This window comes from Massilia timonae CCUG 45783 (genome assembly GCF_000315425.1).
Classification (GTDB): domain Bacteria; phylum Pseudomonadota; class Gammaproteobacteria; order Burkholderiales; family Burkholderiaceae_D; genus Telluria; species Telluria timonae.
Window position 1 is genome coordinate 1,787,235 of sequence record NZ_JH992922.1, and the last position, 112,635, is coordinate 1,899,869.

At 65.2% G+C, this 112,635-nt stretch carries 95 protein-coding genes, 3 tRNA genes and 4 pseudogenes (2 of these 102 running past the window's edge); 41 read left to right on the forward strand and 61 right to left on the reverse strand.

Features of this window, described 5'->3' with window-relative positions:
* From HMPREF9710_RS07610 to miaB, 9 genes are all read right to left on the reverse strand, one after another.
* Positions 1-351: the start of a lysophospholipid acyltransferase family protein gene (locus HMPREF9710_RS07610; protein ID WP_005665337.1), read on the reverse strand. The gene continues 390 nt to the left of window position 1, outside the view; 351 of the gene's 741 nt are visible here — the first part of the coding sequence; its start codon is at positions 349-351; its stop codon lies off the left edge, out of view.
* Positions 352-406: 55 nt separating this feature from the next.
* The gene (gene gmhB, locus HMPREF9710_RS07615) at positions 407-991 is read right to left on the reverse strand and encodes a D-glycero-beta-D-manno-heptose 1,7-bisphosphate 7-phosphatase (RefSeq protein WP_040775833.1); all 585 of its coding nucleotides are present in this window, start codon (positions 989-991) and stop codon (positions 407-409) included.
* Between the two features lie 34 nt (positions 992-1,025).
* The gene (glyS, locus tag HMPREF9710_RS07620; RefSeq protein WP_005665339.1) at positions 1,026-3,134 is read right to left on the reverse strand and encodes a glycine--tRNA ligase subunit beta; all 2,109 of its coding nucleotides are present in this window, start codon (positions 3,132-3,134) and stop codon (positions 1,026-1,028) included.
* A 17-nt stretch (positions 3,135-3,151) separates the two neighbouring features.
* Positions 3,152-4,063, reverse strand: coding sequence for a glycine--tRNA ligase subunit alpha (gene glyQ, locus HMPREF9710_RS07625; RefSeq protein WP_005665340.1), 912 nt, complete (start codon positions 4,061-4,063; stop codon positions 3,152-3,154).
* Between the two features lie 97 nt (positions 4,064-4,160).
* Complete coding sequence (gene lnt / locus HMPREF9710_RS07630) at positions 4,161-5,738, reverse strand: apolipoprotein N-acyltransferase (RefSeq protein ID WP_005665341.1); 1,578 nt, start codon at positions 5,736-5,738, stop codon at positions 4,161-4,163.
* Complete coding sequence (locus HMPREF9710_RS07635) at positions 5,738-6,616, reverse strand: CorC family transporter (RefSeq protein WP_005665342.1); 879 nt, start codon at positions 6,614-6,616, stop codon at positions 5,738-5,740. Before HMPREF9710_RS07635 ends, lnt begins: the two co-directional genes overlap by 1 nt.
* A 93-nt stretch (positions 6,617-6,709) precedes the next feature.
* Positions 6,710-7,177 carry an rRNA maturation RNase YbeY gene (ybeY, locus tag HMPREF9710_RS07640; protein ID WP_005665343.1) on the reverse strand — a complete coding sequence of 156 codons (468 nt, stop codon included), beginning with the start codon at positions 7,175-7,177 and terminating at the stop codon, positions 6,710-6,712.
* Positions 7,152-8,246 carry a PhoH family protein gene (locus HMPREF9710_RS07645; protein WP_005665344.1) on the reverse strand — a complete coding sequence of 365 codons (1,095 nt, stop codon included), beginning with the start codon at positions 8,244-8,246 and terminating at the stop codon, positions 7,152-7,154. The genes ybeY and HMPREF9710_RS07645 overlap by 26 nt, the downstream gene beginning before the upstream one ends.
* Positions 8,243-9,604, reverse strand: a complete 1,362-nt coding sequence (miaB, locus tag HMPREF9710_RS07650; protein WP_040775203.1) for a tRNA (N6-isopentenyl adenosine(37)-C2)-methylthiotransferase MiaB — start codon at positions 9,602-9,604, stop codon at positions 8,243-8,245. Before miaB ends, HMPREF9710_RS07645 begins: the two co-directional genes overlap by 4 nt.
* Positions 9,605-10,211: 607 nt before the next feature.
* Between miaB and HMPREF9710_RS07655 the strand changes: the two genes are divergently transcribed.
* On the forward strand, positions 10,212-10,622 hold the full coding sequence (locus HMPREF9710_RS07655; protein WP_005665347.1) for a hypothetical protein: 411 nt from the start codon (positions 10,212-10,214) through the stop codon (positions 10,620-10,622).
* 126 nt (positions 10,623-10,748) lie between these two features.
* Here HMPREF9710_RS07655 and HMPREF9710_RS07660 read toward each other — a convergent pair whose 3' ends face one another.
* Together HMPREF9710_RS07660 and HMPREF9710_RS07665 are read right to left on the reverse strand one after the other, a co-directional pair.
* On the reverse strand, positions 10,749-11,600 hold the full coding sequence (locus HMPREF9710_RS07660) for an HDOD domain-containing protein (protein ID WP_005665348.1): 852 nt from the start codon (positions 11,598-11,600) through the stop codon (positions 10,749-10,751).
* Positions 11,597-11,926: a hypothetical protein gene (locus HMPREF9710_RS07665; RefSeq protein WP_005665349.1), complete on the reverse strand. Its 330-nt coding sequence runs from the start codon at positions 11,924-11,926 to the stop codon at positions 11,597-11,599. The genes HMPREF9710_RS07660 and HMPREF9710_RS07665 overlap by 4 nt, the downstream gene beginning before the upstream one ends.
* A gap of 140 nt (positions 11,927-12,066) precedes the next feature.
* Between HMPREF9710_RS07665 and HMPREF9710_RS07670 the strand changes: the two genes are divergently transcribed.
* A complete protein-coding gene (locus tag HMPREF9710_RS07670; protein WP_005665351.1) occupies positions 12,067-12,618 on the forward strand; it encodes a DUF1697 domain-containing protein in 552 nt (183 codons plus the stop codon).
* A gap of 37 nt (positions 12,619-12,655) precedes the next feature.
* On the opposite strand, the gene HMPREF9710_RS07675 is transcribed toward HMPREF9710_RS07670, so the two are convergent.
* The gene (locus HMPREF9710_RS07675; RefSeq protein WP_005665352.1) at positions 12,656-12,928 is read right to left on the reverse strand and encodes a hypothetical protein; all 273 of its coding nucleotides are present in this window, start codon (positions 12,926-12,928) and stop codon (positions 12,656-12,658) included.
* A 573-nt stretch (positions 12,929-13,501) separates the two neighbouring features.
* Here HMPREF9710_RS07675 and HMPREF9710_RS07680 point away from each other — a divergent pair.
* On the forward strand, positions 13,502-15,460 hold the full coding sequence (locus tag HMPREF9710_RS07680) for an AAA family ATPase (RefSeq protein ID WP_005665353.1): 1,959 nt from the start codon (positions 13,502-13,504) through the stop codon (positions 15,458-15,460).
* A 247-nt stretch (positions 15,461-15,707) separates the two neighbouring features.
* Here HMPREF9710_RS07680 and HMPREF9710_RS07685 read toward each other — a convergent pair whose 3' ends face one another.
* The 6 genes from HMPREF9710_RS07685 to HMPREF9710_RS07710 form a co-directional block, all read right to left on the reverse strand.
* On the reverse strand, positions 15,708-16,958 hold the full coding sequence (locus HMPREF9710_RS07685) for an IS256 family transposase (protein ID WP_157225528.1): 1,251 nt from the start codon (positions 16,956-16,958) through the stop codon (positions 15,708-15,710).
* Between the two features lie 35 nt (positions 16,959-16,993).
* Positions 16,994-19,009 carry a T6SS phospholipase effector Tle1-like catalytic domain-containing protein gene (locus HMPREF9710_RS26475; RefSeq protein WP_005665357.1) on the reverse strand — a complete coding sequence of 672 codons (2,016 nt, stop codon included), beginning with the start codon at positions 19,007-19,009 and terminating at the stop codon, positions 16,994-16,996.
* Entirely contained in the window at positions 19,006-19,755 is a 750-nt protein-coding gene (locus HMPREF9710_RS27005) for a DUF3304 domain-containing protein (RefSeq protein ID WP_005665358.1), read from the reverse strand. The genes HMPREF9710_RS26475 and HMPREF9710_RS27005 overlap by 4 nt, the downstream gene beginning before the upstream one ends.
* A gap of 16 nt (positions 19,756-19,771) precedes the next feature.
* Positions 19,772-20,584: a DUF4123 domain-containing protein gene (locus HMPREF9710_RS07700; protein WP_005665360.1), complete on the reverse strand. Its 813-nt coding sequence runs from the start codon at positions 20,582-20,584 to the stop codon at positions 19,772-19,774.
* Between the two features lies 1 nt (position 20,585).
* Entirely contained in the window at positions 20,586-23,408 is a 2,823-nt protein-coding gene (locus HMPREF9710_RS07705) for a type VI secretion system Vgr family protein (RefSeq protein ID WP_005665362.1), read from the reverse strand.
* Positions 23,409-23,662: 254 nt separating this feature from the next.
* Positions 23,663-25,372: a cation:proton antiporter domain-containing protein gene (locus HMPREF9710_RS07710; RefSeq protein WP_005665364.1), complete on the reverse strand. Its 1,710-nt coding sequence runs from the start codon at positions 25,370-25,372 to the stop codon at positions 23,663-23,665.
* Positions 25,373-25,529: 157 nt separating this feature from the next.
* On the opposite strand from HMPREF9710_RS07710, the gene HMPREF9710_RS07715 reads away from it, so the two are divergent.
* From HMPREF9710_RS07715 to HMPREF9710_RS28215, 3 genes are all read left to right on the forward strand, one after another.
* Positions 25,530-26,798, forward strand: a complete 1,269-nt coding sequence (locus tag HMPREF9710_RS07715; protein ID WP_005665365.1) for a DUF445 domain-containing protein — start codon at positions 25,530-25,532, stop codon at positions 26,796-26,798.
* 10 nt (positions 26,799-26,808) lie between these two features.
* Positions 26,809-27,141: a putative signal transducing protein gene (locus HMPREF9710_RS26480; RefSeq protein ID WP_005665367.1), complete on the forward strand. Its 333-nt coding sequence runs from the start codon at positions 26,809-26,811 to the stop codon at positions 27,139-27,141.
* A gap of 84 nt (positions 27,142-27,225) precedes the next feature.
* Entirely contained in the window at positions 27,226-27,384 is a 159-nt protein-coding gene (locus HMPREF9710_RS28215) for a hypothetical protein (protein ID WP_005665369.1), read from the forward strand.
* 57 nt (positions 27,385-27,441) lie between these two features.
* On the opposite strand, the gene HMPREF9710_RS07730 is transcribed toward HMPREF9710_RS28215, so the two are convergent.
* From HMPREF9710_RS07730 to HMPREF9710_RS07750, 5 genes are all read right to left on the reverse strand, one after another.
* Positions 27,442-27,518: transfer RNA gene (locus HMPREF9710_RS07730), tRNA-Met, on the reverse strand.
* Positions 27,519-27,580: 62 nt separating this feature from the next.
* A tRNA-Met gene (locus HMPREF9710_RS07735) sits at positions 27,581-27,657 on the reverse strand.
* Positions 27,658-27,738: 81 nt separating this feature from the next.
* A complete protein-coding gene (gene miaA, locus HMPREF9710_RS07740; protein WP_005665371.1) occupies positions 27,739-28,695 on the reverse strand; it encodes a tRNA (adenosine(37)-N6)-dimethylallyltransferase MiaA in 957 nt (318 codons plus the stop codon).
* Complete coding sequence (gene mutL / locus HMPREF9710_RS07745) at positions 28,692-30,623, reverse strand: DNA mismatch repair endonuclease MutL (RefSeq protein ID WP_040775208.1); 1,932 nt, start codon at positions 30,621-30,623, stop codon at positions 28,692-28,694. The genes miaA and mutL overlap by 4 nt, the downstream gene beginning before the upstream one ends.
* A 44-nt stretch (positions 30,624-30,667) precedes the next feature.
* Positions 30,668-31,597, reverse strand: coding sequence for a peptidylprolyl isomerase (locus HMPREF9710_RS07750; protein ID WP_005665373.1), 930 nt, complete (start codon positions 31,595-31,597; stop codon positions 30,668-30,670).
* Between the two features lie 126 nt (positions 31,598-31,723).
* Between HMPREF9710_RS07750 and HMPREF9710_RS07755 the strand changes: the two genes are divergently transcribed.
* Entirely contained in the window at positions 31,724-32,371 is a 648-nt protein-coding gene (locus HMPREF9710_RS07755; RefSeq protein ID WP_005665374.1) for a VTT domain-containing protein, read from the forward strand.
* 118 nt (positions 32,372-32,489) lie between these two features.
* Positions 32,490-33,515 carry a carbonic anhydrase gene (locus HMPREF9710_RS07760; protein WP_005665375.1) on the forward strand — a complete coding sequence of 342 codons (1,026 nt, stop codon included), beginning with the start codon at positions 32,490-32,492 and terminating at the stop codon, positions 33,513-33,515.
* Between the two features lie 49 nt (positions 33,516-33,564).
* On the opposite strand, the gene HMPREF9710_RS07765 is transcribed toward HMPREF9710_RS07760, so the two are convergent.
* The 3 genes from HMPREF9710_RS07765 to tsaE are packed head-to-tail and all read right to left on the reverse strand — an operon-like array spanning position 33,565 to position 36,339.
* Positions 33,565-34,350, reverse strand: a complete 786-nt coding sequence (locus HMPREF9710_RS07765) for a D-hexose-6-phosphate mutarotase (RefSeq protein WP_005665376.1) — start codon at positions 34,348-34,350, stop codon at positions 33,565-33,567.
* Between the two features lie 13 nt (positions 34,351-34,363).
* Positions 34,364-35,878: an N-acetylmuramoyl-L-alanine amidase gene (locus HMPREF9710_RS07770; RefSeq protein ID WP_081589860.1), complete on the reverse strand. Its 1,515-nt coding sequence runs from the start codon at positions 35,876-35,878 to the stop codon at positions 34,364-34,366.
* Positions 35,830-36,339 (reverse strand): tRNA (adenosine(37)-N6)-threonylcarbamoyltransferase complex ATPase subunit type 1 TsaE, encoded by a 510-nt coding sequence (tsaE, locus tag HMPREF9710_RS07775; protein ID WP_005665378.1) that lies wholly within the window; start codon positions 36,337-36,339, stop codon positions 35,830-35,832. Before tsaE ends, HMPREF9710_RS07770 begins: the two co-directional genes overlap by 49 nt.
* 40 nt (positions 36,340-36,379) lie before the next feature.
* On the opposite strand from tsaE, the gene queG reads away from it, so the two are divergent.
* Entirely contained in the window at positions 36,380-37,477 is a 1,098-nt protein-coding gene (gene queG, locus HMPREF9710_RS07780; RefSeq protein ID WP_005665379.1) for a tRNA epoxyqueuosine(34) reductase QueG, read from the forward strand.
* 19 nt (positions 37,478-37,496) lie between these two features.
* Here queG and HMPREF9710_RS07785 read toward each other — a convergent pair whose 3' ends face one another.
* From HMPREF9710_RS07785 to HMPREF9710_RS07795, 3 genes are all read right to left on the reverse strand, one after another.
* Positions 37,497-37,877: a DUF3052 family protein gene (locus HMPREF9710_RS07785; protein WP_005665381.1), complete on the reverse strand. Its 381-nt coding sequence runs from the start codon at positions 37,875-37,877 to the stop codon at positions 37,497-37,499.
* 125 nt (positions 37,878-38,002) lie between these two features.
* Positions 38,003-38,584, reverse strand: coding sequence for a response regulator transcription factor (locus HMPREF9710_RS07790; protein ID WP_005665384.1), 582 nt, complete (start codon positions 38,582-38,584; stop codon positions 38,003-38,005).
* A gap of 96 nt (positions 38,585-38,680) precedes the next feature.
* A complete protein-coding gene (locus HMPREF9710_RS07795; protein WP_005665385.1) occupies positions 38,681-40,690 on the reverse strand; it encodes a two-component system sensor histidine kinase NtrB in 2,010 nt (669 codons plus the stop codon).
* A gap of 135 nt (positions 40,691-40,825) precedes the next feature.
* On the opposite strand from HMPREF9710_RS07795, the gene HMPREF9710_RS07800 reads away from it, so the two are divergent.
* The 5 genes from HMPREF9710_RS07800 to HMPREF9710_RS07820 all read left to right on the forward strand — a co-directional run bounded on the left by HMPREF9710_RS07800 (position 40,826) and on the right by HMPREF9710_RS07820 (position 46,550).
* Positions 40,826-41,824: a TRAP transporter substrate-binding protein gene (locus HMPREF9710_RS07800; RefSeq protein WP_005665387.1), complete on the forward strand. Its 999-nt coding sequence runs from the start codon at positions 40,826-40,828 to the stop codon at positions 41,822-41,824.
* Positions 41,825-42,261: 437 nt separating this feature from the next.
* Positions 42,262-42,786 carry a methylated-DNA--[protein]-cysteine S-methyltransferase gene (locus HMPREF9710_RS07805; RefSeq protein ID WP_005665388.1) on the forward strand — a complete coding sequence of 175 codons (525 nt, stop codon included), beginning with the start codon at positions 42,262-42,264 and terminating at the stop codon, positions 42,784-42,786.
* Positions 42,759-43,661: a site-specific tyrosine recombinase XerD gene (gene xerD / locus HMPREF9710_RS07810; RefSeq protein ID WP_005665390.1), complete on the forward strand. Its 903-nt coding sequence runs from the start codon at positions 42,759-42,761 to the stop codon at positions 43,659-43,661. Before HMPREF9710_RS07805 ends, xerD begins: the two co-directional genes overlap by 28 nt.
* A gap of 255 nt (positions 43,662-43,916) precedes the next feature.
* Positions 43,917-44,117 carry a hypothetical protein gene (locus HMPREF9710_RS07815; RefSeq protein ID WP_005665391.1) on the forward strand — a complete coding sequence of 67 codons (201 nt, stop codon included), beginning with the start codon at positions 43,917-43,919 and terminating at the stop codon, positions 44,115-44,117.
* A 267-nt stretch (positions 44,118-44,384) separates the two neighbouring features.
* Complete coding sequence (locus HMPREF9710_RS07820) at positions 44,385-46,550, forward strand: putative bifunctional diguanylate cyclase/phosphodiesterase (protein WP_005665393.1); 2,166 nt, start codon at positions 44,385-44,387, stop codon at positions 46,548-46,550.
* A gap of 10 nt (positions 46,551-46,560) precedes the next feature.
* Here HMPREF9710_RS07820 and HMPREF9710_RS07825 read toward each other — a convergent pair whose 3' ends face one another.
* Positions 46,561-47,520: an endonuclease/exonuclease/phosphatase family protein gene (locus tag HMPREF9710_RS07825; protein ID WP_005665394.1), complete on the reverse strand. Its 960-nt coding sequence runs from the start codon at positions 47,518-47,520 to the stop codon at positions 46,561-46,563.
* 38 nt (positions 47,521-47,558) lie between these two features.
* Between HMPREF9710_RS07825 and ybaK the strand changes: the two genes are divergently transcribed.
* The 3 genes from ybaK (at position 47,559) to HMPREF9710_RS07840 (ending at position 49,517) form a co-directional block, all read left to right on the forward strand.
* Positions 47,559-48,050, forward strand: coding sequence for a Cys-tRNA(Pro) deacylase (gene ybaK / locus HMPREF9710_RS07830; protein ID WP_005665396.1), 492 nt, complete (start codon positions 47,559-47,561; stop codon positions 48,048-48,050).
* An 81-nt stretch (positions 48,051-48,131) separates the two neighbouring features.
* On the forward strand, positions 48,132-48,755 hold the full coding sequence (gene plsY / locus HMPREF9710_RS07835) for a glycerol-3-phosphate 1-O-acyltransferase PlsY (RefSeq protein ID WP_005665398.1): 624 nt from the start codon (positions 48,132-48,134) through the stop codon (positions 48,753-48,755).
* Positions 48,756-48,854: 99 nt separating this feature from the next.
* Entirely contained in the window at positions 48,855-49,517 is a 663-nt protein-coding gene (locus HMPREF9710_RS07840; protein WP_040775211.1) for a DsbA family oxidoreductase, read from the forward strand.
* A gap of 45 nt (positions 49,518-49,562) precedes the next feature.
* Here HMPREF9710_RS07840 and HMPREF9710_RS07845 read toward each other — a convergent pair whose 3' ends face one another.
* The 3 genes from HMPREF9710_RS07845 to HMPREF9710_RS07855 all read right to left on the reverse strand — a co-directional run bounded on the left by HMPREF9710_RS07845 (position 49,563) and on the right by HMPREF9710_RS07855 (position 52,690).
* The gene (locus tag HMPREF9710_RS07845) at positions 49,563-50,408 is read right to left on the reverse strand and encodes an endonuclease/exonuclease/phosphatase family protein (protein ID WP_005665401.1); all 846 of its coding nucleotides are present in this window, start codon (positions 50,406-50,408) and stop codon (positions 49,563-49,565) included.
* A 121-nt stretch (positions 50,409-50,529) separates the two neighbouring features.
* Complete coding sequence (gene tsaD, locus HMPREF9710_RS07850) at positions 50,530-51,570, reverse strand: tRNA (adenosine(37)-N6)-threonylcarbamoyltransferase complex transferase subunit TsaD (protein WP_005665403.1); 1,041 nt, start codon at positions 51,568-51,570, stop codon at positions 50,530-50,532.
* A 58-nt stretch (positions 51,571-51,628) separates the two neighbouring features.
* The gene (locus HMPREF9710_RS07855) at positions 51,629-52,690 is read right to left on the reverse strand and encodes a 3-deoxy-7-phosphoheptulonate synthase (protein ID WP_005665404.1); all 1,062 of its coding nucleotides are present in this window, start codon (positions 52,688-52,690) and stop codon (positions 51,629-51,631) included.
* Between the two features lie 138 nt (positions 52,691-52,828).
* On the opposite strand from HMPREF9710_RS07855, the gene ybiB reads away from it, so the two are divergent.
* From ybiB to HMPREF9710_RS07890, 7 genes are all read left to right on the forward strand, one after another.
* Positions 52,829-53,815, forward strand: a complete 987-nt coding sequence (gene ybiB, locus HMPREF9710_RS07860; RefSeq protein WP_040775214.1) for a DNA-binding protein YbiB — start codon at positions 52,829-52,831, stop codon at positions 53,813-53,815.
* A gap of 78 nt (positions 53,816-53,893) precedes the next feature.
* Positions 53,894-55,111: a BaiN/RdsA family NAD(P)/FAD-dependent oxidoreductase gene (locus tag HMPREF9710_RS07865; protein ID WP_005665406.1), complete on the forward strand. Its 1,218-nt coding sequence runs from the start codon at positions 53,894-53,896 to the stop codon at positions 55,109-55,111.
* A 108-nt stretch (positions 55,112-55,219) separates the two neighbouring features.
* Complete coding sequence (gene rpsU, locus HMPREF9710_RS07870) at positions 55,220-55,432, forward strand: 30S ribosomal protein S21 (RefSeq protein WP_005665410.1); 213 nt, start codon at positions 55,220-55,222, stop codon at positions 55,430-55,432.
* Positions 55,433-55,605: 173 nt separating this feature from the next.
* On the forward strand, positions 55,606-56,055 hold the full coding sequence (locus HMPREF9710_RS07875) for a GatB/YqeY domain-containing protein (RefSeq protein WP_005665412.1): 450 nt from the start codon (positions 55,606-55,608) through the stop codon (positions 56,053-56,055).
* Between the two features lie 114 nt (positions 56,056-56,169).
* The gene (gene dnaG / locus HMPREF9710_RS07880) at positions 56,170-57,966 is read left to right on the forward strand and encodes a DNA primase (protein ID WP_005665414.1); all 1,797 of its coding nucleotides are present in this window, start codon (positions 56,170-56,172) and stop codon (positions 57,964-57,966) included.
* A 256-nt stretch (positions 57,967-58,222) separates the two neighbouring features.
* A complete protein-coding gene (gene rpoD, locus HMPREF9710_RS07885) occupies positions 58,223-60,457 on the forward strand; it encodes an RNA polymerase sigma factor RpoD (protein ID WP_040775841.1) in 2,235 nt (744 codons plus the stop codon).
* 116 nt (positions 60,458-60,573) lie between these two features.
* Positions 60,574-60,652, forward strand: a tRNA-Ile gene (locus tag HMPREF9710_RS07890).
* Between the two features lie 248 nt (positions 60,653-60,900).
* Here HMPREF9710_RS07890 and HMPREF9710_RS07895 read toward each other — a convergent pair.
* Positions 60,901-61,392 (reverse strand): Hcp family type VI secretion system effector, encoded by a 492-nt coding sequence (locus tag HMPREF9710_RS07895; protein ID WP_005665418.1) that lies wholly within the window; start codon positions 61,390-61,392, stop codon positions 60,901-60,903.
* A gap of 125 nt (positions 61,393-61,517) precedes the next feature.
* Between HMPREF9710_RS07895 and HMPREF9710_RS27010 the strand changes: the two genes are divergently transcribed.
* The 3 genes from HMPREF9710_RS27010 to HMPREF9710_RS07900 all read left to right on the forward strand — a co-directional run bounded on the left by HMPREF9710_RS27010 (position 61,518) and on the right by HMPREF9710_RS07900 (position 64,369).
* Entirely contained in the window at positions 61,518-62,054 is a 537-nt protein-coding gene (locus HMPREF9710_RS27010) for a lysozyme (RefSeq protein ID WP_081589861.1), read from the forward strand.
* Positions 62,055-62,066: 12 nt separating this feature from the next.
* Positions 62,067-62,525, forward strand: coding sequence for a hypothetical protein (locus HMPREF9710_RS27760; RefSeq protein ID WP_157225449.1), 459 nt, complete (start codon positions 62,067-62,069; stop codon positions 62,523-62,525).
* 164 nt (positions 62,526-62,689) lie between these two features.
* The gene (locus HMPREF9710_RS07900; RefSeq protein WP_005665420.1) at positions 62,690-64,369 is read left to right on the forward strand and encodes an acyltransferase family protein; all 1,680 of its coding nucleotides are present in this window, start codon (positions 62,690-62,692) and stop codon (positions 64,367-64,369) included.
* On the opposite strand, the gene HMPREF9710_RS07905 is transcribed toward HMPREF9710_RS07900, so the two are convergent.
* The 3 genes and pseudogenes from HMPREF9710_RS07905 to HMPREF9710_RS07925 form a co-directional block, all read right to left on the reverse strand.
* A protein-coding gene (locus HMPREF9710_RS07905; protein ID WP_229409743.1) for an IS3 family transposase occupies positions 64,312-65,867 on the reverse strand; the annotation gives its coding sequence in 2 pieces (ribosomal slippage) (positions 64,312-65,405 and positions 65,405-65,867; 1,557 coding nt in all). The genes HMPREF9710_RS07900 and HMPREF9710_RS07905 overlap by 58 nt on opposite strands.
* Positions 65,868-65,941: 74 nt before the next feature.
* Positions 65,942-66,933 (reverse strand): annotated as a pseudogene (locus tag HMPREF9710_RS28750) (transposase); the annotation flags it as partial.
* 108 nt (positions 66,934-67,041) lie between these two features.
* Positions 67,042-67,629 (reverse strand): annotated as a pseudogene (locus HMPREF9710_RS07925) (transposase); the annotation flags it as partial.
* A gap of 83 nt (positions 67,630-67,712) precedes the next feature.
* Between HMPREF9710_RS07925 and istA the strand changes: the two are divergent.
* Complete coding sequence (istA, locus tag HMPREF9710_RS07930) at positions 67,713-68,792, forward strand: IS21 family transposase (RefSeq protein ID WP_005663623.1); 1,080 nt, start codon at positions 67,713-67,715, stop codon at positions 68,790-68,792.
* On the forward strand, positions 68,789-69,574 hold the full coding sequence (gene istB / locus HMPREF9710_RS07935) for an IS21-like element helper ATPase IstB (protein ID WP_005663619.1): 786 nt from the start codon (positions 68,789-68,791) through the stop codon (positions 69,572-69,574). Before istA ends, istB begins: the two co-directional genes overlap by 4 nt.
* A gap of 87 nt (positions 69,575-69,661) precedes the next feature.
* Here the strand turns inward: istB and HMPREF9710_RS28755 are convergent.
* Positions 69,662-70,635, reverse strand: a pseudogene (locus tag HMPREF9710_RS28755) (transposase); the annotation flags it as partial.
* A gap of 94 nt (positions 70,636-70,729) precedes the next feature.
* Between HMPREF9710_RS28755 and HMPREF9710_RS07950 the strand changes: the two are divergent.
* From HMPREF9710_RS07950 to HMPREF9710_RS07955, 3 genes and pseudogenes are all read left to right on the forward strand, one after another.
* Positions 70,730-71,155, forward strand: a pseudogene (locus HMPREF9710_RS07950) (SGNH hydrolase domain-containing protein); the annotation flags it as partial.
* Between the two features lie 110 nt (positions 71,156-71,265).
* A complete protein-coding gene (locus HMPREF9710_RS27015) occupies positions 71,266-71,409 on the forward strand; it encodes an alpha/beta fold hydrolase (RefSeq protein WP_005665426.1) in 144 nt (47 codons plus the stop codon).
* Positions 71,410-71,477: 68 nt separating this feature from the next.
* Positions 71,478-72,089 carry a hypothetical protein gene (locus HMPREF9710_RS07955; RefSeq protein ID WP_005665429.1) on the forward strand — a complete coding sequence of 204 codons (612 nt, stop codon included), beginning with the start codon at positions 71,478-71,480 and terminating at the stop codon, positions 72,087-72,089.
* Between the two features lies 1 nt (position 72,090).
* On the opposite strand, the gene HMPREF9710_RS07960 is transcribed toward HMPREF9710_RS07955, so the two are convergent.
* The 3 genes from HMPREF9710_RS07960 to HMPREF9710_RS07970 are packed head-to-tail and all read right to left on the reverse strand — an operon-like array spanning position 72,091 to position 75,633.
* Positions 72,091-73,260 (reverse strand): hypothetical protein, encoded by a 1,170-nt coding sequence (locus HMPREF9710_RS07960; protein WP_005665431.1) that lies wholly within the window; start codon positions 73,258-73,260, stop codon positions 72,091-72,093.
* A 25-nt stretch (positions 73,261-73,285) separates the two neighbouring features.
* A complete protein-coding gene (locus HMPREF9710_RS07965) occupies positions 73,286-74,452 on the reverse strand; it encodes a hypothetical protein (RefSeq protein WP_005665432.1) in 1,167 nt (388 codons plus the stop codon).
* A gap of 32 nt (positions 74,453-74,484) precedes the next feature.
* Positions 74,485-75,633: a hypothetical protein gene (locus HMPREF9710_RS07970; protein WP_005665433.1), complete on the reverse strand. Its 1,149-nt coding sequence runs from the start codon at positions 75,631-75,633 to the stop codon at positions 74,485-74,487.
* A 326-nt stretch (positions 75,634-75,959) separates the two neighbouring features.
* Between HMPREF9710_RS07970 and HMPREF9710_RS07975 the strand changes: the two genes are divergently transcribed.
* Complete coding sequence (locus HMPREF9710_RS07975; RefSeq protein ID WP_005665434.1) at positions 75,960-80,102, forward strand: CheR family methyltransferase; 4,143 nt, start codon at positions 75,960-75,962, stop codon at positions 80,100-80,102.
* Between the two features lie 19 nt (positions 80,103-80,121).
* On the opposite strand, the gene HMPREF9710_RS26485 is transcribed toward HMPREF9710_RS07975, so the two are convergent.
* The 3 genes from HMPREF9710_RS26485 to HMPREF9710_RS28760 all read right to left on the reverse strand — a co-directional run bounded on the left by HMPREF9710_RS26485 (position 80,122) and on the right by HMPREF9710_RS28760 (position 83,499).
* Positions 80,122-82,302 (reverse strand): hybrid sensor histidine kinase/response regulator, encoded by a 2,181-nt coding sequence (locus tag HMPREF9710_RS26485; protein WP_157225453.1) that lies wholly within the window; start codon positions 82,300-82,302, stop codon positions 80,122-80,124.
* Between the two features lie 78 nt (positions 82,303-82,380).
* Positions 82,381-83,343 (reverse strand): MBL fold metallo-hydrolase, encoded by a 963-nt coding sequence (locus tag HMPREF9710_RS07985; protein WP_005665436.1) that lies wholly within the window; start codon positions 83,341-83,343, stop codon positions 82,381-82,383.
* Between the two features lie 27 nt (positions 83,344-83,370).
* Complete coding sequence (locus HMPREF9710_RS28760) at positions 83,371-83,499, reverse strand: hypothetical protein (protein ID WP_267871909.1); 129 nt, start codon at positions 83,497-83,499, stop codon at positions 83,371-83,373.
* Between HMPREF9710_RS28760 and HMPREF9710_RS07990 the strand changes: the two genes are divergently transcribed.
* Entirely contained in the window at positions 83,492-83,908 is a 417-nt protein-coding gene (locus HMPREF9710_RS07990; RefSeq protein WP_005665437.1) for a hypothetical protein, read from the forward strand. The genes HMPREF9710_RS28760 and HMPREF9710_RS07990 overlap by 8 nt on opposite strands.
* Before the next feature lie 9 nt (positions 83,909-83,917).
* Here HMPREF9710_RS07990 and HMPREF9710_RS07995 read toward each other — a convergent pair whose 3' ends face one another.
* The 3 genes from HMPREF9710_RS07995 to HMPREF9710_RS08005 are packed head-to-tail and all read right to left on the reverse strand — an operon-like array spanning position 83,918 to position 85,721.
* Entirely contained in the window at positions 83,918-84,829 is a 912-nt protein-coding gene (locus HMPREF9710_RS07995; RefSeq protein ID WP_005665439.1) for an NAD(P)/FAD-dependent oxidoreductase, read from the reverse strand.
* Complete coding sequence (locus HMPREF9710_RS08000; RefSeq protein WP_005665442.1) at positions 84,813-85,274, reverse strand: Rrf2 family transcriptional regulator; 462 nt, start codon at positions 85,272-85,274, stop codon at positions 84,813-84,815. Before HMPREF9710_RS08000 ends, HMPREF9710_RS07995 begins: the two co-directional genes overlap by 17 nt.
* Positions 85,275-85,316: 42 nt before the next feature.
* Positions 85,317-85,721: a YbaN family protein gene (locus HMPREF9710_RS08005; protein ID WP_005665445.1), complete on the reverse strand. Its 405-nt coding sequence runs from the start codon at positions 85,719-85,721 to the stop codon at positions 85,317-85,319.
* 256 nt (positions 85,722-85,977) lie between these two features.
* Here HMPREF9710_RS08005 and HMPREF9710_RS08010 point away from each other — a divergent pair, with 256 nt between their 5' ends.
* Positions 85,978-87,909 carry a sensor domain-containing diguanylate cyclase gene (locus tag HMPREF9710_RS08010; protein ID WP_005665447.1) on the forward strand — a complete coding sequence of 644 codons (1,932 nt, stop codon included), beginning with the start codon at positions 85,978-85,980 and terminating at the stop codon, positions 87,907-87,909.
* Here the strand turns inward: HMPREF9710_RS08010 and HMPREF9710_RS08015 are convergent.
* Positions 87,888-89,183: a cytochrome P450 gene (locus tag HMPREF9710_RS08015; protein WP_005665449.1), complete on the reverse strand. Its 1,296-nt coding sequence runs from the start codon at positions 89,181-89,183 to the stop codon at positions 87,888-87,890. The genes HMPREF9710_RS08010 and HMPREF9710_RS08015 overlap by 22 nt on opposite strands.
* Positions 89,184-89,241: 58 nt before the next feature.
* Positions 89,242-91,584 carry a CHASE domain-containing protein gene (locus tag HMPREF9710_RS08020; RefSeq protein WP_005665451.1) on the reverse strand — a complete coding sequence of 781 codons (2,343 nt, stop codon included), beginning with the start codon at positions 91,582-91,584 and terminating at the stop codon, positions 89,242-89,244.
* 136 nt (positions 91,585-91,720) lie between these two features.
* Here HMPREF9710_RS08020 and HMPREF9710_RS08025 point away from each other — a divergent pair, with 136 nt between their 5' ends.
* The 4 genes from HMPREF9710_RS08025 to HMPREF9710_RS08040 all read left to right on the forward strand — a co-directional run bounded on the left by HMPREF9710_RS08025 (position 91,721) and on the right by HMPREF9710_RS08040 (position 95,525).
* Positions 91,721-92,173, forward strand: coding sequence for a hypothetical protein (locus HMPREF9710_RS08025; RefSeq protein WP_005665452.1), 453 nt, complete (start codon positions 91,721-91,723; stop codon positions 92,171-92,173).
* Between the two features lie 64 nt (positions 92,174-92,237).
* Positions 92,238-92,858 (forward strand): LON peptidase substrate-binding domain-containing protein, encoded by a 621-nt coding sequence (locus HMPREF9710_RS08030; RefSeq protein WP_040775222.1) that lies wholly within the window; start codon positions 92,238-92,240, stop codon positions 92,856-92,858.
* Positions 92,859-92,880: 22 nt separating this feature from the next.
* Entirely contained in the window at positions 92,881-93,639 is a 759-nt protein-coding gene (locus tag HMPREF9710_RS08035; RefSeq protein ID WP_005665456.1) for an anti-sigma factor, read from the forward strand.
* A 314-nt stretch (positions 93,640-93,953) separates the two neighbouring features.
* On the forward strand, positions 93,954-95,525 hold the full coding sequence (locus HMPREF9710_RS08040; protein ID WP_005665458.1) for a DEAD/DEAH box helicase: 1,572 nt from the start codon (positions 93,954-93,956) through the stop codon (positions 95,523-95,525).
* Between the two features lie 205 nt (positions 95,526-95,730).
* Here HMPREF9710_RS08040 and HMPREF9710_RS28900 read toward each other — a convergent pair whose 3' ends face one another.
* Positions 95,731-95,886, reverse strand: a complete 156-nt coding sequence (locus HMPREF9710_RS28900; RefSeq protein ID WP_157225455.1) for a MipA/OmpV family protein — start codon at positions 95,884-95,886, stop codon at positions 95,731-95,733.
* 152 nt (positions 95,887-96,038) lie between these two features.
* Here HMPREF9710_RS28900 and HMPREF9710_RS08045 point away from each other — a divergent pair, with 152 nt between their 5' ends.
* The gene (locus HMPREF9710_RS08045) at positions 96,039-97,145 is read left to right on the forward strand and encodes a sensor histidine kinase (RefSeq protein WP_005665460.1); all 1,107 of its coding nucleotides are present in this window, start codon (positions 96,039-96,041) and stop codon (positions 97,143-97,145) included.
* A gap of 37 nt (positions 97,146-97,182) precedes the next feature.
* On the opposite strand, the gene HMPREF9710_RS08050 is transcribed toward HMPREF9710_RS08045, so the two are convergent.
* The 11 genes from HMPREF9710_RS08050 to HMPREF9710_RS08100 all read right to left on the reverse strand — a co-directional run bounded on the left by HMPREF9710_RS08050 (position 97,183) and on the right by HMPREF9710_RS08100 (position 111,616).
* The gene (locus tag HMPREF9710_RS08050) at positions 97,183-98,892 is read right to left on the reverse strand and encodes a response regulator (RefSeq protein WP_005665462.1); all 1,710 of its coding nucleotides are present in this window, start codon (positions 98,890-98,892) and stop codon (positions 97,183-97,185) included.
* 178 nt (positions 98,893-99,070) lie between these two features.
* The gene (locus HMPREF9710_RS08055) at positions 99,071-101,188 is read right to left on the reverse strand and encodes a DUF7024 domain-containing protein (RefSeq protein ID WP_005665464.1); all 2,118 of its coding nucleotides are present in this window, start codon (positions 101,186-101,188) and stop codon (positions 99,071-99,073) included.
* 16 nt (positions 101,189-101,204) lie between these two features.
* Positions 101,205-101,981 (reverse strand): PIG-L deacetylase family protein, encoded by a 777-nt coding sequence (locus tag HMPREF9710_RS08060; RefSeq protein ID WP_005665466.1) that lies wholly within the window; start codon positions 101,979-101,981, stop codon positions 101,205-101,207.
* Positions 101,971-102,825 (reverse strand): GNAT family N-acetyltransferase, encoded by an 855-nt coding sequence (locus HMPREF9710_RS08065; protein ID WP_005665467.1) that lies wholly within the window; start codon positions 102,823-102,825, stop codon positions 101,971-101,973. Before HMPREF9710_RS08065 ends, HMPREF9710_RS08060 begins: the two co-directional genes overlap by 11 nt.
* Positions 102,825-103,199, reverse strand: coding sequence for a GtrA family protein (locus HMPREF9710_RS08070; protein ID WP_005665468.1), 375 nt, complete (start codon positions 103,197-103,199; stop codon positions 102,825-102,827). The genes HMPREF9710_RS08065 and HMPREF9710_RS08070 overlap by 1 nt, the downstream gene beginning before the upstream one ends.
* Positions 103,192-104,244, reverse strand: a complete 1,053-nt coding sequence (locus HMPREF9710_RS08075) for a glycosyltransferase family 2 protein (RefSeq protein WP_005665469.1) — start codon at positions 104,242-104,244, stop codon at positions 103,192-103,194. The genes HMPREF9710_RS08070 and HMPREF9710_RS08075 overlap by 8 nt, the downstream gene beginning before the upstream one ends.
* Before the next feature lie 12 nt (positions 104,245-104,256).
* Entirely contained in the window at positions 104,257-107,214 is a 2,958-nt protein-coding gene (locus tag HMPREF9710_RS08080) for a glycosyltransferase (RefSeq protein ID WP_005665470.1), read from the reverse strand.
* A 1-nt stretch (position 107,215) separates the two neighbouring features.
* Positions 107,216-108,496 (reverse strand): FkbM family methyltransferase, encoded by a 1,281-nt coding sequence (locus HMPREF9710_RS08085; RefSeq protein WP_005665471.1) that lies wholly within the window; start codon positions 108,494-108,496, stop codon positions 107,216-107,218.
* On the reverse strand, positions 108,493-109,521 hold the full coding sequence (locus tag HMPREF9710_RS08090) for an FkbM family methyltransferase (RefSeq protein WP_005665472.1): 1,029 nt from the start codon (positions 109,519-109,521) through the stop codon (positions 108,493-108,495). Before HMPREF9710_RS08090 ends, HMPREF9710_RS08085 begins: the two co-directional genes overlap by 4 nt.
* A 17-nt stretch (positions 109,522-109,538) precedes the next feature.
* Complete coding sequence (locus tag HMPREF9710_RS08095; RefSeq protein WP_005665473.1) at positions 109,539-110,816, reverse strand: ABC transporter ATP-binding protein; 1,278 nt, start codon at positions 110,814-110,816, stop codon at positions 109,539-109,541.
* The gene (locus HMPREF9710_RS08100) at positions 110,816-111,616 is read right to left on the reverse strand and encodes an ABC transporter permease (protein ID WP_005665474.1); all 801 of its coding nucleotides are present in this window, start codon (positions 111,614-111,616) and stop codon (positions 110,816-110,818) included. The genes HMPREF9710_RS08095 and HMPREF9710_RS08100 overlap by 1 nt, the downstream gene beginning before the upstream one ends.
* Before the next feature lie 362 nt (positions 111,617-111,978).
* On the opposite strand from HMPREF9710_RS08100, the gene HMPREF9710_RS08105 reads away from it, so the two are divergent.
* A protein-coding gene (locus tag HMPREF9710_RS08105; protein ID WP_005665476.1) for a hypothetical protein crosses the window boundary here: on the forward strand, positions 111,979-112,635 show its 5' portion. Its footprint extends 201 nt past the window's final position; only the first 657 of its 858 coding nucleotides appear in the window; it begins with the start codon at positions 111,979-111,981; its stop codon lies beyond the right edge, outside the window.

Genomic DNA, 112,635 nt, shown 5'->3' on the forward strand with positions numbered 1-112,635 from the left:
GCCCATGGCCCAGCCGAAGAAGGGGATGTACAGGATTTCCTTCTTGAAGACGTAGACCAGCGGCCGCGTGAGATTGGGCAGCAGGAAGATCGTTTCCCACGCCGACTGGTGCTTCGAGAGCACGATGGCCGGCGCGTCGGGCAGGTTCTCGTAGCCCTTGAATTGGTAGCGGATGCCGCAGATGACGCGCGCGCACCAGATGATGAAGACGTTCCAGCGCGAGGTGAACCAGAAGCGCTTGTTGTACGACAGCGGCGCTGCCAGGAAGCAGAGGGAGGCCCAGATGACGGTGGCGACGATCATGACGATCGTGAACAGCAGGGAACGCAGGAACAAACTGAAGTTACGCAAAGGGGCTCCGGACAAATCGATCTGGTTCTGGACTGGACTGCGAATTTTTTATTGATTATGCAGGCTGCGCGCCGGTTGTGCCAGAGGCGGCGCTCGATGGAGAACCCGGCTTGAGGAAGGCGGTCACCATCGCCGCCAGGTCCGGGAACACCTGGGTGCCGGGCGGCAGGCCGCCGGTGGCCTGGGTCGTCTCGCCCTTCCCGGTCAGCACCAGGTAGGGCGTGCAGCCGCGGTTGAAGCCGGCCTGCAGGTCGCGCAGCGAGTCGCCCACGGTGGGCACGCCCTTGAGATTGACCTTGAACCGCTTGCCGATCTCTTCGAACATGCCCGACTTGGGCTTGCGGCAGTCGCAGCCGTCGATCGCCGCGTGCGGGCAGAAGAAGATGGCGTCGATGTCGGCGCCCACCAGCTGGGCCGCCGCATGCAGCTTGGCGTGGATGGCGTTCAGGGTCGCGATGTCGAACAGGCCGCGCGCGATGCCCGACTGGTTGGTCGCGACCACCACCCGGTAGCCCGCCTGGTTCAGGCGGGCGATCGCTTCGAGCGAGCCGGGAATCGGGATCCATTCGGCCGGCGACTTGATGAAGTCCGGCGAATCGTGGTTGATCACGCCATCCCGGTCGAGGATGATGAGCTTCATCGCCCGCTCTTCCTTGTCGCGCTCCTTGCCCATCTTATGCCGCCAGCTTCGAGATGTCGGCCACGCGGTTCATCATTCCGTGCAGCGACGCCAGCAGGGCCAGGCGGTTGTTGCGCAGCTTGACGTCGTCGGCCATCACCATCACGTCGTTGAAGAAGGCGTCGACCTGGTCGCGCAGCTGGGCCAGGGTCTTGAGCGTGCCGGCAAAATCGCCCGCGGCGAAGGCCGCGTCGACGTCGGGCTGCACGCGGGCGACGGCGGCCGCCAGGTCCTTCTCGGCCTGGTCCTGCAGCAGGGCAGGGTCGACCGCGGCGTCCTTCGGCATCGCTTCCTCGTTCTTCTTGAGGATGTTGGTGATGCGCTTGTTGGCGGCGGCCAGCGAGGCCGCCTCGGGCAGCGCCGCGAAGGCCTGCACCGCTTCCAGGCGCTGCACCACGTCGTCGACGCGGTCCGGGTCCTGGGCCAGCACCGCCTCGACCTCGTTCGGCGAGAAGCCGCGCTCGCGCAGCATGCCGCGCAGGCGGTCGAGCATGAACGCGGTCACCTCGGTGCGCGGATCGCGCAGCGATTCGAAGCGCGCCGGCTCGTCGGCGAAGGTGGTCATCGCGTCGGCCAGCATGTCGGCGATCGACAGCGGCAGGCGCTTCTCGACCAGCATGCGCATGATGCCCAGCGCATGGCGGCGTAGCGCGAACGGATCCTTTTCTCCGGTCGGCTGCAGGCCGATGGCCCAGATGCCGACCAGGGTTTCCAGCTTGTCGGCCAGGGCGACCGCGAGGCCGGTATTGGTCGCGGGAAGAAGGTCGCCGGCGAAACGCGGCTGGTAGTGTTCGGACGCCGCGCGCGCGACGTCGTCATGCTCGCCATCGTGGCGCGCGTAGTACGTGCCCATGATGCCCTGCAGCTCGGGGAACTCGCCGACCATGTCGGTGAGCAGGTCGGCCTTGGACAGGCGCGCGCCGCGCTCGGCCAGCGCCGCGTCGAAGCCCAGGCGGGTGGCGATATAGGTCGCCAGCTTGGTGACGCGCTCGCTGCGCTCGGCCTGCGTGCCCAGCTTGTTGTGGTAGACCACGCTGGCCAGTTGCGGCAGGCGCGACTCGAGGGTCTTCTTTTTATCCTGCTCGAAGAAGAACTTGGCGTCCGACAGGCGCGGGCGCACCACGCGCTCGTTGCCGCCGACGATGGCGGTCGGGTCGTCGGTCGCGATGTTCGACACGATCAGGAAGCGCGAACGCAGCTTGCCTTCGGCGTCGGTCAGCGCGAAGTATTTCTGGTTGGTCTGCATGGTGAGGATCAGGCATTCCTGCGGCACGGCCAGGAATTCTTCCTCGAAGCGGCATTCATAGACCACCGGCCATTCGACCAGGGCCGCCACTTCGTCCAGCAGCGACTCGGGCATCAGGACCTGGTCGGCGCCGGCTTTGTCGAGCAACTGGGCGCGGATGCTTTCCTTGCGTGCTTCGGCCGACGAGAGCACCTTGCCTTCGGCTTCCAGCACTCGGGCGTAGTTGTCGGCATGGTCGATCGCGATCGGGCCGCCGTGCGACAGGAAGCGGTGGCCCATCGTGGTGCGGCCGGCGGCGAGGCCCAGCAGGGAGATCGGCAGCACCTGCTCGCCATGCAGCGCGATCAAGAGGTGTACCGGGCGCACGAACTGCACGGTGTCGCCGCTCGGGCGCTGGTAGCTCATGACCTTCGGGATCGGCAGCTTGGCCACCGTCTCGGCCAGCACGTCCTGCACGGCGCCCGCGAGGGCACTGCCGGCGGCGGTATAGGTGTAGAAGAAGCTCTCGGCCTTGCCGTCCTGGGCGCGTTCGAGCTGGTCGACGGTCAGATCGGGGAAGCCCAGCGCGGCCAGCTTCTTGCCAAGGGGCGCGCTTGGATTGCCTTCCTTGTCGAGGGCCACGGAGACAGGCAGCACCTTCTCGCGGATCGATTTGTCGGGCGAGGTGCCGCGCACATTGGTGATGGACACGGCCAGGCGGCGCGGGGTGGCGTGGGTGGTAATGGTGCTGTCGGCTTCCAGGAAGTCGCGCGCCTTCAGGCCATTGGCGATGCCGGTCGCAAAGGCTGCGCCCAGCTTGACGAGCGCCTTCGGCGGCAGTTCTTCGGTCTGCAGTTCGACGAGGAGTGTTTGGTTCATGGTCTGTTCTGTTCTTTTCAAGCTGCTTGTTCGGCCTTGGGCGCCATGGGGAAGCCCAATTTTTCGCGCGAATCGTAATAGGCTTGCGCCACCAGGCGCGACAGGGTGCGCACGCGGCCGATGTAGGCGGCGCGCTCGGTCACCGAGATCGCGCCGCGCGCGTCCAGCAGGTTGAAGCTGTGCGAGGCCTTCATGATCTGCTCGTAGGCCGGCAGGGTCAGTTGCAGCTCGACCAGGCGCTTGGCTTCGGATTCGTGGTTATTGAAAGCCTGGAACAGGATCTCGGTGTTCGAATGCTCGAAGTTGTAGGTCGATTGTTCGACCTCGTTCTGGTGGAAGACGTCGCCGTAGGAGAGCTTCTTTTTAACGCCGTTTTCTTCCCACTCGGTCCACACCAGGTCATAGACGTTCTCGACGCCCTGCAGGTACATGGCCAGGCGCTCGATGCCATAGGTGATCTCGCCCAGCACCGGCTTGCAATCGAGGCCGCCGACTTGCTGGAAATAGGTGAACTGGGTGACTTCCATGCCGTTCAGCCAGACTTCCCAGCCGAGGCCCCAGGCGCCCAGGGTCGGGCTTTCCCAGTCGTCCTCGACGAAGCGCACGTCATTCTTCTTCAGGTCCAGGCCCAGCGCCTCGAGCGAACCGAGGTACAGATCGAGGATGTTCTCGGGCGCCGGCTTCAGCGCCACCTGGTACTGGTAGTAATGCTGCAGGCGGTTTGGATTCTCGCCATAGCGGCCATCCTTCGGGCGGCGCGACGGCTGCACATAGGCGGCGCGCCACGGCTCCGGTCCGATCGCACGCAGGAAGGTGCCGGTGTGGAAGGTGCCCGCGCCGACTTCCATGTCGTAGGGCTGGAGCAGTGCGCAGCCCTGCTTGTCCCAGTAGGACTGCAGGGTAAGGATGATTTGTTGGAATGTGAGCATCTCGAATGGGACGGGGCTGGTGGGCCGCGAACACGGTATGTTTGCCAAATGACTAATTCTACTGAATTTTTGCGCCCCTCTGGGGGGCGATTTCAACTCAGCTATTCGATTTAAGACGGTAGCGGCGGCCCGCGAACCACGCGCCGAGCAGCATCAAGCCGCCCAGCGTCAGGAAGGCCGCATTGCCGAGGCGGATGAACGGCGTCATGCCGCTCGCGCCGCGCACGGTCGCGCTCAGGACGCCGTCGGTATAGAAGGGCAGCACTTGCGTGATGTTGCCGCGGTGGTCGATCACGGCGGTGGCGCCGTCGTTGGTCGAGCGCAGCATCGGACGGCCCGTTTCCAGGGTGCGCATGCGCGAGATCTGCAGGTGCTGCGGGATGGCCACCGACTGGCCGTACCACGACAGGTTCGACACGTTCAGCAGCAAGGTCGCCGGGTGCTGCGCATTGCGCAGCTGGTAGGCGATCTCTTCGCCGAACACGTCTTCGTAGCAGATATTCGGCAGCACCCACTGGTCCTTGACCTGGAACGGGGCCTGCAGCGCGGCGCCGCGGGTGGCGTCGCTCAGCGGGATGTTCAGGATGTCGGTGAACCAGCGGAAGCCCGGCGGGATGAATTCGCCGAACGGCACCAGGTGCGCCTTGTCGTAGCGATAGGGCCGTGGCTCGGGGCTCATCGCGATCAGGCTGTTGCCGTATTTTTCGGGGCCGTCGAACAAGGGCATGCCGATCGCCAGCGTGCTGCCGGTGCTCGTGGCATAGCGCTGCAGGCCGTCCAGGTAGCCGTCCGGCAGATTGTGCGGAAAGACGGGCAGGGCGGTTTCCGGCGTCGCGATCAGGTCGGCCGGGGCCGCCGTGATCATCGCCTGGTAGCGCGTCACGATGCTGGTCAGGAATTCCATATCGAACTTCCTGTCTTGCGGGATATTGCCTTGCAGCAGGCGCACGCTGATCGGCTGGCCGGTCTCCTGCGTCCATTCGACCGTGCGCAGGCCGGCGCCCGCCAGCAGCAGGCCGGCCAGCAGGCCGATCGCCGGCCAGCGCGCGCGCTGGGTCAGCATCGCGATGCAGCCGGCGCCGACGCCGACCAGGATGCCGAGGCCGTACACGCCGATCAGCGGCGCGAAGCCGGCCAGCGGCGCCAGGTCATGGGCATAGCCCGACGAGGCCCAGGGGAAACCCGTGAACACCCAGCCGCGCAGCCATTCGGACACGCCCCACAAGGTCGGCAGCACCAGCAGCAGGAAGGCGGCCACCGGCAGCGACCAGCGCTTGCGCAGCCAGCTCGCCACGCCGGCGGTGAAGGCGGCGAACAGGCCCATGTACAGGCCGAGCAGGACGATCGCCACCACCGCCAGCAGCACCGGCAGGTGGGCGAAGCGGGTCATGAGGACGGACAGCCAGTGCATGCCGGCGACCGACCAGCCGAAGCCGAAGGCCCAGCCGATCAGGGTTGCGCGCTTGACCGAATTGCCCATGCCGACCTGGTAGAACAGCCAGGCCAGCGACAGGAATTGCAGCGGCCACCAGCCGAAGGGCTGGAACGAGAGGATGGATGAACCGCCGGCCAGCGCGGCGGTGAGCAGCAGCAGAAGCGAAGGCTTGCTGCCGCGCAGCGCCGCGCGTTCGGCCAGTTCCGCCGCGGTCAAAGGCTGGGTCCGGCGGCGCAGCATCAGTCGCGTTCGTCTTCCAGCGATGGCAACCGTTCGACCAGCAGGACGTGGATCTGGCGTGCGTCGGCGCGCAGCACCTCGAAGCGCAGGCCGTGCAGGTCGACCACTTCGCCCTTGTGCGGCATGTGGCCCAGGTGGCTGGCGATCAGGCCGCCGATGGTGTCGACCTCGTCGTCCGGCAGCTCGGTGCCGAGCTCCTCGTTGAATTGCTCGATCTCGGTCAGCGCCTTGATGCGCCAGCGCGGGCCGTGCTGGCCTTCGCGGATCGAGATGATGTTGTCTTCTTCTTCGTCGAAGTCGTATTCGTCCTCGATGTCGCCGACGATCTGCTCGAGCACATCCTCGATCGTGATCAGGCCGGCCACACCGGAATACTCGTCGACCACGATCGCCATGTGGTTGTGGTTGGCGCGGAAATCGCGCAGCAGCACGTTCAGGCGCTTCGATTCGGGAATGAAGACTGCCGGGCGCAATTTGGTGCGCACGTCGAAAGATTCTTCAGCGTAATAACGCAGCAAATCCTTGGCCAGCAGGATGCCGACCACCTTGTCGCGCTCGCCTTCGATGGCGGGGAAGCGCGAGTGGGCGGTTTCGAGCACGTAAGGCATCCATTCCTCGATCGGTTTCGTGATGTCGATCACGTCCATCTGGGAACGGGGAACCATGATGTCGCGCGCCGACAGGTCGGACACCTGGAACACGCCCTCGATCATCGACAGCGCATCGGCGTCGAGGAGGTTGCGTTCGTGGGCATCGTGCAGCACTTCGAGGAGCTCTGCGCGATTTTCGGGCTCGGGGGAGATGAAGGCGGTCAGCCGCTCCAGCAGTGACCTGTGGGGTTTGGCGTCCGGTCGGACGTCACTGGGATACTCGGGCATAGTTGGCGGGAAGCCGTTGTTGCAATGGGGTGTAGGATACACCAAATAGGGGTGCGCCCAGTATTTACACGAGTGCGCACCCGACGGCTTGCCTCAATCAGCGTAGGGATCCGGGAAGCCCAGCACCTCCATGATGTCGCGCTCGAACTGCTCCATTTCTTCGGCGTCATCGTCGTTTTCGTGGTCCCAGCCCTGGGCGTGCAGCACGCCGTGCACGACCAGGTGGGCCGCGTGTTCCTCGACCGTTTTCTTTTGCTCCTCGGCCTCGCGTTGCAGCACGTCGGTGCACAGCACGATGTCGGCCTGGGTCGGGTCGTCCTCGCCCAGCTCCTCTTCTTCGTTGTAGGCGAAGGTGAGGACGTTGGTGGCGTAGTCCTTGCCGCGATAGGCCTTGTTCAGCGCCTGCCCCTCCTCGGCATCGACGAAGCGGATGGTCAGCTCGGCCGGGCCGAGCAGGGCCGCCTCGACCCAGCGCTGCAGCTTGGCTTCGGTGATCTCGCCTTCGAGGCGGGTATCGGCGAACTGGACTTCCAGTTCAAGTGGATGTTTTTTTTCTTGCATTTTTCACCGGGGTCGGTTTGGGGAGGGCGGCCAGTTCCTGGACCGAAGTATCTTTATCGTATGCATCGATGATACGCGCCACCAGCGGGTGGCGCACCACGTCGGCGCTCGAGAACTGGGTGAAGGCGATGCCGCGCACGTCCTTCAGCACGTGCATGGCGTCCACCAGGCCGCTGCGCTGGGTCTTGTGCAGGTCGACCTGCGTCACGTCGCCGGTGACGACGGCCTTGCTGCCGAAGCCGATCCGGGTCAGGAACATCTTCATCTGCTCGACGGTCGTGTTCTGGGCTTCGTCCAGGATCACGAAGGCGTGGTTCAGGGTGCGCCCGCGCATATAGGCCAGCGGCGCGATCTCGATCACCTGCTTCTCGAACAGTTTCTGGGTGCGGTCGAAGCCCAGCAGGTCGTACAGCGCATCGTACAGGGGGCGCAGGTAAGGGTCGACCTTCTGCGCCAGGTCGCCCGGCAGGAAGCCCAGGCGCTCGCCGGCCTCGACGGCGGGACGGGTCAGGATGATGCGCTTGACGGCGTCGCGCTCGAGGGCGTCGACGGCGCAGGCCACGGCCAGGTAGGTCTTGCCGGTGCCGGCCGGACCGATGCCGAAACTGATGTCGTGGTTCAGCACCGCGTTCAGGTACTGGATCTGGTGCGGCGTACGGCCGCGCAGGTCGCTGCGGCGGGTCTTGAGGAGCGGGCTTTCGAGGCTTTCCGGCGCCGCTTCGGCGTCGACGTCGGTTTCTTCAGGGGCGTCGGCCCTGGCGGCCGGGGCGGCATCGGGATCGGTGGCGCGCGGCTTCAGGCCGGCGCGCTGCTCGACCAGGGCCAGTTGCACCTCTTCGATCGGCACGACCTTGTTGGCGACCGAATAGAAGCGTTCCAGCAATTCGACGGCGCGCTCGGCATTGGCGCCGCTGACGATGAATTTCTCGCCGCGGCGGAAGATCGTGACGTCGAGCGCGGCCGAGATCTGGCGCAGGTTCTCGTCGAGCGGGCCGCACAGGTGGGCGAGCCGCGTATTGTCGAGCGGATCGGGAGTGAAGTACGAGGGCAGGGTTGGCTGTGTTTTCAACTGGCTTTGGCTATCGTATCGAGGTTGGCGACGAGTTCGCCGCGCAAATAGTAATCGTGGCTGGCGACGATGCGCACGTCGGCCAACTGGCCGATCAGCGAGGCATTCGTCGAGTCCAGCGGGAACAGAACCACGCGGTTGTTCTCGGCGCGGCCCTGCAATTGGGTGGCGTCCTTCTTGGCGACGCCTTCGACCAGCACCCGCTGCACGGTGCCGACCATGGCGGCGCTGTGCTTGCGGGTATTCAGGTCGATCAGGGCTTGCAGGCGCTGCAGGCGCGCCAGCTTGACCTCGTGCGGGGTGTCGTCTTCGAGGTTGGCGGCCGGCGTGCCGGGACGCTTGCTGAAGATAAAGCTGAAGCTATTGTCGAAATTCACGTCTTCGACCAGCTTCATCATGGCCTCGAAGTCGGCCTCGGTCTCGCCCGGGAAACCGACGATGAAGTCGGACGAGAACGTCATGTTCGGGCGCACCGCGCGCAGGCGGCGGATGATCGACTTGTATTCGAGGCCGGTATAGCCGCGCTTCATGGCATTGAGCACGCGGTCGGAGCCATGCTGCACCGGCAGGTACAGGTGGCTCACCAGTTGCGGGATCCTGGCATAGGCGTCGATCAGGCGCTGGCTGAATTCCTTCGGGTGGCTGGTGACGAAGCGCAGGCGCTCGATGCCGGGAATCTCGGCGATGTATTCCAGCAGCAGGGCGAAGTCGGCGGTGTCGCCACTTTCCATGGCGCCGCGGAAGGCGTTCACGTTCTGGCCCAGCAGCATGATTTCCTTCACACCCTGGGCCGCGAGGCCGGCGACTTCGGTCAGCACGTCCTCGAAGCGGCGCGAGACTTCCTCGCCGCGGGTGTAAGGCACGACGCAGTAGCTGCAATACTTGCTGCAGCCTTCCATGATCGAGACATAAGCGACCGGACCTTCGACCTTGGCTGGTGGCAAGAAGTCGAACTTCTCGATCTCGGGGAAGCTGATGTCGACCTGGGACTTGCCCGACTGGCGCCGGTCCTGGATCAGCTGGGGCAGGCGGTGCAAGGTCTGCGGGCCGAACACCACATCGACATAGGGGGCGCGCTTGACGATGGCGTCGCCTTCTTGCGACGCGACGCAACCGCCCACGCCGATGACCAGCTCGGGATTCTTGCGCTTGAGTTCCTTGATACGGCCCAAGTCGGAGAACACTTTTTCTTGCGATTTTTCGCGGATCGAGCAGGTATTAAACAGGATCACATCCGCGTCTTCCGGCGTGTCGGTGCGCACCAGTCCATCGGAGGCGCCAAGGACGTCGAGCATCTTGTCCGAGTCGTACTCGTTCATCTGGCAGCCGAAGGTTTTGATAAATACTTTTTTTTGCATGGAATTGCTAGTTGGGGGCGAGCGCGGCATCGACAAGGCGTGGACGGGAGCCAGTTTACCGTAATTCGGCATGGACCCCGTCGGCCACCGGTGTGGCTGTTTTAATGCTGCGCGGAATGGTTAATTTCTTTACCTAAAGTAATTGTATTTATGCTCAGATTGTTAAATGTCTGCTAGCGAACATACTTTATTATTCGTGATACATAGCTTTGCTGTCATGAAGTGTTTCCCTATGTAAATCAACAACTTCTGAGTGGATTCCGATTTACAAAATTTATCCAAGAAATCTCTTGCGTGCGCCACAATTGAGCCCCATGTGCTGAAATGCAAACGTGACAAGCTTTCCACACGATAGCTTGATTTCCGACAAGGAGTCACATGCGCGGGTTCGTCATCGCACTGGCGTACGCGACAGATAATTTGTTTGAAAGACAAGTGCGTATGTGGAAAGAAACATGGAGCACTGTGGGCCGGAATTCTTAAGGGAATGTTCAGATTAGCGCTGTTTAATCCCTGAACAAGTTCCGGGAACTTATGTTGACGAAAGGTAGTCTTTAACAAAAGTTCGTAAGGGAACTATTTTAACCAAACTCGTGAGGTAATTATCATGGCACAACAACATCACGCTCTATCTTCGCAGGAAAGTTACAACCCGAACCACTTGTTGGACATCCTGCTCGGTAAGATGCAGCTGAAAAACGACGCCGCCCTGTCGCGCATGCTGGAAGTGGCGCCGCCGGTCATCAGCAAGATCCGCCACCACCGCCTGCCGGTCGGCGCCTCGCTGCTGATCCGCATGCACGAAGTGACCGGCATGAGCATCCGCGACCTGCGCGACCTGATGGGCGACCGCCGCACCAAATACCGCCTGTCGGACGCCCAGGGCCGCCCGAAGCCAGAAGAGAAAGCTGCACAAGCCGCGGCCGCTGCCGCCCAGCAACAGGCCCAGCCGGCACAAGGCCAGGGCGCGCAAACCAACGAAGCGTCGAACAAGACCTCCGGCAATTATGCGCACTGATGCCGTGGGCATGACAGCCGCATCTGTCATGCCTTCGGTATTGGCGGGCTGCGGCGCCGCCACGCTGATCTTGCAGCAGCGGCGCCGCACTAGCTCCTATTGATTCATCGTGCACCGTCCTGCGGCCTAGGCCATCAGGATGGCTGTCATTTCCTCGAACTGCAGTTCCGTCTCGCGGAACACGTGCAGCCACGTTTCCTCAGGCAGACCGAGCGCCGTCCAGGCCACGCTGGACACGGCGGGCACCAGCTCGTCCGCGTCGCCGGCCAGGTCGAGCGCATGGGCCACCGCATGGGCCACATGGACGATGGTGGCCAGGAAGCCGGCCCCCGGCGTCTCGGGCGCATGATAAAAGGCGATCGCCTGCTGCATCGTGCCCGAGAACTGCCAGTGCTCGGCCAGCGCCGCGCCGGCCAGCAAATGGTCGACCCCCAGCATGGCCCGTTCGGTGTCGAGCAGGTCGCCATCGCGGCGCTTGCGTTCGCGCAGGACGGCGTCGTACTGCTCGGGATAGCGCGTCACCAGCACCAGCCGCCCGATGCCGTGCAGCAGGCCGGCCGTGAACGCCACGTCCTGGTTGAAGCGCATATGGCGCGCCAGCACCCGCGCGCAGGCGGCGGTGGCGATCGACAGGCGCCAGAAGGCCTTGTCGTCGAAGCTGGGGCAGCGTCCGCTCGGGAAACATCCGGTCATCGCCGCCGCCATGATCAGGTTGCGCGTGGCCTGGAAGCCCAGATACGTCATGGCTTGCTGGATCGTGGTGGCCTTGACCTGCAAGCCGAAGGCCGACGAGTTGGCCAGGCGCAGCGTCTTCGCCGTCAGCGCCTGGTCGGCCGACACTTTCCTGGCCAGCACCGAGATGTCGACATCCTCCTGGTCGATGCTGCCGAGCAGTTCCATCACGACGGCAGGCAGCGAGGGCAGGTCTTCCAGGCCCTGGACCAGCTGTTCAGAGGTGATTGCCGGGGTGGCCGTCATGGCGCCACCTGCCGTTCCAGGCGGTAATCCTCGACGTAACGGCGCAGCAGCTTGCCGGCCCAGTCGTCGTCGCCCTCGAGATCGTGCTTGCGAAACAGGTGGTCGAGCCGGGCAACGACCGCCCCCTCGTCCGGCGCGCGGTGCGCCTCGACGCGCGCCACCGGCACCGCCTCGATATGGTGACGCTGCAGCGAGGCGATGGTCGCCTCGCCCAGGACGGCGCCCTTGGCCAGCAGTACCAGGCCTTGATTGTCCAGCAGCTCGTCCGAGAGCACCATGCCCGGCGTTACCTGGGTCACGGGGACCATCGTGTGGTCATCGCTCATATTCCCTCCATTCAATTCTGCGCCGATGTTATCACCGGCGCGGATGAATATCTGTAAGCATTGGCAATTGTTTCTCTGTCCCGGCCGCGATATGCGTCAAGACGCGCGCACCGAATGCCGGGGTCACGTTACCATGCCCCATGACCAGCCAACGTTACATTGCCTTGTTGCGCGGCGTAAATGTCGGCCGCGCCAAACGGATTGCCATGGCCGACCTGCGCAAGCTGGTCGAAAGCCTCGGCTATACCGGCGTGCGCAGCCTGCTCAATAGCGGCAATGTGATCTTCGACGCCGACGTGGCGTCCAGCCAGGCGGCGGAGGCGATCGAGGAAGCGATGGTGCTGCGCCTTGGCGTCGCGGCGCGCGTGTTCGTGCTCGAGCGCCAGGAGCTGGCCGACATCATCGACGACAATCCGCTGCTGGACCTGGCCGACGACCATGCGCGCCTGTTCGCCTTCCTGCTGACCGGCGAGCCGCAGCGCGAGATGGCGGCCTGCCTGTGCGGCCAGGACTGGCAGCCCGAGGCGCTGGCGATCGGTCGCCGCGCCGCCTATGTCTGGTGCCCGGAAGGCGTGCTCGACAGCGCCGCCGCGGCGGCCCTCGGCAAGGGGCTGGGCGACGGCACGACCTCGCGCAACTGGCGCACGATCACCAAGCTGCACGGCTTGTGCAGCCATCCGGCCGGGTGCTGACCGGCAGTGGCGCGGCGCCGGCGGCGCTGCTGGCCGCCTACTTGAACTTGTCGCTGCTGTCGCGGCCGGCGCGGTAGCCGATCAGGATCAGACCGACCAGCATCATCGCGAACACCTCCGGCTCGGGCAGTTCGGGCAGGTGCGACGGTGGGGTGACAATGTGCGTATGGCCCGTGACTGCCAGGTCGTGCACCGGTTGTGGCGCTGGAATGGCTTGAATGCCATTGCCAGGAACAAGATCGATAACGGCGGCTTGGGCTACATTGCCGAGGAAGACCGCAAGCGCCGCCGTCAAAGCATATCTTTTCATAGCCATTCCTCTTTACAAGCTAAATGCCACCAAGCTTTGGATGGGTTGAAACTTCATCCGCGGTCGCCATCTTGCCAAATCAGGATAGCAAATCCGCTGGCCTCACTGCGCGCAATTGAGCCGATGAGTTGTAGAAAGAAGTCATGTTTTTGCTGAAAGATGCGAACATGTTGCGTTCACTCAATGCAAAAGTTGACTGTGGTAAATAAGCTGCGCTCAGCAGTAACTCAGGTGTCAATATAATGCCTGGATTGGGTGGTTTGATAATGCGAATTTCGCAAGAAATCGCTGTTTGATTGGCATATTCATCATGATTGCTGTCACTCGGATAATCAAAAACGTTAGCAGCTTTTTCATCATCATCAAATTCCGCATTTTTTTGTTCGCAGGGTATTCACCGCGGTTTTTTTTGAAGGTATAGTCTCCTTATCCCCTTGCCTTCGGGCATCACAGCAACGTCCCAACCAACACGTCTGAAACCCTCGGCCCAGGCCGACGCCGCGCTCGCCGCCTTTGCGACACGGCACCAGCAGTCCCACTTTTTGCACGACGCACCTTTCGACGAGTAACCAGATGCCCAACTTCGCCCGACTTCAGATTGCCTTCAAGAACGTCTACGTCCGTATCCTGTCCGCCATCCTGCTGGGCATGCTGGTGGCGCTGGCGATCTTCAAGTCCGATGTGCCGCAAGATCCGAGCCCGGTGATCCACTCGCAGAACATCGCCGAGATCACCTCGCTGGCCGATCAGAAGGCGCGCCTGGATTACCTCCTGATCGCCAACCCGCTGTCGGAGGCGCCGCGCTACATCTACAAATTCAAGGATGCGGCGAACCTGCACGTGGTGAAGGTGCCGAGCACCTCCCACCTGTCGCTCGAGCGCGAAGTGCTGCTCAAGAACGCCATCCCGTATTCGATCGCCAAGGATGATTTCCTGGCCAGCCACAAGGCGGTGATGGACGAGGGCGTGAGCATGCTCGACCAGGCCGGCGACTTCCTCAAGCGCAATGCATTCCCGATCATCCTGGTGCTGATGATCCTGTACGTGATGAAATTCGGCATCCCGGGCATGGGCACGAGCGCGTCGATGATCACCCCGGACAAGCTGAAAGGCAGCCTGGACGACCTGATCGGCATGGACGACATCAAGCAGGAAGTGCTGCACCTGGAAGACATGATCCGCAACCGCGAGGTCTACCAGTCGCACAATATCGACAAGCCGTTCAACGTGATGCTGACCGGGCCCGCCGGCACCGGCAAGACCAAGCTGGTCGGCTACCTGGCCAAGCGCCTCGACATGCCGATGATCTCGGCCTCGGGTTCGGCGCTGGAGTCGGGCTACGTCGGCGGCGGCTCGAAGGCCCTGAACGCCTTGTATCGCAAGGCTTGCGCCAAGGGCAAGTGCATCATCTTCCTGGATGAAGCGCAAAGCCTGTTCATGCCGCGCGGCCGCAGCGAAAAGAAATGGGAAGACGATACCGCCAACACCATGCTGGGCCTGCTGGACGGCGTGAAGAGCGACAAGGGCCAAGGTGTGATCTGGATCGTCGCCTCGAACTTCGACGACAACACGACCGAGATGGACGAAGCGATGCTGCGCCGCTTCTCGGTGAAGATCAACTTCCGCCTGCCGAACAAGGCCGAGCGCCGCGAACTGCTGCGCAGCTTCCTGGCGCGTAAAAAGGACGGCCTGGTCGATTGGGAAGACCTGAACCTGGACCAGGTGGCCGAGATCACCCAGAACCTGAGCCCGGCGCTGCTGGAAACCGTGGTCGAGCGCGCCAGCATGCTGTCGATCCAGGAAAAGACCATCATCAACACCAACCTGATGTTCCGTGCCTACGAGCGCGCCACCATCGGCCTGACCGACCGCGCGACGACGGCCGAGAAGCACAAGCAGCGCGAGCGCATCGCCCTGCACGAGCTGGGGCACTTCTTCATGCAGATCGATCCCTACCTGCGTGCCGGCCTCAGCCTGGCCGAAGTGAAGGAAAAGTCGCACCTGCTCAAGATCAGCACCGAGGCGGTGTCGAAGATCGGCGCGCTGGGTTACGTGCTGCAGTCGGGCGAAGACATGTCGCTGCGCACGCTGGAAGAGCTGGAGCGTGACGTGGTCGGCCTGTATGGCGGCGTGGCGGCCGAAGAGATGTTCTATGGCGCGCGCGGCATTTCGGTCGGCAGCCAGAACGACATCGAGAAGATCACCAAGATGCTGAACCTGATGGTGAGCCGCCTGTCGATGTATTCGCGCTCGAAGATCGATTACAGCCAGCTGGGGCAGGAAGCCAGCGGCGAGCACACCGTGCGCCTGGTGGAAGAAAAGGCGGATGCGCTGTACAGCTACACCCTCGACTCGATCCGCGATTACAAGCTGGTGATGGAGTCGCTCAAGGATACGTTGCTGGAGCAGTACGTGCTGTCGAAGGATGAGGTGTTTGCGCTGCTGGAAGAGCGGAGTGAACTCTTGATGCCGCAGTTGCATGGGCATCGGACAGCCAAGCTGACTTTGTGTGAGGAAGAAGTCGCCGCTTGATCAGCAAGTTCGGTTTCATGAAACCCGTCCCGCGCAAGCCGGACGGGTTTTTGTTTACAGGGATGGTGGAGAATGTGGTGGGCGGATCATGCTCGTGCGGCATAGTCGGGATGGTGCTCGGATGCAGGCGCGTCGACAGCGGACAGCAAGACTGAATCGTTCCCGCCATAGATCTTCCTGAAGCGCAGATAGCCAGCGCCGGCAAGGGACCTGTCAGAAATTCTGTGTGCGGGGCCAGAATTCGTAGTTAGATAATCGCGTTCGTGAAGCGCTCGCCGAACATGATGGCGAACTGGTTGGCAGCCTGCTTCCAGGTACGCTGTGGCATCTTCCAATCTTTCTCGATATTGCGCAAGGCCAGGAACAATAACTTGGTCGCGGCTTCGTCGCTGGGGAAGTGACCACGGTTCTTGACGATCTTCCGCAGACGCATATGCAGGCTTTCAATAGCGTTGGTCGTGTAGATGATCGTGCGCACTTCAGGTGGGTAGGCAAAGAACGGAATCACCTGCTGCCACTGGCGCCGCCACATCGCGGCCACGGTCGGAAACTTGGTGCCCCATGGGCCTTCTGCAAAGGCATCCAGCGCCGCTTCGGCCAGCTCGGCGTTGGCAGCGTGGTAGATCGGCTTGAGCGCCGCTGCCAGTTCCTTCCGGTCCTTCCAGGCCGCAAGCGTCGTCGAATTGCGGATCAGGTGCACGATGCACGTCTGGATCTGCGCTTGCGGATAAACGGCCTCGATGGCCTCCGGGAAGCCGCGCAGGCCATCGACGACAGCGATCAGGATATCGTCCAGCCCACGATTCTTGAGCTCGTTGAAAACCTTCAGCCAGAACTTGGCGCCTTCGGTCTGCTCGATCCACAGACCCAGCACTTCCTTGCGGCCGTCGGCACGAATGCCCAGAGCCAAATACACAGCCTTGTTCTTGACTGTACCTTCGTCCCGGATCTTCAGGCGCAACGCGTCGAAATAGACGATTGGATACATCGCTTCAAGCGGCCGTTGTTGCCACTGTGCGACCTCGTCGAGCACCTCGTCGGTGATGGTCGAAATCAGGTCTGGCGACACCTCGGTGCCGTACAACTCCAGCAAATGCGCCTGAATCTCGCGCACGCTCATACCACGAGCGTACATGCTGATAACGTGATCGTCGAAGCCCGACATCCGGCGCTGATGTTTGGCCACCAGCTTGGGCTCAAAGCTCGACAGACGATCGCGCGGAATGTCCAGGTGGAGTTCCCCGCCTGGCGTCAAGACCTTCTTCGGGCTGCTACCGTTGCGGTGGTTTCTGCTGCCGTCTTCCTCGTTGGCCAGGTGGTGGTTCAACTCGGCCGACAACATACGCTCGGCCAGCATTTTTTTGAGCTGCCCGGCGAGGCCCGATTCGCCAAGGATCGACTCGGCGTCCTTGTTCTCAACCTGGGCCAGCAACTGGTCGATCAGCTCAACGGGAAACGGGTACGCTGCTTTCTGTTTTTTGGGCTTCTTGGTGGTCATCACTTCGGTCATGGAACAGTCCTTTCGGGATTATTTCATGACCCCGTTCCACACAGAAATTCTGACAGGCTCCCGGCAAGCCAGGCGATGGGTGACTCCCAAGGCTCGCGTCCAGTGTTGGACATGCGCGGAATGGCCTTGGTTTTTCTGTATTCATCTACCGCTCGCCGCTGTTCAGGGCTCAATCGGTCCGAGGCGACCTTGTAATCGGATTTGCCAGCAAGCGTGGGCTGTTTGACATTCGCCTCATCCAACTCACGTCGTCGCTGCCAGCCCTGCAATTCCTTGTGAGCCTTGACTTCATTGTCGGGATTGCCCGGTCTCAGCTTGAACCAGGCCCGCGAATCGTGAACGTAGTTGTCGAAGAATGTCACGACGCAGGGGTCTACTGACAGTTCCCCTTTCCACCACGTGGCGATTTCGAGCCATTCCGATTCATGGTCGTTGTTGAATCCTCGATGCTGTGCCCTGAATAGCGTGTGAGCGCCTTTCTCGCGTCTCCATTCAGTGAATTTTTGGATCTCCTCCTCGAATTCGAGGGCGGCGCTGTACAAATCGTTCTTGTCGAAATTGGACGCCCTGGAAAAGCTCTCGCTGGACTGCAGCGGATGTGCGCCGCTGACGCGGCGCCAGATGCGCCATTCGATGCATTTCCGCACCTGCTCACGCATGATCAAGTGGAGCGGCCCCGTCTTGACCTGGCATGTGGCGATATACGCGTTGAAATCTGCGATAGCTTTCCTGGTCAGCGCGAATCGCGATTTCGCCGATGTGCCGGCGAGTTCGAGCTTCAGCGGTACGCCGCTTAATCTTGCGGTCCTGTACATCATCAAGAGTGGAATCCTCGACAGCATGTCGTCACCGTTCGGATCGGTACCCCGGCCCTGTTCGGTTGGACAATAGCCGCAGCCAATGTCGGAGTGTGCTCCCGGCAGCACGATCTCCTCATGACGTGACGAAAGCGCTCCGCCTACCGAGATCGAATCGACCGGAAAGCTGCGTCTGATTTCATGGGCTGCGACCAGATGAAGGCATGGGATACTTGCTGGAACACGTAGGCTGTCCTCACTGTCCGCCCACGCACCGTGGCCGGTTGAGCCACCCAGGGTATTTCCCACTCCAATCGCCGCGACGGTATCGAACAGACCCAGGAAATCGAACTGGACAGGGAATCCACCAAGCGACATGCCGCCAGATTTTCCACGAAGTTGGGCGTCGAGCTCGCACAAGGACTGCAGCCAGTTGGTGAAGGCGCGCGCTTGCGTCGCACCGCGTGAAAATCCGAAGATCGAGATGTAGATCGTCTTGACGACTGCTGGGCTGATTTTTCCCGGCCGTCCGGTATGGCAATCCGGCCAGTGCTGGGCTACGGCCTTATGCAGACGACCCAGGATACGCTCGAATACTGCTCTGGCCATGCGATCGGACCGTACTCCTTTCTTGCCAAAGCTGGACGTCATCGGCGGCAACTTGCCTGTCATGTTCCTGCGCGTGCTCTTATTCAGGGTGATGTCCCGGAACATGGCGTCCATCTCAGGCTGCTGCACCAGGGGGACTTTCAGGAAGTAGCGATGGACGTTATTGATGGCTTGCACGAGCGACCATAGGATTCGTCGTTCGCCCATGCGACCGGCGGCCGCGCCGAAGGGCTCGTCCAGCCAGTCAGCTTTGTCGCCGACTTCCTTGAACGGAGAAGAGACGCCGGGAGCATAGACTTTAAAAAAGTTCGTATATTGGCTCGCGTCCGTTACCCAGTCAGTCGTTTTTGGCAGTACGCCGGGAACGCTTAATCCAGGATAGCAGTCATATAGCCGAGCCACGTTGGAGTGATTTCTTGCGGTTTCAGCCTGTACATAATTGTTCTTAGTGCCATCGAAAAAGAATCCGAAAAACAGGTTCGTTGTACAGGAATCTTTAGGTTGACCTTTTTTAACATTCTCTCTCTTTTCGTGGGCTTTGATCGTTTCGATCTCTTCTTGGCTGAAGAATTTTTCCTTCAGCGAGACATTGGTAAAATTCACGTTGACGGACGGCGACAGCTGAGTATTCATGGCTTGGCCTCCATGATATTTTGCAGGTCTCGTTTGCTTGACTCCAATGCTTCGGTGTAGCGCATCTTGCGCTCAGCTATATAGAGTGGATCATCAGGACCACTAAACCCGCTCAGCCGATAAGGGGAATGTGACTTGGTTGACTCCCAATCTTCTCTGGTGACAGTGAGAGGAGATGTTTCCAGCTCATCCAATGCTTCAGTGAAAATTTTCACTTCGTGGGCGGTTAGCTTTCGATGCAATTCCCATCGCTCTCGCCTATACTCGATTGATGGCACCGGCCACCCTTTGATCGCTCCCGGCCAATTGGGGTGATCAGGCTGATAATCGCTCGAGACCACTTCTACCTTGCCATCGGCTTTACGCAGCACCCATATCTCTCCCGGCTTGCCGTCGACATATCGGGGAACTTCAGCCTCGACAACTTCCTTTATCTCCGGGATGGTGCCTTTAGACTGCTTTTCCAAATAGTGTGTCGTGTGAATTTTCAACTTCAGCCCAGGGTGCCATTCGCGTGGCAACACGGCGCAACAGGTGATTCCGCTGGCACCATATGGATCGATTAAACCACTGCCGCCGCTGATCATTTCCGGATTCTCGGGATCTTTGACATAGAAGCTGAACGTCTCGTCAGTATGATTCACCCCGTGCAGACTCACGCCAACAGTCTTTTCTTCACGCGCCAAGACATAGACAGCCGTCGAAACGAGTACCAGCACGACCAGGAATACTTTGTTACCACTCATGGCATCATCGCTCCTTTCAAGCTCGATCGACTTGCGTCGCTTGCCAATTGGCAAACTTGTATGCGGCAGTCGATGGCGTTTCGATTTGCCCCTCCCGCCACAGGAATTCGCACCAGTCCAGCAGCGCCGGTTCCTTCAATCGCGCTTTTTCCGCCACCTGCAGCGCCAACGCCAGCACTTCATATCCCTGCCATGCCGGCATGAACGGCCCCGGATGACGCCGCATGAACAGCGCCAACATTTCGTCGATACGACTGTCCTCCACCAGCAATCCGAACTGCCGCGCATCCAGTGAAGGAGACGCCGCAAGGTCGACATCGGCGCCGTCGAGCCGAATCTCCTGCCAAACACCGCTGCGGGTGACACAAGCCCAACTCGTCGCCGGTCCAAGAAGCTGCGCGCGCTGCCCCGGATCCAGCACCTGGACGATCGCGGGAATCCGCCGTGTATCGGCAAAACGCAAGTGAAACCGCTGCCCATCCGCTTCGACGACGGTCCATGCCGCCATCCTGGCACCTAGCTGCCTCACATCCTCGTGCGTCTGGACGACGCTGACCATGGGCCAGCCGCTGCAGCGCTGCAGTATGCGTCGGACAGATGGATCTTCCGGATCGAATGCCATCAGGAACGGCGACAGGTCCAGCGCCTCGTCGCTGCACCCCGGCAGCGCGGCGAACAGCATGACTTTCCGATCCGGGCGGATGCCCCGATGCAGCCCGGGAATGAAGGCCCCATCGACCAGCAAATGCAGCCGCTGTCCAGTTGCGAGGTCTCGCATACGGGCACACAACTCGTCCATCCAACTATCCACAAACGGTGCGATCAGCATGTCACTCCACCATGGTGAGCGCCGGCCCCGCAGCCAGCGATTTCCTGAGGCATTCGAGGCAGATACTGCGTGGCAGGGCCGGCATCGGATATCCCATTTTCTCCGGCCCGGAAAGGCTCTTCTTGCCCGCATGGACCACCAGCTTTCCCGGACATTGCACGACGATGTTTCCACCGTCGATCATGATGTTGGCGCCGCCGGCGACGCTCAAGGAGATACTCTTCGCCGCCGCCCAGTCGATATGGGCGTTGGCGCTGACCACGTCGACGTCGTCCCGTGCCTGCACCGTCACGCCGTCGAACTGTGACTGGACGTCGATGCCATCCCGCGCCGTGATCAATTGCACGCCGGACTGGCCGGCATCATGCTTTGCCGCACCGCCGAGCATGCCGATCGCCTGGCCGGCATGCACCCGCATCCCGGCGCCGGTAACGTACTGCGCGTCTTCGCCACCAATGAGTGAAAAGGTCTCCCCATTGGCGAGCTGCAGACTTTGCCCGGCGTTGATGCCAAGCCCGTCCTTGGCGACGAGTGCGATCAACGGATCGGCCATATGCGGTAGCGTTCCCGATCCGGAGCTGGCGAAACTGTGCTTGTCGACGCTGCCCGAGAGTGCTGCGAGCATGGCGCGCATGGGGGGCGCTTCGTCATCGAGCACGCTGGCATTGGCTTTGGCCGCACCCGTATGCGCTGCCAATCCCACCGTTTCATGAACAGCCGTGGCGCCGTGCAGGGCGCCGACCAGTTTCAGAACCTGGTCCAGCAAGCCGATGCCGGCATCATTGGCGCCAGCCGGGTCGCGCGCGGTCGCGCCATGGGCAAGCGGATAGCTCGACACCAGCAGCCCCGCACCTGCCCGCACCGCGCCATAGGCATCGGTACGAAGCTCCGCCCCGAGCCCACGGAAACTGCCGCGATAGTTGTCGGCAGAGTGGATCAGATGCCCAAGATTCAGTTCGCTCGCAGCATGACTGCACTTGAGCTGCACCCGGCCCTGCGCATCGGTGTCATCGAACAGCAACTGGTTATAGCCGCTGCCACCGAATTCCTTGCTGCGGATGCCCCATTGCGCCGCGTCATTGCGGTGACCGGCGCTGCCGGGAGACGCGCCATGCCATACAGGGCTGTTGCCGCCAGCGAGGTTGCCCTGCCCGGATCGTGCCTGGTCATGCGCCCGCTCGAACGGAGACGGCGACCTGTTCGCGCTGCGCTGTCCACCGGGCGTCGGCGCGATCCCGCCTTCGCCTTGCCCGTTGTATAGCGCTCCAACAATGATCGGGCGATCGATATCGTTCTCAAGAAACTGAACGAGAACCTCTTGCCCGATACGCGGCAAGAACTGACATCCCATCCCGTCGCCAGCCGAACGCTGCGCTACGCGAACCCAGCAGCTCGCATTGCCTTGATTCTGCCAGTGAAACCGGATCCGCACACGCCCGAGCCGATCGCAATACAGCTCATCCGCACCATTGGGACGATCGCTGCCATCCGCGCCAACGACGATCGCTGTTTGCGTTCCGTATGCCGTTGGCTTGGCGTGGATGCGCCCGTCGCTGCCCGCCAGTTGCGGACGCCAGGGCGTCTCTACAGGAATGGCTTCAAAGCAGTTGGCATAGCCAGTCCGGCGCGCCTGTTCGATCGCCAGGCCAAATTCTTCCGACACCTCACGCAACACTTCGCCCAGCAGCTCGGGGACGGGGCCGAACAGCTCGGCCAGGGCGTGCTGCGTCGCTGGCGGCAGATTGTTGATCCCGACGCTCCTGACGCGCAATATAGTGAACGCTGCACCGCCACCGGATTGCTTTAGCGGCATGCCGCGGACTTTCATGCGCGTTCCGGCGTGCAGCGTGCGCACCGTGGAGCGACCTTGCCAATGCTGGCCGCGTGCTTCGATTCCCTGCATCTGCAGGTCGGCATAGCGCCGCGCCTGATCGCCATTGGCATAGGCGTACTGACCCGGTACGTCATACGTCTCCAGTTCCGGGAGTTTATTGTTGCGCACGAAGGATGGAGAGTTGGCGCTCGCGCTGCGTCTCGATTTGTAATCCGGACTCAGCAAGGTGGTAAGCGATGCATGCAGGCGTCGCCGGGACACCAGGGCTTGCACGGAGTCGGCCTGCTCGACCGGGCTGGCGCCGTGAAAGCGGATACCGTTACCCGATGCGCTGCTCGCATCCTCCGGCACGGCACTAGCCCGAGTGCTGTCGGCAAACAGCACCAGGCCATGTCCGGTTTCGTCCTGCTCAACCCGCCAGCCCAAGCCTTCTTCGACCAGCAAGCGGCGGACGAAGTCGAGATCCGTTTCCCGGTACTGGCAGCAATAGCTGCGAGGAAGAGTCCCTAGCATGAAGGTATTGGTCTCGTCGCTCCAACGCCAGCGTGCCAGCGGCAAATATGCGGCAAATACCGCATCGACGATGTCGATCACGCGCTTGTCCTGCCACACGCGGCAGTTGCGGACATGTTCCAGGCGCCATAGCCAAGGTGAGATCCTTATCCGGTAGCGTGCCAGGCCGCCATCGCTGCCCAACTGCGCAGCCGCGCTGATCTCGCCGGACAAGGGAGACCGTGTGCCATCTGCCAGGCTGAGTTCGAGCTTGGTCGCTTGCCCCAGCAGGGCCTGCGGCTGGACGAACGCGCTGGTGGACAGCGCGATCACCTCGCAACCGCCCATTTCCTGTAACCCATCTTCAGCGTGGAACGCCTCGACCAGGAAATCGCACCGCGACGCACGACCTTCTCCGATCGTCAGATTGATCAATCTGGATGCGCCTGTATACTCGGCCAATGCGGTCTTGATCTGCTCCGTCAATGCGATGGCCATTTGAGATGTGCTCCACATAAACTTATCGGAGACACGATATCGGTGCATTGATGTTTAGCTATTGCGTTACGTCATCACTCGCCGTGTGAGCTTTGTACCGGACCACGAGGTCATGGATGTGATGCTGAACCGCCGATCGTTCAATAAGTGAGAAAATCGGGATGGCAGCAGTAATGCGCCGCTTCGTGCATCCAGGATAGGAAGCGGCGCCGGCCAGGAGTGGGCGCATGCATTTCTCCATTTCCGGCATGTTCCTAATGTACCGCCGACCTGTGCTCCCGCAGCGTCTCCAGCACATGCCGCGTCATGCTGCCGGCCAGCTCCTCCTCAGCGACAAACACCCGCCCTCCGGTCTCCGCCCGCAACAACTCCGCTTCCTTGCCGCTATGCGTGCGCACCACGCAGCGAATCGACGGATTGAGCGCCTTCGCAATCTCGACCATCTTGCGCACGTCGAAGGTGTCCAGAGTCGTGATCACCAGCATCGCCGCCTTGTGGATATGCGCCTGGATCAGCACCGCCGGTTCCGCCGCATTGCCCACCACCGCCGGAATCCCGCGCTCGCGCGCCGTCTCGACCAGTTCGCGGTGCTGCTCGGCGAGTACGAAGTGAATGCCGCGCGCCGTCAGGTCTTCGGCGATGCGCCGCCCGACCCGCCCGAAGCCCACCAGCACTACCTGGTTGCTGAGCTTTTCGCGCGAGGTCGTCATCGGCAGCTCCGCCAGCGGGTCGGCCGGCCGTTCCAGCTTGCGCGCCAAGTGCATCAGGTGATCCTGCTTGCCCAGCCAGCGCTGCACCGGCTCGATCGACGAGAACACCAGTGGATTGAAGGCGATCGAGATGATGGCGCCGGCCAGGATCAGGTTCTGCCCCAGCTCCGGCAATAGCCCGAGCTGCATGCCCAGCGCAGCGAGAATGAAAGAGAACTCGCCGATCTGCGCCAGGCTGGCCGACACCGTCAGCGCGGTATTGAGCGGATAGCGCAGCGCCAGCACCAGGATGAATGCGGCAAGCGACTTGCCGACCACGATCACCAGTACCACGCCCAGCACGTGCAGCGGATTGTCGACCAACACCATCGGATCGAACAGCATCCCGACCGAGACGAAGAACAGGACTGAAAACGCGTCGCGCAGCGGCAGCGACTCCTCGGCCGCGCGGTGGCTCAGTTCCGATTCGCGCAGCACCATGCCGGCAAAGAAGGCGCCCAGCGCGAACGACACGCCGAACAGGCTCGAGGACGCATAGGCGATGCCGACCGCCGCCGCGATCACCGACAAGGTGAACAGTTCGCGCGACGCGGTCCTGGCCACGCGCCACAGAAACCACGGGAAGACCTTGCGCCCGACGATCAGCATGAAGGCGATGAAGCCGCCCACCTGCAGCAGGGTCATGCCCAGCGCCGGCCACAGATCGAGCCCGGCATCGCCCTTGCCGCCCAGCGGCCCGGCGAGCGCCGGCAGCATCACCAGCACCAGCACCATGACGAGGTCCTCGACCACCAGCCACCCCACCGCGATGCGCCCGTTCATCGAGTCGAGCACGCCGCGCGCCTCCAGCGCGCGCAGCAGCACCACGGTGCTCGCCACCGACAGCGCCAGGCCGAACACGATGCCGGCGCCCAGGCTCCAGTCCCACCACCACGACAGGGCCATGCCCATCGCGGTGGCCACGCCGATCTGCAGCAGCGCGCCGGGCAGGGCGATGCGGCGCACGTCGAGCAAGTCCTTCAGCGAGAAGTGCAGCCCGACCCCGAACATCAGCAGCATGACCCCGATCTCGGCCAGCTGCGAGGCCAGGCCGATGTCCGCCACGAAGCCCGGCGTGGCCGGGCCGATGAAGACGCCGGCCGCCAGGTAGCCCACCAGCGCCGGCAATTTGAGGCGCACCGCCAGCATGCCGAATATCAGGCCAAAACCCAGCGCGGCGGCAATCGTGGTGATCAGGCTTAATTCATGGTGCATGCAGGGGGAGCGTTCGATGTGGTTGGAAGATCTTCAGTATATGTCAGCAGTATGTACAGGTCGTGAAAACGCCGCGAGCAAGGTAGACAGCGTCGGCGCGTCGTCCGCGCGGGAAGTGCGATAGCATTGGCATAACGTCACTGCCGAGCCAGGCCGCATGGAAAAACAGGATGAACTGCGCCGTTCCAAACTGATCGCCCTGGGCTTCTTCGTGGGCGCGGCCGTGCTGTTCGTGATCAGCCTGCTGCTGCCGGCTACCTGGTGGACCGGTCTGCTGCGCGCCTTTTCCGAAGCGGCCATGGTCGGCGCGCTGGCCGACTGGTTCGCGGTGGTGGCCCTGTTCCGGCGCGTGCCGATCCCGATCGTCTCGCGCCATACCGCCATCATCCCCAGCAACAAGGACAAGATCGCCGACAACCTGGCCCTGTTCGTGCGCGAAAAATTCCTCGACACCGATTCCATCGTCGGGCTGATCCGGCGTCACGATCCGGTGCAGAAGGTGGCCGAGTGGCTGGTCAAGCCCGCCAATACGGAGCTGATGGGCGCCCACCTGGTGCGCGCCGCCACCTTCATGCTCGACTTCATCGAGGACGCGGCGGTGCAGAATTTCATCCGCCGCGGCGTGCACACGATGGTGAGAAGCGTCGACCTGTCGAAGTCGAGCGGCGCGATCCTCGAAAGCCTGACCCGCGGCCGGCGCCACCAGGAGTTGCTCGACGAGGGCATCCGGCAACTGGCGCGGCTGCTGGACAACGCGGATACCCAGGACTACATCGCCCAGGGCATCGTCGATTGGCTCAAGGAAGATTACGCCTTCATCGAGAAGATGCTGCCGTCGGACCTCATCGGCCGCAAGGGCGCCGACATCGCCGTGCGCCTGGCCGCCGGCGTGTTGAACAAGGTCGCGGCCGATCCCGAGCATTCGCTGCGCCACCGCTTCGACGACTACGTGGCCGGCTTTATCGAGCGCCTGAAAGGCGACCCGGCCTTCCTGGCCAAGGCCGACGACGTCAAGCGCTACCTGCTCGAGGACGAGACCCTCAACGCCTATCTGGGCTCGCTGTGGGCCGAGCTGAAGGCCTGGCTCAAGCGCGACCTGGAAAGCGACGAGTCCAGCCTGCGCCGCCGCATCGTCGCCATGGGCGCCTGGATCGGCAAGGTGCTCAGCGAAGACCCGGCCTTGCGCCAGTCGCTGCACGAGAACCTGGAAGCAGCCGCGCGCGGCGTGGCGCCCGAGTTCGCGGGCTTCCTGACGCGCCACATCGCCGACACCGTCAAGCAGTGGGACGACCGCGAGATGTCGGCCCAGATCGAACTCAATATCGGCAAGGACTTGCAGTACATCCGCATCAACGGCACCATCGTGGGCGGCATGATCGGCGTGACCTTGTACCTGCTGTCCCACCTGCCCGCGCTCCTGAACTGAAGGCTTCATCATGCACATGCTCGCACTGAACGACTGGCTGGCCGCCCACCCCGAGGTCGAGCGCATTCCCGAGCGCGACCTGTACGTGGTGGCGCGCTACATGATCCCGCTGGACGCCAACCTGGCCCAGGGCTGCCTGGAAGCGTCGGGCATCCCCGCCATGCTGGCCGACGCCCACCTGATGCAGACCGACCTGCTGCTGGCGCCGGCCCTGGGCGGCGTGCGCCTGCTGGTCGATGCCGGACACGTGCAACAGGCGTATGCGGTGCTCGAAGCCCTGGCGCGCGGCGACTATGCGCTCGACGAGCACGCGCCGGACGGCGAGTGGCATAAGGCTGAGTAGACCGCGCGCGAGCGTGGGGTGGCGCACGAATCGACGCGCGCCACAGGCGTACGCTGTGCTCTCTTGTGTCAAAAGGAGAACATCATGCCCCAGGGTGATAAATCGTCGTACACCGACAAGCAAAAGCGCCAGGCCGAGCACATCAAGGAAGGCTACGAGAAGAAGGGCGTCGGCAAGCAGGAGGCCGAACGGCGCGCCTGGGCCACCGAGAACAAGGTCTCGGGTGGCGGCAAGAAGCATTGAACGATGACGCTGGAAACAACAACGGCCCGGTTCGCGAGAACCGGGCCGTTCTGTATCTGGTGGTGATAGGTGGACTTGAACCACCGACCCCAGCATTATGAGTGCTGTGCTCTAACCAGCTGAGCTATATCACCGAAACTGACAAAGCAAAAATGGCTTGACTCGTTGGAGAGCCAAGCCATTCGCTTGGAATTCTTGGTGGTGATAGGTGGACTTGAACCACCGACCCCAGCATTATGAGTGCTGTGCTCTAACCAGCTGAGCTATATCACCGCAACGACCAATATTATCGGGCGCGACCGGTTGCGTGTCAAGATCGTGGCGTGTTCTGCGCGGAAAAATGTCGCGCCGATGTCATTTGCCTAACGTCGCCAGGTGATCCAGCATCGCCCCAGCCGGGTCTGGCCCCAGGCAATCGATCACGATCCGGTCCGGCATCGCGCGCAGCCAGGTGATCTGGCGCTTGGCCAGCTGGCGGGTGGCGATGATGCCCAGTTCGCGCAGTTCCGCGCGGCTGATATTTCCATCCAGGTAGTCCCAGGCCTGGCGATAGCCGACGCAGCGGATCGACGGCAGCGCCGGCGACAGGTCGCCGCGCGCGCGCAGGCGCGCCACTTCCGCCACCAGGCCCCCGTCGTCGCTGTTCCCCAGCATCTGGTCGAAGCGCAGCGCGATGCGCCCGTGCAGCACGGCGCGGTCATCGGTCTCGAGGCCGAACGACACGAGTTCGAACGGCAGCTCGGGCTTGGCGCGTCGCGCCAGCAGGGCCGACATCGGCTGGCCGGACAGTTCGAAGATTTCCAGCGCACGGTTGATGCGCTGGGCGTCGTTCGGCGCCAGGCGCGCCGCCGTCACCGGATCGACCGCGCGCAGCTTCTCGTGCATGCCGGGCCAGCCGATGCGGGCGGCTTCGGCATCGAGCGCGGCGCGCACGCCGGCATCCGCCGTCGGCAGGTCGTCCAGGCCGTCGACCAGCCCCTTGAAATACATCATCGTGCCGCCCACCAGCAGCGGCAGCTTGCCGCGCGCCGTGATCTCGCCGACGAGGCGGATGGTGTCGTCGCGGAACTGCGCCACCGAATACGCCTCGAGCGGATCGAGGATGTCGATCAGGTGGTGCGGCACGGCGGCCAGTTCGTCGGGCGTGGGCTTGGCGGTGCCGATGTCCATTTCGCGATACACGAGGGCCGAGTCGACCGAGATGATCTCGACGGGACGGGTCTGTGCGATGCGCAGTGCAGCCGCGGTCTTGCCGGACGCGGTCGGGCCCATGATGGCCACGGCCATCGGCTTGTTTGTCTCGTTCATCATTGGCCGCGCAGGAACAGTTTGTCGAGCGCGGAGATCTCGAGCTGGACCCAGGTCGGGCGGCCGTGGTTGCACTGGTCGGCGCGCTCGGTGCTCTCCATCTGGCGCAGCAGCGCGTTCATCTCGGGCACGGCCAGGATGCGGTTGGCGCGCACCGCCGTGTGGCAGGCGAGGGTGCCGAGCAGCTCGTTGCGGCGCTCGATCAGCACGCGCGAGCCGCCGTATTCGCGCACGTCGCGCAGCACATCGCGCGCCAGGGTCTGGGCGTCGGCGTTCTTGAGCAGGGTCGGCACGCTGCGCACGGCCAGCGTCGTCGGCGACAGCGCGGCGATGTCGAAGCCCAGCGCCTTCAGCGTGTCCTGGTGCTCGGTCGCGGTCGCGACTTCGATCGCGTCGGCGTAGAAGGTCACCGGGATCAGCATCGACTGCACCTGCATCTCCTGGCCCTGGGCCTGGGCGTCGAGCGCGTTCTTGATCTGCTCGTAGAGGATGCGCTCGTGGGCCGCGTGCATATCGACCAGCACCAGGCCGCGCGTGTTCTGGGCCAGGATGTAGATGCCGTGCAGCTGGGCCAGCGCGAAGCCGAGCGGGAAGTCGTCGTTCGACAGCGGGCGGTCCGACGCCGAGAGCGGCACGTCCATCGGGGCGGACGAAGGCGCAGGCACCGTGGTCGTCGCATCCGACTTGAACAGCGCGCCATACGCCTCGGTACGCTGCGCCACGCCGCCTTGCGTGGAAGGATCATCCCAGCGGCTGCCCGCCGGATACGGCGACGGCGAGAAGGTCGACAACTGCGACCCGAACGAGGTCTGCTCGTGTGGCCGCATCTGCGGCCGTGACGGCGATTCCGATAACTGCCATAGCGGCGTCCCGCTCGGCCTTACCTCGGCCGCCGTGATCGGCGCCGGCACGCTGCCGTGCGCCGTGGCCGAGGTCTGGGCCAGCGTGCGCTGCACCGCGTGGAACACGAACTGGTGCACCGCGCGGCTGTCGCGGAAGCGCACTTCGATCTTCGATGGGTGGACGTTGACGTCGACCAGCGCCGGATCGAGGTCGAGCGACAGCACGTACGAGGGGAAGCGGTCGCCGTGCAGCACGTCCTGGTAGGCGGCGCGCACCGCATGCACCAGCACCTTGTCGCGGACAAAACGCCCGTTCACGTAGAAGAACTGGCCGTCGGCGCGCGCCTTGGAGGCGGTGGGCAGGCCGACGTAGCCGTGCAGGTGCAGCGGGCCGGCCGATTCGTCGAGTTCGAGCCGCGCCTCGGCGAAATCGCTGCCCAGGATGTGGGCGCTGCGCTTGGCCGCTTCGCTCACGTTCCAGTGGTCGATGGTGCGGCCGTTGTGCGACAGGCTGAACGACACGTCCGGACGCGCCAGCGCGATGCGGCGCACGACCTCGGCGCAGTGGCCGTATTCGGTCTGTTCGGATTTTAAAAACTTGCGGCGCGCCGGCGTGTTGAAGTACAGGTCCTGCACGTCGATCGTGGTGCCGCAGGCCCCCGAGGATGGAGCGACCGTGCCCTCGTGCGAGCCGACGATTTCCCAGGCGTGGGCCGCGTCGGGCGTGCGCGAAGTGATGCGCACCGCGGCCACCGAGGCGATCGAGGCCAGCGCCTCGCCACGAAAGCCCAGCGTGCCCACGTTCTCGAGGTCGTGCAGCGAAGAGATCTTGGAGGTCGCATGGCGCGCCAGCGCCAGCGGCAGCTGTTCCGGCGCGATGCCGCGGCCATTGTCGGTGATCGCGATGCGCTTGACGCCGCCTTCTTCGAGGCGCACGGTGATCTGGGTCGCGCCCGCGTCGAGCGCATTTTCCAGCAGTTCCTTGACGACGGCCGATGGCCGCTCGACCACTTCGCCGGCGGCGATCTGCGAGATGAGCTGGTCGGGGAGCTGCTGGATGGGACGGTGGGTCGGGGCTGGGGCGTTCATGGTGCGATTATATCGCGCTGCCATGGCCCCGGATCGTCGATGGCTTATTGCTGTTCGCGCACGGGAATCGGCACATTGCACAGGTCGATGGCGCCGGCCGCGACCTTGGTCCACGGACCGCCGCGGTTGCGCTGGGCCTCGATCACGGCCTGGAAGGCGGCGCTCTCGGTGCGCATCACCTCGAGCTTGCTGCGTTCAGGCAGCGGCACGTCGGCCGCCAGGCGTACGCTGGCGATCGGCGTGCGTTGCTCGGCTTTCTCGTAGAAACCGGCGGCGCCGGTCCCGCGCGGCATCACCGTGAGCAGCGGCATGCCGGACACGATGCGGCCGACCACGGTGATGTTGCGGTCCAGGTGGCGCGGCGCGTGGCCGATCACGGTGTACAGCTGCGAACCGTTGCCGGTATTGGACGCCTCGTCGCGCGCCACGCCGACCATGGCGTAGCAGTGCGGCAGCCAGGCCTGGCCGGCCTTCGGGTCGCGCGCTGCCGGGAAGCCGTTCACGTGGCCCACCTGCGGCGCGTAGACGTCGCGTTCCTTCAGCTGCGTGAATTTGCCGGTGCCCTTGGCGGGCACGGTGAATTCGGCGTCCACTGTCTTGTCGGCCCTGAACGGGCGCGGCGTTTCTTCGTCCGGATCGCCCCATTGCACCACGAAGCCGTCTTGCGCGCGCATGATCCACAGGCCGTCGAAATAGCGCTCGCGCACCAGTGCGCGGATGTTCGCGGCCGCCTTCGGCGCGAAGCTCGGCGCCAGTTCCATGACCACGCGGCCGGCCGGCAGTTCCATGTACAGCGTGTTTTCCGGATCGAGGGGGCGCCAGTCGCCCGGCTGGGACGCCTTGACCACGTCCGCCACCGAGGGCTTGGGCGGCAGTTCCTTGCCGGGCCTGGCCGGCGCCGCGCTGGCGCCGCTGCTGAACAGGGCGAGGAGGGCGCTGCCGGTGAGTGCTCCGATCATGGTCATTGCCTGCATGTCTGCTCCGCTTCTTATTTATGTGCGGGCAATTGTAGCCCAGCGCGCTGCCAGGCCCTCCAGATCGCGTGAACATCTTGCAAGAGGGGAGAGGGCTATAATGTCAGGCTCTCGTTTAGGAATATCATGGACCTGATGCACCTGTTCGACATGCTGCTGCACGTCGACAAATCCCTCGGCGCCCTGCTGGCCCAGTACGGCACCTACGTCTACCTCGTCCTGTTCGCCATCGTGTTCTGCGAGACCGGCCTGGTGGTCCTGTTCTTCTTCCCCGGCGACACCCTGCTGTTCATCGCCGGCGCCTTCTGCGCCACCGGCGAGATGAGCTATCCGCTATTGACGACCTTGCTGGTGACCGCCGCCGTCACCGGCAATACGGTGAACTATTTCATCGGCGAAGCGGTAGGCCATCGCATGTTCACGCATAACTATCGCTGGATCAACAAGGATGCCCTCACGCGCACCCATGCCTTCTTCGAAAAGCATGGCGGCAAGACCATCATCCTGGCGCGCTTCCTGCCGGTGGTGCGCACCTTCGCGCCCTTCGTGGCCGGCGTGTCCGACATGACGCACACCCGCTTCCAGCTGTACAACGTCGCGGGCGCGCTGCTGTGGGTGGCCAGCCTGGTAACGGCCGGCTATTTCTTTGGCCACGTGCCGATCATCAAGGACCACCTGACCGAGATCGTGCTGGTGGGCGTGAGCGCGGCCATCGTGCCGCTGGCGATCGGCGGTCTGTACAAGCTTGGCCGGCGCATGCTCAGCCGTAATTAACATTTAGAATGACAAGTCGGCAAAAGGCGTAAATTCAGCGCCTTTTGTTGCTGCAGCGCACTCAAGTTAGCTGCGCCGGGTCCGATAAGGATAGGGTAAGCACACTATCTGGACACCCATGCGTAACCTGATCGCACTATTCGCCTTGAGCCTGAGCCTGACCATGGCCACGGCGCATGCGAACGATGCAGCCCCGACCAAGCCTGCGGCCGAGAAGCCCGCGGCGATTGCCTCGATCAAGCCGAACCTGCGGCCTGCCGGGGCCACCCCGGCTGCCGCCCAAAAATCCGAAGAAGATGCGGAAGTCGACCTGTCGGTCCGCATCGCCGAAAAACTGGCCGAGCTGCGCGCCAAGCAGGCGCTGCGCGCCGAGGAAGCCGCACGCGCACGCCGCGCCGCGGACGCCCGCCGCAAGAAGGAAGCCGCCGCCGCTGCCGCCGCGGCAGTCGAAGCCGCCAAGCCGAAGAACGGCACCCATTGGACCTATGAGGGCGAGTTCGGTCCCGAGAACTGGTCGAAGATCAATACCGCTTGGGCAGCCTGCAATACCGGCAACCGCCAGTCGCCGATCGACCTGCGCGACGGCATCAAGGTCGACCTGGAGCAGATCAACTTCGACTATCACCCGAGCTCGTTCAACGAGATCGACAATGGCCATACGATCCAGGTGAATGTCGCGGGCGGAAACTTCCTGAGCGTGGGCGGGACCACCTACGAGCTGCAGCAATTCCACTTCCACCGTCCGGGCGAGGAGCGCATCAACGGCAAGGGCACCGAGATGGTCGTGCATCTGGTGCACAAGAGCTACGACAACAAGATCGCGATCCTGGCGGTGCTGCTCGAGCGCGGCGACGCCAATCCGATGATCCAGACCGTGTGGAACAATCTGCCGCTGGAAAAGCACATGACGGTGACGCCGTCGATCGTGATCGACGTCAACGAGATCCTGCCAGCGCGACGCGACTACTTCACCTACATGGGGTCGCTGAGCGAGCCGCCATGCACCGAGAACGTGCTGTGGCTGGTGATGAAGCAGCCGATGACGGCGTCGCCGCAGCAGATGGCCTTGTTCTCGCGCCTGTATCCCTTCAATTCGCGGCCTGTGCAGCAGGCGAACGGGCGGATGATCAAGGAATCCATGTAAAACAAAAAAACGCGCCGAGGCGCGTTTTTTCATGATCTGGGCGAGAACGTCAGGAAACGCGGTAACGGCCTTCCCACACCGCACCCGGCGCCAGCTCGACCGGCGTCAGCTGCGCCGGCTCGATGCACACGAAGCGCTGGTACTCGTCGTCTTCCATGTCGGCCAGCGCGGCCGTGTCCGCGGCGCCCGGATTCCATACCACGGCATCCCGGAAGCCTTCCTGTTCCAGCGTCAGGACGCGCGCCCAGGTGCCCAGGGTGATGCCGTCGCCCACGTTCTCGTAGACCACGTCGAGCTTGTCCGCGATGGACAGCGTCCCCGCCTCGAGCCCCTCGATGCGCACGTCCGCCAGGTGCGGCACCAGGTGATAGGTATGCAGCGCCGCCGCGAACGGGAAGGGCGCGTCGCCCGTGTTGCGCACGCTGAACGCCATCTCCAGCTGATTGGCGCGCACGGTCACGCGCAGCGCCAGCGCGAAGCGGTGCGGCCAGGCGGCGGCCGTCGCCGGCGCCAGGTCGGCATCAGTCAGGCCGAACTCGGCCCACGCCGCATCGCCCTCGATGCCGTGCGCTTCCAGGCGCCAGCTGCTGACCCGCGCAAAACCATGGCGCATGCCGTCGCCGCGTTCGGCGAACTGGGGAAAGATGACGGGCACGCCGCCACGGATCGCGCGGCTGCCGTCCAGGGCCGAGCGGGTGCTGAGGAACATGCGCTCGCCGCCGTCGGCGCCATGCCAGGACACCAGGTGGCCGCCATACAGGGTGACGACGGCGCTGGCGCCGTCGGGCGCCGTGATGCGAATCGCGGGCAGTTGCCCGAAGGTGATGTTTTCCATGATGGGATCAGGCTCAGGTCTGGCGGCTCTTGGCCATGGGCGGATTATCGGCGAAATAGCGGCGGATGCCATTCGTGATCGCGTTGGCCAGCTGGTCCTGGTAGCCGTCGTCGTTCAGGCGCGCTTCTTCCTGCGGGTTCGAGATGAACGCGGTCTCGACCAGGATGGAGGGGATGTCCGGCGCCTTCAGCACGGCGAAGCCGGCCTGCTCGACCGAGGCCTTGTGCAGGCGGTTGATGCCGCCGATTTCCTTCAGCACGGCCTTGCCCAGCTTGAGGCTGTCGTTGATCTGGGCCGTGGTCGACAGGTCGAACAGCACGCTGGCCAGGTGCTTGTCGCTGGTGCCCGTCAGGTTGGCGCCGCCGATCAGGTCGGCCTTGTTCTGGTCATTCGCCAGCCAGCGCGCCGCGCTCGAGCTGGCGCCTTTTTCCGACAGCACGAACACCGACGAGCCGCGCGCGGTCGGCGAAATCCAGGCGTCGGCGTGGATCGAGACGAACAGGTCGGCCTGCACCTTGCGCGCCTTTTGCACGCGGGTGCCCAGCGGCACGAAGAAGTCGCCGTCGCGGGTCAGCATCACGCGGGTATTCGGCATCTGCTCCAGCTTGGCCTTGAGGCGCTTGGCCACCGCCAGCACGATGTCCTTCTCGCGGCTGCCCTTGGCGCCGATCGCGCCCGGGTCTTCGCCGCCATGGCCCGGATCGAGGGCGATGGTGATCATGCGCGCCACCTTCTGGGCAGGCAGGGGGGCGCTCGCCTTGGCCGGCGGCGGCTGCACCGCCAGGGCCGGCGCCGTGCCCTTCAGGCCCGACATTTCGGCTTCCAGCTTGGCGATCGCGTCCGGGCCGGCGTTCGGCTGGGTGCGCGGGACGGCGGGCGGCGGCACGGGAATCTGCACCGGCGGCGTGCCGGTGGCGGGATTGGGCGAGGCCGGCGCGCCAGCCACCGGGGTGGCGGCGACAGGGTCGCCCAGGGCCGGCTGGTCGGCCGCCAGGGTCGTGGTCGGGCCCGGGCTCCAGTCGCCCTGTTCGATCAGGGCGGCGATCGGGTCGACCGGAGTGGCCGGGTACAGGTCGAACACCAGGCGGTGCTGGTAGCCGGCCACCGGCGCCAGGGTAAATACCTGCGGCTTGATCTCGGCCTTCAGGTCGAACACCAGGCGCACCACGTTCGGGCGGTTCTGGCCGACCCGGACCTGCTTGATGTAGGGGTCGTTCGGTTCGATCTTGGCCACCAGGCTCTTGAGCGTGTTGCTCAGGGCGAGGCCGTCGATATCGACCACCAGGCGCGGCGGATCGGGGATCAGGAAGTGTTCGGCCTTGAGGTCGGTGTCGTTTTCCAGCGTCACCCGGGTGTAGTCGGGGGCGGGCCAGACACGCACGGCCAGGATTTCATTGGCGCTGGCGCGCAGCGGGATGACGGACAGCAGCAGCGTGCCGCCGGCCTTGAGCAGGACACGGCGACGCGAGGACGAAGGCGTCACGCGGGCGGCTGGGGCGGCAGAAGGGGAGCGAGACGGTCGAGGCATAGCAGGCCTAATTCGGACAACGCCTGCAATTCTACATCACGGCCGGGCCCGCTAACGTTGAGCAAGATACGCAAGTCGGGCGCCGGCAACACCGGATCGCCTTTTTCGGGCCACTCGACGATGCACACATTGCGCCCGTCGAAGTCCTCGCGAAAGCCCGCGTCCAGGAATTCTTCCGGACTCGACATGCGGTACAGGTCGTAGTGGATCACGTTCAACGGCTTGCCATCGAGCATTACCCGATACGGTTCCGACAAGGTATAGGTCGGGCTCTTCACGGTGCCGGCATGGCCGGCCGCCTGCAGCAGGGCACGGGTGAGGGCGGTCTTGCCGGCGCCGAGGTCGCCGTGCAGATAGATCACCAGGCCCGGCTGCAAGGCGCGCGCCAGGGCGGCGCCGAGGGCGGATGTGGCGGACTCGTCCGGCAGATAGCGCTGCAAGCGCGATTTAAAAGGCTGCATCGAATAAAATAGCGAGTTGTTCTGCGTGATTTCTTGCGGTATGCCCACTTCCCCCAACCCTGCCCCCGACCTGCCCGAGCTTGCGCGCGCCATCAAGGCGTGGGGCAAGGAGCTGGGCTTTGCCGACGTGCGCGTCGCCGACGTCGACCTGGGCCACCTGGAGGCCGGGCTGCAAGCCTGGCTGGACGCGGGTTACCACGGCGAGATGGATTATATGGCAAGCCATGGCATGAAGCGTGCCCGTCCCGCCGAACTGGTGCCGGGCACGGTGCGCGCCATCGTGGCGCGCATGGATTATCTGCCCGCCGCCCAGGATGCCGACTGGCGCGCCCGGGAGCGCCTGCGCCAGCAGGATCCGGAGGCCGCCGTGGTTTCGGTGTATGCGCGCAGCCGCGACTACCACAAGGTCTTGCGCAACCGCCTGCAGTCGCTGGCCGGCCGCATCCAGGACGCGATCGGGCCGTTCGGCTTTCGGGTGTTCACCGATTCGGCGCCGGTGATGGAGTTGCCGCTGGCCGAAAAGGCCGGCCTGGGCTGGCGCGGCAAGCACACGCTGCTGCTGTCGCGCGCGGCCGGCTCGACCTTCTTCATCGGCGAGATCCTGGTCGACCTGCCGCTGCCCGTCGACCCGCCCACCGGCGCGCATTGCGGGCAGTGCCAGTCGTGCATCGACCTGTGCCCGACCGGGGCGATCCTGGGGCCGGGCAAGCTCGACGCGCGGCGCTGCATCTCTTACCTGACGATCGAGCTCAAGAACAGTATTCCGGAAGAATTGCGGCCCCTGATCGGCAACCGCATCTATGGCTGCGACGATTGCCAGGTGGCCTGTCCGTGGAACAAGTTTGCGCAGCGCGCGGCGGTGCCGGATTTCGACGAACGCAATGGCTTGGGTGGAGGCGACCTGCTCGAGCTGTTCGCCTGGGACGAAGAAGAATTCAACCGCCGCATGGAAGGCAGTCCGATCCGCCGCATCGGCCATGAGCGCTGGTTGCGCAATCTGGCGGTAGGGTTGGGAAATGCCGCCGAGAAAAAGCGTGGGGATGCTGTCATCGTGGCGGCCTTGCAATCCCGGCTTGATCATCCATCCGAACTGGTGCGCGAACACGTCGCCTGGGCCCTGGCGCGCCACGCCGCCTGAGCCGGTATGCGTCAGGCCATCAGATCTCGATGCGCTTCAGGCGCAGGGCCGACCAGTCGCCGTCGATCGAGATCATGGCCACGCCGGTGATGCCGTTCTCCTTGGCATAGGCATTGATCGAATCGCGGTTGATGTCGGTGGCCTTGGAGGCGGTCTGCTTGAGGTAGGCGATCCACAGCGAACCCTTCTCGCCCAGCTTGCGCTTGGCGATGTCGAAATAGTGCTCGAGATCCTTGCGGTGCATGCAGAACATCAGGATCACGTCGAAGGGACCGTCGCCCTCCTTGACGATCTCGGCCGGCATCTGGGCCGCCACGTTCGGATTGACCTGGCCATTGAGCACCAGCATCGATTTGGCTGTTCGTAAAAACATCTTGTCTGCAACTGTCTTTTCGTTCATTGGAGTTTCCTAAAAGAGAGGTGCATCGCGGCGCCCGGGGCCGCGGCGCGTTCAAGACTATTTTACAAGGCTTCCCATGAGAAGTTGGAACGCTTGACGCGCGACAAGGTCGGCAAAAAGAGGGGTTATTTCAACAGCCCAGCCAGCTCGACGGCGGTCTTGACCTGCATCTTGTCGAAGATATGGGCCCGGTGCACCTCGACCGTGCGCATGCTGATGCCCAGTTTATCGGCCACGACCTTGTTCATCATGCCGGCCAGGATCAGGTCGAGCACTTCGCGTTCGCGCGCCGACAGGGTGGCCAGGCGCGCCTGCACGCCGGCCGAGGCGGCCGCCTTGCGCGAGGCGGCGAGGGCTTCCTCGACCCGGTCCATCAGCTGGTTGTCGTTGAAGGGTTTCTCGAAGAAATCGAAAGCGCCGCGCTTGAGCGAGTCGACCGCCATCGGCACGTCGCCGTGGCCGGTGAGAAAGATCACGGGCAGGCGCGGCAGCAGGCCGCGGCCGATCAGCGCGTCGAACACGGCGATGCCGTTCATGCCGGGCATGCGCACGTCGAGCAGGACGCAGTCGCCGCTGACGTCGAGGTCTTGCAGGGCGTCGAGGAATTCCTGGCCGCCCGCGTAACCGCGCGCGGGCAGGCCGCGCGATTGCGCCAGCCAGGCGAGCGAGTCGCGAATGACTTCTTCGTCGTCGACGATGTGCAGCATGCAGGTCTCCGTAGTGGCGGGATGGGCTTCCCGCCTTGTTGCTTTTCTCGTAAAGATGGCGCATCCAGGATAGCCCTGCGCGCCGCAGACCGAATTTTAGCCCAGCGTCCGGCTGGCCGCTTGGGCCGGCAGCGAAAATGTGAACACGGTGCCGCCGGCCGGATGCGGCGCATGGCTCAGGGTGCCGCCATGGAACTCGATCGCGGTGCGGCAGATCGACAAGCCCATCCCCATGCCCTCGGCCCGGGTCGAGTAGAACGGAGAAAACAGCCGCTCGGCCACTTCGGGCGCGATGCCGTGGCCGCGGTCGATCACCGACACCGCCACCTGCTCGTCCGCGTGTACGGCCTCGATGCGCAGCACACGCTGGTCCGGCGCCGTGTCCTGCATGGCCTGGATCGCATTGCGGGTCAGGTTGAGCAGCACCTGTTCCAGCATCACGCGGTCGGCCAGCACGGTCGGCAAGCCGGGCGGCAATTGCACGCGCAGCGCCACGCCGGCCTGGCGCGCCTGCAGCTCGATCAGGGCGTGCACGCTGGAAATGACGCTGCGGATCGTCACCTCCTGGCGCAGCGGTTCGCGCTTCTTGACGAACTCGTGCACGCTGCGGATGATCTGGCCGGCGCGCTGGGCTTGCTGGCGCGCCTGTTCCAGCGCATGGCGCAGCATGCCCGGCTTGAGGTCTTCGCCGGTGCCGGCCGCGCGCTCGAGCATGTTCAGGGCGCCCACCGTATAGCTGGAAATCGCCGCCAACGGCTGGTTCAGCTCGTGCGCCAGCATCGACGACAGTTCGCCCATGGTGGCCAGGCGCGCGCTGGCCTGCAGCTTTTCTTCCTGCTGGCGGTTGAGCTCTTCGACCCGCTTGCGGTCGGTGATGTCGAGCACCGAGCTCATCCAGCCGGTATGGCGGCCATCGACGTCCACCAGCGGCGCTTCGAACACCAGCACCGGCACCCGGGTGCCGTCCGGACGCTGGAACACGGTCTCGAATTGCGGCGTGATCTTGCCCGACAGGATGCCCTGGAAGCGTTCCTCGTACTCGGCGGTCGCTTCCGGCGCCCAGTAGGCCATCGGCGGCTTCTTGCCGATCAATTCTTCCGGCGGATGGCCGACGATCTGGCAGAAGGCGCGGTTCACATAAGTGACGCGGCCCTCCAGGTCGCGCGCGCGCAGGCCGGTGAGCAGCGAGTTTTCCATCGCCGTGCGAAACGCCATCTGCTGGCGCAGCGCGCTTTCCGCCGCCAGCGTGCGCGAGATGTGGCGCCACAGCGCGGCCAGGCTGGACAACAGGCCCAGGGCCAGCACGATCACCGAGCCCACCAGCAGGTTCGGCAGCAGTTGCGGCGCGCGCTTGACGCTGTTGGTCGACAGCACCAGCTGGGCGCCCGGCAGGTCGAGCTCGCGCTGGTGGGTGTACACGCCGCGTCCCGGGCCGCCGGCGGCGCGCCGCGCCACCGCCTGTTCGTCGCGGTCGATCAGGGCCAGCGCATTATCCTGGGCGAACCACCAGGGCACGGTCTCGTCGAGCAGCACCTGCAGGCTGTAGGTCGCGACCAGGCTGCCCATGAACTGGCCATTGCGAAACAGCGGCAGGTAGAAATCGATCAGGCCATGGGTCGATGGCGTGGCGCCATACGGTTCGCTGTAGCGGCCGCGCCGGATCGAGCGCGCCATTTCTCCGGCCAGGGCCGTGGTCTCGGGCAGGCCGGCGGCGGGCAGGTCGGCGCCATGGCTGGCCAGCACCGCGCCGGCGGCGTCGCTCCACACCACGCGCACCAGTTCCGGGCCGTTGACGAACATCTGGCGGAATCGCGCCTGCAGTTTCTCCGGCGGCAGCGGCGCGACCACCAGGTCGGCGCCGAGGGCGCTGAGCGCATCCTCGCTGCGCGCCAGCTCGAAGCGCAAGGTCTGCTCGACCCACAGCGTGTCTGCAATCAATTGCTCTTGGCGCTCGGTGCTTTCCATCTGGCGCGCCTGCCAGGGCAGCCAGATCAGCACGGCGAGGAACAGCAGCACCAGCAGCATCGGCACCAGCCAGCGCCAGAACCGCCAGGCGCGGATGCGCGCGCGCGGTTCCGACATGGGCTGGGCGAACGGAATTTTCATGCAAGAGTCCTGTATTGGTTAAACTGTCCAGCTGTTGTGGAAGTCCACGATGGCGGTCGACATGGGCACGGCACAGACTTGCGTGCGGCAGTGCATCCGCCAGTGTAAGGTTTCATTAGAAAGAATTAAACCGTCATGCAGATCAAGACCCTGGCCGCCAAAGCGCTCTTCGTGCTGGCGGCGGCCGCGAGTGTCGACGCCCTGGCGCAGGGGCCGATCGTCATCAAGTTCAGCCACGTGGTGGCGCCCGACACGCCCAAGGGCCGGGCCGCCGAGCGTTTCAAGGAGTTGGCCGAGCAAATGACGGGCGGCCAGGTCAAGGTAGAAGTGTATCCGAACAGCCAGCTGTACAAGGACCGCGAGGAGCTCGAGGCCCTGCAGCTGGGTGCGGTGCAGATGCTGGCGCCGTCGCTGGCCAAGTTCTCGCCGCTGGGCGTGCGCGACTTCGAGGCGTTCGACCTGCCGTATATCTTCCCGGACCGGGCGGCGCTGTACAAGGTGACCGAAGGCCGCATTGGGCGCAACCTGTTGCGCAAGCTCGAGCCCAAGGGCATCACCGGCTTGGCGTTCTGGCATAACGGCTTCAAGATCATGTCGGCCAACCAACCCTTGACCTCGCCCAAGGATTTTGAGGGATTGCGCATGCGTATCCAGGCGTCCAAGGTACTGGATGCGCAGATGCGCGCGCTGGGCGCCCAGCCTCTGGCGCTGGCCTTTTCCGAAGCCGCACCCGCCCTGCGCGATGGGGTGGTGGCCGGCACCGAGAACACGCCGTCGAATATGTACACCCAGCGCATGCACGAGACGCAAAGCCACCTGACGCTGTCCAACCACGGCTATCTGGGGTACGCGGTGATCGTCAACAAAAAATTCTGGGATGGACTGCCGGCCGACACCCGCAACACCCTGGCGCGCGCCATGCGCGAAGCCACGCTGTACGAAAAAAAGATCGCCCAACGCGCCAATGACGACGCCATCGAAGCCATCCGCCAGGCCGGCACCACGACGATCCACACGCTCACGCCGGCCCAGCAGGCCGAATGGCGGCGTGCGATGCAGCCGGTGTATGGACAAATGGAAAGCCGCATCGGCAAGGAAACCGTGCGCGCCATCCTGCGCGAAGTGGGGCGCTGACGTAAGGCAGGGATCGGCGATGCGGGAGGGCGCGCTGACATGCGCCTACAGCATGTCGACAATCACGTTTTGTTTATAAGTAAAATAATTTTCCAAATTTGTGGCCGAAAAGATACATTTTCTATAAGAACTTGCGTTATCATGGGGCTCATGCGCACTGGGATGGTGCGCGGCAGTGCCAAGAACAAGCAATAGAAGCGGCATGCAAGGTTTTTGGGGGAGCATTGATAAAAGCACGGTAATCCATACCGGAGACATTCGAGGAGACACCACGTTTGACAGAAGTCGCTGGCAAGACCCGGCGGCCGGAAACGTGACCCGAATTGGAGCGCACCCGAGGGTGCGCTTTTTTTTCGTTCGAATCGTCCAATCGCTGGCCCGCATGGGCGCTGCCCGGTTAAGATGCCTGGGCAACACATTGCTCAGTCGCCCCCACTATGAAGCCCGATCCTGCCAGCCAGATTTTCAATGCCATCGTGCCCGCTCCCTTCGGCGCGCTGGGCATCCGCACCGCCGACGACAAGCTGCGCGAAGTGGTGTATTTACCGCCTTCGTTCGCCGAAAAAAGCGCGGACAGCGCCATCGCGCAGCGCAGCGCCGAGCAGCTCGCGCGCTACCTGGCCGACCCGGATTTCAGCTTCGACCTGCCGTTGATGGACGCCGGCACCGAGTTCCAGCGCAAGGTGTGGCAAGAAATCAGCGCCATCCCGCGCGGCGCCGTGCGCACCTATGGCCACCTGGCCAAGGTGATCGGCTCGCATCCGCGCGCCGTGGGCCAGGCCTGCGGCGCCAATTGGTTCCCATTGGTCATTCCCTGCCATCGGGTCACGGCATCCGGCGGCCTGGGCGGCTTCTCGAACCAGAACGACGAGAACGGTTTCCATCTTTCGGTCAAGCGCTGGTTGCTGCGGCACGAAGGCGCCACCGCCGCTCCATGGCAGCAGCAGTCGATCTGGCCCTGATCGACGAGTTCTGCGACACGCTCTGGCTGGAACAGGGCCTGGCGAAGAACTCGCTCGACGCTTACCGGCGCGACCTGCGCCTGTTCGCCGGTTGGCTGGACGCCAAGCGCCCGGGGCGCGGCCTGCTGGCCGTGGGGGCGGAAGATCTCAGCGCCTATTTCGCCGAGCGCCATCCGGAATCGCGGCCGAGCACGGCCAACCGCCGGCTGTCAGTGTTCAAGCGCTTCTATGGCCTGCTGCTGCGCCGCGGACAGATATCGACCGACCCCTGCCTCAAGATGCCGTCGGCGCGCCAGCCGACCCGTTTCGTGCATACCCTGACCGAGGACCAGGTCGAGGCCCTGCTGGCCGCCCCCGATATTTCGACGCCGCTGGGTTTGCGCGAGCGCACGATGCTGGAGCTGATGTATGCCAGCGGCTTGCGGGTATCGGAACTGGTGGCCCTGAAACTGGTCGAAGTGAGCCTGAACGATGGCGTGCTGCGCGTGACCGGCAAGGGCAGCAAGACGCGCCTGGTGCCGTTCGGCGAAGAGGCGCGGCGCTGGCTCGAACGCTACCTGAAGGATGCGCGCGGCATCATCCTCAACGGCCAGGTCGACGACGCCTTGTTCGTCACTGGCCGCGGTGGCCCGATGACGCGCCAGATGTTCTGGATCCTGATCAAGAAACACGCGTCGAAGGCCGGCGTCACCGGTCCGCTGTCGCCGCATACGCTGCGCCACGCCTTCGCCACGCATTTGCTGAACCACGGGGCCGACCTGCGCGTGGTGCAATTATTGCTGGGTCACGCCGATATTTCGACGACCCAGATCTACACCCACGTGGCGCGCGAACGCCTGAAACGGCTGCACGCGCAGCATCATCCACGTGGCTAGCGCAAGAACCTATCCCGGTAGGTGAGAGTCGTTACTGCCGCGCCTGGCAAGCGCGTGCTGCGTTGCTCGTCGTTGCATGGCTCGCCATGCGGCCTCCTCGCGCATTGCTCACGCTCGCCATGCATCGCCTACGCGCATGTCGCCATGAACTTCCTCCCACCTACCGGGATAGGTTCAAAGTCGGGAACCGCGAAGTAGTCCATAATGGCTGTGCAGGTGCAGCATTTTCCTTGAATTAAACACGTCGAGGTGACTATGGCACGGAACAATTTTTCTTACGAAAAGCGGCAACGGGAACTCGAAAAGAAGCGCAAGGCCGAAGAAAAAGCCAGGCGCAAGCTGGAAGCGAAGAACGCGCCGGCCGACGGCGCCGCGACCGTGCAGCCGGACGGCGATGCGACCGGCGAGGAGGGCGAAGAGCGCACCCCTGCCGCAGCGCCGCCGAGCCTGGCCTGAGCGGCCGGCCCATCAAAAGGATTGCGCGCGTGCTCCGTCGACATCGATGGAGCCCCTGGCGCATGATGGAACTATAAGCATCCACAACGGTCTGAGCCATCTGAATGCGACAAGCTGTCAGTTGGCCGGTGTGAATGGCGGTATGGCGCGACAAAGCGCGTGCCGCCCGCCGTTTGCGAGCTCGCAAACGGCATGGCCCGCCACGGCATGACAATGTCGGTGTTGTCTACCTGCTTATTGTCGTTTCCATAGCGAAAGGCCATTGCTGTGAGCGAACCACCGCCGAATTCCGCGGCGCACCCGTCCGCGCCGTCGGCCGCGCCCTCCCTCGATTCTCCACTTGCCGGGGATGGGCAAGCCAGTCCCGCAGGCGACCTCCCGGGACGTGGCGACGGTGGGGGCGAAGCCTTCGGCTGGCTCCACCATTTCGTCACGGCGCTCGAGCTGGCGCCGGCGGTCGCCGTGCATTCGATGGACCAGGCCGGCGCCATCCGTTTCTGGAACCGCGCCAGCGAAGAACTGTACGGCATCCCGTCCAACGAGGCGGTCGGCAAGCCCTTCCGCGAGCTGGTGTGCCACCTCGACCGCCAGGCCGAGTTCGCGGATGCGATCGCCGCGATCTGGTGCAGCGGCCACGCGCCGCCGGCGCGCGACTGGCAGGTGCAATCGCGCGCCGGCCGCCGCCACTGGGTCTATTCCTGCCACTACCCGGTCAAGCACGACAGCGTGATGCAAGAGATCTTCTGCATGGAAGTCGACATCACGGCGCGTAAAGAGGCCGAGAGCAACCTGGCGCAGGCGGCCCAGGTGTTCCAGAACGCGCGCGACGCCATCATCATGATGGATGCCGACTACCGCGTGCGCGCCGTCAATGGCGCCTTCACCAGCATCACCGGCCACGTCCCCGAGCACATCCTCGGCCAGTCGCTGGCCAGCCTGGGCTGGGATGCCGCCGACGGCTTCTACGAGCGCATCTGGTCCGAACTCGACGGCCACGACCACTGGGAAGGCGAACTGGCCAGCGTGCGCAGCAATGGCGAGCGCTATCCGGTGCGGGTGGCGTTGACGGCGATCCGCGACGCCCACGGCGACGTGTCCAGCTATATGGCGATGCTGTCCGACATCAGCGAGCGCAAGCGGCTCGAGGAGCAGGTGCGGCACCAGGCCGAGCACGATGCCCTGACCGGCTTGCCCAACCGCATCCTGTTCCTCGACCGCCTGCACCAGGCGCTGGCCACCTGGCGCCGCCAGCGCGACCGCTGCGCCGTGATGTTCCTCGACCTCGATAAATTCAAGCCGATCAACGATCACCACGGCCACCAGGCCGGCGACGCCGTGCTGCGCGAGGTCGCCGCGCGCCTGCGCGCCTGCGTGCGCCGGGTCGACACCATCAGCCGACTGGGCGGCGACGAATTCGTGGTGCTGCTGGGCGACATCAAGGGCGCCGACCAGGCCGCGCACGTGGCCGGCGCCGTCACCCAGGCGGTGGCGCGGCCCATCGACGTTGGCGGGCAGCAGGTGGCGCTGTCGGTCTCGATCGGCATCGCGCTGTGCCCCGACGACGGCGACGAGGTGGAGGCCCTGCTGCACCATGCCGACGTCGCGATGTACCACGCCAAGCAGGACGGACGCGACACCTTCCGTTTCTTCGATCCGGCCATGAACGCCCATGTGATCGAGCGGGTCGAGCTCGAGAACCGGCTGCGCCAGGCGATCGAGAGCCATGAATTCGTGCTCGAATACCAGCCCGAGGTCGAGGTGGCAAGCGGCCGCGTCGGCACGGTCGAGGCCTTGCTGCGCTGGCGCCATCCCGAGCGCGGCCTGCTGCTGCCGCAGCACTTCTTGCCGGTGGCCGAGGAATCCGGCCTGATCGTCCCGATCGGCGAATGGGTATTGAAGGAAGCCTGTCGCCAGGCGCGCGCCTGGGGCGATGCGGGGTTTCCGGTCACGGTCGCGGTCAACCTGTCCGCCGCCCAGCTCGCGCATGCGGGGCTGCTGGCGGCGGTCGACGCCGCCTTGCAGGGCGCCGGCCTGGGGCCGGGAGCGCTCGAGCTCGAGATCGCCGAGGAGGCGCTGGTGCGCGGCGAGCCGGCTTTCGAGACGGCGATGGCGCTGCGCGCACGCGGCGTGCAGCTGAGCATCGACCGCTTCGGCACCGGCCTGTCGAGCCTGGAGGCGTTGCGCCGCTTCCCGCTCACCAAGCTCAAGATCGACCGCAGCTATGTGGGCAACGTCGGGCGCGACCCGGTCGATGCGGCCATGGTGCCGGCCATCATTTCGGTGGCGCGCAGCCTGGGCTTGCGGGTGGTGGGAGAGGGCGTGGAGACGGCCGAGCAGCTGGATTTCCTGCGCCGGCATGGCTGTGACGACTACCAGGGGTTTTATGCCAGCGCGGCCATGGCGACACCCGACTTGTCACCGCATCCTGGCTGATACGTTGCGGTCACGTCAAATCACGTTGCCCGAACAACCGTATCCTGGCCAGCACCTGCCCATGATCCGACGCCTCGGGCAGCGCCAGATTCAGGTGATCGTTCAGGTACACCACGTCCACCACTTCCCCGATCGCGTGGGGCAGCGCCGGGTTGAATTCGGGCGACACCAGGATGTGGTCGATGGTCGAATGGCGCGTGTCGTGCAGGATCGAGAAGCCGACGTGGCGCTGGTGGTCGAGCCGGCGCTGCACCTGGCTGGCGTCGAACATGCGCTCGCCGACCGGCGTGCCTTCGCCCAGCACGATCTCGGTGGTCACCGAATCGGCCACGTCGTTGAAGTCGCCCAGCACGATGCGCGGGCGGCGGTTGGCATGGGCCATGTCGGTCAGCAGCACGCGCAGCGCGGTGGCCTCGGTGCCGCGCCGGATCAGCGAGCGCAGGCAGGCCAGCGCATACAGGTGCGGGTCGGCGCCGCTGTCGCTCGAACGGTAGTCGGGCCGGCGCGACTTGAGATGGACCACGATCACGTCGATCACCACCCCCGGCGCCGCGATCACGCCCGCATGCAGCGGGGCGCGAGTGAAGCGGTCCGGGTCGCGGCTGCCGGGCGGCATCGTGACGTTAGCCGGGAACATCGGCAGCTGCGATCCGGGCTCGGCCAGCGGCAGGCGCGAGACCAGGGCCACGCTCGGGGTCAGGCGCGGGGCGGCCGGGTCGGGATCGAAGCCGATGTGGTGGGCGTCGCGATAGCGCCGGCTGCGCCGCAGCACTTCCTTCAGCACGCTCTGCGAAAAGATCTCCTGGAAGCCGATCACGTCGGCATTGATCAGGTCGAGCTGGTGCGCGGTCCAGTCGAGCTTGGCCTCGTACTCGGCGGCCGTGGTGGGCGCGAGATTGTCGTACAGGCGGGCGCCGGGCGGGGCCAGGTTGAAAGTGTTGAAGGTGGCAAACCGAAGTTCTTCCTGCATAATAGAAACCCCTATTGTTCGTCTTTAGCGTAACACGCATGGCCAAGAAAGAGCACGTCTCAGAGACACCCGCCACCCAATTCCTGCGCAAGCATGCCGTCGCATTTTCCGAGCATCCTTATGAGTACGAAGAGCATGGCGGCACGGCAGTGTCCTCGAGCGCGCTCGGCGTGCCCGAACACGACGTGGTCAAGACCCTGGTGATGCAGGACGAGGCCGCCAAGCCGCTCATCGTGCTGATGCATGGCGACTGCAAGGTGTCGACCAAGAACCTGGCGCGCGCCATTCCCTGCAAGTCGGTCGAGCCGTGCAAGCCGGACGTCGCCCAGCGCCACTCAGGGTATCTGGTCGGCGGCACCTCGCCCTTCGGCATCCGCAAGGCGATGCCGGTCTATGTCGAGGAAAGCATCCTGGCGCTGGACAAGATCTACATCAATGGTGGACGCCGCGGCTACCTGGTCGGCATCGACCCGAAGGTGCTGGTCGACGTGCTGAAGGCGCGTCCGGTGCAGTGCGCCCTGGCCGAGTAGCTTTTCCCACCAGCGGCCGATGGTGTATATTCACGACCGATTTCCGGTAATGACATCGGCCGGAACCCACTGAGAGAGTAGATGAACACCCTGATTGCCACCATTGCCGCCTATTTGCTCGGCTCGATTTCCTTCGCGGTCGTGATGAGCCGCGTCTTTGGCCTGTCCGACCCGCGCACCTATGGCTCCAAGAATCCCGGCGCCACCAATGTGCTGCGCAGCGGCAGCAAGAAGGCCGCGATCGCCACCCTGGTCGGCGACGCCGCCAAGGGCTGGCTGGCGGTCTGGCTGGCGATGCGGTTCGGCCCCGATGTCGGCCTGGATGACACCGGCATCGCCCTGGTCGCGATCGCCGTCTTCATCGGCCACCTGTGGCCCGTGTTCTTCCGCTTCGTGGGCGGCAAGGGCGTGGCCACCGCGCTGGGCGTCCTGCTCGGCATCAATCCATGGCTCGGCCTGGCGACCCTGGCGACCTGGCTGATCGTCGCCTACGCCTTCCGCTATTCCTCGCTGGCGGCCCTGGTCGCCGCGATCTTCGCGCCGTTCTACTATGGCCTGCTGTTCGGCGTCGATGCAATCCTGTTCGCCGTGTTCGTGATGAGCGCGCTGCTGCTGTGGCGTCACAGCAGCAATATCGGCAACCTGATCGCCGGCAAGGAATCGAAGATCGGCAGCAAGTCGGCCGGGGCCAAGAAAGCCAAGTAAGCGAAACGGGCCGCCGCGCGCCGGATTTTCTTGCAGGCGTTACCATTCGTCTTGAACAGCGGCGCACCCGCGCCGCGCCGGACAGAAAGGTGGTACCCCGTGAGCAAGCAACTCAGGATCGATTTTGTGTCGGACGTCTCGTGCCCCTGGTGCGCGATCGGCCTGAAATCGCTGGAACAGGCCCTGTTGAAGGTCGGCGACGAAGTGCGCGTCGACCTGCATTTCCAGCCCTTCGAGCTGAACCCCGACATGGGCCCGGATGGCCAGGACATCGTCGAGCACGTGACGCAGAAATATGGCGCCACGGCCGAGCAGCAAGCCGCCACCCGCGAGACGATCCGCGCACGCGGCGCCGCCGTCGGTTTTACCTTCGACATGGAGCGGCGCGGCCGCATCTACAACACCTTCGACGCCCACCGCCTGCTGGCTTGGGCCGAGGACGAGGGCATGCAACGCCAGCTCAAGACCGCGCTGCTGGAAGCCTATTTCACCCGCTGCGAAGACCCGAGCAACCATGAGGTGCTGCTGCGCACGGCCGAAAGCGTCGGCCTGGACCGTGAGCGGGCAGCCATCATCCTGGGCTCCAATGAATATGCGGAAGACGTGCGCACGCGCGAACAATTCTTCCAGCGCGCCGGCGTCAAGTCGGTGCCGGCGATCATCATCAACCAGCGCCACTTGATTTCCGGCGGCCAGCCGCCGGAAGTGTTCGAGCGGGCGCTGCGCGAGATTCCGGGGTTGGAGCCGGAAACCACGGCGTGATTCAGGCGTTGGGTTGGCGGCAAGCCGCCAACCCAACGGTGTCGATCAAGTGAGTTCCAGTACCACCGGCTGATGATCCGACGCCGCCGTCTCCGACTGCACGTCGAGCGAGCTCAAGCGCGACGCCAGGTCGTCGGTGACGAAGAAATAGTCATAGCATTCAGGCCGCTCGGGCCACGGGAAACCGTGCAGCCCGGTGGTCGGTGCGCGCGCCATGTCGCCGTGCACCGCGCGCCAGGCGTCCACCAGCGGCAGCGCGCCGGGTTCCGGCGCGCCCAGGAGCGCCTGGTAATCCGGCGCATCCGGCGCGAAATTGAAGTCGCCGCAAAGAATCGCCGAGCCGGGCCGGAAGCCCAGCTGGAACGGCGCATCGAGATTCGGATCGGGCTGGAACAAACGCGAGCGGGCGCAGGCCTCGGCATGCAGCTCGCGGATGCGCGCCACTTGCGCCATGCGCTGCGGCGGCGAATAGTACTCGAGATGGGTGGTCAGCAGGCGCAGCTTGCCAGTCGGCGCATCGACCACGGTTTCGAGCAGGCCGCGCGGCATGCCGGCCGGGTGCTCCGGATCGGCCGGCCAGGGCAACAGGTGGCGGTGCACCTGCGAGATACGGTATTTGGAGAGGATCAGGTTGCCGAACAGGCGCGGAACGTTGTTCTTGTAGATTTCACTCGGGGCGTGCTCCATCGCGTGGTAGCCGCCGAATGCGCCGCTGAGCTGCTTGAACTGGTTGGCGCTGGCGCTGCCCTCGAGCTCGGGGTGGTTGGCCGCCACCTCCTGCAGGCAGATCACATCGGGGTTCAGCCGGCGCAGCACGTCGATGATCGCATGGATGCGAATTCGACCGTCCTTGCCACAACCCCAACGAATATTCCAGCTTACTACGCGCATCGTTCACCTCCGTAAATCTTGATCGACGGATATTGCCACCGTTTGGCGAGCAACGGTCACACGGTAGGATCGATGTCAGGCTGGCAAGTTCAATGGCGAATTCGAGCGATTCCCTTGCTATTCATGCAGCTTCCAGCTCGTCCAGCGGCCAGCGCGGGCGCACCGTGAAGGCGTAATCGCGCTGGGCCAGCGCCGGGTTGCGCTCGAGGCGCATGGCGCCGGCAAAGGCGATCATGGCGCCGTTATCGGTGCAGAATTCCAGCTCCGGGTAATACACCTTGAACTTGCGCCTGGCGGCGGCCGCGTTGAGCGATTCGCGCAATTGCTTGTTGGCGCCGACGCCACCCGCGATCACGAGGCGCTTCAGGCCCGTATGCTTCATCGCATTCACGCATTTCGCGGTGAGCACGTCGACGATCGCATCGACGAAGCCGCGCGCGATGTTCGCTTTGTCCTGCTCGCAGATATTGGCGACGACTTTTTCTTCGTGGTTCTTGACCACGGTGAGCACGGCGGTCTTCAGGCCCGAGAAGCTGAAGTTGAAATCCTTGCTGTGGAGCATGGGGCGCGGCAGGGTATAGGCGGTCGGATCGCCGAACTCCGCCAGGCGCGAAATTGCCGGCCCGCCCGGGTAGCCCAGGCCCAGCAGCTTGGCCGATTTGTCGAAGGCTTCGCCGGCCGCGTCGTCCAGGGTCTCGCCCAGCAGCGTATAGCTGCCGACGCCGTCGACCCGCATCAGCTGGGTATGCCCGCCCGAAACCAGCAGCGCGAGGAAGGGAAATTCCGGGCGCTCCGACGCCAGCAGCGGCGACAGCAGGTGGCCTTCGAGGTGGTGCACGCCGAGCACGGGTTTATCGAGCGCCAGCGCCAGGCTGCAGGCGACCGAGGAGCCGACCAGCAGCGCGCCGGCCAGGCCCGGGCCTTGCGTATAGGCGATGGCGTCGATGTTCGATGCCGGCAGGTCGGCGCGCTTCAGGACTTCGTCCAATAGCGGAATGGCGCGCCGGATATGGTCGCGCGAAGCGAGTTCCGGTACCACGCCGCCATACTCCTCGTGCATGGCGACCTGCGAGTGCAGGGCGTGGGACAGTAGGCCGCGCTCGGTGTCATACAGAGCAAAGCCGGTTTCATCGCAGGAGGATTCGACGCCGAGAACGATCATGGGAGGAGCAGTGTGAATTAGGCAGAACCGTCGATTTTACCGTACGGTTCGTTCGAATTCACGGACGCTGCAATAACTCCTTGTGCGCCTGTCGCAACATGGCCTCGGTCTCTTCCCAGCCGATGCAGCCATCGGTCACCGAGCAGCCATAGGTCAGCTGCGACAGGTCGGCGGGAATCGCCTGGTTGCCGCTGACGATATTCGACTCGATCATCACGCCCACCAGCGATTGATTGCCATGGCGAATCTGCTGGATCACGTCGGACATGACGAGCGGCTGCAGTTCCGGCTTCTTGTAGCTGTTCGCATGCGAGCAGTCGACCACCAGGTTGGCCGGCAACTTGGCCTTGGTCAGTGCCTGCTCGGCAATCGCCACCGACACCGAATCGTAGTTCGGCCGCCCGCCGCCGCCGCGCAGCACGACGTGGCCGTAGGCATTGCCGCTGGTGCGCACGACCGATACCGAGCCTTGACCATTGATGCCCAGGAAGGCGTGCGGATTGGCCGAGGACAGCACCGCATTGATCGCGATGCTGACGTCGCCGTCGGTGCCGTTCTTGAAGCCCACCGGCGTGGACAGGCCGGACGACATCTCGCGGTGGGTCTGCGATTCGGTGGTGCGCGCGCCGATCGCGGTCCAGGCGATCAGGTCGCCCAGGTATTGCGGAGAAATCGGGTCCAGCGCCTCGGTCGCGGTCGGCAAGCCCAGCTCGCACACGTCGAGCAGGAAGCGGCGCGCGCGTTCCATGCCGACGTCGACGCGGAACGAGTCGTCCATGAACGGATCGTTGATATAGCCCTTCCAGCCGGTGGTGGTGCGCGGCTTCTCGAAATACACGCGCATCACCAGCACCATGGTGTCGCTGACTTCGTCCTGCAGCGCTTTCAGGCGGCGCGCATAGTCGAGGCCGGCTTCGGGGTCGTGGATCGAGCAGGGGCCGACCACGACGAACAGGCGCTTGTCCTTGCGGTCGAGGATATTGCGCAGCGTCTCGCGGCCTCCCATGACGGTCGCATAGGCGCGCTCGCTCAGCGGCAGGGCCGCATGCAGTTCGACCGGCGTGGGCATCCGGGTGAACGAGCTGACGTTGGTATTTTCGATTTGTGGCGTGCTGGTCATGGTGCTATCTAAAATTCTTCAGGTGGATCGACCAGTGTAGACGGAAATTGCTGCACGTGCATAAGCGATATCGCAAAATCCATGCCCCGGTGCCGCCCTGTGCTGCAGGCCAGTCCCGTTCCCGTGTATCCTTTTGCCATGACTACCGACACGAATGACATCGAACGCTTTGTCGCGGCCCCCTTCATCAAGGAAATCGGCCGCGGCGTCAAAGGCGCGCGCAGCATGACGCGCGAGGATGCGCGCGCGCTCTACGCCGCCATGCTGGAAGGCCGGGTCTCGGACCTGGAACTGGGCGCCATCCTGCTCGCCATGCGCATCAAGGGCGAGTCCGTGGACGAGCTGGCCGGCTTCATGGACGCCGCCGCAGCCTCGTTCGCGCCGCTGCCCACGCCGCGCGGCGAGTTCGCCCCGGTCCTGATCCCGACCTATAACGGCGCGCGCAAGCTGGCCAACCTGACGCCGCTGCTGGCCCTGCTGCTGGCGCGCGAGGGCGTGCCGACCCTGGTGCACGGCGTGCGCACCGACCCGGGGCGCGTGGCCACCGCCGAGATCCTGCGTGAATTGGGGCTGCTTGAAGCAACCACCGCCGCCGAGGTGCAGAACGAGTTCGCCCACCTGCGTCCGGCCTTCATGCCGATCGAGCACCTGGCCCCGCGGCTGGCCCAGATGCTGTCGCTGCGGCGGGTGCTGGGCGTGCGCAACTCGACCCACACCCTGGTCAAGATCCTGCAGCCCTTCGACGGCCCGGCGCTGCGCCTGGTGTCGTACACCCATCCCGAATACCTGGAAACCCTGGGCGGCTTCTTCGAGGGCGTGGACAGTGAAAGCCAGGGCGACGCCTTCCTGATGCGCGGCACCGAGGGCGAGACCGTGGCCCATCCGCATCGCGCCCAGCGCATCGACTGGTTCCATGCCGGCCAGCGCGCGCTGCTGGTCGAGCGCGATGCGCCGACCGACGCATTGTCCGAGGTGCCCGATGGCCGTGACGCGGCCACCACCGCGGCCTGGATCGGCGCCGCGCTGCGCGGCGAGGTGCCGGTGCCGGCCTCGATCGCGACCCAGGTGGCGTATTGCGTGGAAGTGTCGCGCAAGATCCGCGCGCGCAGCCAGCCGCTGGCTTAGTTGCTTACGTGAGTGCTGACCGGGACCCGCCGCTGGCATTACAATGGCGGGTTCGACGCAAGGCAGGAAGCAGCAGGCATGGCAAAACAATACGATGTGGCGGTGATCGGCGCGGGCGCGGCCGGGATGATGTGCGCGGCCGTGGCGGCCCAGAACGGCAAGCGCGTGGTGCTGATCGACCATGCCGTCAAACTCGCCGAGAAAATCCGCATCTCGGGCGGCGGTCGCTGCAATTTCACCAATATCAATGCCGCCCCGCAAAACTACCTGTCGCAGAATCCGCACTTCTGCAAGAGCGCGCTGTCGCGCTACACGGCCCAGGACTTCCTGGCGCTGGTGAAGAAATACCGCATCGCCCACCACGAAAAGCACAAGGGTCAATTGTTCTGCAACGATTCGGCCGAGCAGATCATCGCCATGCTGCGCGCCGAGTGCGAACTGGGCGGCGTCGAATGGCGTATGCCATGCAAGGTGGCCGGCGTGCAAAAACTGGAGAGCGGTTTTTCCATCGACACCGATGGCGGCGAACTGCTGGTCGATAGCGTGGTGGTGGCCACCGGCGGCCTGTCGATCCCGAAGATCGGCGCGACCGACCTGGGCTACCGCATCGCAAAACAGTTCGACCTGAAACTGGTGGAAACCCGTCCCGGCCTGGTGCCGCTGACCTTCGACGGTCCCAGCTGGGAGCCCTTCGTGCCGCTGGCCGGCATCGCGCTCGAGGTCGAGGTGAGCACGGGCAGCGCGAAAGGGAAGGGCTCGCTGCGCGGCCATTTTCGCGAAGATTTGCTGTTCACGCACCGCGGCCTGTCCGGCCCGGCGATCCTGCAGATTTCCAGCTACTGGCAGCCGGGCACGCCGATCGTGCTCGACCTGCTGCCCGAGATGGACGTGGCGGAGACCCTGATCGGCCTGAAGAAGACCGAGAAAAAGCAGCTGGGCAATGTGCTGGCCCAATGGCTGCCGGCGCGCCTGGCCGACGGCTTGCTGACAGCCAATGGCTTCGACCCAGCCGCGCGCTTGCCCGACATGGCCGACGCGAAATTGCGCAAGCTGGGTGACGCGATCAATCGCTGGTCCATCGTGCCGACCGGCTCGGAAGGGTATCGCAAGGCCGAGGTGACCCTGGGCGGCGTCGATACCCGGGAATTGTCGCAGCAAACCATGATGGCCAATAAGGTGCCGGGTTTGTACTTCATCGGCGAAACGGTCGACGTCACCGGCTGGCTGGGCGGCTACAACTTCCAGTGGGCCTGGGCATCGGGCGTCGCGGCAGGCTTGGCCATTGCCAATGGCTGATGTGTCAATTGCGGCACACCGCAGTTGACGGCGTGATAAACGCTTCCATTGATCGAAAAACGGTGCTAGAATTTCGTTCTTATCTAAATCCAACGGTTTGATTTTTACATGACCACTATCCGCCTTAAAGAAAACGAGCCGTTCGAAGTCGCAATGCGTCGCTTCAAACGCACCATCGAAAAAACTGGTCTGCTGACGGAACTGCGCGCACGCGAGTTCTACGAAAAGCCAACCGCAGAGCGCAAGCGCAAGCTGGCAGCTGCCGTGAAGCGCCACTACAAGCGCATCCGCAGCCAGCAACTGCCGAAGAAACTGTACTAATTACAGCTCAGCCGGCCAAGACCCGGTGACGGCCATGTCTGTCCCGGCGAGTCGCTGATGTCCGCAAACCCGCTTCGGTTTCGCCGCAGCGGGTTTTGTCGTTTGTGCCACGCCATAGCCGGTCTCGTCAGTGGCGTCGCGCATCCAGTCACACCACCGAATACGGAGATTCCATGAGCTTGAAAGAACAACTGACCGAAGATATGAAAGCCGCGATGCGCGCCAAGGAAAGCGGCCGCCTGGCCGCCGTGCGCCTGATCATCGCCGAAGTCAAGCGCAAGGAACTCGACGAGCAGACCCAGCTGGACGACACCCAGGTGCTGGCCGTGATCGAAAAGATGATCAAGCAGCGCAAGGATTCGATCACCCAGTTCGAAGCCGGCGGCCGCGCCGACCTGGCCGACGTCGAGAAGGCCGAGATGGCCATCCTGTCGACCTATATGCCTGCCGGCCTGTCTGACGAAGAAATCGCCGCCGAAGTCGCCGCCGCCGTGGCCGCCACCGGCGCCAGCGGTCCGCAAGACATGGGCAAGCTGATGGGCGTGCTCAAGCCGAAGCTGGCGGGCCGTGCCGACATGACCGTCGTATCAGGCCTGGTCAAGAAGGCCCTCGCCGGCGCTTGATTGCCACATGCTGTTCCCGCGCGCTACCGTGCGGGGACATCATCTTGTTGCATATCAACTTGCAGCAAGCGCTGCGGTATAGTCTGACTCTAGACAAACACTGTGTAACGCCAAGTGATTCCGCAAACTTTCATTACCGATTTGCTCAACCGTGTCGACATCGTCGACATCGTCGGCCGCTACGTCCAGCTGAAAAAGGGCGGGGCCAACTTCATGGGCCTGTGCCCGTTCCATAACGAAAAATCCCCCAGCTTCACGGTCAGCCCGACCAAGCAGTTCTATCACTGCTTCGGCTGCGGCGCCCATGGCACCGCGATCGGCTTCCTGATCGAGTATTCCGGCATGGGCTTCGTCGACGCCGTCAAGGACCTGGCCCAGAACGTCGGCATGATCGTGCCCGACGCCGACGACCGTATCCCGCCGGCCCAGCGCGCCGCCCAGCAGGCGCAGACGCTGGCCATGACCGATGCGCTGACCCAGGCCTGCAATTTTTACCGCGCCCAGTTGCGGGATGCGCCAAATGCCATCGCCTATCTCAAGAACCGGGGGCTGACGGGCGAAGTGGCCGCTCGCTTCGGCATGGGCTACGCGCCGTCCGGCTGGGACAGCCTGCGCGCGATCTTCCCCGACTACGACGCCCACGTGCTGGTCGAATCCGGTCTGGTGATCGACAAGGTCGACGAGCAGGGCAATCACCAGCGCCGCTACGACCGCTTCCGCGAGCGCGTGATGTTCCCGATCCGCAATACCAAGGGCCAGGTGATCGGCTTCGGCGGCCGGGTGCTCGACGGCGGCGAACCGAAATACCTGAACTCGCCCGAAACGCCGCTGTTCCAGAAAGGCCTGGAACTGTACGGCCTGTTCGAGGCGCGCCAGGCGATCCGCGACGCCGGCTACGTGCTGGTGACCGAAGGCTATATGGACGTCGTTGCGCTGGCCCAGTTGGGCTTTCCGCAAGCGGTCGCCACCCTCGGCACCGCCTGCACCACGACCCACGTGCAAAAACTGCTGCGCCAGACCGACGACGTGATCTTCAGCTTCGACGGCGACAAGGCCGGCCGCCGCGCCGCGCGCCGCGCCCTCGAGGCCTGCCTGCCGCAGGTGAGCGATGACAAGACGATCAAGTTCCTGTTCTTGCCACAGGAGCACGATCCGGACAGCTTCGTGCGTGAGCGCGGGGCCGAAGCCTTCGAGCAAGAAATTGCCGACGCGATGCCGTTGTCGCAATTCCTGCTGCGCGAAGTGACGCAGGAACATGACCTCGACACGCCGGAAGGACGCGCTCACGCCCAGTTCGAGGCCAAGCCGCTGCTCCAGGCGATGACGCCGTCGAGCCTGCGCCTGCAGATCGTGCGCGGCCTGGCCAGCATGACCCAATCGACGCCGGCGGAGATCGAAAGCCTGTTCGAGTTGTCCAAGCCGGTGGCGACCGCGCGCCGCGCGCCGCCGCGCCAGGGGCGGCCGGAGCCGGTGGGACTCGAGCTCAAGATGCTGCGCATCCTGGTCGCGCACCCGCACCTGGCCCTGCTGCTCGACGAGCAGGCGCTGCAGGCCTTCGATTATTTTGGAGAAGAAAGTTCCGATCGCCTGCGCCACCTGGTCGAGACCGCGCAGGCCCTGGGCGAACACGGCACCTTCGCGGCCCTGTCCCAGCAGCTCAGGGAAGTGACGAATGAATACGACGCGATGATCGCAGAAATCGCGGCGGAGCCGGAAAATGAGGTCGATGGAGACCGCATTGTTCTGTTAAGTTCTGTGCGACAGATCAAGATGGATTCGTTAAAACAGGAGCTTAACCAGTTGTTTTCTTCTGGATTGACCCCAGATCAGGTGAGTGCTCGCTACCGCGAGATTGTTGCTCAGCAGGACCTTCTGGCCCGCGAGGCTGCTGCCGAGATGGCACCCCGATGATCACCTGGCTCCGCCCTGGACGCCCAGGCGCTCGCAACTGGAAAAAGGTGGGGTGCGTGCTATAATAAAACGCTAACTATTGCAACTGTTGAAACGATTTTCGGTTCAATCGGACGCGTGGTGTTTCAGTTAGCGAGGCCCATGGATTTGTGCCTGCAGGATGATGTAAGGTAACAAAACTTTATTTTTAACCATCGTAAAGTTAGTCGTTGTGACATCGAAAGCGCCTGTGCCAACCAAGAAACCCGAAACCAACGTGGCTGCGAAAACCACGAGAGCGTCTGCCGCCAAGGCGGACAATTCGCAAGACAAGGCCGAGGTTCGTACGGCGAACCCAGCGCCTGTCAGTCAGACGACCGATGCGGCTACCCTGGCCGCGATCGACACGTCGGGCTACGTCCTGCCTTCCGTCAAGGTGCCGGGACGGCGTGGCCGCAAGCCGAAGGAATTCACCCCCGAAAACGACGAGATCGCCGCACTGAACGCGGTCGAGCGCGCCGAGCTGAAGGCGGCGGACAAGGCCAAGGCCAAGGACCGCAAGGCCAAAGAAAAAGCGCTGCTGAAAGACGCGTTCTCGTCCGATACCGAAGCCAGCGAGGAAGAGCTCGAGCTGCGCCGCAACAAGCTCAAGGCCCTGATCAAGTCGGGCAAGGAGCGCGGCTTCCTCACGTATTCCGAGATCAACGACCACCTGCCCGAGAATATCGTCGATCCGGAAGCGATCGAAGGCATCATCGGCACCTTCAACGACATGGGCATCGCCGTGTACGAGCACGCGCCCGATGCCGAGACGCTGCTGCTGTCCGATAACGTTCCTAACGTCACGAGCGACGACGAGGCCGAGGCTGCCGCCGAGGCCGCGCTGTCGACGGTCGACTCCGACTTCGGCCGCACCACCGACCCGGTCCGCATGTATATGCGCGAGATGGGCTCGGTCGAGCTGCTCACGCGCGAAGGCGAGATCGAGATCGCGAAACGCATCGAGGACGGCCTGAAGGACATGATCCAGGCGATCTCCGCCTGCCCGGTGACCATTGCCGAGATCATCGACGCCGCCAACAAGATCGAGCGCGACGAAATCAAGATCGACGAAATCGTCGACGGCATGGTCGACCCCGAAGAAGGCGAAGAAACCTCGCCGAGCGCGGTCGCCCCGACCTCGACCGATTCCGATGAGGATGAAGAAGACGAAGAGGACGCCGAAGAAGAGGAAGAGGAAGAAGAAGCCTCGACCGGCACCGGCGCCGCCGCGGGCTACTCGGCCGAGCAGCTCGAGGCCCTGAAAGCCGCCGCCCTCGGCAAGTTCGACGAGATCGGCCAGCAATTCGACAAGATGCGCAAGGCCTTCGAGAAGGACGGCTACAACTCGAAAGCCTACGTCAAGGCGCAAGAAGCGATCTCCAACGAGCTGCTGGGCATCCGCTTCACGGCCAAGGTGGTCGAGAAGCTGTGCGACACCTTGCGCGGCCAGGTCGACGAAGTGCGCCACATCGAGAAGCAGATCCTCGACGTCGCGGTGAACCGCTGCGGCATGCCGCGCGCCCACTTCATCAAGGTCTTCCCGGGCAACGAGACGAACCTGGAATGGGTCGACGGCGAAGTGGACGCCGGCCACGCCTATAGCGCTATCCTGGGCCGTAATATCCCGACGATCAAGGAACTGCAGCAACGCCTGATCGACCTGCAGGCGCGCGTCGTGCTGCCGTTGCCAGACCTGCGCAACATCAACCGTCAAATGGCGGCTGGTGAAATGAAGGCCCGCAAGGCCAAGCGCGAAATGACCGAGGCGAACTTGCGTCTGGTGATTTCGATCGCCAAGAAGTACACCAACCGCGGCCTGCAATTCCTCGACCTGATCCAGGAAGGCAATATCGGCCTGATGAAGGCGGTGGACAAGTTCGAATACCGTCGCGGCTATAAATTCTCGACCTATGCGACGTGGTGGATTCGCCAGGCGATCACCCGCTCGATCGCGGACCAGGCGCGCACGATCCGTATTCCGGTGCACATGATCGAAACGATCAACAAGATGAACCGGATCTCGCGCCAGATCCTGCAAGAGACCGGCGCCGAACCGGATCCGGCGACCCTCGCGATCAAGATGGAAATGCCGGAAGATAAGATTCGCAAGATCATGAAGATTGCGAAAGAGCCAATCTCCATGGAAACGCCGATCGGTGACGACGACGATTCGCATCTGGGCGATTTTATCGAGGACAACAACACCCTGGCGCCGTCGGATGCGGCCCTGCATGCCTCGATGCGCGGCGTGGTGAAGGACGTGCTCGACTCGCTGACGCCACGCGAAGCCAAGGTGCTGCGCATGCGCTTCGGCATCGAGATGTCGACCGACCACACGCTGGAAGAAGTGGGCAAGCAGTTCGACGTGACCCGCGAGCGGATTCGCCAGATCGAAGCGAAGGCGCTGCGCAAGCTGCGTCACCCATCGCGCTCGGACAAGCTGAAGAGCTTCCTCGAGGGCAGCAGCTGATTGGTCGTGAAGGCTTGACGTACTGGCAGTAAAGGCAATATGCTCTCGCCACTTCGCTCATCTGGTGTCCAGCCGGCGAGCAGGTGGCGAGTTCACTTTCCACCGTACCAGTTTCTGGGCCTCTAGCTCATGCTTGGTTAGAGCAGCGGACTCATAATCCGTTGGTGCCGTGTTCGACTCACGGGAGGCCTACCAACAAAGTTGAAGGGTTACGCAATTGCGTAACCCTTTTTACTTTGCGCTGTGCAACTCTTGGCACACGCGAGAATCGTTGCCGGTAAGGGCTGGAGCGCATGCCAGCGCAGGGCCCGGCTTGCCTTGGCGCTCTTTGACGGGGCCGCAAGATATCCAGCCGCGCTTTGTCACTCATACTGCTTTTCTGGCACGACCAATTGCAAAAACGACAAATCCCCGGTGTTTCGGGGATTCCTGAATTTATTCGCTCACGCAACCTTATTGGCGGCTAAATCCCATCCACCAACCGTCGAGCCGCCACCGCCACCGCCGATTTTCTGTTGCGTGTATTTCCATTTCACTTTGGAGAATTTCAGGCTCACATGCTCTTGTAAAATCGCGCCTGCCTCGATGCCGGGTGAAATTGCGCCGATCAGGATATTTTCCAGGTCTATTTCGAAATACTTGATTGGGTTTCCGTTGCCGTCGGCGCGCATGAATTCGAACTTTGCTTTTGGAATGGTCTTGCCCATCGCGCAGGTCTGCATAAGAATTGGCGATGACAAGTCCGCCATTTTGCTGAACGTAACCTCTTCGAGCTCGACTCTTTCTGCCGTATGGCCCCCGCCGGTCGATGCGGTTGCGCTACGGGGTTGAATGAGTCCCCAATTCACCGATGTACATTCAATCCAGTCTCTATGCTTGTCGTCCTGCGACTCGCCTTTGATCCCATCGATTTGCAAATAGACGTCAATTGCCATGATTCCTCCAGTATTGTTGAGCTGACTATGCTGCCTTAACTAATGCAGAGCCTGCTTGTGAGACATCAATGACTCTGATTTCCATAATGATAAGTTGAGCATTTCTTTCGATTATGGAGCTAGATATGAGTAGCAACAATCCCAAGTCTCCACGACCCAATGCCACAATGAAAATGTCGCCGGATGGACGCGCCCGTCTTCGGGCGACCGAAAAGGCCATATATCGGTATTACAACGATATGGGGAAAAACAAGGGGCATTGCACTTGGGGCGTAGGTATCCTCGCTCACAGAGGTGTTTGCACAAAAGAAGAGTTGGGCAAGAAGGTATCAGTCAAGATGGTTGACCAAGAATTTGAGCGAAAGATTGCGGAGACGGAGGCAATCATTCACCGCAATATCACTGTTGCACTTAATCAAGCTCAGTTCGATGCGCTTTGCAGTCTGGCTTATAACGCGGGCGCGAACGGATCCAGAGAAACTTTTAGATTTGTGAATCGAGGAGATTTTGCCGGTGCTGCCAACAATATGTCGTTAATGATCAAGGTTACTGTAGTCGAGAAAGGAAAAAAGAAGCTGGTGATAGCTCCTGGGTTAATCAAGAGGCGTGCCGAAGAGAGCGCACCATTCCGAGCTGAAAAAGCTGCTGCCACTAGCAAATGAGGAGAATTACAAATGTCAGTCCCTGGACTTATAGCCTTGATACGCGGCGCCATTTTCCTGCAATTTTTCTTGGCGCTCACTCTTGTGGCGTCGCCTTCAGTCAACGCATCAGATTCGATAGAACGTATCGTAACGGGGCAATGGCGATTTACCAAGCCGATTGATAGCGCTGACATCACATCACTTGATGAACGCGAAGCAGCGCAACTAGTCGGTCATATTTTTACGATAAGGAAAGATAAAGTCGCGTTCGGTGACCAAGATTGCGGAGATACGGAATTTGAAGCGCAGAAAGTTGAGCCGACCTTGTATTTGCGTAAAGGATGGAATTCGAACGTCGAAGGACTCAAGCTACCCAATCCGGTCACGGCTGTTGAAATAAGTTGCACTACGGTTTTTATCTTGAATCGGAACAGGCTGGTTATATTTTGGAAGGGCTGGTTCTTTGATGCCGTCCGAGTAAACAAGTAAGCAGCGGGCTGTGTTGAGTCCAATTAATGTGCTCTGAGAAATTGCCACAGTAGCGAGCACTTTGATTGTCATTAAAGCCCGTTCAAATCGATTCCCGCTCACGTTCAGATGTGTAAGCATCAACATGGCTTGCTTGCCTGTCAACTTGAACGAGCGGAGGGGGCGTGAACACTGCAGCGGCATCCCGTCATCAGAAACTCACCGACTACCGTCCCGATATCGACGGCTTGCGCGCGGTAGCAGTCATTGCAGTAGTGCTGTATCACGGCTGGCCAAACTATCTGCCCGGCGGTTTCATCGGGGTAGACATCTTTTTCGTCATCTCCGGCTACCTCATTACCTCGATCATCCTGTCTGCACTGGAACAGGATCGCTTCAGCATCCTCGAATTCTACGCGCGCCGTGTCAGGCGTATTTTTCCGGCATTGCTGCTTGTCCTCGTCGCCACCATCGGCTTCGGCTGGATCGTCCTGTTACCCGATGAATTCAAGCAAGTCGCACGACACGTCAGCGCGGGCGGACTGTTCGTCTCCAATTTATTGCTCTGGAACGAGGCCGGCTACTTCGACAACGTGGGATTGACCAAGCCGTTGCTGCATCTGTGGTCGCTCGGCATCGAGGAGCAGTTCTATCTGCTGTGGCCCTTGATGCTCTGGTTGATGGTCAAGTACAGAACGGGAGTCCTGGTCCTGCTGTGCACCGTGTTTGCCGGCTCCTTCATGGCCAACCTGGCGCTCACGTCGAGCGACGCAACGGCCGCTTTTTACTCTCCGGCGACACGCTTCTGGGAATTGATGACAGGTGGCATAGGAGCCTATCTGCATCTGCGTTTCCGCGGCTGGTCCGGCCGCTGGGCGCAGTTGGCCTCGATCGCCGGTGCGCTGTTGCTGGTCGCGGGCTTTGCCTTCATCGGCACGCAAGACGCATTCCCGGGCTGGTGGGCGCTGCTCCCGGTTGGTGGAGCATTCCTGCTGATCATGGCTGGTCCTGACACAGTCATCAACCGTAAGCTGTTGAGCACGCGTCTTGTCGTCGCAACAGGCCTGATCAGTTATCCCCTCTACCTCTGGCACTGGCCCTTGCTGTCGTATGGCTTGATCGTCAATGGCGAAAAGCCCGGTTTTCTCGTTCGCGCCGGTTTGGTTGCTGCGGCTTTCGTGCTTGCCATCCTTACCTACCGCTTCCTTGAATTGCCAATACGTAGAGCAAGTGTGCGCGGCCGGACGGTACGCACGCTTGCCACCGGCATGGCCGTGATGGTGCTCGCAGGTGTGCTCATCCACGCGGGCTTTATTCGGGAACGTCTTCACGCGCCAGGCGCGGAAATCTACCTCAATGCGCTCAATGACAGCGATTTCCCGGGCGCCAGACTCAGTCCCCTTCGCTATGGGAATTCCTTGTTCCAGAAGGTGGATGGCCGCGCGCCTGGCGTGACCGTTTTTCTCGGCGATTCGGTCATGGAGCATTATGGTCCGTTCATTGGACATGCCGTTTCGGACCAGCCTGGACGGTTTCGTTCGGCTGTTTTCGCCACACACGGAAGTTGCCTGCCGATTCCTCATGTCATCCCTTTGCCGAAATACAGATACATCCGCTGTCTGGCGACGGTGGAAGACGGCTACGCGTTTGCCAAGCGTCCGGAAGTCGAAGCGGTCGTCGTGGGCGCCGCCTGGGCTGGGTATTTCCAGGACCCTCATGGCGGGAGCCTGGCGTTCGATGATGGCGTCAGGCTGCTGGAGTTTCCCGACCAGCTTGCGGTGTTTGTCAACGTAGTTGTCGCGTCATCTCAAGCTGCTTGCTGTAGTGCTTCTGGCCGAATCCGTTCCGGATTCAACCAGACTTGATCGTCAAGTTCCCAGTTCCTGGTGCCCTGCGACCAGCGCTGCGGGTTGCGCTTTCTAGCCTCGTGATAGACCTGCTCACGAAGCTTCAAAATCGCCGCGTCTTGCCCGCAGTGGCGCTGTGCCGGGGTCACGAATTTCAGGCCGCTGTGCTTGTGATCGTGGTTATACCAACGCACGAATTTCTGCGTCCATGCCTGCGCCTCTTCCAGGCTTCCGAATGGCTTGTTCGGGTAATCTGGGCGATATTTGCAGGTCTTGAACAGCGACTCGGCGTATGCATTGTCATTGCTTACACGTGGCCGGCTGAACGAGGGCGCCACACCCAGCTGTTCCAACGTGGCCAACATGGTGGCGCCCTTCATGGCGCTGCCGTTGTCCGAATGGAGCACCAGTGGACGACCGGCCAGCCCCTCGGCCAAGCTAGTGCGGCGCATCAACCGTGAAGCCAGTTCCGCCGATTCCGCCACGTGCACCTCATGCCCGACGACTTTGCGGCTGAAGATATCGAGCACCATGTACCAGTAATAGTATTGGCCTTTGATGGCGGCCGGCATCCAGGTGATATCCCAGCTCCACACTTGGTTCGGAGCCGCGGCGCAATGACTCGTGAGCACGCGCTCACAAGGTTTCTTCGCGCGGCCCCGATGATGCTGTTGCGCCGCCGCTTTCAGAACGCGATAGAAGCTTGACTCGGACGCCATGTACACGCCCCGATCGGCCAGCGCTGGCACGATCTGGCTGGGCGGTAAGCTGGCGAATTCCTCGCTGTTGGCAACGGCGAGGATTTCGGTACGCTCATCCTCGCTCAGCTTGCTGACCGGTTCTGGCCGCACGCTGGAGGGACGACCGTCGCCGGCCACGGCATCGTCGCCATTGCGCACCCAGCGCTGGAAAGTACGCAAGGTAATGTCCAGCTCGATGCAGGCTGGCGCCAACCGGCTGCCGGCGGCCTCTGCTTCACGGATCAACTCAACACACAACAGGCGATCTGGGACGCTGATCAGTCTTCCTCTTTGTCCCCCCAGATCGCCTGGGCTTTTTTTCGCAGGATCAGCAGCGCGGCCGCCTCGGCCAGCGCCTTCTCCTTGCGCTGTAAATCCTTCTCCAGTTGCCGGATGCGCTTTTTGTCCTCCTTCGACTGCGCCTGCTGCTCCCGCGTCTGCTTTACCACGCTCGCATTGGCCGACATGCATGCGGCACGCCACGTGGCAATCTGCTCCGCGAACAGGCCCTTGCGACGGCAATACTCGGCCAGTTCGCTTGTGTTCAGCGCAGCCGTTTCCAGTACCACGGAAAACTTGTCTTCCGAAGTCCATTCCTCGGCATTCTTTCCACTACCTGGCACCAGCGTTCCTTGATTACGAAGTTGACGGCGCCAAGTATAAAGGGTCTGTTCGGTGATCCCGCTCTCGCGGGCCAACTCCGACACCAGCCTGTTCTGCGGCGGCATCATCTGCCGAAGTAGCGCTTCTTTCCGTTCTGCTGAATACTGCTTCACACGATCTCTCTTGCCCGTCCCCGGTTGGTATTTACTTCATCAGGTGACGCGACAACTATTCTGACACCGGGGGGTACCATGTGCCAGTAAAAATACAAGCCCCGCACTCCGGTCGGCAACCACGTGATGTCCCACGCCCACAAGCGGTTCGGCTCGGTTGCGCAGTGGCTCGTGACGACCCTTGTGCTTGGCTTCTTTGCGCGGCCGCGGTGATGCTGCTGCTTCTCGTCTTTCAAGATCCGGTAGACAGTCGATTCTGATGCCAAATACTCGCCTCGATCAGCCAAGGTCGGCACGATCTGACTAGGCGGACTGCTGGCAAATTCAGGGCTGTTGGCAACCTCCAGAATTCGCTGGCGCTCGTCTTCGCTCAGCTTGTTGGCCGGCGCCACGCGGCGGCTGCCTTTTCGTCCGTCAACCTGGCCGTTATCGCCGTCACCGTCGCGCATCCAGCGCTGATAGGTGCGAAGGCTGATCTCCAAGGCGCTACAGGCCTGTGCACGCCGACACCCGCCGTCGACGGCTTCTTCAACCAGTGCAATCACCTGCTGGCGATCTGGAGTGCCGATCAATCGTCCTCGGGCTCCCCCCAGATCGCCTGGGCTTTTTTTCTGAGAATGATCAGCGCCGCTGCCTCTGCCAGTGCCTTCTCTTTGCGCTGCAAATCCTTCTTCAACTGCTTGATTTCTTTGCGGTCGCTTTTGCTTTGCTCGCGCAGCTCCCGGTTGCGCTCGGCCGGTGCTTCATTGGCCTGCTGACAGGCCTCGCGCCATTCGGCAACCTGCTCGACGAACAAGCCTTTGCCACGACAGTATTGAGCCAGTTCCGCCTCGTTCATGTGTGCCGTTTCCAGCACCACGCCAAACTTGTCGGCCGACGACCACACGACCGCATTCTTTCCATTTCCCGGCACCGGCACTCCCTGAGACTGTAGATTTCGTCGCCAAGTATAAAGTGTCTGTTCCGAGATGCCGCTCTCCTTCGCCAGGGCCGATACCGGCCTGTTCTCCGGTGGCATCATTTGCCGAAGAATGGCTTCCTTGCGTTCTGCTGGGTACTGATTCACTGCGCGTCTTTGCTCCGCCCCCGGATGGATTAAAGTGATTCAAGTGACGCGACATCTATCCTGACAGAGGGGGATTACGGTGTTTGTCAACGTAGTTGTCGCGTCATCTCAAGCTGCTTGCTGTAGTGCTTCTGGCCGAATCCGTTCCGGATTCAACCAGACTTGATCGTCAAGTTCCCAGTTCCTGGTGCCCTGCGACCAGCGCTGCGGGTTGCGCTTTCTAGCCTCGTGATAGACCTGCTCACGAAGCTTCAAAATCGCCGCGTCTTGCCCGCAGTGGCGCTGTGCCGGGGTCACGAATTTCAGGCCGCTGTGCTTGTGATCGTGGTTATACCAACGCACGAATTTCTGCGTCCATGCCTGCGCCTCTTCCAGGCTTCCGAATGGCTTGTTCGGGTAATCTGGGCGATATTTGCAGGTCTTGAACAGCGACTCGGCGTATGCATTGTCATTGCTTACACGTGGCCGGCTGAACGAGGGCGCCACACCCAGCTGTTCCAACGTGGCCAACATGGTGGCGCCCTTCATGGCGCTGCCGTTGTCCGAATGGAGCACCAGTGGACGACCGGCCAGCCCCTCGGCCAAGCTAGTGCGGCGCATCAACCGTGAAGCCAGTTCCGCCGATTCCGCCACGTGCACCTCATGCCCGACGACTTTGCGGCTGAAGATATCGAGCACCATGTACCAGTAATAGTGTCAGCAGCGGTTGTAAACTGATACAGGCAGCGATTGAAAACTGATACACCATTTTGAGAAGATGGCCGCTTTGCGGAGCGGCCTTGAAACCCAAAGAGGTGTACGTGGAAATCCAACTACTGAAGAAGCATGGGTTAAGCCTTCGGCAGATCGCCGCCGAGGTAGGCTGTGCAGTGAACACGGTGCGCCGGCACCTGGCCCTGGAGGCCGTGCCGAAGTACGAACGCAAAGTCAAACGCCAGACGAAGCTGGCGCAGTTCGAGCAGTACCTGAGGGATCGGCAGCAAGCTGCTCAGCCCGACGTGATTCCAGCCACCGTGCTGTACCGCGAGATTGCCGCGCGCGGCTACGAGGGCGGCATGAGCCAGTTGAGGGCCTTCGTGCGCACCTTGCGCCCGGCGCCTCCCGCCGATCCGGTGGTGCGTTTCGAGACGGCGATGGGTGAGCAGCTGCAGGTGGACTGGGTCGAATTTCGTAAAGGCAGCGCGCCATTGCACGCGTTCTGCGCGACGCTCGGCTTTAGCCGGGCCAGCTACGTGGAGTTCGTCAACAACATGAAGGTGGATACCCTGATCGCCTGCCACGAGCGCGCCTTTGCAGCGTTCGGCGGCGTGACGCGGCGGGTCCTGTACGACAATATGAAGACGGTGGTACTGGAGCGCGATGCGTACGGTGAGGGCGAGCACCGCTTCCACGCCGGCTTCCTGGACTATGCCAGGCATAGCGGCTTCGTGATCAAGCTGTGCCAGCCGTACCGGGCCAAGACCAAGGGTAAGGTCGAGCGGTTCAACGGCTACCTGCGCCGATCGTTCTATGTGCCGCTGGCGAGCCGGCTGGCACAGAGCGGCCAGAAGCTCGACGTCGTGACGGCCAACGTCGAGGTGGCCCACTGGCTGCGCGAAGTGGCCAATGCGCGCATCCACGGCACGACCGGAGAACCGCCAGCCGAAGCCTTGAAGCGGGAAGTGGAGCACCTGCAAGCGCTGCCGGCACCGTGGCGGGCGGACATCGCGGCAGCCAGGCCGCAGCCGGCTGCTGCAGCACCTGCGGCGCCGCGGCCGGCAGCAGTGGTGGAGCGGATCGCGCAACCTTCTCCGGTACAGCATCCGTTGCAGGTGTATGACGCGCTGCTGGTGCGGGTATCGGAAGGGGTGGCGGCATGAACCTGCAGCATGAGCGTATCGCGGCGTTGTGCGAGAGCCTGAACCTGCCGTTCGTGGCACAGGGCTACGGCGCCGCAACCCAGAAAGCAGCGAAACAGGAGATGGCCTACAGCGACTTCCTGGAGGGGCTGCTGAGGGAGGAAGCAGCTGGGCGCAACGTGCGCAAGCAAAACACGATGACCCGTCTGGCAGGATTCCCCGTGGTGAAGACGCTGGACGAATTTAACTATGACTTCGCCAAAGGCGTAAAGCGCAGCCAAGTCGAGGAGCTGGCCGGCCTGGGATTCGTCGAGCGGCATGAGAACGTGGTACTGGTCGGGCCGAGCGGTGTAGGCAAAACGCACCTGGCGATGGCACTGGGTTACAAGGCCACGCAGGCCGGCATCAAGACGCGCTTCACGACGGCGGCCGACCTCATGCTGGCACTGACGACGGCGCATACGCAGAACAATTTGAAAGCGGTGATGCACCGCGCGATCAAGGCATATCGGCTCTTGATCATCGACGAGATAGGTTACTTGCCGATGAACCGGGAACAGGCCAACCTGTTCTTCCAGGTGATCGCGGCCTTGTATGAGCGCAGCAGCCTGATCGTGACCAGTAACCTGCCGTTCGGACAATGGGACACGACCTTTGCGCAGGATACGACGCTCACCGCGGCCCTGCTCGACCGGCTGCTGCACCATGCGCATATCGTGCCGATTGCAGGTGAGAGCTACCGGCTGAAGCACCAGCGACAGGCCGGGATGATGAGGGGGAGCGATGTTGCAGAAATGGGCTGAACACGGACGGTGTTCGGCGACGGCGGTGTATCAGTTTTAAATCGCTGGGACGACGAAATCTGTATCAGTTTTCAATCGCCGTTGACAATAGTATTGGCCTTTGATGGCGGCCGGCATCCAGGTGATATCCCAGCTCCACACTTGGTTCGGAGCCGCGGCGCAATGACTCGTGAGCACGCGCTCACAAGGTTTCTTCGCGCGGCCCCGATGATGCTGTTGCGCCGCCGCTTTCAGAACGCGATAGAAGCTTGACTCGGACGCCATGTACACGCCCCGATCGGCCAGCGCTGGCACGATCTGGCTGGGCGGTAAGCTGGCGAATTCCTCGCTGTTGGCAACGGCGAGGATTTCGGTACGCTCATCCTCGCTCAGCTTGCTGACCGGTTCTGGCCGCACGCTGGAGGGACGACCGTCGCCGGCCACGGCATCGTCGCCATTGCGCACCCAGCGCTGGAAAGTACGCAAGGTAATGTCCAGCTCGATGCAGGCTGGCGCCAACCGGCTGCCGGCGGCCTCTGCTTCACGGATCAACTCAACACACAACAGGCGATCTGGGACGCTGATCAGTCTTCCTCTTTGTCCCCCCAGATCGCCTGGGCTTTTTTTCGCAGGATCAGCAGCGCGGCCGCCTCGGCCAGCGCCTTCTCCTTGCGCTGTAAATCCTTCTCCAGTTGCCGGATGCGCTTTTTGTCCTCCTTCGACTGCGCCTGCTGCTCCCGCGTCTGCTTTACCACGCTCGCATTGGCCGACATGCATGCGGCACGCCACGTGGCAATCTGCTCCGCGAACAGGCCCTTGCGACGGCAATACTCGGCCAGTTCGCTTGTGTTCAGCGCAGCCGTTTCCAGTACCACGGAAAACTTGTCTTCCGAAGTCCATTCCTCGGCATTCTTTCCACTACCTGGCACCAGCGTTCCTTGATTACGAAGTTGACGGCGCCAAGTATAAAGGGTCTGTTCGGTGATCCCGCTCTCGCGGGCCAACTCCGACACCAGCCTGTTCTGCGGCGGCATCATCTGCCGAAGTAGCGCTTCTTTCCGTTCTGCTGAATACTGCTTCACACGATCTCTCTTGCCCGTCCCCGGTTGGTATTTACTTCATCAGGTGACGCGACAACTATTCTGACACCGGGGGCTTGCGAAAGAAGAAGCTTACCGCACGCTCGCGCGCACCCTGCAGGAACTGAAGGCATTGGGCAAACAGGTATTCCTGTTGCAGCAGCCGCCAATGGGGCCATCGTTCGATCCTCGGAACATGATTACCGGGTCGCGGTTCGACAGCATCAAGCCACTGCCGCGCATTGAACCGCTCAAGCTCGATCGATTCATTGCGGATAATGCGGCATCGCGAAACCGCATCATCGAGATCGCACGATCCGTTGGCGCCGAGCTGATCGACCCCAGTACATCCCTGTGCAAGGACAATATGTGCCCTGTCCTCGGCGCGGACGGCGCGCCGGCGTACACCGACACCATGCATATGCGGCCTTCATATAGCCGCTCCGCCGCGCAATATCTGACGCAAACGATTTCCCCGCGCCTGGCAGGGCAAACCGACCTTCGCGTGTCGACGGCTCCATAGGTGAGAGCAGGGCCGATCTGCGCCTGGACGGCGGCATCGACATCCGTGCCGGAACGCAGCCTGAGCGCTGCGCCGATCACCGCCAGCACCCGCGCGGCGCGGGCAAGTGCGTGGAAGGCGCCGCCCCCTATCTGCGCGACCTGCCCAAGGCCGAGCTGCACCCGCTCGACACCGGCCACTTCGCGCTGGAAGAGGACGGCGAGCAGATCGCGCGCCTGATGCGCGACTTCCTTGGGCGCACGGTCAAGCGCTGAGCCGAGGAGAGGTCGAGGTCGCACTCATGCATAATGATGCCCATCGACCACCCGTCCCGAGAAGGCGCATGACCGGCAACGCAAGAGCAGAGCAGCAAATCACCGTCAACGACATCGAGGTCGGCGTGCGCGTCTACGAAGCGCTGGCGCACCACGCGAGATCGGGGCAGGGCGCGCCGATCGGCTTCAAGGATTTGCTGACGCTGGCGCGCTCGCTGCACCCGAAGGACGCGGTGCTCGGCCGGGCGGTCCCGATCGGCATCGGCATGAAGCTGCGCTTCGTCGACGCCTTCTGCGCCGCACATGCCTGGCCCAGGTTGTCGAGTCTTGCGGTCGACCAGGAGAGCATGCTGCCGGCCAAGGGATACGACGGCGATTGGGAAGCCGACCGGCGCGCCGCCGCCGCATTCGACTGGTCGGGCGCCGCTGCGCAATTGCCGGCGTTCGCCAGCGCGCAGCGCGCCGCCGTGCCCGCCCGCCTGAAGCCGCGCAAGGAGCGTCCGGCCGACGTGTCCTGGTATGCCTATTTCTGTTCGCATCGCAAGGACTGCGAGGGGATCGGCCAAGAAGACAAGCAGGAAATCATCAACCTGATCATGGCCGGCCTGGACCCGGAAACCGCGCTCGGGCGGGTCAAGGCGGCCAGGGCCGATGCCGCCGGCCCTACCGAAGCGATATGAATTACTGGGCCACCGGTTTCACCACCTCTTTCGCGATCCCTTCAGCCTCTTCCTGCGCCCGCTTCGCCGCGGCCTGCGGCGACGGCGGCGTCTCCACCGACGGCTCCTCGTCATGCTCGGCCGGCGGCACGGCGTCCACGTGCGGCTTGATCAGGTCGAGCCGCACCGCGTACCGTATCCCGTTGCGATAGGCATTGGCCGCGATCTGTCCCGCATCGTTGATGGCGCGGGGATCGCGGATGTCCCAGCCCGAGGCTGGATGGATCAGCGCATTCAGGCTCTGCATCTTCTTGCCGCGCCAGATGAAGCCGGACAGGTGATCGCTGCCGCCGACGATGTGGCCGCGGTTGTTGATGCCGGTGCCTTCGCTCGAGCGCTCCACGGTGGGCGGACGGCCGTCGATGTCGATCAGGCGCCCGCGGCTGTACAGGAAGGCGACCCGGTTGCGGAAGAAGGTCGGCACCCCGGCATAGCCGGTGGCCTGGCCGCGGTCGTTGATGGACAGCGCGCCGTTGGGCGTGAAGCCAAAGTCGCCGAGGTCGCGCATCTTGCCCTTGGTCCAGATGAAGGAACGCAGCGGCTGGTCGGGGAAGGTCAGCGGCCCGGATTCGCCGGCGATCTGGTTCTTGTTGTTGAGCGAAGCGGAGAAGGTGATCGGGGGCGGGCCCGGGAAGTCGTTGGGCAGGTCGCCGATATCCGTCAGCGCGCCGTTCGGCGCGCGCAGGAAGCTGCTGATGCCTTCATTGAAGGGCGTATCGGACGCGAAGGCGGTGATGTAGCCGGCGTTGTTGATGTCGCGCCAGGTGGTGAACCTGCCGCCGATGACGCCGATATCGCGCAATCTGGCGCAGTCGTAGATGAAGCCGCGCTGCTGGCCGCCGCTGGTGGTCCATTGGCCCAGCACCTGGCCCTTGTCGTTGATGGCGACGGCGACGCTGGCCGTGCCTTTCAGCGTGCCCAGGTCGACCAGGCCCTTGCCGCGATTGAGGAAGGCGTGATTGGCCGTCGGGGAATAAGGATAATAGCCGACCACCACGCCGGCATTGTTGATGTCGGCGGCCGTGCTGTTGGCTGGCCCCACCACCGTGACCTTGTACTCGGGATAGGCCCAGGCCGCGCCGGCCAGGGTGAATGACATCAGGACCAGGGACAGGCGATGACGAAAATGCATGACGATCTCCTTGGGTTGACAAGACTTATTGCGCGACCGGCCGCGCCAATTCGCGTTCCTGGGCCTGCGCCTCGGCCTTGGCCAGCGCCGCCTCCAGTGCCGGCGATGCAGGGAAGGCCAGCAGCTCGGCCCGGGCCTCGGGCTCCAGCGCCGGCGCCGGGTTGGTGTGTGGGCGGATCAGGTCCAGGCGCACCGCGTAGCGCACGCCGTTGCGGCTGGCGACGGCCGCGATCTGGCCGGCGTCGTTGATGGCGACCGGGTTGCTGATGTCCCAGCCCGATGCCGGATCGATCAGCGCGTTGAGGCTCTCCATGCGCTTGCCGCGCCAGATGAAACCCGACAGATGGTTGCTGGTGCCGACCACGTGGCTGCGGTTGTTGATACTGTTGCCGCTGCTGAACTTGTACTCGGTGGCCGGGCGGGTATCGAGCATGATCATCCGTCCGTGGCTGTACAGGAAAGCGGAACTGTCGCGCGGCCCGGCGGGCAGGTATGCCTCGCCGGTGATCTGGCCGCGGTCGTTAATCGCGTGTCCGGTGTTGGGCGTCGAACCCAGGTCGCCCAGGTCGCGGATCGCGCCGTTCTTCCAGACGAAGGCGCGGTATCCCGGCTCCGGGGAATTGAAGCGCCCGGACCGGCCGGTGATCTGGTTGCGGTTGTTGAGCGCGGCGGGAACGGTTTCCGGCGCGCCGTTGCCGTCCCAGTCGATCGCACCCAGGTGCGTGAAGGCGCCGTTCGGCGCGCGCAGGTAGCCGAGCGTTTCACCGGTGGCCGGATTGCGGCCCGAGGCGGTGATGTAGCCGGCGTCGTTGATGTCGCTGTAGCCGGTGACCTTGCCGGGAATCGTGCCGATGTCGCGCGCCTTGCCACAGGCGTAGATGAAGCCGCGCTGGCGCCCGTCGGCGCTGCGCCAGTTGCCGACCACCTCGCCCCGGTCGTTGATGCCGCTGGCCGAACTCCACACGCCCGTCAGGGCGCCCAGGTCGACCAGGCCCTTGCCGCGGTTGAGGAAGGCGCGCCGTCGGTCGCCGCCTGCGGCATAGTCGCCGACCACCACGCCGGCGTTGTTGATGCCGTAGACCCAGCTGCCGGCCGGGCCGACCACCGTCACCCGGTACTCGGGATAGGCGCTGGCAGCGCCGGCCACGGTGAACGACAGCAGGACCAGCGACACGCGATGATGCAGGTACATGACGATCTCCTCGATGGATGAGAGTAGGGGCCTCATTGCGCGACCGGCTGCACGAGTTCGCGCGCCTGCGCTTCGGCCTCGGCCCGCGCCAGCGCCGCCGCCTGCGCCGAAGGCGTCGCGACGGCGGCCAGTTCGGCCGCCTGGCCGGCGTCCGGCAGCGGCGCCGCCAGGCCGTGCGGCCGGATCAGGTCGAGCCGGATCGCATATTGCACGCCCGCGCGGACGGCGGTGGCGGCGATCTGGCCGGCGTCGTTGATGGCTTCGGGCGCGCCGATGTTCCAGCCCAGCTTCGGATCGACCAGCGCGTTCAGGCTCTGCATCCGCTTGCCGCGCCAGACGAAGCCTTGCAGTTGCTGGTGGTTGCCGACGATGTGGCCGTGGTTATTGATGCCCGTTCCTTCGCTATAGGTCTGTCCGGGAGCGTTGGCGTCGTCGATATTGAGCAGCCGGCCGTTGCTGTACAAATAGGCCACGCGGTCGTGCGGGCCGCCGGTCGTGACCGAGGCGAAGCCCGTGGCCTGGCCGCGGTCGTTGATGGCATTGGCGCTGTTGGGCGTCACGCCGAAGTCGCCCAGGTCGCGCAGCGTGCCCCTGGTCCAGATGATGGCGCGGTAGGGCTGCTCCGGGAATTCCAGCGGCCCCGACTTGCCGGCGACCTGGTTGCGGTTGTTGAGCGCGTAGACCTGGGTGATCGGGTGCTCGACCGGCAGGTGGCCGATGGCCGTCAAGCGACCGTTCGGCGCGCGCAGGTAGCCGCTCGGGTCGCTGTCGGCGTAGCTGGTGGCGATGGTAAAGCCCGCGTTGTTGATGTCGCTGTAGATCGAGCCGGCGCCGATCACGCCGATGTCGCGCTGCGCGCCGCAGGAATAGATAAAGCCGCGCAAGCGGCCGTCGGCGCCGACCCAGTTGCCGAGCACCTCGCCCTTGTCGTTGACGGCCACCGCGCCGCTGGCGCTGCCCAGCGCGCCGAGCTTGACCAGGCCCTTGCCGCGGTTGATGAAGCCATGGTTCGTTCCGCCGACCGGGTAGCTGCCTGCCACGGCGCCGGCCTGGTTGATGTCGGCGGCGCTGCTGCCGGGCGGACCGACGATCGTCACCCGGTACTCGGGGTAGGCGCAGGCGGCGCCGGCCACGGCGAAGGACAGCAGGAACAGGGCAATGCGGTAAGGCGTGTGCCACATGATAATTCTCCTTGATAAACAAGGGCTTGCGTCGAACTGGCGGGCCCGTCGATTCAAGGTGCGCCGTCGCCGTGCGCTGGATTTGGCGCCGCACAAGCCGGGCAGGCGAGCGCCGCCCGGGCATGCCGAATCGATCAGCATGCATGGTGAATGGCTTGGCGCGAAGAATGAAAGGCTGGCTGCGGCGAATCCTGCGTGCATGGCAACGCCGACAAGCACAATCGTGCGAATTTGGTTGCGTGGAAATTAAGTTTTTTCTTACATTTCGTCCAAAAGACATGGCGGATCGACTAGACTCCCACACAACTACATCATTGAGCCTCGAGATGTCCGATCCCGCCGTCGCCACCAGTGCCCTGCCCACCGAGCCGGACATCGTTCCCAGCAATCTCCATTTCCCCGTGGTCGGGATAGGCGCCTCGGCCGGCGGCCTGCCCGCCCTGCAGCGCCTGTTCGAGAACATGCCGTCGGCCCACGAGATGGCGTTCGTCGTCATCCTGCACCTGTCGCCCAGGCATCCGAGCTCGGCCGCATCGATCCTCCAGCGCGCCACCCGCATGCCGGTGGTGCAGGTGACCTCGCGGGTCCAGATCGAACCCGGCCACGTCTACGTGATCGCGCCCAACGTGCACCTGACGATGATGGACGGCCTCCTGATCGTCGAGGAACTGCAGCGTCCGCGCGGCCAGCACGTGGCGATCGACCTGTTCTTCCGCACCCTGGCCCAGGTGCACCGCGAGCGCTCGGTCGCGATCGTGCTGTCCGGCACCGGCTCCGACGGCGCCGTGGGCCTGTCGCGGGTCAAGGAGCAGGGCGGCGTCACCATCGTGCAATTGCCGGACGACGCGGAACACGACGGCATGCCGGTGGCCGCGATCGGTACCGGTGCGGTCGACTTCGTCATGCCCGTGGTCGAGATGCCGCAGAAGCTGGTCGACCTGTGGGACAACGCCAAGCGCATCGAACTGCCGCCGCCGGGCAACCTCGAAGCGCCGATCGAGCATGCCGCCACGCCGGCCGAGCTGGAAGCCGGCACCGAAGAGGCGCTGCAGGAGATCATCGCCTCGCTGCTGACCCGCACCGGCCACGATTTCCGCCATTACAAGCGCGCCACCGTGCTGCGCCGCATCGAGCGGCGCATGCAGGTGCGCCAGATGCGCACCTTGCCCGACTACCGCGACCTGCTGCGCGGCGACGTCGGCGAGAACAAGGCGCTGCTCGACGACATGCTGATCGGCGTGACCAACTTTTTCCGCGACCGCGAAGCCTTCGATTCGCTCGAGCGCGACATCATGCCCGAGCTGTTCAAGGACCGCGCCGCCGGCGACGAGGTGCGCGCCTGGGTCGCGGCCTGCGCCAGCGGCGAAGAGGCGTATTCGCTGGCGATGCTGATGGCCGACCAGGCCGCGCTGATGGAAACGCCGCCGGCGTTCCAGGTGTTCGCCTCGGACATCGACGACCATGCGATCGACGCCGCGCGCGCCGGCACCTATCCGGGTTCGATCATCACCGACGTCGCGCCCAGCCGCCTGCGCCAGTATTTCAAGCGCGAGGACAGCCGCTACCGCATCCGCAAGTCGCTGCGCGACCGCATCCTGTTCGCCTCGCACAACCTGCTGCGCGACCCGCCGTTCTCGCGGCTCGACCTGGTCAGCTGCCGCAACCTGCTGATCTACCTGAACCGCGACGTGCAGATGCGGGTGCTGCAGACCTTCCATTTCGCGCTCAAGCCCGGCGGCTACCTGTTCCTCGGTTCGTCCGAGTCGGCCGAGTCGGTGGCCGACTATTTCATCCCGGTCGACAAGAAGAATCGCATCTACCGCGCGCGCACCACCGGGCGCCAGCTGCATTACCAGAATCCGTCCTCGGCCCTGTACGGGGTGCGCCTGCCGGAAGTCAGCCGGCCCAAGCTGCCCGGCAGGCGCGCCAGCACCTATGCCGAGATGCACCAGCGCGCGCTGGCCCAGTTCGCCCCGCCGTCGGTCGTGGTCGACCGCGAGGGCAACCTGGTCTATGTGTCGGAGCAGGCCGGCCAGTACCTGCGCATGGGCGGCGGCGAACCGTCGCGCAACCTGCTGACGCTGGTGCTGCCCGAACTGCGCCTGGAGCTGCGCTCGGCCATGTACCAGGTGGCGCAGAACGGCGGCAGCGTCGAATGCCGGCCGATCGAACTGGCCGGCGGCGAGGCGCAGGGCGCGGTGGCGGCCACGGTGCGCGCCTTCCGCGACGAGGAGTCCGAAACCGACTACCTGCTGGTGCTGTTCAACCGGGTCGAGGAAGGGCCGGACGGCGCGCAGCCGCCGCGTCCGGACGGCAGCCACGACGTGGTCCTGTCCCAGCTCGAGGCCGAGCTGCAGCGCAAGCGCGAGCAGTTGCAGGAGACGATCGAGTATTCCGAGATCTCCACCGAAGAGCTGCGCGCCTCGAACGAAGAGCTGCAGGCCATCAACGAAGAGCTGCGCTCGGCCGCTGAGGAACTCGAAACCAGCAAGGAAGAGCTGCAATCGGTGAACGAAGAGCTGGTGACGGTCAATTTCGAGCTCAAGGTCAAGGTCGAGGAAACCGGCAAGGCCAACGACGACCTGAACAACCTGATCGCCTCGACCGACATCGCCACCATCTTTGTCGACAGTGGCCTGCGCATCAAGCGCTTCACGCCGCGCGCCGTCGACCTGTTCTCGATCATCGCGACCGACGTCGGCCGCTCGCTGCTCGACCTGACCCATAAGCTCGACTACGACCAGCTGGCCGAGGACGTCAGCGCCACCTTCGACACGCTGCGCCTGGTCGAGCGCGAAGTGCGCAGCAACGACGGCCGCTGTTACATCGTGCGCCTGCTGCCCTATCGCACCAACGAAGACCGCATCGAAGGCGCGGTGATGACCTTCTTCGACATCACGGCGCGCCGCCATGCCGAGGAACAGGCGCGCGCCAGCGAGGCGCGCATGCGCATGGTGGCCGAAAGCGCCAAGGACTACGCCATCATCACGATGGACGAGGAGGGCCGCGTCACCAGCTGGAACAAGGGCGCCGAGACGTTGTTCGGCTACACGGCGGACGAAATGCAGGGCCAGAATCTGGACCGCCTGTTCGTGCCCGAAGATATCGCCGCCGGCGTGCCCGAGGATGAACTGCGCCGCGCGCGCGAGGACGGCCGCGCCGAGGACGAACGCTGGCACCTGCGCAAGGACGGCAGCCGCTTCTACTGCAGCGGCGTCACCACGCCGCTGCGCAACAGCGAATTCTATGGCTACGCCAAGATCGCGCGCGACGAGACCGCGCGCGAGCGCCAGGGCAAGGAACGCGAGCAGGCGCTGTCCCACGAGCAGACGGTGCGTTCCGACGCCGAAAGCGCGGCGGCGCTGAAGGACGAGTTCCTGGCCGTGATGTCGCACGAGCTGCGCCATCCGCTCAATATGATTCACATTAACGTCGAACTGCTCTCGCGCATGCCAGAGTTGCGCCAGTCGCCCAACTTCATGCGCGCAGCCACGATCATCCGCAGTTCGGTCATGAGCCAGGCCAAGATCATCGACGACCTGATGGACATGTCGCGCGTGCGCACCGGCAAGCTGTCGCTGACCATGGCGCCGGTGGTGCTCGACACGCTGCTGCAGGGCGTGGTCGACGCCGCGCGCAACGATCCGGCGGCCAAGGGCCTGCGCATCGAGCTCACCGGCGGCGCCGACGGCATGCCGGTGCTGGCCGACGTGGTGCGCATCGAGCAGGTGGTGATGAACCTGCTCAGCAATGCGATCAAGTTCACTCCCGGCGGCGGATGCATCGAAGTCCACCTGGAGCGCGAGGAAGAAGCGCTGCGCATCGACGTGATCGACAGCGGCCAGGGCATCGCCCCGTCCTTCCTGCCGCACGTGTTCGACATGTACGGCCAGAGCATGTCGGTGACCACGCGCTCCAAGGGCGGCCTGGGCATCGGCCTGGCGCTGGTGCGCGAGATCGTGGCCCTGCACGGCGGCCGGGTCGACGTCGCTTCGGAAGGCGTGGGCAAGGGCGCGCGCTTCTCGGTCTGGCTGCCGCTGTTCGAAAACAAGGCGGCGCCGTGCGGCGGCGGCGAGGCGGCATCGGACGACCTGGCCGGGCTGCGCATCCTGGTGGTCGACGACATGGAAGACATGCTGATGGTGTTCAAGTCGCTGCTCGAGATGAGCGGCGCCATCGTGTTCGAGGCCTCCAGCGCCAAAGGCGGCCTGGCGATCCTCGAACAGGAAGACGTCGACCTCCTGATCTCGGACATCTCGATGCCGGAGATCGACGGCTACGAATTCCTGGGCATGGTGCGCGCGCTGCCGAAGTGCGCAAGCCTGCCGGCGATCGCCATCACCGGCATGCGGCGCGACGCCGACATCGCGCGCGCGCGCGCGGCGGGCTTCTCGGCCCATCTCGGCAAGCCGGTGTCGGTCGAGCGCCTGAACGCGGTGGTGCGCGACCTGCTGCCGCGCAAGGCATGACCGATAGCGGGCCGCGGGTTCAAGCGCCGGCCAGCTCCCTGGCCAGTTCGTCGAACTTGACCGGCTTGACCAGGTGGGCGTCGAAGCCCGCCTCCAGCGCGCGTTCGCGGTCGCTCGCCTGGCCGTAGCCGGTCAGGGCGATCAGGCGCATCGGCCGCGTGGCGGCGTCGGCGCGCAGGCGCGCCGCCAGCTGGTAGCCGTCCAGGCCGGGCAGGCCGATGTCCAGGATCGCCAGCCCGGGCCGGGCTTCATGGGCCAGCGCCAGGCCGTCGATGCCGTTGTCCGCTTCCAGCACGCTGTACCCCGATGCCTCCAGGTGCGCCGCCAGCATGCGGCGCGCATCCTCGTTGTCCTCGACCAGCAGCACGGTGGCCGGCGCCGTCCGCGCCGGGGCTGCCGCGGCCGGCGTGTCGACCAGCGCGTGTTCCAGCAGCGGCAGGCGCAGGGTGAAGACGCTGCCCTGGCCGGTCCCCGCGCTCGCGGCATCGATCGATCCGCCGTGCAGCGTGACCAGGCTGCGCACCAGCGACAGCCCGATCCCGAGTCCGCCCTGGGAGCGGTCGAGCGAGACCTTGCCCTGCACGAAGATATCGAACAGGCGCGGCATCAGGTCGGGCGCGATGCCCACGCCGTCGTCAAGCACCGTCAGCACCGCCTGGCCCTTGCCGGCATGCGCTTCGAGCGCGATCTCGATCGCGCCGCCCGGCGGCGTGTACTTGAGCGCATTGGTGACCAGGTTCGTGACCACCTGTTCGATGCGGGTGCGGTCGGCGCGCACCCAGGCCGGCTCCAGGTTGGTGGTCAGCGTGTGCTGGACGCGGCCGGCCATGCGCAGCGCGGCCACGGTCGGCTCGACCACCGCCGACAGCTCGACCGGCCCCATGTCGAGCTTGATCTTGCCGCGCGCCAGACGCGCCAGGTCGAGCAGGTCGTCGACGATGCGGGTCAGGTGGCGGCTCTGGCGCATCAGGATGTCCTGGGCCTGGCTCTTGAGCTCGGGCCGGGGGCTGTCCATGCGCAGCAGCTGGACCGCGCCGACGATGCCGCTCAGAGGATTGCGCAGCTCGTGGCTCAGCATGGCGAGGAAGTCGTCGCGGATGCGCACCTGCTCTTCGGCCAGCGCGCGCGCCTCCTGTTCGCGCTGCAGGAGGGCGCTGCGTTCGCCCTCGGCCGCGGCCAGCTTGCGGCCGGCTTCGCCGATGCAGCGCTGCAGGTGGTCGAATTCGGCGATGCCGGTGCGCGGCCGCGGCGGCAGGCCGCCATGGCCGAGCGCGGTCGCGCTGGCGGCCGCGCCATGGGTCGCGTTCACCAGGCGGCGCCCGAACAGCGCGGCGGCGCCGGCCGCCACCAGCAGCGCGGCCAGCATGCCGATCGCCACCAGCATCACCGCGCGCCGGGCCACGCCGTCGATCTCGGCGGCCGGCACGCTGACGGTGACGATCCAGCCCGACATCGGCGAACGGGTGAAGGCGTGGTAGGCATCCACGCCGGCGCGGGTGTCGAAGCGCACCATGCCTTGCTGGCGGCCCGCGGCGGCGCGCATCAGGAGCGGGTTGGCGGCATGGCCCAGCCGCGCCGGCTCGCTCGAGCGCGCGATGAAATAGCCTGCGCGGTCGACCACCGAGAGTTTCCAGCTGGCCGGCATCGCGCGCCGGTCGATCACCCTGGAAAAGTAATCCGGCGAGAACACCGAACCGAGCACGTAGCGGCGGCCGCCATCGATCGGCACCGGGACGTTGATGGTGGTGACGGGGATCTGCTGCACCGCCCCCTTGATCAGGCCCGAGACCACGGTGCGGCCGCTCTCGATGACGTCGCGGGTGCGGGTGCGCACGTAGTCGGGCGGCAGCGGCAGCGTGGCGCCGAGCGGCGCCACGGTGTTGATCACCTGCTGGCCGCTGGCCAGGAACAGGATGGTGCGTCCGCCGTCGCCGCGGTCGGCCGTGCGCGCGTGGCGATAGAAGTTCTCCATGTCGCCGCTGGCCAGGTGCGGCGACTGCGCCAGCACGCGCAGCGCGGCTTCGGCGCTGCTCAGCTCATTGTCCACCAGCAGCGCCGTGGCGTCGGCGGCTTCCTTCATCGTGCTCAGGGCGGCGTCGCGCTCGGAACGCAGCAGCGTTTCCAGCGCCACGGCGGCGAAGATGGCGATCGGCAGCACGATGGCGCCGGTCATGATCAGGATATAGGCACGGATTTTCATGGCCATATGATTATGCCAATGTTGAGGACGCAGCGGTGCAGGTGACGATCGGGTGGGGCGCCAGCGCCGGGACGGTAGTTATATGACGGCCTGCCGCAGTTCGCCGGTGCGGTCCAGCACGTAATGATCGAGGTCGCGCGCCAGCAGCAGGTGGCCGCCGTACCGGGCGCGCGCCTCCTCTTCGAGCAGCGCCAGCGGCAGCGGGCCGCCTTCCTGGTAGCGCGGGCTGAAATGGGTCAGCACCAGGTTGCGCACGCCGGCGCCTTGGGCGAAATGCGCGACCCGCATGGCCGAGCTGTGCTGCGGGCCGGGACCGATCTTCTGCAGCACTTCCTCGGTATAGGTTGCCTCATGCACCAGCACGTCGGCGCCCTGCGCGCCGGCGGCCAGCAGTTCCGGGCTGTCGTTGTCGCCCGCGACCACGATGCGGCGCGCGCGCCGCGGCGGCAGCAGGTAATCGGCGGCGGTGATGGCGCGGCCGTCCGGCAGGACCACGTCGCGGCCCTGCTGGATCTCGCCCCACAGCGCCGACGAGGGCACCGCGTCGGCCCGCAGCTTCTCGGTATCGAGCCGGCGCTCGATCGCGGCCTCGGTGAAGCCGTAGGCCCAGGACGGGATACGGTGCGACAGCGCGGTGGCGTCGACGGCAAGGTCGGGCAACAGCGGCCCATGCGCCAGGTCGTCGGGCGTGAGCCAGGCGAGTGGAAAGGGCAGGCTCAATTCGCTGGCCTGCATGATGCACTCGATCATGGTGCGCAGCGGCGGCGGGCCGACGATGGTCAAAGGCTCGCTGCGGCCCAGCAGGCCGGCGCTGGCCAGCAGGCCGGGCAGGCCATAGCAGTGGTCGCCGTGCATATGGGTGATGAACACGGCGCGCAGGCTCATCACCGACAGCGGGGTGCGCAGGATGCGGTGCTGGGTCCCTTCGGCGCAGTCGACCAGCACCCACGAACGCGCGCCGCGCAGGCGCAGCGCGAGGCCGGACATATTGCGTTGCCGGGTCGGCGTGCCGGACGACGTGCCGAGGAAAATGAGTTCCATGGGTGATTCTCGCGTTAAGGCGTTTCATTATCCGGCAACACGGCCCTGGCCGGCGCGCAGCCAGAACTCGGGGGGCGGGCCGGTGTCATACGGGACGGGAACGCCGCCGATGGCGCGGCCATGCCCGCTTTCGACCGAGGAGAACGATATGCGCACGAGTTTCGTTGCCGCCGCGTTCGCGGCTGGCGTTGTGGCATTGCTGGGACCATCTTCCGCCGTTGCCGCACCGGCGCTGCAAGAGATGCAGGTGCCGGTGGCCGGCATCAGCTGTTCGCGCACCGGGCCGCCGCCGCAGCGGGTGATGCCCAGCGCCGAAGTGATCGAGTCGATCGACGGCGTCTACCGGCTGTCCAACGGCCAGAAGCTCGGGATTGCCGCCAGCGACCAGCAGGTGGTGGCCGACTTCGGCCGCTGGCATCAGATCCCGCTGGTGGCGACCGCGCCCGAGCGCTTCGAATCGCGCGACGGCCTGGTCTGGGTGCGTTACGAGGCCGACGAAGACACCGAGCGCATCGTGGTCAGCTATCCGGCCGACGCGCGCGGCCGCTACGTCGACGCCTGCTAGCGCCTGCCGCTAGTGCTGCGGCGCGAGGCCGAACAGCAGCGAACGGTGGGCGCCGACGCCGGCCATCGCGCCATCGGCAACGGCGAGCGCCACCGAGCTGGCGGCGCGCATGGCGTCGCAGCCGGCGAACACGCCCGGCACCGTGGTCTGGCGTCCTTCGTCGGTGCGGATGTAAGGGCCCAGCGGTCCTTCGTCGAAGGCGCAACCGAGTTGCGCGGCGATCGGGCTGGCCATGTGCAGGCGGCCGAAGGTGAACAGGCCGGCCATCGCTTCCCGCCTGCCATCGGCCAGCACCACGGTGGCGTCGCCGGCAAGCCGCGCAACCGGCGTCTCGTCCACCTGCACGCCGCGTGCCTGCAGGTCGGCCCGTTGCGCCTCGTCGAGCGGGCACACGCCATTGGTGAACAGCGTCACCTGGCCCCAGTGCGGCAGCATCTGCGCCTGGTGCACCGACAGCGGGCCCCTGGCCAGCACGCCGATGCGGCCCTCGTCCAGTTCGTAGCCGTGGCAGTAGGGGCAGTGGAACACGCTCTTGCCCCAGCGTTCAGCCAGGCCCTCGATCGGCGGCAGCTCGTCGCGCACGCCGGTGGCCAGCACCAGGCGCTGGCCGCGCACGCTGTCTGCGCCATCGAGGTCGACGATGAAGCCGCCGGCGTCAGGGCGCGCGCCCTGCGCCAGCCCGTCATGCCAGGCCACGTTGGGATAGGCGGCGACGTTGGCGCGGCCCTCGCGCGCGATGTCTGCCGCCGGCTGGCCGTCGCGGGTCAGGAAGCCGTGCGAGTCGCTGGCGAAGCGGTTGCGGCGCTGCCCGGCGTCGACCACCAGCACCTTGCGGCGCGCCCGCGCCAGCTGCAATGCGGCCGACAGGCCGGCATAGCTGCCGCCGATGACGATGGCGTCGTAGTCATTCGTGATGTTCATGTTCGGCCTGTCGATGAGGATGGTTGTCGTAGCGCAGGTTGAAATCGCGCGACAGGTCGGCCAGCGTCACTTGTCCCAGGCGTTGCACCAGCAGCGCCTCGGCTTCCTGGAAGGCGTCCGCGAGCGAGGCGTTGACCACCTGTTCGACCAGGCATGCGCTGTGCTCGTTGCGGTTGCCCATCGCGAACACGGTGGGGGCGCCGACCGCGTCGTAGACGTCGCGCAGGGTGACCGTGGCCAGGTCGCAGGTGACGGTCCAGCCGCCGCCGTGGCCACGCTCCGAGCTGATGTAGCCGCGCTCGCGCAGCCCGGCCAGCACGCGCCGCACCAGCACCGGATTGGTGCCGAGCATGCCGGCCATCTGCTCCGAGGTCATCGGGCGCTCGCTATGGGCCAGGTGCAGCAGCACGTGGAGGACGGAAGAGAGTTTGCTGTCGCGTTTCATGTAACTAATAATATTACAAAATCGGCGGCAGCATGAAATTTTCTAACGCTCCGGTTGGGATTCCTCGACCGGCCCAGTCTTCGGCGGCAGCTTGAGCGTCGGCAGATACCACCACATATAGGTGCTCACGCAGGCGCCGATCACGACCATCGAGATCAGGATGGCGACACTGTCGAAATGGCGCGTCGACCATGCCATCGAGCCCCACAGCATGACGGTGGCGACGATCTTGCCCTTCAGCGGAATGCCGTGTCCGGCCTCGAAGTTGGCAAGGTATTTTCCGAACACGGGATGGGCCAGCAGCCAGCGGTGCAGGCGTTCGGACCCGCGCGCGAAACAGGCCGAGGCCAGCAGCAGGAAGGGCGTGGTCGGCAGCAGCGGCAGGAAGATGCCGAGGATGCCCAGCAGGACGGCCAGTACCCCGGCCACGTTATAGAACAGTTTCATACCGTCACTCTAGCATCCGGCGCGGCAAGAGGAGCGATCATCCCTGTTATCGATCCGGTTATGCAAAAAGGAAGCAGCCGAGAATATCGGACTGGAACTTTTAAGTTCCGTTCTGCAACTTTTGGCGTCCGACTCGGTATAATGTCCGGCTCGACGACGGACGCGTCTGTTCGGCAGTGGCAGGAATCGTTCTACGCCCGACTCCTTTTCCGCCTGCTGTCCGATTGCCGCCTGGCTCGCGCCGGCCATCGTCTTGATGCCTTATCCCACATCGTCCAATCCCATCGTGGCCCGGTTCGGCGGCTACTTCCACCGGCGCGTGCTGCGCCAGTTCGCGCTCTACCTGACGCTGATGCTGGCGCTCGTATGGGGTGGGGTGGCGGTGGAGCAGGCGCGCTTCGCCTCCCTGGCCGAGAGCGGCGCCCAGGCCAATGTGCGGAACCTGTCGCGCGCCTTCTCCGAGGAAGTCAAGGCCACCGTCGCCCTGGTCGACCTGTCGCTGGTCCAGCTGCGCGGCACCTGGCAGCGCGATCCCGCCAACTTCGCGCGCAGCGCGGCCGAGCATGCGCGCCACCTGCGGGTGCCAATGCACATCACCGTCACCGACGCCCAGGGGCGCCTGCTGTACACCGACGCCGCCGTCGGCGGCGCCACGGCGCCGCAGGGCCTGGCGCTGGGCGACCTGCGCCAGTTCGCCGTCCACCGCGAGCGCGGCGGCGACCGGCTCTACGTCGGCCGCCCCGAACGCAGCCGTCTCTCGCAGCAGTGGGTGGTGCAGTTTACGCGCCTGATCCGCGCCGCGGACGGCCGCCTGGCCGGCGTGATCGCGGTGGCGATCCGGCCCGAATACTTCCTGCGCTTCTACGACAGCATCGACCTCGGCCCGGATGCCGCCGTCAGCCTGATGCGGCTGGACGCCACCGTGATCGCGCGCAGCTCGCGCGCGGACGGCAACCGCCACATGGGCGTGGCGATCCCCGACGCGCCGCAGACGCGCGATGTGGGCATCAGTGGCGCCTTCCGCAAGGCGAGCCGCCTGGACGGCATCGAGCGCTTCTATGCCTGGCACAAACTGCCCGAATACGGCCTGGTGGTCACGGTGGGCCAGGCGGTGCCGGATGCCGAGGCGCGCTTCGCCCAGCAGCGCGAGGTGATGCGCAGCGCCGGCCTGGTGGTGTCGCTGGTGCTGGCCACGCTGGGCTGGGCGGCGATCGGCGCGGCCGACCGCCGCCGGCGCGCGCTTAAGGCCCTGGCCGCGGCCGAGGCGCGCTGGAAGCTGGCCCTGAACGCGGCCGGCGATGGCGTGTGGGACTGCGATATCGCCACCGGCATCGCGACCCTGTCGCCGAGCGCGCAGCGCATCCTCGACAGCGAGCATCCGACGGTGTCGTGGTTCGGCGAGAAGGGCCTGGCGGAGCTGGTGCATCCGGACGAGCTGGAACAGGTGCGCGCCGGCCTGCGCGCGCACGTCGACGGCCTGACTGCCGATTACGCGATGGAATACCGGCTGCGCACGCGCGACGGCGGCTGGCGCTGGATCGAGGCGCGCGGCGCCGTCACCGAAAGGGGCGAGCGCGGCGAGCCGCTGCGCATGGTGGGCACCTTCTCCAACATCGACGCGCGCAAACGGGAAGAGCAGCGCATGCGGCGCATGGCGCACGAGGATGCGCTCACCGGCCTGCCCAACCGCGTGCTGCTGCACGACCGCATGCGCCAGGCCATCCGCACCGCGAACCGCGAGGGCCACAAGGTCGGCCTGGTCTATTTTGACCTGGACAACTTCAAGCCGGTCAACGACACCCATGGCCACGCGGTGGGCGACCGCCTGCTGCGCATGGTGGCGCAGCGCCTGCGCGCGGCGCTGCGCGAATCGGACACGCTGGCGCGGGTCGGCGGCGACGAGTTCGCGGTGCTGCTGCCGCGCTGCCAGCAGCCCCAGGACGCCGAGCGGGTGGCCGCCACCATCCTGGCGCGGCTGGAGCAGCCGTTCGAGGACGGCGAGCGCATCCTGCGCATCTCGGGCAGCCTGGGTTACGCGCTGTATCCCGATTGCGGCGCCGGCGATGGCGAAGGCGATGCGGCGGCCGCCGCCGAAGCGCTGCTGCATAGCGCCGACTTGGCGATGTACGACGCCAAGGCGCATGGGCGCAACCGCATTTCGGGCAGTTACCGCACGCGGGTCGGCTGAACCCGGTCCGTTTCCAGCACCATCCCGCTGGCCGGCTGGCTCGGCATGCGCGACAGGCTGACCTGCAGCTGCTGGCGCGGCACGCGGTAGCGCGCTTCGCCGGCCAGCAGGCGCAGCGCCGCTTTCACCAGTTCCACCGTGGCCGGTTCGCCCGGGCAGCGGTGGCCGTTCAGGTAGTCGCCCGCGCCTTGCGCCACCAGGCTGTGGCCATCGTCGCGCCAGCCGGCAAAGCGCTCCGGATCGAAGCGCTGCGGCGCCGGCCACAGGTCGGGATGGTGGTTGGTGCCGTACAGGTCGAACAGCACCCAGTCGCCCTTCGCGAAGCGCAGCCCTTTCCAGTCGAAGTCGCCGGTCGCGCGCCCGCCCACCGCCGGAAAGAACGGATAGTAGCGGCGCACCTCTTGCGCGAACATCGTCAGCAGCGCGTCGTCGGCGCCGGCCAGGCGCGCGCGCCACTCGGGAAACTGGTGCATCGCCAGCGCGCCGAAGACGATGAAGCGCGCCACCGCCACGATCGGCCGCAGCAGGTTGATCAGCTCGACCGCGGCGACCTTGACGTCCAGCAGCCGGTCTTCGTGGTCGCGGTGACGGGAGATCACGGCCAGCGCGCTGGCCGGATCGGCCGGCAGCCGAGCGGCGCGCACCGCCTCGACCAGCGCGCGCGCCCAGCGCTCGCAGCGCTGGCGCAGCAGCTGCGCGCGCAGGTTCTTCGGCCCGAAGCTGCCGGCGGCATCGACCATGGCCGCCAGTTCTTCGGTGCGTCGTTCCAGTTCGCCGGCGGCGAGCGGCACGCCGGCCCAGCGGCAGGCGGCGTCGGCCAGCGCGGCCTCGGCCTCGCGCAGCAGCACGACGCTGTGCCGGCCCGGCCAGGCGGCCAGGCGTGCGCGCAGGGCGTCTTCGAAACAGGCCACCATGCGCGCCTGGTAGTCGGGCGTGAGCAGCGACATCATCAAGGCCTTGCGGCGCCGGTGCGCCTGGGCGTCGAGGGTTTCGGCGCTGCCGAAGTCCTGCAGCAGCATCAGGACCGTGGGCGGGATGGCGCGCTTGCGCGTGAAGCGGTCGGGCGTGTAGAACAGGCGCGCGGCCTCGGGGCCGCGCATGCAGACCGCTTGGCGCAGCATGATGCGGGTGGTGAAGATGTCGCTGCCGAGCCGCTCGCAGCGGCGCCCGATAAAGCGGTAGCCTTCGGCCAGCAGGGCCAGCGCGTTGTCGATGCCGCCGGTGCCGGGCACCGCGCGGTGCACGGAAACGGGTTGGTCGTGCGTGATGGTCACGGAAGTCCTCCGGAAGCGTCGGACTTGCGAATCTAACAGCCTGCGTCCGACTGCGGCGCTAGGGATGCGTCCCCACGTCCGGCTCCGCCAGCGCCGGCAGCACCGGCGCGACATGGCGCGGCAGGTAGATGGTCACCGTGGTGCCGGCGCCAGGCGCGCTCTCGAGCCGGATCTGGCCGCCGCTCTGGCGCACGAAGCCGTGCGCCATCGACAGCCCGAGCCCCGTGCCCTTGCCCTCGGGCTTGGTGGTGAAGAAGGGTTCGAAGGCGTGTTCCATCACCTCCGGCGGCATGCCGTGGCCCTCGTCGGCGATGGAGATCACGACGTAGTCGCCGGGCGCCGGCTCGCCTTCGAGCGGGCTGGCGCCGGCGTCGACCGTCAGGTTGGCCAGCCGCAGCGCGATGCGCCCGCTGCCGTCCATCGCGTCGCGCGCATTGATCACCAGGTTGAGCAGCACGTGTTCGAGCTGGTTCGGGTCGACCAGGGTCGGCCATAGATCTGGCTCGGTGGTGCGTTCGAGCACGATGCCGTCGCCGGCGGCGCGCTGCAGCAGGCTGTCGCTGCGCTCGAGCAGCTGGGCGACGTCGACCACGCTCGGATGCAGCGGCTGGCGGCGGGCGAAGGCGAGCAGCTGGCCGGCCAGCTTCGAGCCGCGCTCCACCGCGTCGAGCACGTTGTGCAGGCGCTTGCGGCTGGGCGGACCTTCGGCGCGCAGCATCAGCTGCACGTTGGCGCTGATGATGTGCAGGATGTTGTTGAAGTCGTGCGCCACGCCGCCGGTGAGCTTGCCGACCGCTTCCAGCTTCTGGGCACGGGCCAGGGCCTGGCGCGCCTCATCCAGGCGTTGCTGGCGCTGCAGCTCGCGCGCCTCGGCTTCGCGGCGCGGCGTGATGTCGCGCACGAACACGGTCGCGCCCGAAACGTCGCCAGGGGGCAGCAGGGCCACCGCCAGCTCCACCGGCACCCGCCGGCCGCTGGCGTGCAGCGCCTCGGTCTCGGTGGGCTGGCCGGCCATGGGACCGGCGCCGCCGCGGATGAAAGCGTCGAAGGTGGTGCGGAAGGCGGCGCGCCGTTCTTCCGGCAGCAGCTGTTCGGCCGGGCTGCCGATCGCCTGCGCGGCGTCGAGCCCGAAGATGCGCGTGGCCTGCACATTCCAGTCGGTGATGCGGCCCTGGCGGTCGACGGCGACGAAGCCGTCGTAGGCGGTTTCGAGGATGGTCTTGAAACGGCGCTGGTCGGCCGCGATGCGGCCGTGCGATTCGCGCAGCTCGAGCGTCATGGCCTGCGCCAGCTGCAGCGCGCGGCGGCGCGAGCCGGCCAGCAGCCACACCACCATGCTCACCAGCGCGCCCAGCACGACCCCGGTGGCGGCCACCATCTGCGGGCGCTCGTGGTCCAGCGTGGCCTCGAGGTTGGCGCTGGACGCCATCCGCACGGTCCAGATGCGGCCCGCCATCGCCATGCGGGTGGCGGTGGAAAAGCGCGGCGTCTCGCCGCGGTCGGCGCCGGGGGAGCGGTATAGCAGCGCGTCCGGAGCCATGTGGTCGCCGTCGTAGATCTCGACGTCGAGCTGGGGCGCGGCGATGCCGCCCACGCCGCGCATCAGGTCCTTCATGCGAAACGGCGAATAGATCCAGCCCACCAGCGCCGCGCGGCGTTGCTCGACCGTCTCGACGTCGCGCCCGCTGCGGTACACCGGCAGGTACATCAGGAAGCCGGCATCGCGGCTGGCGCCGCCTTCCTGCACCAGCACCACCTTGCCGCTGAGCGCGGCCTGGCCGCTGTCGCGCGCCGCCGCCATCGCCGCGCGCCGCACCGGCTCGCTGTACATGTCGAAGCCGAAGGCGCGCAGGTTGCGCGCGTTGAACGGCTGGATGTGCGAGATGGCCGTGCGCGGCTGGCCGTCGGCCGGATGGACGCGGTAGCCGGGAAAGCCCTCGGCGCGCACCCGGGCCTCGTGGGCGGCGAGGGCGCCGGGTGGGATCACGCTGGCGATCGCCAGCGCCTCCAGGCCGGGGAAGGACTGGTCCAGGCGCAGCACCTCGTAATACTCGGCGAACTCGGCCCGGCTCAGGTCGACCGAGCCGCGCAGGTAGCCGCGCGCGCCGCGCAGCACCTGCTCGTAGACCAGCAGGCGGCGTCCGATGGCGTAGCCCATGTCGCGCGTGCGGTAATCGAAGGCTTCGTGCAGCTGGGCCTCGGCGCTGCGCTGGGCGCTGGACCAGGCGCCGAAGGTGACCAGCAGCGTCAGCACGAATACCAACAGCGCCATCAGCAGTGGCGCATGGCCGGCATGGGGCGCCGGGGTCGGGGCTGGGGTGCGGTTGGCGGTCTGCTGCATGTCCTTGTGCGTGGCAGCCGAAGCGGCGGGGTTGATCGGAGAGACCGGACTACGTAGCATACGCATCCTTGGATTGACGGGGCGCACGCGACTTTGCGCCTTTGTCAATGAAGTTTGTCAATCTGGCACAAGTCATGCTCTGCTAAATGAAACATTCTAATCTGAAACACTTTCCTTGCAAGAGTGCAAAGGCGGGATGAGTTCCGCACTCGCATCGCTGCTGAAACGCCATTGGCCCTTGACTGCGTTTGCCGGCCTGTGCGGCCTGGCGCTGCTGCTGGGCATGGTGGCGCCGTTGCGGGGCGGCAGCCATGAACTGCTGCTGGCCTTCCCGTCCACGGTCGGGGGAGAACTGGCGCTGCCGGCGGAGATCCGGCTGACGCGCGGCGTGCGCGACGTGCTGCTGCTGCGCAACGACGGCAGGGTGCCGGTGGTGTTCGGTCCGCTCAAGATCGGCGCGGGGCGCGAGCTGCGCCTGCCGTTCGGCGAGGCCGGCCTGTATACGTATGCCTGTCCGCCGGTCGCCGGCAAGGTGGTGCGGGTGAGGGTGGTCGACGCGCCCGGCCCCGGCTGGGGCCGCCTTCGCTGGCGCCTGGACGACCTGCGCCAGTGGGTGCGCTACCTGCCGCTGAGGTCACCGGACGAATAAATCGGTCGTCGATCGACCGCAATCGTACACCCGCGATGGCGCCGATTCTGTCATCATGGAAGCCATGTCGACGATTTCCATGCCACTGTTCCCGCTCAGTACGGTGCTGTTTCCGGACGGGGTGTTGCCGCTGCAGGTGTTCGAGGTGCGCTATCTCGACATGATCAGCCGCTGCATCCTCGAAGGCACCCCGTTCGGCGTGGTGCTGCTGACGCATGGGCACGAGGTGCGCCGGCCCGATGCCGAGCAGGAGCGTTTCGTGGCCGCCGGCACCATCGCCTCGGTCACCGAGACCACCACCGACACGCCCGGCCTGCTGCAGGTGCTGTGCCGCGGCGGCGCGCGCTTTTCCGTCGTCACCGCCGAGCAGCGCGTCAACGGCCTGTGGATGGCCGAGGCGCAACTGGTCGAGGACGATCGCAGCGTGAACATCCCGTCCGAGCTGCAGGGCGCCTCCGACGCGCTCGACCGGGTATTGAATTCGCTGCACGACGTCCCCCAGCACCGCTGGCCGGTGCAGCCGCCGTTCCGGCTCGACGACTGCGGCTGGGTGGCCAACCGCTGGTGCGAGCTGCTGCCGCTGCCGAACCAGCAAAAGCATCATATGCTGATGCTCGACAACCCCGTGATCCGGCTCGAATTGCTGCATGATGTGCTGGATGAACATGGCTTGATCACTTCTTAGGGAAGCAGCGCAGGGGCCCGGCATGACATTTTCTGACGATCTTCTCATCGGGTACATCAACGGCGAACTCGCCGAGCCGGCGCGCGCGGCGGTCGAGCGGGCCATGCGCGCCGATCCGGTGCTGGCGGCGCGCATCGCGCATCACCGGGCCGAGCTGCAGCTCAAGGGCAATACACGCAACGGGCGCGTCGGCGTCTCGGCCAACGGTCACGACGGCAGCCACGCCCAGCGCAGCGTGCCGCCCTGCGGCGCCAAGGTGGTGCAGCTCAACAGCCTGCGCCCCGGCCGCACGGTGCCGCCGCCGCAGATCGCCTACAGCAACTGGTGCAAGCGCCACTGGGTGGCGGTCGGCGCGGCGCTGCTGGCGGGCGCCGTCCTGGGCGCCTTCGGCTGGCACAGCCTGGCGCTGGCGCCCGGCCTGGCCACGCTCGACCACGTCGATGGCGCCCTGGTGGCGCGCGGGCCGCTGGTGGCGGCGCTGGACGGCCAGCTGGCCAGCCCCGGGCCGTCCGACAACGGCGTGCGCATCGGCGTCACCTTCGTCGCCAGGGATGGCGGCTATTGCCGCAGCTTCGTCGTCGACACCACCGCCGGCCTGGCCTGCCTGAAGAGCGGGCGCTGGAGCATCCCGGTGCTGGCCCAGGATGGCGGCGGGGCCGCCTGGGTCGACGGCAGCCAGCCGCCGCCCGTCGTGCGCGAGGCGATCGACGCGCGCATCGCCGGCACCGTGCTCGATCCGGTGGCCGAACGCGCGGCCCAGCAACGCGGCTGGACGCGGTGAGGCGGCCCGCGGGAGAGCCCGTTCGCGCCGCCGCGCGGCAGGGAGTCGCTTTCTTTTGGTAAACTGTCTGAAAACAGGCCGGCATATACATGGGTGGCGATTTCGGGTATCGTGTCACCCGCTAAAAGTGTCTCTACGTCCGTTACTCCGGCCTGCCGCCGGGCTGTCCCGCTTGCCGGCTTATCCCCGGTCCCCTGCCTGCCATGCGCGCCGGAGCCCGGTTCCCGTTCCGCCCTTCGCCGCGCGTCCATCGACCCGCGACGGGGAGAACATGCCCGAGCGTAGAGCTGAACGAATGAATGCAACTAAATAATATGTCTGATTCTCCGAGCAACATCGCGAACAACAACGACGTCGCCGCCACCGCTGGTGCCACGCCTCCCATGCCCGCCGCCCCGGCCGCGGCGCCGGCCGCCGCCGAGGCTCCCACGGTACGCTTCGCCGACTTCGGCCTGGCGCCGGAAATCCAGCGCGCGCTCTCGGACCAGGGCTATGTCCATCCGACCCCGATCCAGGCCCAGGCGATTCCGGTGGTGCTGCAGGGCCGCGACGTGATGGGCGCGGCCCAGACCGGCACCGGCAAGACCGCCAGCTTCTCGCTGCCGATCCTGCAGCTCCTGATGCCGCACGCGAACGCCAGCATGTCGCCGGCGCGCCATCCGGTGCGCGCCCTGGTGCTGGTGCCGACCCGCGAACTGGCGGTGCAGGTGGCCGACAACGTCAAGGCCTACGCCAGGCACACGCCGCTGCGCGCGACCGTGGTGTTCGGCGGCATGGACATGAAGCCGCAGACCGAGATCCTGCGCCGCGGCGTCGAGATCGTGATCGCCACCCCGGGCCGCCTGCTCGACCACATCGAACAGAAGAACGTCAGCCTGGGCCAGGTGCAGATGCTGGTGATGGACGAAGCCGACCGCATGCTCGACATGGGCTTCCTGCCCGACCTGCAGCGCATCATCAACCTGCTGCCGAAGCAGCGCCAGAACCTGATGTTCTCGGCCACCTTCTCGCCCGAGATCAAGAAGCTGGCCAACACCTTCCTGAACAACCCGCTGACCATCGAAGTCGCGCGCAGCAACGCGACCGCCGAGAAAGTCACGCAGATCGTGTACAAGGTCGATGAGGAACAGAAGCGCGACGTGGTCGAGCACCTGATCCGCTCGCGCGACATGAAGCAGGTGATCATCTTCTCGAACACCAAGATCGGCGCCTCGCGCCTGTCGAGCCACCTCGAGAAGCGCGGCGTCAAGGCGTCGGCGATCCACGGCGACAAGACCCAGCAGGAGCGCATGGCGGCGCTGGACGCGTTCAAGAACGGCAGCGTCGAAGTGCTGGTGGCGACCGACGTCGCCGCGCGCGGCCTCGACATCTCGGACCTGCCGGCCGTGATCAACTACGACCTGCCGTACAACGCCGAAGACTACGTGCACCGCATCGGCCGCACCGGCCGCGCCGGCGCCTCGGGCGATGCGCTGTCGGTGTACTCGGACAAGGACGAGCGCCTGCTGGCCGACATCGAGAAGCTGATCAAGCAGACCATCACGCGCGGCACGCTGGAAGGCTTCGTGGCGCCAGGCAGCCGTGGCCGCGAGTTCGGCCGCGAGGGTCGCGAAGGTGGCCGCGAAGGTGGCCGCGACTACGCTTCGCGCGACGGCGAACGCGGCGCCCGCCGCGGCGATGAGCGCAGCGGCGGCGCGGCGCGTGCGCCGCGCTCCGGACTCGGTCCGGGCGCACGCCGCGAGAAGATCGATCCGTGGTTCCTCAAGCCCTACGAACCGACCAGCAGCCCGCGCAAGGACGCCGATGCGGCGCCGCACGCGCCGGCCAAGCCGGCCAAGCAGAAGCTGGCTTTCCTGCTGGGCGGCGGACCGAAGGCGCAAGCCTGATCGAGATGGCGAACCAGGCCGGCATGCACGCCATGCCGGCTTTTTTCATGGCGCGACGGCCAGCCTGAAACGCAGCCCCAATCCCGCCCCGAGGTCGCGCGGCGCGGCCCATGCCAGAAGCGTTCGAACAGCAGCGCCAGCTGCGCCGCCTCGACGCCCGGCCCATGGTCGCGCACCGACAGGCTGTCGCGGGCGATCTCCACGCTCACGCGCGAACCGGCGGGCGCGCCTCGTCGGCCCGCACACCATAGTAATAGTCGACGTATTTGCCGTCGTGCCAGCTCGCGGTCCCGCTCGCCGTGATCGATGCGATCCCTCCCGAAAAGGTTTGTCCATCCGAAAGCGTGAGCGGCGATGTCACATTCTGCGTGCACGGTTGACATTTGGCGGCGCCGGGGCCGGGCGCTCCAGTATCATGAGGCGATGAATCACACTCAATCCGAACCGGGTCACGCCTCGTTTGCGAGTGACCAGCAGAGCGCGGACCATGGACTTTCTTCCAATGCCAGGCGAATGCTCGCCCTGCGCGAGGTCGTGTTCGCCGAATGGGAAACGCGCGTGCGCGAGCGCATCGTCCAGGCGCGCACGGTGCAGCACCCGATTCTCATCGATACGCTTCCGGTGTTCTACGACAACATCGCGCAGAGCATCAGTCCGTCCTATCCCCGCACCTCGGGGGTCGACGGCACCACGGTTGCCGCCGAACATGGCGGCGAACGCGCGCGCGTCACGTCCTACGACCATGCCGCGCTGATCGGGGAATACCAGATCTTTCGCATGACCCTGTTCGAGGTGCTGCACCGCGAACGGGTCGTGCTCGACCATGCCGAGGCCCACACGATCCACGCTTCGATCGATTCCGGCATCCAGCAAGCGGTCGAGGCGTTTTCGCTCGTGAACAGCGGCTTTCGCGAACGGTTCGCGGCGGCGCTCACCCACGACATGCGCGGCCCCCTGAGCGCCACCATGACAGGTCTCGAACTCATCCTGCTGAGCAATGACCCGACCAGGATCAAGACCGTCGCGGCCAAGGCGCTGACGAATCTGCAGCGCATGAGCGGCATGGTCGACGAGCTGCTCGACACGATGGCATTCCACAGTGGCGAGAACATCCGGCTCAGCATGAACAGCGTGGACATCCTGGAGGTGATGAAGGAAGTCCAGGCCGACGCCCTGGCCGCCTATGGGACGCGCGTGCACGTGCAGGGTGGCAGCGTGGTTGGCTGCTGGGACCGCGCGGCGCTCAAGCGGGCCGCCGAGAATCTGGTGTCGAACGCGGTGAAGTATGGCGTCCCCGGTTCGCCCATCGACGTCCAGATCCAGGAGGTCCACGGACGCCTGCTGCTGACCGTCCATAACGAGGGACCGCCCATCCCGCCTGCCGAACAGGAGTGCATCTTCCAGATGTATCGCCGCGCCGATGCGGCCAGGAAGGGACAGAAGCAGGGCTGGGGAGTCGGCTTGCCTTATGTGCGCGCGGTGGCCGAGAGCCACGGCGGCAGCGTGGGCCTCGACAGCGACGTGGAACGCGGCACCACCTTCGTCATCGACATCCCGCTCGATGCGCGCATGCTCGACGCGGCGCCAACGCTGGAATCCGCGGCGCGGCCAGCGTCCTGAAGGCGGCTTCTGGTGGCGGGCGCGACCCTCGGAATGCTCAGGCGGCCCGCTTGAGCGCGGCCCCGACCCGGTCCAGCAAATCCTGGTGCTGGTAGGGCTTGGACAGCACGTCGAGCGTGCCGCTGGGCTTGCCGCGGCCGGGCAGTTCGTCCATGTAGCCGGTGGTAACCAGCACCGGCAGGCCGGGACGCCTGGCGTGCACGCGCTCGATCAGCTCCAGCCCGTTCATCCCGCCCGGCATGATCACGTCGGTGAACAGCAGGTCGGCCTGCTCGCCGCTTTCCAGCAGGCCGAGCGCGCGCTCGCCGCTGGGGGCCGACAGCACGTCGTAGCCGGCCATTTCGAGCATGGTCTCGGCCAGTTCGCGCACGTCGTCGTTGTCCTCGACCACCAGGATGCGGCAGCGCCGCTGCTGCGGCTCATCTTGCGTGCCGCCGCGCCGTTCGGCCAGCGAGGCGTCGTCGCTGGCCGCCTGCTCGGCGACCCGGAACACCATGCGCACCTGGGTGCCGCGACCCGGCTCGCTCTCGATGTCGAGCTTGCCGTGCGATTGCTGCACGAAACCATGCACCATCGCCAGGCCCAGGCCGGTGCCCGGTCCCTTGGTGGTGAAGAAGGGCTCGGTGGCGCGGCGCTTGACCTCGGGCGTCATGCCTTCGCCCTCGTCGTTCACGCAGATACAGACATAGTCGCCGGCCGGCAGGCCCAGCAGGCGGCAGCGCTCGTCGCCCAGCACGGCGGTGCCGACCGTGACGGCGCCGCCGTCCGGCATCGCGTCGCGTGCATTGAGCACCACGTTCAGGAGCGCCATCTCGAGATAGGTCGGGTCGATCGTGCAGGCCGGCAGACCGGGCTTGAGGTCGAGCCGCAGATCGATCTTCTCGCCCAGGGTGCGCACCAGCATGTCGGAAAACTCGACCACCAGGCTGTTCATGCTCAGGCGCTTCGGCTCCAGCCGCTGCTTGCGCGCGAAGGTGAGTAATTGTTGGGTCAACTTGCCGGCCTGCATCGTGGCGCGCTGGGCGCGCCGGATCGGCTCGGCCGCCTTGTGCTGGGGACCAGCGCCCAGCAGGGCGACTTCGAGGTTGCCGTTGATAACTTGCAGCAGGTTGTTGAAGTCGTGGGCCATGCCGGCCGAGAGCTGGCCGATGGCTTCCATCTTCTGCGCCTGCAGCCAGGATTCCTGGTTGTTGCGGCGCTCGGTGATGTCCATCTGCGAAGCGAAGAAGTACAGCAGCTTGCCTTCCTGGTCGAAGATGGGGCCGAAGAACAGGGCGTTCCAGAACGGCGTGCCGTCGGCCTTGTAGTTCACGATGTCGACCGCCACCGCGCGCTGTTCCTCGACCGCGCGGTGCAGCTCGGCCACGGTGGCGCGGTCGGTGTCGGGTCCCTGCAGGAAGCGGCAGTTGCGGCCCAGGATCTGCTCGATGGGGTAGCCGGTCAGGTCGACGAAGGCGCCGTTGGCGAACACGATCGGATTGTCTTCCTGGCGCGGATCGGTGATCAGCATCGGCATGCGGGTCATTTCGACTGCGGCGAAGAAGATGTTGCCGCGGTCGTGCAAGCCCTCGCGCTCGATGTAGCCGGACTGCCAGTGGTGGATGCCGGGATTGTCCTCGGGCAGTCCCATCGGGTGGACCGCATTGCCCTCGACGTCGCCGTCGGCCGGCACGCCGCGACTCTGGCCGCCGCCCTGGACGTCCAGATCTTTCTTGAGTGAATCGTCCTTCGTCGGTCCGAGTACCATGGGGTATCCTGGGCGGTTCGGGGGCCGGCGGAATGCCATTCCCTTAGGAGCTACTCTAGCCGTCGTGGCCGGTGCGCCTCCGTTCGTGAGCGCACAGAGGCGCCGCAGGGACGCTAAATAGGCGGCTATGCCGCCGAGGCCTGCTGCACCATTATTTTTTCACGCCAGCAAGCCTTCTTCATTGGTCAGCGCTGTTGCCGATTGCGATCTCGACCAGGCCGATGCCCAGTTCGCGCGGATCAGGCCATTCGCCGCGCGCCTTCGGTGAGATCGGCTTCGGCACGTCGATCGTCAGGATGCGCTGCGTGCCGTCGGTGGTGAGGCGCAGCCGCGCTTCCTGGACGCTGCCCGGGAGGCGGAAGGTGGCGCTCTGCTCACCCACGCGCACGGTGAACGGCAGGCCCGCATTGTCGGCATAGGCGCGCCCCTTGAGGATCAGGTCCAGCTGCTTCGGCAGCGGGCGGGCGAAGTGCAGCGCCACCTGCTTGCCATCCGACCAGCGCCCCCAGCCCTCGGCATGCGACAGGCCCTCCATCCGCGTCAGCAAGCCGCCTTCGACCAGTTCCTGCGACAGCTGGAAGGCGCCGATCGGATGGAATTCGCCGGCCAGGCGCACCAGCGCGTAATCGTCGGTCTTGATTACCGGCTTGACGTCGGCTGGCAGAGGGTGTTGGCCGATGACCAGCAGCCACTTCTTGCGCACGGGCAGCTGGTAGCTTTCGATCGGGGCGCTTGGCGCCAGTTCCAGCATGGCGCTGTCATTGTCGTCGATGTGGAATTGGGCGCGCATGATGTCCACCTCGCGGGAAGCGGCGATCGTGATCTGGTTGCGCTCGTGGCGCGGCACGTGGTCGCGCGCGGCGATGCCTGCATGGTCCGGCGCCCAGCCCGAGACGATCTGGGCCAGGTAGGCGGTGGTCAATTGGGCGCCCAGCGCCACGGTGATCGGCAGCAGCACGAACAGGAACAGCGAGGCCGCGCTCTGCTGGCCGAACGCCCACAACGCCAGCGCCAGCAGGCCGAGGCCGCCGACCATCCAGCCGCTCCACAGGGCGACGTCGATCGATGTGATTTCCGGGCTGTCGATCGGAGCCAGCGCATAGTGCGGCAGCAGCGCCAGCGCGGCCACGATGGCGGCGCCCACCAGCACGGCGGCGGCGACGCGCGCGCGCGGCGCGGCGGTGCGCAGGGCCGGCATCGAGAATGCGGCGCCGGCCAGCAGCAGCAGCAGCGGGAAGGTGAAGCTGTAGTAGCGCAGGTGCAGGCGCAGCACTTCCTGCGGGCCGACGCCGGCGATCGAGGCGGTGTAGGCCACCGTCATGCCGGCGGCCGAGCCGAGCATCAGAAAGGCGTACAGCGCCAGGCGGTTGAAGCGGAGGGCGGCGGCCTCGCGCGTGGCGCGGCTGAGGACCCATTGCAGCAGGATCGCCATCGGCAGCGGCAGCAGGATCGCCAGCGCCATCAGGTGGCCGCGGCCGTTGATGAAGCCGGCCGCGGCCAGCAGGCCCAGCTTGCTGCCGGCGCTCGAGCTGGCGGTGGAACCGTAGAAGCTGCCGAACAGGCTCAGGCCGGCGTCGCCGGCCAGCACGTAGCCGAGGCCGAACTTGACGGCCAGGGCGCTGGCGGCCAGCACCAGGGCGGCGCCCGCGCCCTCGCGCAGCCAGCCGCGGCCACTGCGGTCGCCGGCGCCATCACCGCCGCTGTCGGCGGATTCTTCCATCCGGGCGGCGATCACGAGGAACAGGCACAGGCCCGGCAGCAGGAACAGCGCATGCACTTTCACCAGGCTCATCATGCCCAGCACCAGGCCGGCCGACAGCGCAAGGCGTGTCCAGCCCCAGCGCGCGCGGGTGAGCAGCATCCAGCTCAGCACCAGGACGCCGAAGTAATAGGTGGCCTCGGGCATGAAGAAGGCGGTGTACAGGTTGAACGGCCCCATCAGGCACAGCAGGGTGATGGCGATCGCCACCACGGGCCGCGCCACCTGGCGTCCGATCATGTAGATGAAGGGGCCGGCGCCGACATACAGCAGCACGTTGCCGAAACGCGCGCAATCATAGAAACCGGTGCCGCAGGCGCTGGTGGCGCTGAACAGCCACAGGTACAGATAGGACGGCACGATGGCTTCGGCCAGCGGCTGCAGGCGCGACATCCTGCTGTAGTACCACTCGTCGGCGAAGATGGCCGGATACAGGCCGTGGTTGCGCAGCGCCAGCCAGGCGAGGACGGCCGCCAGGCCGGCGACCAGGATCAGCCATTCGCGTTTGTCGGTTGCAGGCGTGGCCGCAGGCAGCATCGTGGTTTCCTTTTTATTATGGTCGGGAAGGCAGGGCGCGCCATGCCGCGATCGCCGCGTGCATCCGCTCCCAGTCGAAGAATTTGCGCTTTTCGTAGTACAAAGGGCCCGGGTGCGGACGCTCGTCCAGACGGGCCGGATCGACTTTCTGCAGCGCCTGCTCGCCGCGCAGCAGGTAGTGCAGCAGCACGAAGGGGAACAGGCCGATCCAGGTATTGCGCTGCGACGGATAGGACAGGCACAGGCGCAGGTAGCGCCGGCGCGCGGCCCAGGAGATCGGGGTCGCTTCGACCGGGCCGTTGGCCGCCATCGGCGCCAGCACCCGGAACAGCGGTCCGCCCAGGCCCTCGGCCTGGTACAGCGAGAATTGCCAGGTGCGCGCCAGCAGGCCGCGTTCACAGGCCAGGGTCACCGTCAGCGCATGCAGGGCGTCGTGGTCGTGGTGGCCGCCTTCCCAGGCCGTCACGTGGATCGCCTCGATCGGGCAGAAGCCGTCGATCCATTGGCCGATCCAGCGTCCGGCCTGTTCCAGGTGCAGCGGCAGGCGCGCGTCGCCGATGCCCAGCTGCTGGCCGGCGAAGAACACGTCGCCGGGGGCCACGCCCAGTTGCGCAAGCACCGCCAGCGATTCGGCGTTGCGCTGCGCGGCGCTGCTCTTCGCGGTCTGGCCGTCGGTGAGATAGGCGCAGGCCACCCGCACCCCCTGGCGGCGCAGGGTGGCGATGCGTTCGAACACCCCGAACTCGTCGTCCTGGTGCGCGAACAGGAACAGGGCGACCGGCTCAATAGGCATCGAAGTCGAGGAAGCTGAACTGGATACGGGAAGGATCGAGCGCGGAAACACGCGGCACGAACGAGCGGTAGATCAGGTTCAGCGGAGATGGCCGCAGGCGCTGCGGGATGCTGGCGTAATTCCACCAGCTGGCGTTGGCGTCCGGGGCCAGGCCGATCAGCAGGCGCAGCGGCGACAGCAGCGGCGCGGCGCCATTGTCCGGCGCGGCTTGCAGCGGCCCATCCAGCTCGGCATAGGCCGGCAGGCGCAGGCCGAAGGCGGCGGCGTAGAACTGCTGGCGCGCGCCATGCGCGCGGCGGTGCACCGGATTGTGCGGGTTGGCGCAGCGCCAGGCCAGGGCCTCCGGGGTCCAGCTGCGTTCGAACGACAGTTGTGCGGCGGGCGCCTTGGGGCCGTGCGACAGCGTGCCCAGGCCGACCCGCGCCTCGAGCGGGCGCACCAGCTGGAAGCCCAGCTTGCGCACGAAGCCCGGCGTGCTGTTGGCGTTGGCCACGCCGTACACGCCGTCGAAGCCGGCCGCGGCGCCGGCCTCGAAGGTGGCCGCGGCCAGCTTGGTGAACAGGCCCTTGCCCTGGTAGTCGGGGTGGGTGGCGGTGTTCAGCGACAGCAGGACCAGCGCCTCGCGGCCCTCGACCCAGGCGCGCTGCGGGATGCAGACGTAGTGGGCCGCCAGGCGCTCGCCGTCCCAGGCGTCCATGCCGACCGCGGGGCCGTCCGGGTTGGCGGCGTACAGCCAGGTGAGATACTCGGGCGTGAACTTGTCGGCGCCGGGGAAGCAGGCGGCGAACAGGGCGCCGTATTGCGCCAGCGTGGCCTGGTCATGGGCAATGGAAGCGATGCGCATCACTTGAAGATCCAGTAGCGGCTGAGCAGGTATCCGTTCACCGCCACCAGCGGCAGCGACAGGATCTTCCCGGCCAGCGGGTTGTCGACGAGGGCCACCGTCAGCGCGACGCAGGCGATGGTCAAACCATAGTTCAGGCCCACCACGCACATGTAGCGGGCAAAGCTGCTTTTCGACGCCGCCTGGTCGAACGTGACCCGGCTGTGGAAGGCGTAGTTGACCAGCAGGCCGGCCACGAAGCCGGCGCTGGCGGCGGCCGTGTGGTGGAATCCTTTCATGACCAGCAGCTGCATCAGGCCGACGTCGATGCCGGCGCACAGCAGGCCGCCGGCCACGAATACGCCGAACTGGCGCAGGCGCGCGGCGTCAATCATCGCGGCGGCGCCGGAACAGCGTCTTCTTGTGCAGCGGGCGGCTCGGCACCGAGGCGATGTCATAGTTCAGGAAGGCCAGTATCAGCTGCACGCCCATGATCACCGGCAGCGCGGCCAGCATCACGGTGCCGGCCGGGGTCTCGACGTCGCTCTGGGCCGAGGCGATCCAGTGCGCGACGCCATACACCAGGCCGAAGGTGGTGAGCAGCACGCCGATCGGCAGCTCGAGCGAGGCCACCGACAGATTGCGCAGGTAGTAGTTGTAGAACAGGCGCTTGAAGAAGTTGCGCACGTTCTTGACCGCGAACTCGGTGATGACCTTCGAGACCTTCAGGTTGCTCACTTCGTCGCCATACACCGCGTCCATCGGCACGTCGACCGCCACCGCGCCCAGCGTGTTCAGGCGGAACAGCATGTCGCTTTCGAAGAAGTAGCGCTTGCTGATCTTGTCGAAGGGGAGGTAGCGCGCGGCATCGGCGTGGATCGCGGTATAGCCGTTGGTCGGATCGAACAGGTGCCAGTAGCCCGAGGACAGCTTGGTCATGAACGACAGCATGGCGTTGCCGAACAGGCGCACCGGCGGCATCGCGCCCAGCCGTTCGAGGTTGAAGAAGCGGTTGCCCTTGGTGTAGTCGGCTTCGCCGGCCAGGATCGGGGCCACGAACACCGGGATCAGGGACGCGTCCATCTGGCCGTCGCCGTCGATCTTGACGATCACGCTGGCGCCGTCCGCGATGGCGGCGCGGTAGCCGGTCATGACGGCGCCGCCCACGCCCTGGTTCTCGGCGTGCTCGAGCACGGTCACGCGCGGGTCGCGGCAGTTGGCGCGCACGAACTCGCCGCTGCCGTCCGGGCAGCGGTCGTCGACCACGTAGACGCGCGCCACTTCGGGACCGATGCCGGCGATGACGCCGATGATGTGGCGGGTGACGCGGTAGCTGGGGATCACCACTGCGATCGTTGCGGGCGCAGGTGCGGCGCTGGCGGCGCGGGCGCCGGCCGGTTGGTCGATGGCGTTCATGGCTTGGGTGACGGTGACGTTCATGGGGTTTTATTATTATCGGGTATTGACGCCCGCCTGTGCTGATCCAGGCAGGGTCTTGTACCAGCGCTGGCGCACCAGCGCGTCCAGCACTTGCCGGGCGCTGCCGTCCCAGGTCAGCCACGGCATGCCGGTCGACGGCGGCGCCGTGCCGGCGCGCTGCAGCGCCAGCCAGCCGGTGACGGCGTCGGCCAGGTCTTGCGGCGCCAGGCCTTCGAAGTAGGCGGCGTGCTCGCCGGCCACCTCGCGGAACACCGGCAGGCTGCGCGCCAGGATCGGGATGCCGTGCTGGGCGGCTTCGATCAGCGGCAGGCCGAAGCCTTCGCCTTCGGACGGCGCCAGCAGGGCCGAGGAATTCGCATACAGCTTGAGCAGCATCTCGTCCGAGATGCCGGCCAGCCAGAACAGGCGCCTGGACTTTTCGGGATGGGCGGCCATGCGCTCGCACACCTTCTCGACCATCCAGCCCTGCTTGCCGACCACCACCAGGTTGACGTCGACTCCGCTCTCCCACAGCAGCTCGAAGGCGGCCAGCGCCTGGGCATGGCCCTTGCGCGGCTCGACCGTGCCGACCATCAGGAAGCTGGGCCGCTGGCCGAGGGCGGCCAGCACCTGGTCGGCGTCCGGCGGCAGGCCGAAGCTCGGGGCGCTGGCGTCGATGTCGGCGCCCAGGTGGAAGTGGGCCAGCTTGAGCGGGCTGCGGCGCGTCATCTTCTCGCGTTCGATCCAGCCGGCCAGTTCGTCGGCCACGGCGCGCGAGATGCACAGCACGCCGTCGGCCACCTTGTGCACGGTGCGCAGGAAGTCGCCGAAATACTGTTCGGTCCCGAACGGGAACACCTCGGGCCGCAGGATCGGCAGCACGTCGTAGACGACGAAATAGACCTCCACGCCGCGCGCGCGCATCTCGAGCAGGCGCTGCTCGTTCTGCGAGGTGCCGTTGGTGAACAGGTCGAGGCCGAAGAACACGTCGCCGGGACGGATCTCGCACGGCGCGTCTTCCAGCGCCAGCTCGGATTCGCCCACCTGCTTCATGCCGAAGCCGCGCGCATAGCAATACGGCTGATTCGCGCCGACCGAGTACACCGGCTCGATCCGGAAGCCCGCCGGCGGCGCGGCGAACAGCGACAGCAGGATGCTGCGCACCACGCGCTGGATGCCGGTCTTGAGGTCGGACTGCACCATGGCCGAGACGTCGACCAGCAGCTGGCGCTGCGGCGCCGGCGCGCGGTTGAACGCGATCGCGGCGGCCAGCGCCGGCAGCTCGGCCTGGGCCGCCAGCGGCGCCGCGGCGTTCACCACTCGGCGGTAGACGGCGTCGCGGCCATTGCGCGCGAAGTCCTCGATCGCCTCGAGGTACAGGCGGCCGACCTGTGGCGGCGCGTGATGGCGCGCCATGTGTTCCAGCGCGTTGCCGGACAGGCGTTCGCGCAGCGCGCGGTCGGCGCGCAGGCTGGCCAGGCCGGCCGCCAGGTCGGCGGTCTCGAAGCGGTCCTCGAGCTTGACCAGGACGTCGTCCGGCAGCAGCGCGGTCGAGCCGTGGGCATTGACCACGGTCGGCACGCCGTACAGCAGGCAGTCGAGCACCGAGGCCGAGGTCTCGCCGCGGGTCGCATTGCGCAGCTGCACCGCGCCGTCGCAGGCGGCCAGCCAGTCGGCGTACGCCGCGGCGTCGACGAAGCCGGTGATGCGGATGCGGTTGGCTGCGGCGCTGGCGGCGATCCGTTCGGCCAGCTGCTCGCCATAGGGGCCGGGATCGTTGGCGCCGACGAACACCAGCCGGCAGTGCGGATCGGCGCCCAGCGGCGACGCCAGGAAGGCGTCCAGCAGCTCGGCATTGAGCTTGGTGCTGCCCAGCATGCCGAAGGTGCAGACCACGAAGGCGTCGTCGTCCAGGCCGAGGCGGCGGCGGGCGGCGGTGCGCGCCGCGGCGCGCCCGGCGTCGCTGGCGGCGCCGTCCGGACGGCCGCGCAGCAGCGGGATGGTGCGCCAGCCGTCGGCGGCGCCGGGGCCATACCATTCCTCGGCCAGGGTGCGCGAGAAATCGGAATGCACGATCACGCCGTTGGCGTGGTCGAGCACCGCCTTGTTGAGCGGATAGGTCCAGATCGACGGATTGCGGCCTTCCTTGCGGTGCGACAGCAGGCCGGTGTAGCCGTGCGATTCGTACAGCGCGCGCAGGAAGCCCTTGGGCAGGTATTTTTCGCGCTCGAGGTTGTCGAGCACGCCCGAGAAATAAAAGTCGTGCAGCACCACGGTGCCGGGCACGTCGCGCAGCAGCTGGAACATGTGCTGGTGGGCGTGCGAATTGCCGAAGTGGTAGACCACGCGCTCGAACTCGTGGGCGTGGGCGCGCAGCCAGTCGGGGTCGCGCAGGCGCATGCCGTCCAGGCGGCGGTCGTCGACCTTGTCCTGGGCCACCACCAGCTCGACGTCGTAGAACGCCGACAGCTCGGGCACCAGTTCGGCGCTGTAGTCGGCGATGCCGGAATGGACCGGGGGCAGCGGCGAGACGTAGGCCAGTTTCGGGCGGGTCGAAGGCGCCTGCGCCGGGCGCGCGCCGTTGGCGGCGCTGGTCTCGAGCGCGTCCAGCAGCGCGGCGGGATTCTGCGCATCGGCCGGGGCGCGGGTGAGGATCGGATACGGCGCGGAAGACGGCGCCGCTTCGCCAGCAGCGGCCTGCGGGCCGACGGCCAGCGCCGCCGCCGGCGCCAGGCCGGCCAGCGCGTGACGGCGCAGCAGCGCGGCCAGGCGCGGGTTCGATCCGAGGTCGAAGGCGCGCACGCGCGCCGCCAGCAGCGGTTCGAGGCGCAGGGTTTCCAGCGCCTCCTGGTCGTGCAGGGGCGCGGCCACCCACAGTTCGCCCTGGTAGCGGTCGTCGGCGCCGCGCGCGCGCGCCAGCGCGGCGCACAGTTCCAGGGCCGCCGGGTCGACCCGGCCGGTGTAAGCGAGAAGATCGATAACGATACGCATGTCAGGAGCTTGTATGAGTGGTGCGGGCGCGCTGCAGGTCGGCCAGCGCGGTGCGCACCGAGACCGGCAAGCCCCGCAGTTCGTCGGGGACGTGGGCCACGTCCGCCGGCAGCGGATCGGGCACCGCCTGCTTGACGGCGACCAGCGTCACCGCGACGCGCCGGCCCAGGGCCGGGAAGCGCAGCAGGATCGGGATCAGGAGGCGGCGCAGCAGTTCGACCCGGGTCAGGCGCTTGACCACGCGCTGCAGCAGGTGCGGCTCGCGCAGCTTGCGCGCCAGGCCGCCGGCGCGGCGCAGCGGACGCGTGATCTTCCACGAGGTGCTGTTTTCCAGTGCGGCGATCTGCCCTTGCAGGCCCTCGGCCCAGGCGCTCAGGCGGGCGGCGTCGGCGTGCACCTGCTCCAGTTCCTGGGTCAGCACGGCGGCGCGGCCTTCGGCATGCTCGGCGCGCTGGGTGGCGCCATCCATCTGCCACAGCAGTTCCATGGCCTGGGCGTGGAAGCGCTCGACTTGGGCTCCGAGTTCCTTCTGGCGCTCGCCGGCCGCCTGCAGCGCGGCGCCGAGCGTGCGCTCGGCGGCCCAGGCATGGTCCAGGTGCCAGGAAATGAAGCTGTCGAACACGTTCGGCTGGACGCCGAAATGGGCCAGCAGCTCGGCGTGTTCCTCGGCCACGTAGTAGCGGTTCAGGCCATCGAACCAGGCGAAGCGGTAGCGCTGGCCCGTCACCAGGTGCTCCCAGCTTTCGTGGTTGGTCTCGCGGCTGTTCGGCAGCGTCGCCTCGATCACCAGCACCCATGGGCGCCAGCGCGCGAAGTCCATTCCGCGCAGCACTTCGCCCTCGAAGCCTTCGACGTCGACCTTGAGGAAGTGGATCTCGCCGCGCACGTGTTCCTCGCAGATCGAGGCCAGGGTGCGTACCGGCACCGTGAGCTCGGCCACTTCATGGCCTTCGGCGCGGTGCATCTCGGCCACCGACTGTTCGGGCGAGGCCCAGCCGCGCACGGCCGGCACGTCGTACAGGGTCAGTTCGCCGTCGGCGGCGCCGGCCGCGATGGCCAGGTTGACGTCGTGCGGGCGCTGTTCCTCGAACGCCTGGTGGAAGGAGGGCAGCGGCTCGATGCTGACGCCGCGCCAGCCGCGCTCGTAGAAGGCCTTGGTGACCGAGTGCTCGACCGGGTCGTTGGCGCCGACGTCGATGTAGAAGCCGTGCCTGACGTGGCCGAGCGCGCGCCATAGCAGCACGTCCTCGCCGTTCTGTGCATACGAAACGAACTGGTTCATGCCGCGCCCTCGTCGAACAGCGCCGACAGGCCGTCGATGCCTGCCTGTTTCGCCAGCGCCTGCGCGGCCGACGGCTTGTCGTAAACCAGCAGCAGCACCAGCGCCTGGGCCAGCATGCCTTGCGCGTCGGCGCCGTGGCGCACGAACACGGCGTCGCCCCAGCCCAGGCGGTCGCGCGTGCGCGCCGCGCTGTCCACGCTCGGATAGCGGCACAGCGACGAGAAGTCGAGCAGCCAGAAGCCGGCCGCGCGCATCAGGGTCTCGATCTCCGAGAACAGGGCCTGCCCTTCGTAGATCGGCGCGAACGACACTTCGCAATGCACGACGCCGGTGCGCGCCAGCACGGCGCCCGCATGGCGCAGGGTCGGCAGCTCGAAGCCCTGGATGTCGAGCTTCAGGAAGTCGACCGCGCCTTCGTCCTCGAGCACGTCGTCGAGGCGGCTGGTGGCGACTTCCTCGGTATGCACCGTGTGCAGGTGGTCGAGGTCGCGCAACTGCGCGGTGAGCGCGCGGTTGAACGGCAGCAGCGAGGACGTCGCGTCGTCGTTGTTGGCGTGGAAGATATGGCGGCCGCCGTCGCCGATGAAGGTCGGGTACAGCGTGACCCGGCTGTCCGGATTGTTGCGGCGGCTGGCCTCGATCTTGTCCTGCTGCGGCTCGAAGCCGACGATGCGGTAGGGCAGGCCGTGGCGGGTCAGCGGCGCGTAGATGTGGTCTTCGTTTTCCAGTTCCTGGGCGCCGACGTCGACCACGGTGAGCGGACGCGCCAGCAGCGACGAGGCGGCCCTGGCCACGCGCGCCTTGAGCGCATCGAGGCCGGCGGCGCCCGGCGCGCCATGGCCCAGGCGGTATTCGTCGGACCCCATCAGGGCCGCCAGCAGTTCGTCGGCGATGGCGCCTTCGGCCAGGCGGCCGCTCCAGTAGGCCAGGCCGGCCGGATCGGGTTCGCGTCCCAGGAAGCCGCGGTACAGGCCGCGCACGACGGCGGCGTGGTCGGGTTCGGGGATAGGGGTGATGTCGGACATGATGGGTTCCAATCTGGTCAGCGAATGCTGATGTGCAGCTGTGGGTGCAGGTTGACCAGGCCGCCCCAGGTGATGGCGGCCGGGTTGGGTGCGACCACGAAGCTGTGCACCTCGTGCAGGTAGTTCAGCACTTTCTCGAACGAGCCTTCGCCATGGCCGCCGGCGCCCAGGCCGACAGTGAGCGTGTACTCGTCCGGGAACAGCGACAGGTTCAGGGCGAAGCTGGCCGAGACGATCGCGCCGCGCGCGGCCGGGGTGGAGGCCTGGCGCATGCAGTAGCTATTGGTTTCGAACAGGGTGGCGCCGAAGCGGTTGCGGATCTTGAAGCCGACATGGGGATCGGCCACGTCCTCGTGCAGCAGGTAGTCGACCTGCAGGGTGACCATCTCGTCGGCCACCAGGGTGGCGCGTTCCTCGCCGTGGCGGTCGAGCAGGCGCACGCCGACGCAGTCGGCCCCTGGCGTGGTGATGCTGCCGGTCTTGCCTTGCAGGGCCGTCAGGTGTTCGCGCGCCACCGGCGCGGCGGCTACCGGTCCGCCCTGGATCCGGATCGCGTCCGGCGCCTGGTCGGCGCGGCCGAGCAGTTCGGCCTGGTACAGGTCGAGGGCGTCGGCCGGCGCGCCGTCGAAGGCGACCCGGCCGCCGCGCAGGAAGATGCAGCGGTCGCAGATATTGAGCACGGTGCCGGCGCTGTGCGAGACGAACAGCAGGGTGGTCCCGGCCTCGATGAAGCTCTCGATGCGGGCGAAGCACTTTTGCTGGAAGAACACGTCGCCCACCGCCAGCGCCTCGTCGACGATCAGGATGTCGGGCCGCACGCAGGTCGCGACCGCGAACGCGAGGCGCACCTGCATGCCGCTCGAATAGACCCGCACCGGCTGGTCGATATAGTCGCCGATGTCGGCGAAGGCCAGGATCTCGGGCATCAGCGCCTCGATCTGCGCGGCGTCCAGGCCGATCATCTGGCCGGCCATCAGCGCGTTCTGGCGGCCCGTGAAATCGGGATGGAAGCCCAATCCCAGTTCGAGCAGGGCCGCCACGCGGCCGTGCAGGGTGACGGCGCCGACCGTCGGCTGGGTGGTGCCGGTGATCAGTTTAAGGAGCGTGCTCTTGCCGGCGCCATTCACGCCGATCAGGCCGACCGCCTCGCCGGGGGCGATGGTGAAGCTGATGTCTTCGAGCACCCACTTGAGCGCGTGGCGCTGGCCCGGCAGGGTCCAGTCCGCGAGACGCGCCCAGCGGTTCTTGTATTGTTTATAGGCCTTGCCCAGGCCGGTGGCGACAATCGATCCCATTACAGCTCATCCACGATTTCGCCGGCGCGCTTGCGGAACATGCGCAAGCCGAGCGCGCACAGCAGCAGGGCCAGCACCAGCGGGAAGCCCAGGCTCGACCAGTCTGGCAACTGGCCCTTGACCAGCACGGTCTGCCAGGCGCCGATCACGGGCGCCATCGGATTCCAGTCCAGCAGCGGCCGCACGTGCTCGGGCAGGATGCTGGCCGGATAGACGATCGGGGTGAACCAGAACCAGAACTGGAGCGCGATCGTCATGAACTGGCCGACGTCGCGGAAGAACACGTTGAGGATGCCGACCACCATGCCGATGCCCAGCGCCAGCAGCACCTGCAGGACCAGGACCGGAACCAGGGCCACGAAGGCCAGGCCAGGGAAATTGCCGGTGACGACGAGGAAGACGGTGAACAGGCCGAAGATGATGCCGAAATTGACCAGGGCATTGAGCACCACGATCACCGGCAGGCAGATGCGGGGGAAGCTGACTTTCTTGAGCAGGTTCGACTGCTCCAGGAACATGGTTTGCCCGCGGGACACGATCTCGGCGAACAGGCCCCAGGTCAGGATGCCGGCGCACAGGTAGATCGAGTAGGCGAAGGTGGAGTCCGAGCCTGGCAGCTTGGCGCGCATGACTTCCGCGAAGATCACGGTGTACACCAGGATCATGGCGAGCGGACTGAGCAGGGACCAGGCGGCCCCCAGCATGGCATTGGCGTATTTCGACTGGAATTCGCGTTTGACGCTGCCCAGCACGAAACCGCGGTAGGCCCACAGGCCTCGCAGCATCAGGGGCGAAATCATGGGGTCGTAGGGGGATGCGCCTCGCAGGAGGTCGGGAGGGTTGTGGTCATAGCGGTGCTGAGCGTTAAGAGCGGGATTATACCCCACGGTCCAGCACACAAATTGTTCAATTGTAACGACCTGTCAGCGCCCATGACATCCGCCAAAGGAGTGCGGCTCCCCATTCCTGCCATCACAAAATCGGCTCCCGGGCAACTTCTAGGGATGACGGGCAGGGGGTGTTGCGAAAATAATACTTAATAAAAATATTATTTTTAGTCAAATTTATGATGCTAGGATGTGTTTCTGTAAATATTGGTGTTAACCAACACGCCGTTTCAGCCGGCGGGTCGAAGATCATCCGAACGTTCAGGGGAGCTTCCATGGCAATCCGATCATTGCGTGTCCGTATGTCGGCAGCGCTGCCGACGCTGTGTATGCTGCTGGCCGGGTGTGAATCGAATCCGCTATACCAAGGGTATTCGGCCGACGCACTGACACTGAACCATTACGAAGACAACCTGGTTACCAAGCTGGTGACGGCGCCCAAAGGCGGCGGGGAAGCGTTGATCACAAGACCCTGTTTTTCGCGGACCGCCGACGAAGCCTGCACCATCCAGCGCAATCAGATGGTGTCCGCACTGGTCATTGCATCGGAATATGAATGCCTGGAGCATCGCCGGTCGATCTACGGCCGGGACGCGGCATGGAATATCACGCTCGGTACGATGACCAATCTGTTCGCTGGTGCGGCGTCAGTGGTCACTTACCAGAAACACCGGCCGATTTTCGCGGCGCTGGCGCTGTTTTCCAACTCCGAGCGCTCGCTGGTGAACGAAACCGTCTACAAGCAGATGCTGATTACCGCCGTCGACAAGAAGATCATGGAGCTGCGCGAGCAGAAAATGGTCGCGATCCATGCTTCGCTCAAATTGCCGATGAGCGGCTACAGCGCCAGCGAAGCCTTGCGCGACGTCGTCCTGTTTCACTCCACGTGCTCGTTCATGACCGGTTTGCAGAAGGCGCTGGAGGAGGGGACG

What these genes read in the sequence shown, in the direction of transcription:
- HMPREF9710_RS08005 (WP_005665445.1), bottom strand. Translation starts at nt 85,721, where the DNA reads ATGAAACTGTTCTATAACGTGGCCGGGGTACTGGCCGTCCTGCTGGGC.
- tsaD (WP_005665403.1), bottom strand. Translation starts at nt 51,570, where the DNA reads ATGATCGTTCTCGGCGTCGAATCCTCCTGCGATGAAACCGGCTTTGCT.
- HMPREF9710_RS27760 (WP_157225449.1), top strand. Translation starts at nt 62,067, where the DNA reads ATGTCAGTCCCTGGACTTATAGCCTTGATACGCGGCGCCATTTTCCTG.
- HMPREF9710_RS07800 (WP_005665387.1), top strand. Translation starts at nt 40,826, where the DNA reads ATGCAGATCAAGACCCTGGCCGCCAAAGCGCTCTTCGTGCTGGCGGCG.
- mutL (WP_040775208.1), bottom strand. Translation starts at nt 30,623, where the DNA reads ATGAACGCCCCAGCCCCGACCCACCGTCCCATCCAGCAGCTCCCCGAC.
- HMPREF9710_RS08045 (WP_005665460.1), top strand. Translation starts at nt 96,039, where the DNA reads ATGCTCGCCCTGCGCGAGGTCGTGTTCGCCGAATGGGAAACGCGCGTG.
- HMPREF9710_RS07975 (WP_005665434.1), top strand. Translation starts at nt 75,960, where the DNA reads ATGTCCGATCCCGCCGTCGCCACCAGTGCCCTGCCCACCGAGCCGGAC.
- HMPREF9710_RS07670 (WP_005665351.1), top strand. Translation starts at nt 12,067, where the DNA reads ATGACCAGCCAACGTTACATTGCCTTGTTGCGCGGCGTAAATGTCGGC.
- HMPREF9710_RS07665 (WP_005665349.1), bottom strand. Translation starts at nt 11,926, where the DNA reads ATGAGCGATGACCACACGATGGTCCCCGTGACCCAGGTAACGCCGGGC.
- HMPREF9710_RS08020 (WP_005665451.1), bottom strand. Translation starts at nt 91,584, where the DNA reads ATGCTACGTAGTCCGGTCTCTCCGATCAACCCCGCCGCTTCGGCTGCC.
- HMPREF9710_RS07715 (WP_005665365.1), top strand. Translation starts at nt 25,530, where the DNA reads ATGGAAAAACAGGATGAACTGCGCCGTTCCAAACTGATCGCCCTGGGC.
- tsaE (WP_005665378.1), bottom strand. Translation starts at nt 36,339, where the DNA reads ATGCAGCCTTTTAAATCGCGCTTGCAGCGCTATCTGCCGGACGAGTCC.
- HMPREF9710_RS08095 (WP_005665473.1), bottom strand. Translation starts at nt 110,816, where the DNA reads ATGGGATCGATTGTCGCCACCGGCCTGGGCAAGGCCTATAAACAATAC.
- HMPREF9710_RS07970 (WP_005665433.1), bottom strand. Translation starts at nt 75,633, where the DNA reads ATGTGGCACACGCCTTACCGCATTGCCCTGTTCCTGCTGTCCTTCGCC.
- HMPREF9710_RS08030 (WP_040775222.1), top strand. Translation starts at nt 92,238, where the DNA reads ATGTCGACGATTTCCATGCCACTGTTCCCGCTCAGTACGGTGCTGTTT.
- HMPREF9710_RS07770 (WP_081589860.1), bottom strand. Translation starts at nt 35,878, where the DNA reads ATGCCTCGACCGTCTCGCTCCCCTTCTGCCGCCCCAGCCGCCCGCGTG.
- HMPREF9710_RS07815 (WP_005665391.1), top strand. Translation starts at nt 43,917, where the DNA reads ATGGCACGGAACAATTTTTCTTACGAAAAGCGGCAACGGGAACTCGAA.
- HMPREF9710_RS08085 (WP_005665471.1), bottom strand. Translation starts at nt 108,496, where the DNA reads ATGAACCAGTTCGTTTCGTATGCACAGAACGGCGAGGACGTGCTGCTA.
- HMPREF9710_RS07865 (WP_005665406.1), top strand. Translation starts at nt 53,894, where the DNA reads ATGGCAAAACAATACGATGTGGCGGTGATCGGCGCGGGCGCGGCCGGG.
- HMPREF9710_RS07655 (WP_005665347.1), top strand. Translation starts at nt 10,212, where the DNA reads ATGGCACAACAACATCACGCTCTATCTTCGCAGGAAAGTTACAACCCG.
- HMPREF9710_RS08080 (WP_005665470.1), bottom strand. Translation starts at nt 107,214, where the DNA reads ATGCGTATCGTTATCGATCTTCTCGCTTACACCGGCCGGGTCGACCCG.
- HMPREF9710_RS07805 (WP_005665388.1), top strand. Translation starts at nt 42,262, where the DNA reads ATGAAGCCCGATCCTGCCAGCCAGATTTTCAATGCCATCGTGCCCGCT.
- HMPREF9710_RS07755 (WP_005665374.1), top strand. Translation starts at nt 31,724, where the DNA reads ATGGACCTGATGCACCTGTTCGACATGCTGCTGCACGTCGACAAATCC.
- HMPREF9710_RS07990 (WP_005665437.1), top strand. Translation starts at nt 83,492, where the DNA reads ATGCGCACGAGTTTCGTTGCCGCCGCGTTCGCGGCTGGCGTTGTGGCA.
- HMPREF9710_RS07895 (WP_005665418.1), bottom strand. Translation starts at nt 61,392, where the DNA reads ATGGCAATTGACGTCTATTTGCAAATCGATGGGATCAAAGGCGAGTCG.
- HMPREF9710_RS07855 (WP_005665404.1), bottom strand. Translation starts at nt 52,690, where the DNA reads ATGACCAGCACGCCACAAATCGAAAATACCAACGTCAGCTCGTTCACC.
- ybaK (WP_005665396.1), top strand. Translation starts at nt 47,559, where the DNA reads ATGGCCAAGAAAGAGCACGTCTCAGAGACACCCGCCACCCAATTCCTG.
- HMPREF9710_RS08075 (WP_005665469.1), bottom strand. Translation starts at nt 104,244, where the DNA reads ATGAACGTCACCGTCACCCAAGCCATGAACGCCATCGACCAACCGGCC.
- HMPREF9710_RS07960 (WP_005665431.1), bottom strand. Translation starts at nt 73,260, where the DNA reads ATGCATTTTCGTCATCGCCTGTCCCTGGTCCTGATGTCATTCACCCTG.
- miaB (WP_040775203.1), bottom strand. Translation starts at nt 9,604, where the DNA reads ATGCAAAAAAAAGTATTTATCAAAACCTTCGGCTGCCAGATGAACGAG.
- HMPREF9710_RS08065 (WP_005665467.1), bottom strand. Translation starts at nt 102,825, where the DNA reads ATGCGCATCGCTTCCATTGCCCATGACCAGGCCACGCTGGCGCAATAC.
- HMPREF9710_RS07965 (WP_005665432.1), bottom strand. Translation starts at nt 74,452, where the DNA reads ATGTACCTGCATCATCGCGTGTCGCTGGTCCTGCTGTCGTTCACCGTG.
- HMPREF9710_RS07955 (WP_005665429.1), top strand. Translation starts at nt 71,478, where the DNA reads ATGACCGGCAACGCAAGAGCAGAGCAGCAAATCACCGTCAACGACATC.
- HMPREF9710_RS27005 (WP_005665358.1), bottom strand. Translation starts at nt 19,755, where the DNA reads ATGAGTGGTAACAAAGTATTCCTGGTCGTGCTGGTACTCGTTTCGACG.
- ybiB (WP_040775214.1), top strand. Translation starts at nt 52,829, where the DNA reads ATGACTACCGACACGAATGACATCGAACGCTTTGTCGCGGCCCCCTTC.
- xerD (WP_005665390.1), top strand. Translation starts at nt 42,759, where the DNA reads ATGGCAGCAGCAGTCGATCTGGCCCTGATCGACGAGTTCTGCGACACG.
- HMPREF9710_RS07675 (WP_005665352.1), bottom strand. Translation starts at nt 12,928, where the DNA reads ATGAAAAGATATGCTTTGACGGCGGCGCTTGCGGTCTTCCTCGGCAAT.
- HMPREF9710_RS26485 (WP_157225453.1), bottom strand. Translation starts at nt 82,302, where the DNA reads ATGAAAATCCGTGCCTATATCCTGATCATGACCGGCGCCATCGTGCTG.
- HMPREF9710_RS26480 (WP_005665367.1), top strand. Translation starts at nt 26,809, where the DNA reads ATGCACATGCTCGCACTGAACGACTGGCTGGCCGCCCACCCCGAGGTC.
- HMPREF9710_RS07700 (WP_005665360.1), bottom strand. Translation starts at nt 20,584, where the DNA reads ATGCTGATCGCACCGTTTGTGGATAGTTGGATGGACGAGTTGTGTGCC.
- HMPREF9710_RS27010 (WP_081589861.1), top strand. Translation starts at nt 61,518, where the DNA reads ATGAGTAGCAACAATCCCAAGTCTCCACGACCCAATGCCACAATGAAA.
- HMPREF9710_RS07635 (WP_005665342.1), bottom strand. Translation starts at nt 6,616, where the DNA reads ATGCCCGAGTATCCCAGTGACGTCCGACCGGACGCCAAACCCCACAGG.
- HMPREF9710_RS08090 (WP_005665472.1), bottom strand. Translation starts at nt 109,521, where the DNA reads ATGTCCGACATCACCCCTATCCCCGAACCCGACCACGCCGCCGTCGTG.
- HMPREF9710_RS07750 (WP_005665373.1), bottom strand. Translation starts at nt 31,597, where the DNA reads ATGCAGGCAATGACCATGATCGGAGCACTCACCGGCAGCGCCCTCCTC.
- HMPREF9710_RS07760 (WP_005665375.1), top strand. Translation starts at nt 32,490, where the DNA reads ATGCGTAACCTGATCGCACTATTCGCCTTGAGCCTGAGCCTGACCATG.
- HMPREF9710_RS08040 (WP_005665458.1), top strand. Translation starts at nt 93,954, where the DNA reads ATGTCTGATTCTCCGAGCAACATCGCGAACAACAACGACGTCGCCGCC.
- HMPREF9710_RS07875 (WP_005665412.1), top strand. Translation starts at nt 55,606, where the DNA reads ATGAGCTTGAAAGAACAACTGACCGAAGATATGAAAGCCGCGATGCGC.
- HMPREF9710_RS07680 (WP_005665353.1), top strand. Translation starts at nt 13,502, where the DNA reads ATGCCCAACTTCGCCCGACTTCAGATTGCCTTCAAGAACGTCTACGTC.
- HMPREF9710_RS08010 (WP_005665447.1), top strand. Translation starts at nt 85,978, where the DNA reads ATGCCTTATCCCACATCGTCCAATCCCATCGTGGCCCGGTTCGGCGGC.
- HMPREF9710_RS07985 (WP_005665436.1), bottom strand. Translation starts at nt 83,343, where the DNA reads ATGGAACTCATTTTCCTCGGCACGTCGTCCGGCACGCCGACCCGGCAA.
- HMPREF9710_RS07995 (WP_005665439.1), bottom strand. Translation starts at nt 84,829, where the DNA reads ATGAACATCACGAATGACTACGACGCCATCGTCATCGGCGGCAGCTAT.
- HMPREF9710_RS08025 (WP_005665452.1), top strand. Translation starts at nt 91,721, where the DNA reads ATGAGTTCCGCACTCGCATCGCTGCTGAAACGCCATTGGCCCTTGACT.
- HMPREF9710_RS07685 (WP_157225528.1), bottom strand. Translation starts at nt 16,958, where the DNA reads ATGACCACCAAGAAGCCCAAAAAACAGAAAGCAGCGTACCCGTTTCCC.
- rpsU (WP_005665410.1), top strand. Translation starts at nt 55,220, where the DNA reads ATGACCACTATCCGCCTTAAAGAAAACGAGCCGTTCGAAGTCGCAATG.
- HMPREF9710_RS08060 (WP_005665466.1), bottom strand. Translation starts at nt 101,981, where the DNA reads ATGCCTATTGAGCCGGTCGCCCTGTTCCTGTTCGCGCACCAGGACGAC.
- ybeY (WP_005665343.1), bottom strand. Translation starts at nt 7,177, where the DNA reads ATGCAAGAAAAAAAACATCCACTTGAACTGGAAGTCCAGTTCGCCGAT.
- glyQ (WP_005665340.1), bottom strand. Translation starts at nt 4,063, where the DNA reads ATGCTCACATTCCAACAAATCATCCTTACCCTGCAGTCCTACTGGGAC.
- HMPREF9710_RS07710 (WP_005665364.1), bottom strand. Translation starts at nt 25,372, where the DNA reads ATGCACCATGAATTAAGCCTGATCACCACGATTGCCGCCGCGCTGGGT.
- HMPREF9710_RS28215 (WP_005665369.1), top strand. Translation starts at nt 27,226, where the DNA reads ATGCCCCAGGGTGATAAATCGTCGTACACCGACAAGCAAAAGCGCCAG.
- HMPREF9710_RS07765 (WP_005665376.1), bottom strand. Translation starts at nt 34,350, where the DNA reads ATGGAAAACATCACCTTCGGGCAACTGCCCGCGATTCGCATCACGGCG.
- HMPREF9710_RS08070 (WP_005665468.1), bottom strand. Translation starts at nt 103,199, where the DNA reads ATGATTGACGCCGCGCGCCTGCGCCAGTTCGGCGTATTCGTGGCCGGC.
- HMPREF9710_RS07660 (WP_005665348.1), bottom strand. Translation starts at nt 11,600, where the DNA reads ATGACGGCCACCCCGGCAATCACCTCTGAACAGCTGGTCCAGGGCCTG.
- HMPREF9710_RS07785 (WP_005665381.1), bottom strand. Translation starts at nt 37,877, where the DNA reads ATGAACGAAAAGACAGTTGCAGACAAGATGTTTTTACGAACAGCCAAA.
- HMPREF9710_RS08050 (WP_005665462.1), bottom strand. Translation starts at nt 98,892, where the DNA reads ATGGTACTCGGACCGACGAAGGACGATTCACTCAAGAAAGATCTGGAC.
- HMPREF9710_RS07825 (WP_005665394.1), bottom strand. Translation starts at nt 47,520, where the DNA reads ATGCAGGAAGAACTTCGGTTTGCCACCTTCAACACTTTCAACCTGGCC.
- glyS (WP_005665339.1), bottom strand. Translation starts at nt 3,134, where the DNA reads ATGAACCAAACACTCCTCGTCGAACTGCAGACCGAAGAACTGCCGCCG.
- queG (WP_005665379.1), top strand. Translation starts at nt 36,380, where the DNA reads ATGCCCACTTCCCCCAACCCTGCCCCCGACCTGCCCGAGCTTGCGCGC.
- HMPREF9710_RS07845 (WP_005665401.1), bottom strand. Translation starts at nt 50,408, where the DNA reads ATGCGCGTAGTAAGCTGGAATATTCGTTGGGGTTGTGGCAAGGACGGT.
- HMPREF9710_RS07705 (WP_005665362.1), bottom strand. Translation starts at nt 23,408, where the DNA reads ATGGCCATCGCATTGACGGAGCAGATCAAGACCGCATTGGCCGAGTAT.
- HMPREF9710_RS08035 (WP_005665456.1), top strand. Translation starts at nt 92,881, where the DNA reads ATGACATTTTCTGACGATCTTCTCATCGGGTACATCAACGGCGAACTC.
- HMPREF9710_RS26475 (WP_005665357.1), bottom strand. Translation starts at nt 19,009, where the DNA reads ATGAATACTCAGCTGTCGCCGTCCGTCAACGTGAATTTTACCAATGTC.
- HMPREF9710_RS07795 (WP_005665385.1), bottom strand. Translation starts at nt 40,690, where the DNA reads ATGAAAATTCCGTTCGCCCAGCCCATGTCGGAACCGCGCGCGCGCATC.
- HMPREF9710_RS08055 (WP_005665464.1), bottom strand. Translation starts at nt 101,188, where the DNA reads ATGCTGCCTGCGGCCACGCCTGCAACCGACAAACGCGAATGGCTGATC.
- HMPREF9710_RS07790 (WP_005665384.1), bottom strand. Translation starts at nt 38,584, where the DNA reads ATGCTGCACATCGTCGACGACGAAGAAGTCATTCGCGACTCGCTCGCC.
- HMPREF9710_RS08100 (WP_005665474.1), bottom strand. Translation starts at nt 111,616, where the DNA reads ATGATTTCGCCCCTGATGCTGCGAGGCCTGTGGGCCTACCGCGGTTTC.
- plsY (WP_005665398.1), top strand. Translation starts at nt 48,132, where the DNA reads ATGAACACCCTGATTGCCACCATTGCCGCCTATTTGCTCGGCTCGATT.
- lnt (WP_005665341.1), bottom strand. Translation starts at nt 5,738, where the DNA reads ATGCTGCGCCGCCGGACCCAGCCTTTGACCGCGGCGGAACTGGCCGAA.
- HMPREF9710_RS08000 (WP_005665442.1), bottom strand. Translation starts at nt 85,274, where the DNA reads ATGAAACGCGACAGCAAACTCTCTTCCGTCCTCCACGTGCTGCTGCAC.
- istB (WP_005663619.1), top strand. Translation starts at nt 68,789, where the DNA reads ATGAACCTGCAGCATGAGCGTATCGCGGCGTTGTGCGAGAGCCTGAAC.
- gmhB (WP_040775833.1), bottom strand. Translation starts at nt 991, where the DNA reads ATGAAGCTCATCATCCTCGACCGGGATGGCGTGATCAACCACGATTCG.
- miaA (WP_005665371.1), bottom strand. Translation starts at nt 28,695, where the DNA reads ATGATGAACGAGACAAACAAGCCGATGGCCGTGGCCATCATGGGCCCG.